Origin of the sequence: uncultured Aliiroseovarius sp. (assembly GCF_947497285.1) — a bacterium.
Taxonomy (GTDB): domain Bacteria; phylum Pseudomonadota; class Alphaproteobacteria; order Rhodobacterales; family Rhodobacteraceae; genus Aliiroseovarius.
The window spans coordinates 1-115,033 of record NZ_CANMFT010000010.1 but is presented as its reverse complement, the minus strand read 5'-3'; the positions used below and the strand labels follow the sequence as shown (position 1 = coordinate 115,033).

The 115,033-nt window shown below is 61.1% G+C and carries 93 protein-coding genes, 2 pseudogenes and 1 riboswitch; of the genes and pseudogenes, 50 read left to right on the top strand and 45 right to left on the bottom strand.

All coding sequences use genetic code 11. From position 1 onward, the window contains the following. Positions 1–6,357, bottom strand: a pseudogene (locus tag Q0864_RS16005) (hypothetical protein); the annotation flags it as partial. A 265-nt stretch (positions 6,358–6,622) separates the two neighbouring features. Then, the gene (locus tag Q0864_RS16000) at positions 6,623–7,627 is read right to left on the bottom strand and encodes a glyceraldehyde 3-phosphate dehydrogenase NAD-binding domain-containing protein (protein ID WP_298571778.1); all 1,005 of its coding nucleotides are present in this window, start codon (positions 7,625–7,627) and stop codon (positions 6,623–6,625) included. Positions 7,628–7,819: 192 nt separating this feature from the next. Here Q0864_RS16000 and Q0864_RS15995 point away from each other — a divergent pair, with 192 nt between their 5' ends. Genes Q0864_RS15995 through Q0864_RS15980 form a run of 4 tightly spaced genes read left to right on the top strand, consistent with a single transcriptional unit; the run spans position 7,820 to position 11,994 of the window. Then, entirely contained in the window at positions 7,820–8,455 is a 636-nt protein-coding gene (locus tag Q0864_RS15995) for a CDP-alcohol phosphatidyltransferase family protein (protein WP_298571776.1), read from the top strand. Next, on the top strand, positions 8,452–9,657 hold the full coding sequence (locus Q0864_RS15990) for an ABC transporter substrate-binding protein (RefSeq protein ID WP_298571773.1): 1,206 nt from the start codon (positions 8,452–8,454) through the stop codon (positions 9,655–9,657). Before Q0864_RS15995 ends, Q0864_RS15990 begins: the two co-directional genes overlap by 4 nt. An 8-nt stretch (positions 9,658–9,665) precedes the next feature. Continuing rightward, positions 9,666–11,369, top strand: a complete 1,704-nt coding sequence (locus Q0864_RS15985) for an ABC transporter permease subunit (RefSeq protein WP_298571770.1) — start codon at positions 9,666–9,668, stop codon at positions 11,367–11,369. Continuing rightward, positions 11,362–11,994: an ATP-binding cassette domain-containing protein gene (locus tag Q0864_RS15980; protein WP_298571767.1), complete on the top strand. Its 633-nt coding sequence runs from the start codon at positions 11,362–11,364 to the stop codon at positions 11,992–11,994. The genes Q0864_RS15985 and Q0864_RS15980 overlap by 8 nt, the downstream gene beginning before the upstream one ends. Before the next feature lie 45 nt (positions 11,995–12,039). On the opposite strand, the gene Q0864_RS15975 is transcribed toward Q0864_RS15980, so the two are convergent. Genes Q0864_RS15975 through Q0864_RS15955 form a run of 5 tightly spaced genes read right to left on the bottom strand, consistent with a single transcriptional unit; the run spans position 12,040 to position 15,462 of the window. Then, a complete protein-coding gene (locus Q0864_RS15975) occupies positions 12,040–12,690 on the bottom strand; it encodes an ABC transporter ATP-binding protein (protein ID WP_298571764.1) in 651 nt (216 codons plus the stop codon). Next, positions 12,677–13,465, bottom strand: a complete 789-nt coding sequence (gene cbiQ / locus Q0864_RS15970; protein ID WP_298571761.1) for a cobalt ECF transporter T component CbiQ — start codon at positions 13,463–13,465, stop codon at positions 12,677–12,679. Before cbiQ ends, Q0864_RS15975 begins: the two co-directional genes overlap by 14 nt. Then, a complete protein-coding gene (locus Q0864_RS15965; RefSeq protein WP_298571758.1) occupies positions 13,462–14,052 on the bottom strand; it encodes a cobalt ABC transporter permease in 591 nt (196 codons plus the stop codon). The genes cbiQ and Q0864_RS15965 overlap by 4 nt, the downstream gene beginning before the upstream one ends. Continuing rightward, positions 14,049–14,666, bottom strand: coding sequence for a cobalt transporter CbiM (gene cbiM, locus Q0864_RS15960; RefSeq protein WP_298571756.1), 618 nt, complete (start codon positions 14,664–14,666; stop codon positions 14,049–14,051). Before cbiM ends, Q0864_RS15965 begins: the two co-directional genes overlap by 4 nt. Positions 14,667–14,676: 10 nt before the next feature. Then, a complete protein-coding gene (locus Q0864_RS15955) occupies positions 14,677–15,462 on the bottom strand; it encodes a DUF4198 domain-containing protein (RefSeq protein ID WP_298571753.1) in 786 nt (261 codons plus the stop codon). 122 nt (positions 15,463–15,584) lie between these two features. Beyond that, positions 15,585–15,798: riboswitch (cobalamin riboswitch) on the bottom strand. Positions 15,799–16,015: 217 nt separating this feature from the next. Between Q0864_RS15955 and Q0864_RS15950 the strand changes: the two genes are divergently transcribed. Both Q0864_RS15950 and Q0864_RS15945 read left to right on the top strand, forming a co-directional pair. Beyond that, positions 16,016–16,930 carry a cation diffusion facilitator family transporter gene (locus Q0864_RS15950; RefSeq protein WP_298571750.1) on the top strand — a complete coding sequence of 305 codons (915 nt, stop codon included), beginning with the start codon at positions 16,016–16,018 and terminating at the stop codon, positions 16,928–16,930. 70 nt (positions 16,931–17,000) lie between these two features. After that, a complete protein-coding gene (locus tag Q0864_RS15945; RefSeq protein ID WP_298571749.1) occupies positions 17,001–18,170 on the top strand; it encodes an MFS transporter in 1,170 nt (389 codons plus the stop codon). A 34-nt stretch (positions 18,171–18,204) separates the two neighbouring features. On the opposite strand, the gene Q0864_RS15940 is transcribed toward Q0864_RS15945, so the two are convergent. The 3 genes from Q0864_RS15940 to Q0864_RS15930 all read right to left on the bottom strand — a co-directional run bounded on the left by Q0864_RS15940 (position 18,205) and on the right by Q0864_RS15930 (position 22,394). After that, complete coding sequence (locus Q0864_RS15940; protein WP_298571747.1) at positions 18,205–19,833, bottom strand: M10 family metallopeptidase; 1,629 nt, start codon at positions 19,831–19,833, stop codon at positions 18,205–18,207. Between the two features lie 189 nt (positions 19,834–20,022). Then, complete coding sequence (locus Q0864_RS15935) at positions 20,023–21,093, bottom strand: ParB N-terminal domain-containing protein (RefSeq protein WP_298571744.1); 1,071 nt, start codon at positions 21,091–21,093, stop codon at positions 20,023–20,025. Further along, a complete protein-coding gene (locus Q0864_RS15930) occupies positions 21,090–22,394 on the bottom strand; it encodes an AAA family ATPase (RefSeq protein ID WP_298571741.1) in 1,305 nt (434 codons plus the stop codon). Before Q0864_RS15930 ends, Q0864_RS15935 begins: the two co-directional genes overlap by 4 nt. A gap of 484 nt (positions 22,395–22,878) precedes the next feature. Between Q0864_RS15930 and Q0864_RS15925 the strand changes: the two genes are divergently transcribed. Further along, entirely contained in the window at positions 22,879–23,586 is a 708-nt protein-coding gene (locus Q0864_RS15925; protein WP_298571738.1) for a DnaA N-terminal domain-containing protein, read from the top strand. A gap of 30 nt (positions 23,587–23,616) precedes the next feature. Here the strand turns inward: Q0864_RS15925 and Q0864_RS15920 are convergent, their stop codons facing one another. Together Q0864_RS15920 and Q0864_RS15915 are read right to left on the bottom strand one after the other, a co-directional pair. After that, entirely contained in the window at positions 23,617–24,207 is a 591-nt protein-coding gene (locus Q0864_RS15920) for an HD domain-containing protein (RefSeq protein ID WP_298571735.1), read from the bottom strand. Continuing rightward, on the bottom strand, positions 24,204–25,349 hold the full coding sequence (locus Q0864_RS15915; protein WP_298571732.1) for a TauD/TfdA family dioxygenase: 1,146 nt from the start codon (positions 25,347–25,349) through the stop codon (positions 24,204–24,206). The genes Q0864_RS15920 and Q0864_RS15915 overlap by 4 nt, the downstream gene beginning before the upstream one ends. 97 nt (positions 25,350–25,446) lie before the next feature. Here Q0864_RS15915 and Q0864_RS15910 point away from each other — a divergent pair, with 97 nt between their 5' ends. The 13 genes from Q0864_RS15910 to Q0864_RS15850 all read left to right on the top strand — a co-directional run bounded on the left by Q0864_RS15910 (position 25,447) and on the right by Q0864_RS15850 (position 36,339). Then, a complete protein-coding gene (locus Q0864_RS15910; protein WP_298571729.1) occupies positions 25,447–26,310 on the top strand; it encodes a LysR family transcriptional regulator in 864 nt (287 codons plus the stop codon). A gap of 100 nt (positions 26,311–26,410) precedes the next feature. Further along, positions 26,411–27,136, top strand: coding sequence for an ABC transporter ATP-binding protein (locus tag Q0864_RS15905; RefSeq protein WP_298571726.1), 726 nt, complete (start codon positions 26,411–26,413; stop codon positions 27,134–27,136). After that, positions 27,111–27,722, top strand: coding sequence for an energy-coupling factor transporter transmembrane component T (locus Q0864_RS15900; RefSeq protein WP_298571723.1), 612 nt, complete (start codon positions 27,111–27,113; stop codon positions 27,720–27,722). Before Q0864_RS15905 ends, Q0864_RS15900 begins: the two co-directional genes overlap by 26 nt. 3 nt (positions 27,723–27,725) lie before the next feature. Next, on the top strand, positions 27,726–28,271 hold the full coding sequence (locus tag Q0864_RS15895) for a biotin transporter BioY (RefSeq protein WP_298571719.1): 546 nt from the start codon (positions 27,726–27,728) through the stop codon (positions 28,269–28,271). A 43-nt stretch (positions 28,272–28,314) separates the two neighbouring features. After that, positions 28,315–29,208 (top strand): hypothetical protein, encoded by an 894-nt coding sequence (locus Q0864_RS15890; protein WP_298571716.1) that lies wholly within the window; start codon positions 28,315–28,317, stop codon positions 29,206–29,208. 266 nt (positions 29,209–29,474) lie between these two features. Continuing rightward, complete coding sequence (napF, locus tag Q0864_RS15885; RefSeq protein WP_298571713.1) at positions 29,475–29,975, top strand: ferredoxin-type protein NapF; 501 nt, start codon at positions 29,475–29,477, stop codon at positions 29,973–29,975. Beyond that, positions 29,972–30,241, top strand: a complete 270-nt coding sequence (locus Q0864_RS15880) for a chaperone NapD (protein WP_298571710.1) — start codon at positions 29,972–29,974, stop codon at positions 30,239–30,241. Before napF ends, Q0864_RS15880 begins: the two co-directional genes overlap by 4 nt. 20 nt (positions 30,242–30,261) lie before the next feature. Next, a complete protein-coding gene (gene napA / locus Q0864_RS15875; RefSeq protein ID WP_298571789.1) occupies positions 30,262–32,757 on the top strand; it encodes a nitrate reductase catalytic subunit NapA in 2,496 nt (831 codons plus the stop codon). Positions 32,758–32,783: 26 nt separating this feature from the next. Next, positions 32,784–33,656: a ferredoxin-type protein NapG gene (napG, locus tag Q0864_RS15870; protein ID WP_298571707.1), complete on the top strand. Its 873-nt coding sequence runs from the start codon at positions 32,784–32,786 to the stop codon at positions 33,654–33,656. Next, positions 33,653–34,576 carry a quinol dehydrogenase ferredoxin subunit NapH gene (gene napH / locus Q0864_RS15865; protein WP_298571704.1) on the top strand — a complete coding sequence of 308 codons (924 nt, stop codon included), beginning with the start codon at positions 33,653–33,655 and terminating at the stop codon, positions 34,574–34,576. Before napG ends, napH begins: the two co-directional genes overlap by 4 nt. Before the next feature lie 25 nt (positions 34,577–34,601). Beyond that, a complete protein-coding gene (locus Q0864_RS15860) occupies positions 34,602–35,030 on the top strand; it encodes a nitrate reductase cytochrome c-type subunit (RefSeq protein ID WP_298571701.1) in 429 nt (142 codons plus the stop codon). A gap of 24 nt (positions 35,031–35,054) precedes the next feature. Continuing rightward, entirely contained in the window at positions 35,055–35,756 is a 702-nt protein-coding gene (locus tag Q0864_RS15855) for a NapC/NirT family cytochrome c (RefSeq protein ID WP_298571698.1), read from the top strand. Between the two features lie 61 nt (positions 35,757–35,817). After that, positions 35,818–36,339 carry a DUF2478 domain-containing protein gene (locus Q0864_RS15850; RefSeq protein WP_298571695.1) on the top strand — a complete coding sequence of 174 codons (522 nt, stop codon included), beginning with the start codon at positions 35,818–35,820 and terminating at the stop codon, positions 36,337–36,339. Here Q0864_RS15850 and Q0864_RS15845 read toward each other — a convergent pair. From Q0864_RS15845 to Q0864_RS15835, 3 genes are read right to left on the bottom strand one after another with little or no spacing between them, the layout of a single operon-like run. Further along, entirely contained in the window at positions 36,336–37,085 is a 750-nt protein-coding gene (locus Q0864_RS15845; RefSeq protein ID WP_298571693.1) for an Asp/Glu racemase, read from the bottom strand. The two genes, Q0864_RS15850 and Q0864_RS15845, sit on opposite strands and share 4 nt — an antisense overlap. Continuing rightward, positions 37,086–38,249 carry a Xaa-Pro peptidase family protein gene (locus Q0864_RS15840; RefSeq protein ID WP_298571689.1) on the bottom strand — a complete coding sequence of 388 codons (1,164 nt, stop codon included), beginning with the start codon at positions 38,247–38,249 and terminating at the stop codon, positions 37,086–37,088. Then, a complete protein-coding gene (locus Q0864_RS15835; protein WP_298571687.1) occupies positions 38,242–39,435 on the bottom strand; it encodes a diaminopropionate ammonia-lyase in 1,194 nt (397 codons plus the stop codon). Before Q0864_RS15835 ends, Q0864_RS15840 begins: the two co-directional genes overlap by 8 nt. 224 nt (positions 39,436–39,659) lie before the next feature. Between Q0864_RS15835 and Q0864_RS15830 the strand changes: the two genes are divergently transcribed. From Q0864_RS15830 to Q0864_RS15790, 9 genes are all read left to right on the top strand, one after another. After that, positions 39,660–41,441, top strand: a complete 1,782-nt coding sequence (locus Q0864_RS15830) for a LuxR C-terminal-related transcriptional regulator (RefSeq protein WP_298571684.1) — start codon at positions 39,660–39,662, stop codon at positions 41,439–41,441. A 703-nt stretch (positions 41,442–42,144) separates the two neighbouring features. After that, positions 42,145–42,624, top strand: a complete 480-nt coding sequence (locus Q0864_RS15825; protein ID WP_298571682.1) for a hypothetical protein — start codon at positions 42,145–42,147, stop codon at positions 42,622–42,624. A gap of 14 nt (positions 42,625–42,638) precedes the next feature. Beyond that, the gene (locus tag Q0864_RS15820; RefSeq protein WP_298571786.1) at positions 42,639–44,801 is read left to right on the top strand and encodes a NosR/NirI family protein; all 2,163 of its coding nucleotides are present in this window, start codon (positions 42,639–42,641) and stop codon (positions 44,799–44,801) included. A 23-nt stretch (positions 44,802–44,824) separates the two neighbouring features. Next, positions 44,825–46,732 (top strand): TAT-dependent nitrous-oxide reductase, encoded by a 1,908-nt coding sequence (gene nosZ, locus Q0864_RS15815; RefSeq protein WP_298571679.1) that lies wholly within the window; start codon positions 44,825–44,827, stop codon positions 46,730–46,732. Between the two features lie 3 nt (positions 46,733–46,735). Continuing rightward, positions 46,736–48,007, top strand: coding sequence for a nitrous oxide reductase family maturation protein NosD (locus Q0864_RS15810; protein WP_298571677.1), 1,272 nt, complete (start codon positions 46,736–46,738; stop codon positions 48,005–48,007). Then, positions 47,997–48,893: an ABC transporter ATP-binding protein gene (locus tag Q0864_RS15805; RefSeq protein ID WP_298571674.1), complete on the top strand. Its 897-nt coding sequence runs from the start codon at positions 47,997–47,999 to the stop codon at positions 48,891–48,893. Before Q0864_RS15810 ends, Q0864_RS15805 begins: the two co-directional genes overlap by 11 nt. Beyond that, the gene (locus Q0864_RS15800) at positions 48,890–49,711 is read left to right on the top strand and encodes an ABC transporter permease subunit (protein WP_298571671.1); all 822 of its coding nucleotides are present in this window, start codon (positions 48,890–48,892) and stop codon (positions 49,709–49,711) included. Before Q0864_RS15805 ends, Q0864_RS15800 begins: the two co-directional genes overlap by 4 nt. Next, a complete protein-coding gene (locus Q0864_RS15795; protein ID WP_298571668.1) occupies positions 49,708–50,226 on the top strand; it encodes a nitrous oxide reductase accessory protein NosL in 519 nt (172 codons plus the stop codon). Before Q0864_RS15800 ends, Q0864_RS15795 begins: the two co-directional genes overlap by 4 nt. Beyond that, positions 50,223–51,125 (top strand): FAD:protein FMN transferase, encoded by a 903-nt coding sequence (locus Q0864_RS15790; protein ID WP_298571666.1) that lies wholly within the window; start codon positions 50,223–50,225, stop codon positions 51,123–51,125. The genes Q0864_RS15795 and Q0864_RS15790 overlap by 4 nt, the downstream gene beginning before the upstream one ends. A gap of 14 nt (positions 51,126–51,139) precedes the next feature. Here Q0864_RS15790 and Q0864_RS15785 read toward each other — a convergent pair whose 3' ends face one another. Both Q0864_RS15785 and Q0864_RS15780 read right to left on the bottom strand, forming a co-directional pair. Further along, on the bottom strand, positions 51,140–54,946 hold the full coding sequence (locus tag Q0864_RS15785) for a translocation/assembly module TamB domain-containing protein (protein WP_298571664.1): 3,807 nt from the start codon (positions 54,944–54,946) through the stop codon (positions 51,140–51,142). Next, on the bottom strand, positions 54,943–56,730 hold the full coding sequence (locus Q0864_RS15780; RefSeq protein ID WP_298571661.1) for a BamA/TamA family outer membrane protein: 1,788 nt from the start codon (positions 56,728–56,730) through the stop codon (positions 54,943–54,945). Before Q0864_RS15780 ends, Q0864_RS15785 begins: the two co-directional genes overlap by 4 nt. A gap of 252 nt (positions 56,731–56,982) precedes the next feature. Between Q0864_RS15780 and Q0864_RS15775 the strand changes: the two genes are divergently transcribed. Genes Q0864_RS15775 through Q0864_RS15765 form a run of 3 tightly spaced genes read left to right on the top strand, consistent with a single transcriptional unit; the run spans position 56,983 to position 60,671 of the window. Next, positions 56,983–58,554, top strand: a complete 1,572-nt coding sequence (locus tag Q0864_RS15775) for an inorganic phosphate transporter (RefSeq protein ID WP_298571658.1) — start codon at positions 56,983–56,985, stop codon at positions 58,552–58,554. 13 nt (positions 58,555–58,567) lie between these two features. Further along, the gene (locus Q0864_RS15770) at positions 58,568–60,397 is read left to right on the top strand and encodes a Na/Pi symporter (protein WP_298571655.1); all 1,830 of its coding nucleotides are present in this window, start codon (positions 58,568–58,570) and stop codon (positions 60,395–60,397) included. Between the two features lie 25 nt (positions 60,398–60,422). Continuing rightward, a complete protein-coding gene (locus Q0864_RS15765) occupies positions 60,423–60,671 on the top strand; it encodes a hypothetical protein (protein WP_298571652.1) in 249 nt (82 codons plus the stop codon). 156 nt (positions 60,672–60,827) lie between these two features. Here the strand turns inward: Q0864_RS15765 and Q0864_RS15760 are convergent, their stop codons facing one another. Further along, positions 60,828–63,497 carry a molybdopterin-dependent oxidoreductase gene (locus tag Q0864_RS15760; RefSeq protein ID WP_298571650.1) on the bottom strand — a complete coding sequence of 890 codons (2,670 nt, stop codon included), beginning with the start codon at positions 63,495–63,497 and terminating at the stop codon, positions 60,828–60,830. Positions 63,498–63,638: 141 nt separating this feature from the next. On the opposite strand from Q0864_RS15760, the gene torR reads away from it, so the two are divergent. Continuing rightward, positions 63,639–64,343 carry a two-component system response regulator TorR gene (torR, locus tag Q0864_RS15755; RefSeq protein ID WP_298571648.1) on the top strand — a complete coding sequence of 235 codons (705 nt, stop codon included), beginning with the start codon at positions 63,639–63,641 and terminating at the stop codon, positions 64,341–64,343. On the opposite strand, the gene Q0864_RS15750 is transcribed toward torR, so the two are convergent. Then, positions 64,316–67,138 carry an ATP-binding protein gene (locus tag Q0864_RS15750; protein WP_298571646.1) on the bottom strand — a complete coding sequence of 941 codons (2,823 nt, stop codon included), beginning with the start codon at positions 67,136–67,138 and terminating at the stop codon, positions 64,316–64,318. The genes torR and Q0864_RS15750 overlap by 28 nt on opposite strands. Here Q0864_RS15750 and torT point away from each other — a divergent pair. The 13 genes from torT (at position 67,137) to Q0864_RS15685 (ending at position 80,378) form a co-directional block, all read left to right on the top strand. Beyond that, on the top strand, positions 67,137–68,129 hold the full coding sequence (torT, locus tag Q0864_RS15745; protein ID WP_298571643.1) for a TMAO reductase system periplasmic protein TorT: 993 nt from the start codon (positions 67,137–67,139) through the stop codon (positions 68,127–68,129). The genes Q0864_RS15750 and torT overlap by 2 nt on opposite strands. A 279-nt stretch (positions 68,130–68,408) precedes the next feature. After that, positions 68,409–70,085, top strand: coding sequence for a cytochrome D1 domain-containing protein (locus tag Q0864_RS15740; RefSeq protein ID WP_298571640.1), 1,677 nt, complete (start codon positions 68,409–68,411; stop codon positions 70,083–70,085). Positions 70,086–70,189: 104 nt separating this feature from the next. Then, positions 70,190–72,016: a NapC/NirT family cytochrome c gene (locus Q0864_RS15735; protein ID WP_298571637.1), complete on the top strand. Its 1,827-nt coding sequence runs from the start codon at positions 70,190–70,192 to the stop codon at positions 72,014–72,016. Between the two features lie 66 nt (positions 72,017–72,082). Then, on the top strand, positions 72,083–72,502 hold the full coding sequence (locus tag Q0864_RS15730; RefSeq protein WP_298571634.1) for a copper-binding protein: 420 nt from the start codon (positions 72,083–72,085) through the stop codon (positions 72,500–72,502). 225 nt (positions 72,503–72,727) lie between these two features. After that, positions 72,728–73,492 (top strand): uroporphyrinogen-III C-methyltransferase, encoded by a 765-nt coding sequence (cobA, locus tag Q0864_RS15725; RefSeq protein WP_298571630.1) that lies wholly within the window; start codon positions 72,728–72,730, stop codon positions 73,490–73,492. Continuing rightward, entirely contained in the window at positions 73,485–73,790 is a 306-nt protein-coding gene (locus tag Q0864_RS15720; RefSeq protein WP_248369913.1) for a cytochrome c, read from the top strand. Before cobA ends, Q0864_RS15720 begins: the two co-directional genes overlap by 8 nt. Further along, positions 73,787–74,938: a cytochrome D1 domain-containing protein gene (locus tag Q0864_RS15715; protein WP_298571624.1), complete on the top strand. Its 1,152-nt coding sequence runs from the start codon at positions 73,787–73,789 to the stop codon at positions 74,936–74,938. The genes Q0864_RS15720 and Q0864_RS15715 overlap by 4 nt, the downstream gene beginning before the upstream one ends. Positions 74,939–74,941: 3 nt before the next feature. Then, positions 74,942–75,940, top strand: a complete 999-nt coding sequence (locus tag Q0864_RS15710) for an Lrp/AsnC family transcriptional regulator (protein ID WP_298571621.1) — start codon at positions 74,942–74,944, stop codon at positions 75,938–75,940. Further along, on the top strand, positions 75,937–76,389 hold the full coding sequence (locus Q0864_RS15705; RefSeq protein ID WP_298571618.1) for an Lrp/AsnC family transcriptional regulator: 453 nt from the start codon (positions 75,937–75,939) through the stop codon (positions 76,387–76,389). The genes Q0864_RS15710 and Q0864_RS15705 overlap by 4 nt, the downstream gene beginning before the upstream one ends. Next, positions 76,386–76,874 (top strand): AsnC family transcriptional regulator, encoded by a 489-nt coding sequence (locus Q0864_RS15700; protein ID WP_298571614.1) that lies wholly within the window; start codon positions 76,386–76,388, stop codon positions 76,872–76,874. The genes Q0864_RS15705 and Q0864_RS15700 overlap by 4 nt, the downstream gene beginning before the upstream one ends. 1 nt (position 76,875) lies before the next feature. Continuing rightward, positions 76,876–78,090, top strand: a complete 1,215-nt coding sequence (gene nirJ / locus Q0864_RS15695) for a heme d1 biosynthesis radical SAM protein NirJ (RefSeq protein WP_298571612.1) — start codon at positions 76,876–76,878, stop codon at positions 78,088–78,090. Next, entirely contained in the window at positions 78,065–79,627 is a 1,563-nt protein-coding gene (locus Q0864_RS15690) for a nitrite reductase (RefSeq protein ID WP_298571610.1), read from the top strand. Before nirJ ends, Q0864_RS15690 begins: the two co-directional genes overlap by 26 nt. Positions 79,628–79,658: 31 nt before the next feature. Beyond that, positions 79,659–80,378 (top strand): CbiX/SirB N-terminal domain-containing protein, encoded by a 720-nt coding sequence (locus Q0864_RS15685; protein ID WP_298571607.1) that lies wholly within the window; start codon positions 79,659–79,661, stop codon positions 80,376–80,378. A 3-nt stretch (positions 80,379–80,381) separates the two neighbouring features. Here the strand turns inward: Q0864_RS15685 and Q0864_RS15680 are convergent, their stop codons facing one another. From Q0864_RS15680 to Q0864_RS15665, 4 genes are read right to left on the bottom strand one after another with little or no spacing between them, the layout of a single operon-like run. Beyond that, positions 80,382–80,885, bottom strand: coding sequence for a DUF2478 domain-containing protein (locus tag Q0864_RS15680; protein WP_298571604.1), 504 nt, complete (start codon positions 80,883–80,885; stop codon positions 80,382–80,384). Beyond that, the gene (locus Q0864_RS15675) at positions 80,882–81,793 is read right to left on the bottom strand and encodes a U32 family peptidase (protein ID WP_298571601.1); all 912 of its coding nucleotides are present in this window, start codon (positions 81,791–81,793) and stop codon (positions 80,882–80,884) included. Before Q0864_RS15675 ends, Q0864_RS15680 begins: the two co-directional genes overlap by 4 nt. A gap of 3 nt (positions 81,794–81,796) precedes the next feature. Then, positions 81,797–82,774 carry a peptidase U32 family protein gene (locus Q0864_RS15670; protein WP_247038949.1) on the bottom strand — a complete coding sequence of 326 codons (978 nt, stop codon included), beginning with the start codon at positions 82,772–82,774 and terminating at the stop codon, positions 81,797–81,799. Further along, positions 82,774–83,316 (bottom strand): SCP2 sterol-binding domain-containing protein, encoded by a 543-nt coding sequence (locus Q0864_RS15665; RefSeq protein WP_298571595.1) that lies wholly within the window; start codon positions 83,314–83,316, stop codon positions 82,774–82,776. The genes Q0864_RS15670 and Q0864_RS15665 overlap by 1 nt, the downstream gene beginning before the upstream one ends. Before the next feature lie 140 nt (positions 83,317–83,456). Between Q0864_RS15665 and Q0864_RS15660 the strand changes: the two genes are divergently transcribed. Then, entirely contained in the window at positions 83,457–84,959 is a 1,503-nt protein-coding gene (locus Q0864_RS15660; protein ID WP_298571783.1) for a UbiD family decarboxylase, read from the top strand. Then, a complete protein-coding gene (locus Q0864_RS15655) occupies positions 84,956–85,516 on the top strand; it encodes a UbiX family flavin prenyltransferase (RefSeq protein ID WP_298571592.1) in 561 nt (186 codons plus the stop codon). The genes Q0864_RS15660 and Q0864_RS15655 overlap by 4 nt, the downstream gene beginning before the upstream one ends. Here the strand turns inward: Q0864_RS15655 and Q0864_RS15650 are convergent. From Q0864_RS15650 to Q0864_RS15580, 15 genes are all read right to left on the bottom strand, one after another. Continuing rightward, entirely contained in the window at positions 85,513–85,764 is a 252-nt protein-coding gene (locus tag Q0864_RS15650; RefSeq protein ID WP_298571590.1) for a FeoC-like transcriptional regulator, read from the bottom strand. The two genes, Q0864_RS15655 and Q0864_RS15650, sit on opposite strands and share 4 nt — an antisense overlap. 1 nt (position 85,765) lies before the next feature. Next, positions 85,766–88,054, bottom strand: a complete 2,289-nt coding sequence (gene feoB / locus Q0864_RS15645; protein WP_298571587.1) for a Fe(2+) transporter permease subunit FeoB — start codon at positions 88,052–88,054, stop codon at positions 85,766–85,768. Then, positions 88,051–88,299: a FeoA family protein gene (locus Q0864_RS15640; RefSeq protein WP_298571584.1), complete on the bottom strand. Its 249-nt coding sequence runs from the start codon at positions 88,297–88,299 to the stop codon at positions 88,051–88,053. Before Q0864_RS15640 ends, feoB begins: the two co-directional genes overlap by 4 nt. Positions 88,300–88,406: 107 nt before the next feature. Beyond that, the gene (hemA, locus tag Q0864_RS15635) at positions 88,407–89,630 is read right to left on the bottom strand and encodes a 5-aminolevulinate synthase (protein WP_298571581.1); all 1,224 of its coding nucleotides are present in this window, start codon (positions 89,628–89,630) and stop codon (positions 88,407–88,409) included. Positions 89,631–90,018: 388 nt separating this feature from the next. Next, the gene (locus Q0864_RS15630; RefSeq protein ID WP_298571578.1) at positions 90,019–91,239 is read right to left on the bottom strand and encodes an NnrS family protein; all 1,221 of its coding nucleotides are present in this window, start codon (positions 91,237–91,239) and stop codon (positions 90,019–90,021) included. 116 nt (positions 91,240–91,355) lie between these two features. Continuing rightward, on the bottom strand, positions 91,356–91,604 hold the full coding sequence (locus tag Q0864_RS15625) for a hypothetical protein (protein ID WP_248369933.1): 249 nt from the start codon (positions 91,602–91,604) through the stop codon (positions 91,356–91,358). Next, positions 91,601–91,804 carry a hypothetical protein gene (locus tag Q0864_RS15620; RefSeq protein WP_298571572.1) on the bottom strand — a complete coding sequence of 68 codons (204 nt, stop codon included), beginning with the start codon at positions 91,802–91,804 and terminating at the stop codon, positions 91,601–91,603. Before Q0864_RS15620 ends, Q0864_RS15625 begins: the two co-directional genes overlap by 4 nt. Before the next feature lie 76 nt (positions 91,805–91,880). After that, positions 91,881–92,144: a hypothetical protein gene (locus Q0864_RS15615; protein WP_298571570.1), complete on the bottom strand. Its 264-nt coding sequence runs from the start codon at positions 92,142–92,144 to the stop codon at positions 91,881–91,883. Continuing rightward, a complete protein-coding gene (locus Q0864_RS15610) occupies positions 92,144–92,692 on the bottom strand; it encodes a cytochrome c oxidase subunit 3 (protein WP_298571568.1) in 549 nt (182 codons plus the stop codon). Before Q0864_RS15610 ends, Q0864_RS15615 begins: the two co-directional genes overlap by 1 nt. Further along, entirely contained in the window at positions 92,689–94,635 is a 1,947-nt protein-coding gene (locus tag Q0864_RS15605) for a nitric oxide reductase D protein (RefSeq protein ID WP_298571565.1), read from the bottom strand. Before Q0864_RS15605 ends, Q0864_RS15610 begins: the two co-directional genes overlap by 4 nt. Before the next feature lie 80 nt (positions 94,636–94,715). Then, entirely contained in the window at positions 94,716–95,522 is an 807-nt protein-coding gene (locus tag Q0864_RS15600; protein WP_298571563.1) for a CbbQ/NirQ/NorQ/GpvN family protein, read from the bottom strand. Between the two features lies 1 nt (position 95,523). Beyond that, positions 95,524–96,897 (bottom strand): cbb3-type cytochrome c oxidase subunit I, encoded by a 1,374-nt coding sequence (locus tag Q0864_RS15595; protein WP_298571562.1) that lies wholly within the window; start codon positions 96,895–96,897, stop codon positions 95,524–95,526. A 22-nt stretch (positions 96,898–96,919) separates the two neighbouring features. Next, positions 96,920–97,372, bottom strand: coding sequence for a cytochrome c (locus Q0864_RS15590; protein ID WP_298571559.1), 453 nt, complete (start codon positions 97,370–97,372; stop codon positions 96,920–96,922). Between the two features lie 353 nt (positions 97,373–97,725). Next, entirely contained in the window at positions 97,726–98,598 is an 873-nt protein-coding gene (locus Q0864_RS15585; RefSeq protein ID WP_298571556.1) for a hypothetical protein, read from the bottom strand. Positions 98,599–98,617: 19 nt separating this feature from the next. Then, positions 98,618–99,427, bottom strand: coding sequence for a hypothetical protein (locus tag Q0864_RS15580; RefSeq protein ID WP_298571554.1), 810 nt, complete (start codon positions 99,425–99,427; stop codon positions 98,618–98,620). Positions 99,428–99,651: 224 nt separating this feature from the next. Here Q0864_RS15580 and Q0864_RS15575 point away from each other — a divergent pair, with 224 nt between their 5' ends. Beyond that, entirely contained in the window at positions 99,652–101,559 is a 1,908-nt protein-coding gene (locus tag Q0864_RS15575) for a glycosyltransferase family 2 protein (protein ID WP_298571551.1), read from the top strand. Then, entirely contained in the window at positions 101,559–102,263 is a 705-nt protein-coding gene (locus Q0864_RS15570; protein ID WP_298571548.1) for an FkbM family methyltransferase, read from the top strand. Before Q0864_RS15575 ends, Q0864_RS15570 begins: the two co-directional genes overlap by 1 nt. Positions 102,264–102,360: 97 nt before the next feature. Here the strand turns inward: Q0864_RS15570 and Q0864_RS15565 are convergent, their stop codons facing one another. From Q0864_RS15565 to Q0864_RS15535, 7 genes and pseudogenes are all read right to left on the bottom strand, one after another. Next, entirely contained in the window at positions 102,361–103,149 is a 789-nt protein-coding gene (locus Q0864_RS15565) for an aspartate dehydrogenase (RefSeq protein WP_298571781.1), read from the bottom strand. 24 nt (positions 103,150–103,173) lie between these two features. Beyond that, a complete protein-coding gene (locus tag Q0864_RS15560; protein WP_298571545.1) occupies positions 103,174–103,977 on the bottom strand; it encodes a substrate-binding domain-containing protein in 804 nt (267 codons plus the stop codon). Continuing rightward, on the bottom strand, positions 103,974–104,687 hold the full coding sequence (locus tag Q0864_RS15555) for an ATP-binding cassette domain-containing protein (RefSeq protein WP_298571542.1): 714 nt from the start codon (positions 104,685–104,687) through the stop codon (positions 103,974–103,976). Before Q0864_RS15555 ends, Q0864_RS15560 begins: the two co-directional genes overlap by 4 nt. Next, positions 104,684–105,388 (bottom strand): ABC transporter permease, encoded by a 705-nt coding sequence (locus Q0864_RS15550; RefSeq protein ID WP_298571539.1) that lies wholly within the window; start codon positions 105,386–105,388, stop codon positions 104,684–104,686. The genes Q0864_RS15555 and Q0864_RS15550 overlap by 4 nt, the downstream gene beginning before the upstream one ends. 155 nt (positions 105,389–105,543) lie before the next feature. Continuing rightward, the gene (locus Q0864_RS15545) at positions 105,544–106,308 is read right to left on the bottom strand and encodes an NAD(P)-binding domain-containing protein (protein WP_298571535.1); all 765 of its coding nucleotides are present in this window, start codon (positions 106,306–106,308) and stop codon (positions 105,544–105,546) included. Positions 106,309–106,317: 9 nt separating this feature from the next. Further along, entirely contained in the window at positions 106,318–109,728 is a 3,411-nt protein-coding gene (locus Q0864_RS15540; RefSeq protein ID WP_298571532.1) for a DUF481 domain-containing protein, read from the bottom strand. A 29-nt stretch (positions 109,729–109,757) separates the two neighbouring features. Beyond that, a pseudogene (locus Q0864_RS15535) lies at positions 109,758–115,033 on the bottom strand (hypothetical protein); the annotation flags it as partial.

The window sequence follows — 115,033 nt, the reverse complement described above, 5'->3', positions numbered from 1 at the left end:
GCCGGATGACAGGGTTTTCTGCCCCTCGATCCCCGGTGTCACAGCGATTGGCAAGACGGTCGGGTTGTCATCTCCATTGGCCGGGTTGCCGTCGTCGGACGCGTCCGACACCAGCGCATTGCTGGGCGACTGGCCGCGCGCGGTGGCTTGGTTGCTAACGCCACCTGCGTCGATATCCGCCTGCGTCAGAACGTGTTGGAAGGAATAGGTCCATGCCTCGCCCACATCCAACACATTGGCCGTGCCAACATCGCCACTGACATATTGCGGCGGAGCGGCGGGGGTGATGGTCGATCCGTCAAGCCGTTGGAACACGTCGATCAGGCTGATATTGCTCAGATCCTGATTGCCCGAGTTGGTGACGGTGATGGTGAAGTCCAGTGTCTCGCCCGCCACGGGGGGCGAAGACAGACCACCGGTCGCCAGCGTCTTCAGCGCGGTAATCTCAGGCGTCGGGGCGGTGACCGGGATCGACAGCCCGTCGGTTTCGTTAACTGGGGGAAGCCCGGCGGGTGGCGTGGCGGTCAGGCTGGCCGTGTTGTCCAGCGACCCTTGTTGGTTCACGTCGTCCTGCGTGACCGTATAGCTTGCCGTGAAGGTGATGCTGTCGCCCGGCGCAAGGGTATCCCAGCTGCCATTGGCGGCGGCATCCGTGCTGTCACCGGCGGGTGCGACATCCGTATCAATCGCATCACCACCGACGCTCAGCGCCACGGTGCCAGCCGCGCTGGTGTGCTGGTCGCTGACCGCCACATCTGTCAGCGTCACATTGCCAGTGTTGGTCGCGCTATAGGTATAGGTGATCACATCGCCAACAGCCGCGCCTGACGTGATCGAGGCCGATTTGGCGAAATCCACCGACGCGGTGCGGTTGGCGGGCAAGGTTACCGTATCCGTTTCCGGCCCCGGCGAGGCAGGCAGCGGCACCTCGGGCGAGGAGACGCGCGCAATATTGGTCAGGCTGCCTGCGTTCAGGTCGGCCTGCGTCACCGTATAACTGCCGGTGCAGGTCAGATCATCGCCCGGTGCAAGTTCGCCTCCCGGCAGCGCGGGACACGTCACACTGGCGATCTTGTCGTCCGCCACGACCGGCAAGGCGGTCAGGGTGATATTGCCCGTGTTGGTCACCAGATAGCTGTAGTTCACCACCTGCCCAACGGATGCGATTTGCGCCGCATCTGCCGATTTGGCAAGCGAGAAGCTGGGCGCGTGATCCGGGCCGCGCACGAACACGTCGTCATCGGCGGTGACCGGGGTCGCATCGGGTGTCACGTCATTGGCCGTGGCGCGCGCGATGTTGGTGAACCCGCCATAGGCCGGGGCCGCACCATTCACCGCATCCACATCATCCTGCGTCACGGTATAGGTAAACGTGCACAGGGTCAGCGCCTGCCCAACGGCAAGGTCACCGACCGCGCAGCTTGTGGGCGTCACGGGAAGGTCATCGGTGATCACCACATTTTCCAGCGACACGTTACCCGTGTTGCGCGCCAGAACCGAGAAGGTGACGGTATCGCCTGCCTGCGTGAACACCGGCGTGCCGGGGGCCACGGCCGGGGTGATGGACTTTTCAAGCTCAAGCGCCGGGGTATTGTCATCCAACAAGACGGTCACTTGCCCGTCGACGGTGACCGTGGCCCCATTGGGATCGGTGCCCGACACGGTTGCGATGTTGATTTTGCTTTGCGCATCAAGGTCGGCTTGCGTGACCGTATAGTCGCCCACGCAGGTGATCGTCTCGGTTGGCAACAAGGACACGGGCGCGAAGATATTCGACCCAAGGTGACGACAAATCAACCCGGTGACATCCGGGTCGCTGACCGACGCGTTGTCGATGGTCTGGTTGCCGTCATTGGTCGCCGTGATTGTGAACTCGATCACATCGCCGACCGCGGCGGGCTGCGGGCCGTCCGTGATGGCTTTGACAATCGACAGGGACGGAGCAACATCGGCAGGCACCGTCTTGGTGGCCTGACCGGACAGCACAAGTGTTTCGTTCGGCGTGCCCGGCGCGAAAGTGGTCGAGGCAACGGCGATATTGGTCACCCCACCCGCATCCACGTCATCTTGCGTGACGGTATATTGCGCGGTGCAGGTCGCGGTGGCCCCGGTGGCGAAAATTCCGCTGACCGAGGCATCATAACACACGAACGGCGCGCCGATCTTGTCGTCATCAATGGTGATGTCTTCGGACAAGGCGACGTCCGGGCCGTTCACGATCTGATAGCTGTAAGTGATCACATCGCCCTCTGCGGCAAAGGTCACGTCCGTCGGGGCGCTGTCTTTGGTCAGGGTGATCGCGGGCGTGGCCGTCACCGGGTAAATCGCATCATCGGACGGCGAGGTGATCGTCGTGCCGTTATAATCGCCCGATGCTGTCGCCACGTTGGTCACCGATCCAAACCCGATATCCCCCGCAACAAGCGTATAGGAGCCGGTGCAGAGAACGCTTTCGGTGGGCAACAATTCCCCATTGGTCAACGCGGCGCAGGTGATGCCCGTGGCCTTGTTGTCGGTGATCGTGATCGGCCCGGCAATGGTAACGTTGCCGGTGTTCGTGACCTCGAACTGATAGCTCAGCACGGTGCCTGGATTAAACGCGTCCGGCGTCGCCGATTGCAGCGTCTTGGCGATCGTCAGCGCCGGGTTGACCGTCGCGTTGACAGTCAACTGATCGTTCTTCGGCGGCACAGGCGTGCCGTTCTGAGTGGTTGTTGCCACGGCCAGGTTGGTGACCGACCCGGCGTCCAGATCTTCCTGCTCAGCCGTCCAGACATGGGTGCACGAGACGCTCGCGCCGGGCAAAAGCGGGCCGGTGCCGCAGGCCAGACCATTGCCGATCTGGTTGTCATCGACAGTGAACGGTCCGTCCAGCGTGATGTTGCCGTCATTGGTGACGGTAAATTCATAGGTCAGCTGATCGCCAACCGCGGCATAGGTCAGGGCAGAACTTGCCGCCAGTGTCTTATCAAACAGAATGGCCGCGGTCGTGTCTGCCGGAACCGTGACGCCTGACGGCCCATCGGTCGCAGTGACCGAGGTCGGCCCGCCGGGGGTCACCGGCACAACCGGCTGGGTGACGCTGGCGGTGGCCGAATTCACGACCTCGCCGTTGTTCAAATCGTCCTGCGTGACCTGATAGCTGCCCGTGCAGGTGATGCTGGCGGTCGGCAGGATCGGTCCTGTCGGACAGGTGACAGGTCCGGTGCCCTGCCCTGCGATCAGGGGGTCGTCAATTGTGACCGGCGCGGTGATCGTCACATTGCCGGTGTTGGTGACGAGGAACTCATAGGCCAGCACCTGCCCGACCGTATCAAACGGGTTGGGGCTGCTGGCGGCAAGGCTTTTCGCCAGGGTGATCGTTGGCGTTGCCGCAATATACACTTCGGTCGGGTCGTCGGTGGTGTTGCCGTCCCCATCATCGCCATCGTCCGAGACATCCGACACAGTGCCGCCACCCGGCACATCCGCCGTGCCCGTCACGGTGTTTTCAACCCCGCCCGCGTTGATGTCATCCTGCACCAGCGTATAGGTCGCCTGATATTCCCACGTCTCGCCGATATCGAGCGTGCCAGTCACGCCCCCATCGCCGGAGCTGGGCGTGCCGGGAACCGACAAGGTCAGCGTCGCGCCATCGCGCCGGGTCAGACTGTCATTCAGCGACACATTGGTCAGCGCCGTATTGCCGGTGTTGGCGACCTGAATGGTAAAGACGATCTGATCGCCCGCTGTGACCGGCGTGCTGAACCCAGCGGTATTCGCGGTCTTCTCGACATTGATGCCGGGCGCTGCGGTATAGCCCGTGGTTGCGCTACTTGGCGTCACGGGAGGCAAGGTGCCAGAGGTCGGCGTGCCGGTCGCGGTTGCGCTGTTGGCAATTGCGGTTGCCGTATCGGCGGCCGAGGTCAACGCGGTCACGTCCGACGCCACCAGCGTATAAGTCGCCGTGAAGGTCGCGGTGCCGCCGGGCGCCAGCGTTGTGCTGTCGCTGGTGGTCCAGACAAGATCAGCACCGGCATGGGCGGCACCGTCAAAGGTCGGCCCCGTATCCACAGGGGCCACGCCCGAGATATCCACGTTGCCCGAGTTCGTCACCACGACCTGATAGTCGACGGTGTCGCCAATCGCAGGCGGGTTGGACAGGTTGGTGGCCGGCACGGACTTCGCAACGCTCAACTCTGGCGCGGCGGTGTAGCCCGTCGTCGCGGTGCTGGGCGTCACCGGAGGCAAGGTGCCAGAGGTCGGCGTGCCGGTGCCGGTTGCGCTGTTGGCAATCGCATTGGTCGGGTCTGCCGCACTGGTCAACGCGGCGACGTCGGCGGCCACAAGCGTATAGGTCGCGAAATAGGTCTTGGCCTGGCCCGGCACCAGCGTCGTGCTGCCAACCGTAAACCAGAACAGATCCGCCCCGGCATGGGCGTTGCCGTCAAAGGTCGGGCCGGTATCAACCGGAGTTGCCCCGTCGATGTTTACGTTGCCGGTGTTGGTGACGACCACCTCATATTCAATCGTGTCGCCCGCAACGGGTGGGGTGGACAGGTTGGAGGCAGCGACACTTTTCGCCACGCTCATGCCGGGAGCTGCGGTGTAACCTGTCGTCGCTGTGCTTGGCGTTACCGGCGGCAAACTGCCAGAGGTCGGTGTGCCGGTCGCACTTGCGCTGTTGGCAATCGCGTTGGTCGGGTCTGCGGCACCCGTCAGTGCCGTCACATCTGCCGCCACCAAGGTATAGGTCGCCGTGAACGTCGCCGAGGCGCCGGGGGCCAGCGTCGTGCTGTCGCCCGTCGTCCAGCTTAGATCAGCACCCGCATGGGCGGCACCATCAAAGGTCGGGCCGGTATCAACCGGGGCCACGCCAGACACATCCACGTTGCCGCTGTTGGTAATCACCACCTGATAGTTAATCGTGTCGCCCGCCGTTGGCGGTGTCGACAGGTTGGTAGCTGGCACGGACTTGGCAACACTCAAACCCGGCGCGGCGCTGTATCCGGTCGTGGCCGTGCTGGGCGTCACAGGAGGAAGTGTCCCGTTCGCGGGCGTGCCGGTTGCCGTCGCGCTGTTGGCAATTGCGTTCGTCGGGTCCGCCGCACCGGTCAGCGCCGCCAGATCTGCCGCCACCAAAGTATAGGTCGCCGTGAACGTGGTCGTATCGCCCGGTGCCAGCGTCGTGCTGCCGCCTGCCGTCCAGATCAGGTCGGCACCCGCATGGGCGCTGCCGTCGAAGGTCGGCCCCGTATCGACGGGCGCCACACCCGAGATGTCCACGTTGCCGGTATTCTCGACCACAACCTGATATTCAATCGTATCGCCCACGGATGGTGGGTTTGACAGGTTGGTCGCCGGGACGGTCTTGGTCACCTCAAGTTCAGGGGCGGGAACGAAGGTGTTGGTGAATACGCAGGTCACGTCCTCGGCATCTGCCAAGTCCAGTCCGTTCGCGGGGTTCGTGTCTGCGGCACCCGTGCAAGTCAAAGACTGCGAATAATTTGGGTCGCTGGTTTCCGAGATCGTGTAGGTGCCGACCGGGACAGTTACATTGGTAACAGCCGCCGACCCCGACACGCCGCTTCCTGATGCAGAGCCACCGTTGGTATAAGAAAGCGTGAAATCACCGGGCACCGCCGACCCACCAAGCGAATTGTCGACGACCTTTTCAATCGTCAGCTCAGGTGAGATATCGACGGTAATTGCCGCAAGACCAAAGAACACCTGCGCCTGACGGGTGCCTTGCACATCATCCATGATGATTTGGAAACTCGTTGTCGGCGTGTCCAGAACGAATGTCGCTGACTGGTTTGTTGGGTTATTGCCACTGGCGTTCGCCAAAAAGCTTCCGACGGCACCTGAGTTGATCAACCGGCTGCGTCGATCCTCTGAAGCTGATAGCCAAGGGGGGCGCGGGCCAACCAAGGGGTAAACCTCGATATCTGGCGATGTCCATGTGCCCGGAACGTTTGCGGCAAAGGAATCCCGTGGCGCGGTGCCGTCCATATCGTCGATGTCTTCGAAAATCGCCTTGTCGAGCAAAAACCCATTGGTGGTGTAGGTCATTATTGCTGACTGGTTACACGCTGAAGACGACGATCTTGGATAAAGCGTTATGCGACCGGACCCATTAATGCTGGCGCAGGAGGTATTTTGCGGTGAAACAGTGACTGTGATCGAATTGCCGTTGCCGTCTTCAAGAACAGCAGTGAAGTTGTTGGGCACGGAGGTAAGGGTAAAGTCGGAGGCATCCGCTTCACCCGCAAACGACGCGATCATGAACATGGCCAGCAGGGCTGTCTTTACCGCAGCGGCCGCGCGTGCGATCGGCTTGAGCCACGTGCTCGTCAGTCTGTCCCGGAACTCATTCATCTGCTCACAACCTCGAAACTACGCGTTTTTGCTGTTGGCTTCTCGTCGGTCAAACTGGGTTGTAGTGGCGACCGCAATCGACAGAACACACCTCTACCCACCAAAAACTATGCGCTTTTAGGAATTGTTAGTTAGAAAACTCTACCTAAACAACAGGCAGATTAACCATTGTTCACGTTCTCTGCATAATAGAGCTGGGTGTGGACAATTGCCCACACGTCAACCAAAGCCGAAATTCGGCTCGAAACAACGGTTTTTTGTGAATTTAGCCTGCGTTTGCAATCATCCGCGCCACATCCAGCATCCGGTGCGAAAAGCCCCATTCGTTGTCATACCAACCGAAAACGCGCAAAAGCCCGCCTCCAGAAACCGAGGTCTCAGGCCCCGACAACACAAGGCTTTCGGGGCGCATCCGCAGGTCGCTGGACACCAAGGGTTCCTCGGTCCAGCCCAGAACATGGCCAGTTGCGGCGGCTTTCAGAATATCGCGCGCCTCATCCGCCGACACCTCGCGACGGGTGCGCACGGTCAGGTCGATGGCTGAAACACTGGCGGTCGGCACCCGGATCGCCCGCGCTTCGATACGGCCCGCCAGATGGGGCAGCACCTCGCCCACCAGTTCATGCGCGCTGGTGGTGGTGGGCACCATCGACAAGGCCGCCGCCCGCGACCGCGCAGGATCGGCGCGCGGCTTGTCCACCGTCGGCTGGCTGCCGGTGTAACAATGCACCGTGGTCATATGCCCGCCGATCACGCCCAGCTCGTCATCCAACAGCTTCAGCAAAGGTGCCAGCGCGTTGGTGGTGCAGGATGCGTTCGACACGATCTTCTGCCCGGTCAGCTTATCCTCGTTCGCACCCAGAACGATTGTCACGTCCGCCTCGTTCGACGGGCCGGAAATCAGCACATTGCGCGCGCCGGCCTGAAGCCCGCGTTCCGCCACCGCCCGCTTGCCCGCCATGCCGGTGCATTCCAGCACCACGTCCACATCCGACAGGTCCATCGTGCTGATGTCGGATAGGCCATGAAACGGGATCACCGTGCCATTGATCGACAACCCGCCCTCGACCGGCTCAACCTGACCCGCAAAGGGGCCGAACACGCTGTCGTATTTGAACAGATAGGCGCAGGTGTCCAAGGATTCGATGTCATTGATGAACGCGACCTCGAAATCCGACGGCGTCACGGACAGGATACGCAGGATCGAGCGGCCAATGCGGCCAAAGCCGTTCAAACCGATACGGATTTTTCTGCTGGAAGCGGGGGACATCAGAACCTCGTCGATTGGGTGATGGGTTTACAGAACGCGAAAGCGGGGTCAGGTGCAAGGGTCGAAAGCGCGCGCGCGCGTAATGACATCCTCTCACGATTTCGTAAGCCGGATGGACGGATGGGGGCGTTCCGGTCCACATATCCAAACAAGCAATTCCCGCGCGACTGCGGGGAGGGGAAAGGGCCGCAGATGCTGGACGCCTATGCACGCAAACTGATCGACCCGCCGCTGAACGTGGCCGGGCGCGGACTGGCACGTCTGGGCATTGGCGCAAATGCGGTGACGCTGGCTGGCTTGGGGTTTGGGTTGGCGGCGGCTGCGGCGATTGCTTCGGGCGCTTTTGCGGTGGGTTTGTGTCTGATCCTTGCCTCGCGCCTGGCCGATGGGCTGGATGGCGCGGTTGCCCGCGCGACGCACAAAACCGAGTTCGGCGGCTACCTTGATATCGCGTCGGATTTCTTTTTCTACGGTGCGGTGCCCTTCGGGTTCGTGCTGTTTGATCCGGCGGCCAACGGGGTCGCGGGGGCGTTCCTGCTGTTGTCCTTCTATGTGAACGGAGCCAGCTTTCTGGGCTATGCAATCCTCGCCGAGAAAAAGGGCATGGCCACCCGCGCGCAAGGCATCAAGTCGCTGTATTACTCCAACGGGCTGCTGGAGGGCACCGAGACCATCGCCTTCTTCGTCCTTCTCTGCCTTCTGCCAACATATTTCGCGCCGCTCGCCTACCTGTTTGGCGCGCTCTGTTTTGCCACCGCCACCTTACGCGTCTGGGGCGCGTATCAGGCGTTTGGCCACATCTCATCCGACCGACAGGAGACCCCATGAAACACCTTGCCCTTGCCGCCGGCCTCACCTTGGGCGCGCTGACGCACCCGGCCCTATCAGACCCTAATCCATCCGATTGGGCGGGGGTCAAGGCCGAAGCCCACGGCCAAACCGTCTATTGGAACGCCTGGGGCGGATCCCCCACCACCAATGCGTTCATCGACTGGGTGGGCGATCAGGTCAGCGGGCGGTTTGGCGTGACGCTGGAGCATGTGAAACTCACCGACACCGCCGACGCCGTCACCCGCGTATTGTCGGAAAAGCAGGCAGGCAAGGATGATGACGGCGCGATTGATCTGATCTGGATCAACGGCGCCAATTTCGCGTCGATGAAGGAAAACGGGCTGCTGTTCGGCCCCTTCGCGGAAGACCTGCCCAACTGGCAATATGTCGATGTCGAAGGCAAAACCGTGCGCACTGACTTCACCGTGCCGGTTGAGGGCTATGAGGCCCCATGGGCCATGGCGCAGGTCGTGTTCATGTATGACACCGCGGACATTCCGACCCCCCTGCCCTCGGCCGCTGCAATTCTTGACTGGTCCAAGGCCAACCCCGGTCGTTTCACCTATCCGCAGCCGCCTGATTTTCTGGGCACGACCTTCCTGAAACAGATGTTGGTTGAACTGGCGGATGAGCCCGCCGCGCTGGCCGCCCCCGTGTCCGACAACACCTACGCCACCGTCACCGCGCCGCTGTGGGACTTCCTCGAAGACCTCACCCCGACCCTATGGCGCCAAGGCCGAGCCTATCCCGCCAACGGGCCGCGCCAGATCCAGCTGATGAATGATGGCGAGATTGACCTGGCGATCAGCTTTTCACCGTCCGAGGCCTCGACCGCCATAGCCAACTACGAACTGCCCGCCACAGTGCGCACCTTCGTGCTGGACAAAGGCACCATCGGCAACGCCTCTTTCGTGGCGATCCCGTATAACTCCGGGTCCAAGGCAGGAGCGATGGTGACTGCCAACTTCCTGATGTCGCCCATGGCACAAGCCCATGCGCAAGATCCCGAGGTGTTGGGCTATGGCACCGTCCTGCATGTCGGTGCCCTGCCGCTCGAGGATCGCGCGCAATTCGACGCGCTGGACCTTGGCATCGCCACCTTGACACCCCAGCAACTGGGCGATGTGCAGGACGAACCGCACCCCAGCTGGATGACCCGCATTTCTGATGACTGGCAGACCCGATACGGTGTGCAATAAACCCTGACATGGCCCAATCCCGCAGATTTCCCCGCCTGCCTCTGTTTCCGGCGCTGACCGTTCTGGTTCTGCTGGGGCCGGTGGTGGCGGGGCTGTGGGGCACTCTGCTGCCAGCCTTTGGCCACCTGCCTGCCGCGGGGCTGTCCGGCCCATCGCTGGACGCCTTCCGCGCCCTGCTTGACTGGCCCGGCTTCGGCCCGGCAGCGCGCCTGTCGGTGGTGACGGGGCTGGCCGCTGCGATCCTGTCGCTGGCGATCACCGCGCTGATCCTCGCGGGCTGGGCGGGCACGCGGGGCTTTGGCGTTCTTGAACGCCTGCTGTCGCCCTTCCTGTCCGTCCCCCACGCCGCCGCCGCCTTTGGGCTGGCCTTCCTGATCGCCCCGTCAGGCTGGATCGCGCGCCTGTTTTCGCCGTGGCTGACCGGCTGGGACCGCCCCCCTGACGTGCTGATCCTGAACGACCCATGGGGCCTGTCCCTGATCGCAGGAATGGTGATGAAAGAGGTGCCGTTCCTGCTGCTCATGTCCATCGCCGCCCTTGGGCAAATCGACGGACGCCGTCGCATGGCGCTGAGCCAAAGCATGGGCTACGGCCGCATCTCGGCGTGGATGTTCGCGATCTTCCCGGCGGTCTATGCGCGGATCCGTCTACCGGTGTTGGTGGTGCTAACATGGTCCATGTCGGTGGTGGATGTCGCAGTGATCCTAGGCCCATCGACGCCCCCGACCCTGTCGGTGCAGATCGTGCGCTGGATGTCGGACCCGGACCTTGCCTTCCGCCTGCAAGCTGCCGCTGCTGCACTGGTGCAACTGGCGCTGGTCATCGGTGTCGTCGGGTTGTGGTTCGCAGGTGAAAAACTGGTCGCCCACCTTGCCTGCAGGCGCATTGAGATGGGCCACCGCGGCCATTACGACCGCCCCCTGCGGCTCACAGGTTTTGCCCTTGGCACCGCGATCTCGGTCGCGCTTCTTTTGGGGCTTTTCAGCCTTGGCATCTGGTCCGTCGCGGGGTTCTGGAGCTTTCCCGATCTGACCCCCGACCAGCTGACCACCCGCAACTGGATGCGTCACTATTCCGGCAGTCTGGGCGCGTTTTTCGAAACCATGCTGATCGCCAGCATCGCCGTCGCCATCGGCTTGGCCCTTACCATCGGCTGTCTAGAGACCGAGCATCGCCGCAACCTGCGCCTGACCCAGCGCGGCATGTGGCTGATCTATCTGCCGCTGATCGTGCCGCAAACCGCGTTTCTGCCGGGGCTGCAAACGCTGTTTCTAAATTTCGGGCTGGATATGGGCCGCGCACCGGTGGTGCTGGCGCATCTGGTGTTCGTCCTCCCCTATCTGCGCTTGTCGCTTGAAGGGCCATGGCAGGCATGGGACCCGCGCCAAGCCACCGTTGCCGCCGCCCTTGGCGCAAGCCCTGATCGCGTGCTGTGGCGCATCCGTCTGCCGATGCTGCTGGCCCCGCTTTTAACGGCCATCGCGGTTGGTGTCGCGGTGTCGGTCGGGCAATACCTGCCCACGCTTCTTGTGGGTGGCGGGCGCATTGAAACCCTGACGACTGAAGCCGTCGCGCTGGCATCCGGTGGCGACCGCCGCGCCATTGGCGTGTTTGGCCTGATGCAAACTGCCGCCGCTTTGGTGCCATTCGCGCTGGCTTTGGTCCTGCCCGCCCTGATATGGCGCAACCGAAAGGGGCTGTTGCATGGCTGAGGGATTGCACCTGAACAAAGTAAAGATCACGCATTTGGGCCAGCCCCTGATGTCGATCGACACCCATGTCGCCCCCGGCGAAGTTGTGACCATCATGGGGCCGTCGGGCGTAGGCAAGTCTACCCTGCTTTCCGCCATAATAGGCACTCTTTCACCCGATTTCACACTGTCCGGGCAAATCCATCTGAACGGGCGCGACCTGACCACACTGCCGCCGGATGAGCGCTGTGTCGGCATCCTGTTTCAGGACGCATTGCTGTTTCCACATCTGAATGTAGGCGCAAACCTTGCCTTTGGGCTGGCGCAGGGCGGCACACGGGCCGAGCGTCGCACGAAGATAGACACCGCACTGGCCGAGGTCGGGTTGGACGGTTTTGCCGACCGCGACCCCGCGACCCTGTCAGGAGGACAACGCGCACGGGTGGCTCTGATGCGGATGTTGCTGTCAGATCCCCACGCGCTGTTGCTGGATGAGCCATTTTCAGGGTTGGACGCAGAGCTGCGCGACCAAGTGCGTCAACTGGTCTTTGACCATGCCAAAGCGCGGGGATTGCCGGTGCTGCTTGTCACGCATGACGACGCGGATGCAAAAGCGGCGGATGGTCCGGTTGTTCGGCTGGAATAGGGTCGATAGGGCATCGCCCGACCATGGGGGCGACCGGGCGGAGCACTAAAGCCGCGACAAAACTCCGCCATCCAGCCGATACCCATCCGGCGCAATTTCGGCCCGGAACTCCGGGTCATGGCTGACCAACAACATCGCCTCATCCAACCCTCTTAGGATCGCAACAAGCCGCGCGTAATTGTCCGGGTCCAGCGCATTTGTCGGCTCGTCCAAGATCAGCACTTCCGGCTCCATCGCCAGCACCGTCGCAAGCGTCACCAGGCGTTTCTCGCCCCCCGACAGCTTGTGCGTCACGCGGTCGCGCAGATGGGTCAGGCTTAGGCGTGCCAAAATGTCATCGACGATCACCACCGCCTCGTCACGCGATTTGCCCAGATTAAGCGGCCCGAAGGCGACATCCTCGGCCACGGTGGGGCAAAAAAGCTGATCGTCTGCGTCTTGGAACACAAACCCGATCCGGCGGCGCACTTCGTGAAAATCCGCCTCGGCCGAGCGGGGTTTGCCGAAGGCGGTGATCGTCCCCTGCGCCGGATGCAAAAGCCCCATGATGATCTTTAGAAGCGTGGATTTCCCCGCGCCGTTGGGTCCAACCAGCGACAACCGTTCGCCCGGCTCAAGCCGCATCGCCGCACCCTGCAAGACCGGGTCCAGACCGGGATAGGCAAAGTGAATGTCTGTTAGCTCAAGCAGCGGCATACGCGACCTCGGCCCAGACAAGGGCCGCAAGGGCAGTGCCAAGTGCTGCGGCAAACAGCAGATCGGCGCGGCTCAGGCGGAAATCCTCTAGCAGCACGATGCGGCCAGAAAACCCCCGACATTTCATCGCCGCCAGAATACGTTCGGACCGTTCGATTGCGCGCACCAGCATCATCCCCACCAGATAGCCATAGCTGCGATAGGTGTGCCAGTTGGTGCCGGGCCGAAACCCGCGCAGCTTCATCGAGGTGCGCAGGCGTTGGTATTCCTCGCGCAGCACGTCGATATAGCGGATGGTGAACATCATCAGATGCACCAACCGCTCAGGCGTTTTCAGCGCGAACAGGGCATGGCCCATCGTCACCGGCTCCATCGAGCCGACCAGCGTCATCACTGCCAGAATCACCGCGTTGGCCGTCAACGCGATCTCGGTCGCGCGCCACAGGCCTTGCCACGTGGCCTCGAACCCCCACACCGTCAGAAACGGCGTGCCGGGCACCGTAAAGGGCAACAGGAACAAGGTGAAGATGATGAACCCGTCCATCATCGCCATGCGTTTCAGTGTTTTCTGGATCGGCAAGCCCGAGATCGCGAGAAGCCACATCGACAGAATCAGTGCGCCCGACAGAACGCGCAGATCGCTCAGCCCAACCACGGTCACGGCATAGATCACCGTCATCACGATCCGCATCCGTGGATCAAGCGACGACACCGCCGCCCGAAGCGCGCCAAACCCTGATAGCGGCTTGTGGTCCGAGGTCAGGACATAAGTCATTTGCCAGCCCCCAGCTTGCGCCGCGCGGCGATGTAGAAGCCCAGACCGAACAGGCCGAAAATATAGCCTATTCCACCCAAAACGGACTGAAAATCCGATTTGTTCTTGAACGCTGTCAGCTCTTGCCGGATCGGGCGCAGCTCGTTGCGCAGCATGGTTGCGATTTCGGCGCGGGTGGCGTCGTTCAGACCTGCCGTCCCGCTCTGCATGGCTTCCGGCGCCCCCGCCAGAACCGACGCGGTTGCCGATGCTCCGGCCGCCCCCTGCCCCATCAGTTGCGCAACCTCGGCCCCCGGCAAGATGGCTTCGGCCACATGCCCGGCCCCAAGGTCGGCGCGGAAGACATGGGTCACGGGTTGGATCGGTGTAAAGACAAAGAACCCGTCATCATCGGTCGTGGTTTCGCCCAGCTTGGTGCCGGTATCGTCAAACACCTCAACCAGCTTGTTCACAGCCATGCTGCCGTCGGACATGCCGATCTCGCCCTCGATATCCTGGCCGGACGGGAAGACGCTGGCGATGACGTTATGGGCCAGCGCGGGCACAGGGGCCAACAGCGTGGCGATCAGGATCAGAGCGCGGATCATGCCAGCCCCCCTTTCGCGCCGATGAACAGTTCAGGTTTCACCCGGCGCGCCAGATAGATAGCGGCGCCGGACAACAGTGCCTCGATCACGATGACCGGGATATGGGCGATGAAGACCAGCTTGGCGGCGGGGATGAATTCATCGCCCGAAAGTCCCAGTGAAAACGCAACGGCCAGCGTGGTGGCGGCTATTGCAAAGCCGCCGCCGATGCCGCCCCAGATCGCACCCTGCATGGGTGATCCGCGTGATACCAGACGCCCGAAGATCAGGCCCGCCAGCACCGCGGGGCCGGCAATATTCACCGCGTTCACGCCCAGAACGGTCAGCCCGCCAAAGCCAAAGAACACCGCTTGCAACAATAGCCCGACAAACAATGCCGGGAACGCCGCCCAGCCCAGCACCAGCCCGGCCAACCCGTTCAGGATCAGATGGACCGAGCTTGGGCCGATGGGCACATGGATCAGCGAGGCGACAAAGAAACTGGCCGACAACACGCCTGCCGCCGGAATCCGTTCCAGCGGCAAGTGTTTCAGGCCCATGGCAATTCCGCCGATGGCGACGACGGCGCCGCTGATCAGCACGGGGTTTGACAGCGCGCCGTCTACGATATGCATGGCAGCCGCCTCACTTCATGTCCTCGGCGCGGATCCAGATCACGGCGTCTTGCGACAGTTCCTTGCCCTCGTGCTCAGTGGCCAAACCAGACCCTAACGCTGCAAAACCCCAGTATCCGGCCCTGGGAATGCCGAAGGTGAACACGCCGTTTTGATCCGCGATGGCCACAACTGCACCGCCCTGCATGGGTTGCGCGGTGGGGTCGGTGGTCGTGAAGGCCTCCAGATCCGGCTCTGCCGCCATGTATTCCACTTCAATCTCGGCCCCCGGCACGGGTTTGCCGTCCGCCAGCACCTGACCCGAGAAGGTGGACCCCACGATCACGTTGTAAGGCTTGTTCAGCGGCAGGATTTCCGTCGGCAACCCAACCGGCTGATCCCAATCGGTGGGCAGCGTGTTGCGGTTCAGCACGACCTTGGCAATCTGCTGAATAAAGATATCCTCGCTTTCCTCGTAATAGGGCGCGGGGATCGTGACGACGACGTAATCGCCCGAGCGTTTCACGGGAATGGTGGCGCGATAGGCCGCCGCCTCGTTCGACGCGCCTTTGAACGTCGCAGGCTCCAGCCGATCGGACAGATCAACCTTGTCGCCATTATGCACCATGAAGAATTCCTGCGGCGCGCCCATGTCCATCACATGGCCGTTTTCAAACGGGTGCCAGAAGATCAGGCCCATCGGCACATCGCCGGGGCGGTCGATCATCGCGTCGTCGGTGTAGTTCAGTTGGAAATGCGCCGCGGCAGCAGCGGGAAGCAAAGCGGCCAAAGCGGTGGCCAGTAGACAAGTTTTCATGTCGTCCTCTTAGAGTTCACAGGCAAAACGCCTGCATTCAAGAAGGAACAACGGGGATAATGGCTCGGGAGGGTCTGGTGACCGCCGGGCCAGACGCTCACCCCGGCGTCCGGTAGGTTGTGGGCAGATGCCCAGCGTCCGGCAGGTCTCCTGACTCGCGGGTCTTGGCTTGGCTGGCCTTCCCGGGACGCATCCCAGTGGCATTGTCAGCTTCGCTCGCCGCTCACAGTTGCGGGGGCAGTTACGGGATTGGCGCCTTTTGGCTACACCTCACCGTATTCCCTATTACTACCGCGGCGCCTTTGCGCACACGGAACCGATCGCACGACGTCCATGTCAGATCGACCGCCCCCGAGTCAAGCAAATGCACAGGGGTCCGCGGGTCGCAGACGCGCAGTGGAGCGTCGCAAGACCCAGTAACCTATTGAAAAATTTTTACTTTTTCGAAGCAAATATTTGGATGGTTCAGATATGGCCATCACGCCAATTGATCTTCGCAAACAATCGCCGCACTGTGCGCAACCAACAGCGGTCAACCAAGCGAAGGGCACCCATGTCACACCACGGCGCGCACGACCATCACACCCATGATGGCCATGACCATATCCCAAAGAACGAGCGCAAGATCGCCATCGCCGCCGCCCTGACCGGGGGGTTCATGGTCGCAGAACTGGTGGGCGGGCTTCTGTCCGGCTCGCTGGCGCTGATCGCCGATGCGGGCCATATGCTGACCGATTTCGCGTCGCTGATGCTGGCGTGGTTCGCGTTTCGGCTGGCCCGGCGGCCCGCCGATTGGAAGCGCACCTATGGGTTTGATCGGTTCTCGGTGCTGGCGGCCTTTGTGAACGGGCTGTCGCTGTTCCTGATCGCCGCCTGGATCACGTGGGAGGCGATTGAGCGCCTGACCGCCCCGGTCGAGGTGCTGGGCGGCACGATGCTGATCATCGCGGTGCTGGGCCTTCTGGTAAACATCGTCGCATTTCTGGTCCTGACACGCGGCGAAGGCGACAATTTGAACGTCCGCGCCGCTGCTCTGCATGTGGCGGGGGATTTGCTGGGGTCGGTTGCCGCGATCGTGGCCGCACTGGTCATTCTGGCGACGGGCTGGACGCCGATCGACCCCATCCTATCGGTCGTTGTGGTGCTGATCATCCTGCGCTCGGCGTGGAAAGTTGTGCGTGAAAGCGGGTCTATCCTGCTTGAGGCCGCGCCCGACGGGTTTGACCGGCGCAAGGTTGCAACCGATCTGGAGGCCCTGCCCGGCGTCGACAGCGTGGCGCATATCCATGCGTGGTCCGTCACCCAGGAACGCCCGATGGTGACGATGGAGGTCACGCCAGCCCCCGGAACGGACCCGCAAGAGGTCAAGACCCGTGTCAAAACCCGTCTGCGCGAGGCGTTCAGCATCGAACACGCCACCGTCGAGATCAGCAATGCCACCGTCCCCGCCGAAGCATCGCGGGGGTAAAACGCCCTATTTGGCCTGCTTAGTGTCTGTTTCCCGCAAACCCCTTCGCCCGATTGAACCGAGGTAACCAATGCCACCCCCCCCTGCCCCAGCCCTCCACGCCGCGCGCAACGCCGTGATTGCGATGTTCGTGCTCAACGGCGCGCTGTTCGGCATCTGGGCGTCGCGTATCCCCACAGTCGCGGGCAAACTTGCGCTGGACCCGAAGGATCTTGGGGCGCTGTTGCTTTTGATGGGGGCCGGGGCCATCGCGGCATTCCCGCTTGCGGGGCGTTGGGTGGATCAGCACGGCGCTGCACGCGTGACCGTGTGGCTAGCGGTGGGCTATGCGTTGTCGCTGTTGCTGATTGGCCTTTCACCCAACCTCTTGTCGATTGCGGTGGCCCTGTTTTTCTTCGGGGCAACCCATGGCGGCATGGATGTTGCAATGAACAGCTGGGCTGGCGCGGTCGAACGCCACCTGCCCCGCCCGATGATGTCCCGGTTTCACGCGACCTGGTCACTTGGCGCGGGGCTTGGCGCGGCGTCTGGCTATGCGGCGATCAAGCTCGGATTGCCCGTTTCGGCGCATGCTGTGCTTGCTGGGGGCGCCGTGACGGGCCTTTCGCTCTGGCTGGCAGCTGGACCCTCTAAATCTGCCCAATGGGCGCCTAACCCGGCCCACAGCGCCTCTCGCGGCCCATTTCTGGCGTTGCCCAAGGGGTCATTGCTGCTGGTCGGGCTGACCGCCATGTGCGCGTCGCTGGGGGAAGGGGCGATGGCAGATTGGGGGGCGATCTTTCTGGTCACGACGACCGGCGCTTCCGAAGCCGCGGCCGCTTTCGGCTACGCGGTCTTTTCCGTGGCCATGGTTGCCATGCGACTGGCCGGAGACCGCGTGACCCTCCATCTGGGGCCCGTGCCGACCGCGCGCCTTGCCGGAGTGATCGCAGCATCTGGCGTGGCTTTGGCCATCAGCGTTGCAACCTATCCTGTTGCGTTGGTCGGCTTTGCGCTGATGGGGGTCGGCTATGCGGTGATCATGCCATTGGCCTTCAGCCGGGCCACCAGCGACCCGGACCTGTCGCCGGGCAAAGCGGTCGCCGGGCTTGCAACGTTAGGCTATGGCGGTCTGCTGATGGGGCCGCCGGTGATCGGGTTCATCGCGCAGGCAAGCTCACTCCGGGTGGGCTTTGTGCTGCTTTTGGCGCTGTCCGCCCTGATCGTGGTGCTGGCCCCTGCCCTTGCACGGCGCGACTAAGCCCCGCGCGCACTCGGTAGACCCCTGATATCGCTTAGTAAAACGAGATATCGTCGACCAGGCTCATCTTGTTGCGCACGTCCTCGACGATCAGTGTATCGCCGTTGCCCAGTTCAATATAGACATCGCCGTTCTTAACTTTTGCCTTGTTTTTCATGAGCTTATGCGCGCCCATACCCTTTGGCAGCAGATCGCGTTCAATAAAGATCCGGTCGTTCTGACCATCGCGGAAGTCCTTGATCCGATCCTTGCCGCCATTGAAATAGAACCGATCAGCACCCTTGCCGCCTGTCATCCAGTCAGAGCCTGCACCGCCATAGAGCGAGTCCTTGCCCCTGCCGCCGTATAGCGCGTCGTTGCCGGTCCCGCCAAACAGCCCATCATTTCCTTTGTAGCCATACAGCCGGTCACCTGAATCTTTTCCGGACAGCGTGTTGCCCGCCGCATTTCCTTTCAGCAGATCCTTGCCGTCGCCGCCCCGCACACCTTCGATCCGCGAGTAGGTGTCACCATAGGCACCACCGCGTCCCATGCCCTTGGCCAAGTTCACATAGATGGCAGCTTTTGTGCCGGAATAGTCAGCAAAGTCGAAGCCATCCCCGCCAAACAAATCGTCCAGACCCGGGCCGCCGATCAGCACATCCTTGCCGTTGCCGCCCGCAAGCGTGTCGTCACCCGCCCCACCGATCAGCGTATTGGCGCCGGTGTTGCCGATCAAAACATCATCGCCCGAACCACCCTTGGCCCGTTCGATCACTGTGCCATAGGCAATCACAAGGTTGCCCTTCTCGCCCATCACACTTGACGCCTTGCCGATGCGCAGGTCGATCCGCTGATCGCCGCTGTAGTTCGAGAAATTGAACGTATCAAAACCGCTGGAATCGTAGACGGTCATCGCGACGTTGCTTTCACCCGCGAAATCACCAGCCGGCCCGTCGGCGTTCGAGCCATAGCCATAGGTGGTCGAGCCCTTGTTGGCCCCCTTCCAAGTGCCATACAGCTTTTGAATGGCGGCGACATCGGCAATCATCGGCGTCAGGACATAAGCGAAAGAGGCGGACACATACGGATTTTCCGACTGCGAGAAATAGGACATGACGGTCTTTTGCCAGCTGTCATTGGCGTAATGCGCATTGCCAAAGAAGTTGGCCGACCCGTTGTAATCCCCTGCATGGCCCAGCCCCAGAGCGTGCCCAATCTCGTGCAGGTATGTTTGATAGGAATAGCTGCTCAGGTCATATTCGTCGCCCGAATACCAATAGGTCGGAATGTTGACCATCGACCCGCTTATGGTGCCGCCAAAACTCACCGAAGACGATGAATACGCCCCGCTGCTGTCACCTTGCACAAACACGATCTGCGCCGACGTGCCCGAAACTTCGGTGAACTTGATGCCAGATGCGGCGGACCAGGCATCCAGCGCCTTTCGGGCAAACCACTTTCCGGCCGGCGCGATGGAAGACACGGAATAGGTTAGCGTGCCACCCGGTTTCACATCAAAATGCCGGGCTGGTTGTCCGGAGATCGCCCAGTAACCATTTGTCAGATAGCTTGCGATCTGGTTGACCGAATAGGCTGGCATCGCGGCCAGAGACGGGCTGCTTGCGGCGCTTTGCGCCCCGGCTTGCACGCCACCTGCGCGCAACAATTCAATGATCGACATAAAGCCTCCTGATTTCGGTCAGCTACGTTTCTGCTGTCAGACGGAGTTAATCAACCTCTGTGGCAGAAAATGGGCGGGAAAATGCCTGCAATTCGGCCAATCCACGCGCAGGGCGAACCCTGTCCCCGCGGGGACAGACCTCCTGCCCGGCCCATTCAGCCTTCTGTCCCCTTGGGGACAAGAAGGTGGTCAGCCATCCAGCGCGTGAAAAAAAGCTTGAACCGCTTCCTCAAGCCGATGCCGATCAACGTTCGAGAAATCGCGCGCGATGCGCATTTCGATCCGCCCTTCGGATGCAGCGCAGCGCACCGTTCCACCCTTGACGTCCTGCCGGAACGTCGTCTTTGCCGCACCTGTGGGCTTGCTGGGCTGAGCTTTCTTGGGGATGGAAAGCGGCGCGGCTTGCTCGCGCAGAACCTCTAGTTCGGCATCCGGCGTGGACACCAACGCGGCCGCCAAGGCTGATTTGACCTTGGCGCGCGCGCCCTCTTCCGACACCAAACGCTTTTCAAGCTGCAAGCCCAAGGCGCGTGGGATCGCTTCAGGGAATTTCAGGTGGGTTCCAATGGCGTCAAGCAGCGTCATGAAATGCTTGATGTAGCTGCGCTTTTGCCGCGAAACAGACCCAAACAAGGCCGCCAGAGCCTGATCTGCATCTTGCGCGGCTGTCTCGGGGTCCGCCACATAGCCGCGCGCAAGCTCAGCCATTTCCGCGAACGAGATATCGCGTCGCACAAGGTTTTCATCGACCATCCGACGATAGAGCATTTCCAGCTCTTCGCCATGCGCCATCAGCCCCGCGGGGATGCGCGCGTAAGCCTCGTCACCCGTTTCGTCATAAAGCTCTTGGAACGCCGTCAGGCGGCGAAAGCCCTGCACCAGCTCAAAGACACCTTCGCCCACCTGCTCCACCCGGATCGGGTTGGACAGCCCTACATCACGGATCGAGGCTTTCAACTCGTCCAGTTCCGCATCACGCCCCGGCTTGCGATCACGGGTCAGTTTGTCAGACCGGATGGCATTCAGCGGGATCATGTCAGTGATCAGCCCTGCCTTTTTCAGGCGCACATGTTCATGCGCAAGCCTGTCGTTCTCGGCGCGAATTTGCGCCTCGACCGCTTGGCGCTCTTCCAAAGCGGCCGAATTTTCCGAAATCGCCGAGGCCATCGGGCCGCGTCGGGGTTCCGTCACGGGCGCAGGATCGGCTGCGGGTGGGTCGGCTTCCGGGAAGTCGATGTCAAAGACGCGACGTTTGCTCATGCTCTATCCTCCAGCTTGTCCCAGGCAGTCAGCAGGTTGTCCCTGAATTCCTCATACGCGGTGTCAAACGACCCTCGCGCACGCCGCCAGGTTTCCCGCGTCATATCGCGGTAATCAATTTCGTAAATCGAGCTGAGGAAGCGCCCGGATTGCTCCACGGCGCGCGTCATCTCGATCGGGTGTTCGGCCAATCGTTCCCCAAAAACCTTACCAAACGCCGTCCGCATCGCACGGTGCAATTCGTTCGATGCCTCATAGCGCGTGAGCAGGAAGCGCACATCGGCGAACTCCTTGGGCAACGACATTGTCCCCGCGGGGACAGAATTGGTGAACCGCGCCAGATCCTCCAGCGCCTCGGACAACTGACCGATGAAGGACGTGGTGCTGTCATATTCCCAATAGCCGGGACCCGACGGGATATAGAGCACATCCGCCGCGAATACGGCGTTCATCGACTGGTAGCCAATCGCGGGGGGGCAGTCGAAGATGATCATGTCATAGGCGTCATCCGCCAGGCCATCCAGAAACCGCGACACGGCGGCGAAGAACGACCATTCCGGGTTCACGTGGCGGTATTGGGCAGAGGCAAATTCAACGAACGCGGCGTTGGCGCAGCTGGGGATGATGTCGATGGTCGGCCAGCAGGTCGGCTTGATGAAATCCGAATTGCGCAGATCGGACAGCCCCATATCCGTGATCGCGGCGGGCAGCTTTCGCTGGGGCAGGGCGGTTCCGCTTTCGGCGCCCGCGACCGCGCTGTTCATCCGCTGCGTTTCCTGAATAAGGTCGCGCGCCATGATGCCCCAGACGGTATATTCCTCGGCCACGTCGCTCAGCCCCATCGAGTGGCTGAGCGTCGCCTGCGGGTCGAAATCCACGCACAGCACGCGGTAGCCATCCAACGCGGCGGCGTGCGCAAAGTGCAGCGCAACAGTCGATTTGCCCGCGCCGCCCTTGAAGTTGGCAATCGCCGCGCGAATCGCCCGCTTGCCCGCGGGGCGTTTGGGCATCATGGATTTGCGGTTGATGCGGATGCGCCGGCGCAGCTCGTTGATCTCGTCCAGCGTATACCAGCGCTGCCGCCCGTCGCCTTCGACCAGCCCTTGGGGCAGGGAGGGGTCGGCGGCAAGACGTCCACGCAATGTGGATTGATTGACCTTGAAGATCAGCTCGGCGACCTCCCAGGATGAGAACCGGCGCAGCGTCTTCTCCATCTCGGGCGAATAGGTCTGCTGCCTGATCCAGCCCTGCATCTTCAGTGATTGTGCCTGTAACTGCGCCAAATCTTCGTGGGTAAACATCCTGACTCCTGCTCTTATAGGACGCTAATTATATGTGCTTTCTGATTTACGCGGAATTGGCGGAAAAAGCAAAAGGGATTTTGGAATTGGGTCAGTTTGCGACGCCCCACAGGGACAGCATTGATTTCATTACATTTTGTTTAGAATAGCCCGCTGAGCCGCAGAATTTGGGGACACAAGATGTGCCGCTTTGCTATATTGGGGGACATATATGCTGTAATACGGGACACCCTGCATGTCCCCCTATACCTATAAACCATTTTTCTTATTAGATTTGAAAAGGTTTTAGGGTCTTGAGCCGAGAGGGCTTGACAGAATCGCAACCAAGGACGCAAATCGTTGCAGTGTTGGCAAAAGCGTTGAGTTCGGCGTAATATGCCTTCCACAGACCGAACGTTAGATTCGGCGATTGATAATACTTCCGGGCAAAGCTCCGGATCGAGGCAGCCGCGAATGCGGACGGAACAGGTAAGCTGGGGGCGGTATGCAACAGCTCAGGGCGACGGGTCGTAATGCGGCGTCGTTGAAATATGATCTTCTCACGGCGATGGGCGCCTATGCCTTGGCCGAAGGGAAGGGACCGCAACGGTTGGTGCTGCGGCTGATGACCTTGGTCACGGCGCGCTACAATTGGGTCCGCAATGAACTGACCGTGGGCCAGCGCGAGATCGCGCGGCTGTGGTCGGTGGATGAACGGACCGTGAAGCGCGAGATGGCGAAGCTCAGGGCGATGGGCTGGCTGGTCGTCAAGCGGCAGGGCGCGCGGGGCCGGGTCACCGAATACCGGCTGGATATCGAAAAGATCCTGCGCTGCACACGGGCCAGTTGGGCAGCAATAGGGCCTGATTACGAACAACGGATGACGCGCGACGAAGCGAAGGACGACAATGTCGTGCCGCTGCCCGTCGGCGGATCGCGGAGCGGGGCAGGGGGCATAGATGCGCCCCCGCCTGATATGTCGGACGGGACGGAATGGTCGACGGTCCAGACCTTGCTGCATTCAGAGGATCAAACCTTGTTCAACGCGTGGTTCCGGGGCCTGTCCCGGCAGGGGCGAGAGGGTGCAAAACTGATCCTGAAAGCGCCCAGCAGGTTCCACGCGGATTACGTCGACACGCATTTCCGCGCACGGATCCTCTATGCCTGCCAATCCATCGACAACAGCGTGGGAGAGATCGCAATCAGACACTAATCCAGCGTAAAAGAGTGATAGGGCAGGAGGTCAACCGGAGTTGCAGTGCCGATCGACCATCCGTTGCACCATCGGGGCGAAGTGCCAAAAATCCGGCGTTTGCATGTCGTCGCGTTTGCCTGCATCGTCCAGATAGCGCACCGCGATGATGTGCTTCAGGTTCGGGTTCTTTTCAAACGCGGCGACCTCATCATCGCTCATCGGGCCGCCTTGCAGCATCAGCGAATGCACGGACGCCTCGCTGAGCCGGTCAAAATAGCTGGGCTTGGTGGCGCAGAGATACCGCTTCGCGGCCACGTGATACCGCACGCAATCGGTGATCACGCTGGGAAAAAACCGCTCCAATACCTCGGCGCCCGCGTCTTCGTGGTGGCGATCTTCTGTGTCGTCAGGGTGATAGGTGCCGAATTCGGAAGTGAAATGGCCAATGTCATGAAGCAGCGCGCCGACAATGATTTCCTCGGGCTGGCCGTTTTGCTCGGCGATGGTGGCACCTTGCAGCATGTGTTCGGCCATGGTGACGGGTTCGCCCAGATATTCCTCCCCTCCGCGTCGGTCGAAGATGCTGCCGATGAAATCGACGATGGTGTCAGGGGTCAGGGTGTTGATATTGGGTTTCATTCTGCGGCCTCTTTCACGTCTGCGCGGCGCATCGCGGCATAGGTCGAGCGTAACCCGTCCTTGTCGGAATAACAGCCCTGAAGCCACCGCGAGCCGGTGCCGGAATAGGCTTTGCGGGCGTGCAGAACGCGGGTGTTGTCGACGACGAACGCCTCGCCGGGTTCCAGCCGGAAGGTGACCTCCATCGCCGGGTCGTCGATGATTTCGCCAAACCGGCGATAGGCGGCGTAATAGGTCTGCATTTCGTCAAACGGCACGTCCGACACGGCCGCGAGCGAGCGGTTGTTGAAGCGCACCGCGACCAGTTCGCCGTCGGGGGCAAGTTCGATCATAGGGCGGCGCGATTGCAGGCAGACACCATCTTCACCCGCATACTCAAATCGGGCGCAGAAGGACGATAATGCGGTGAAATAGTCAGGGTTTTCGTCGCGCAGACGCAGGGCGGCTGCAAACCCGTCGACCACCATGTTTTCACCACCCGCCGCCGAGCTTTCAAGGCAATATAGCACCTGAACCGAGGGCACCGGGTCGCGGTATGGGTTGTCGGTATGCGCTTGCAGACCCAGCCCGGTGAAGGCGAGGTTGGTTGGGTTCACCTCGGTGCGCACCTCGAACTTGCGCCCATAGTTTGTTTCACGCACATAGCCAAACAGATCGACCACTTTGAACAGCGCGCCGTCCTCGATGGGGCCGTTTTCTAGCTTGCCGAAACCGTAACGGTTGACCAGCGCGAGCCAGTCGCCCAAGGCCGCGTCGTCTTGCGTCATCGCAACGAAGTCACCAACCGGAACGGATCCCATCAGGCGGGCGTCCCAAGGCTCTAATTCGGCCGAAAGCCAGCCATTTTGCGTCGGGGTAGGGCGGTCATAGGCGTTCTGCACCAACCAATTTGCGTCATAGGTGATGGTTTTGCCCTCGGGCACGAATGTCACGTCAACCGCACTGCCATTCACGACAGCCCCGGTTATTTTCGTATCCGCCGGAATGTCACGCAGCGCGACAAGCCGCTGCCCATTGCCGGGCGCCCGGGTGGCGTCGTCCCAGGCGTTGTCGCGCAGCCACATGGCGTGAAAGCGCAAAGGGCCGTCTGGGGTGGTAAGGGTCAGGATCTGTCCTGTCGGGTCAAGGTTGGCATCAAGCATGGTGTGTCCGTTCGCTGCGTGAATTTCGGTGACACTTTCGCGCGTTTGATAGATAAGCACAATTTAGAGGAAACAACCCTGAGGCATGGATTGGCTTATGGTAAACACCCCCCTTTCAAACCTGCCGCTGGATTGGGTCCGCGCGTTCGAGGCGGCAGGCCGCACCGGCAGCTTCACCGCAGCGGCGGCGGAAACGGGGCTGACGCAGGCCGCAATCAGCCAGCGGATCGGCAACCTTGAGGCGCGATTGGGCGCGACCCTGTTCATCCGCCAGCCGCGCGGCGTGATCCTGTCGGTCGAGGGCGAGGCTTGGTTGCCTTATGTGTCCCACGCGCTGGCGACGCTGCGCCAAAGCTCGGAGGAGCTGTTTGGCATTCAACGGCGGCGGGTAACGGTCTGGGCCAGCGCGTCCGTGTTGCAATTGTGGGTCGCACCGCGTTTGGCGGGGCTATCGCTGGGCGATCAGGTTGAGCTGTCGTTTAAGACAATGGTGTTGGCCTCCGAGGATGGGCCGGGCGTATCGGGCGTGCGCATCCGTTACGGCAATGGGGATTGGGATATCGCGCACCGCGCGCGGCTGTATGACGAGGCGCTGACGCCGGTCGCCGCGCCCGTATTGATCAAGCGGGCAGGGCAGGGGGGCTGGCAGGATCTGCCGCGCCTTGGTCTGTCAGGGCCGCGCGCCGGTTGGCATGACTGGGCGAAAGTGACGGGGGACGCACCAACGCCGGTGCCGCAACTCCGGTTTGATACGTTCACTGCTGCCTTATCTGCCGCCGAGTCCGGGGCAGGGGTGTTGTTGGCGTCGCTGCCTTTGGTGCGGGCGCATCTGGAGGATCAGCGGCTTACGCGCCTGTCGCAAAGTGTGTTGCCGTCTGAAAACTCTTATTGGATGGTCGCGTCTGACCGCGATGTGACTCGCCGCCAGTGGGAGGCTTTGACCGGGCAGTTCTGCGCCTGAGCGGTTGCGTAGAAACACGCGGGATGCATTTTCTTGCGGCAATCCGTCGCGCAGCCCGTTAAAAGGCGCGTGAACCGGTCACAAAAGGGTCCACGCACAGGTGAAAGATACGAGCGCTACGGCACAGATCAACTTTGCCGCTGTCGATCACAAGATCGACGGGCGTTTGATTCTGTCTGGCGTCTCGGTCGATCTGTCGGCGCGGCGCATTGGGGTGATTGGGCGCAACGGGTCGGGCAAGACCACGTTTGCGCGGCTGCTGGCGGGGTTGGTTGCGCCGAGCGCGGGCACGGTCACGATTGACGGGATCAACCCGGCGAAAGACCGACGCGCGGCGCTATCGCTGGTGGGCATTCTGTTCCAGAACCCGGACCACCAGATTATCTTTCCGACGGTGATCGAGGAGATCTCGTTCGGCCTGCGCCAGCAAGGTATGGATGACCCCGAGGCGCGCGCAGGTGCTGTGCTGGACCAGTTCGGCAAGGCGCATTGGCACGACGCCCATGTGCACAGCCTGTCGCAAGGGCAAAAGCAGCTGGTCTGCCTGATGTCGATCCTTGCGATGACGCCGCGCATTCTGATTCTGGACGAGCCGTTCGCGGGGCTGGATATTCCGACCCGGATGCAGCTTGCCCGCTATCTGGATCGCTATGACGGCACGTTGGTTCATGTCTCGCACGATCCGCGTGATCTGACGGGCTATGATCAGGTTCTATGGCTGGACCGTGGGGTGTTGCAAGGGCAGGGGGCCGATGTGCTGGACGCCTTCACCGATGACATGACACGACAAGGAGAGGGCGATGATATCTCTGACCTCTCCCGTTAGGACACGCGCGCACGCTTGGCCCGCCGGGGCAAAGCTGGCGGCGCTGTGCGTGGCAACTGTTCTGTTGTTCAAGGCGCAAAATATTTGGGTTCACGCAGGTGCCTTTATCGGCATGTTGGCGCTGTATCGCCTGCCCGGCCCGGTGTTTTTTCGCGCCGGTCTGCGGGCGCTGAAGGTGTTGTGGCCCTTCGTTGTGATGCTGGCGATCTATCACCTTGTGACGCGCACGCCTTACGTGGGTGGGGTGATCGTTCTGCGTATGCTGACAGCGGTCGGGCTGGCCACGTTAGTGACAATGACCACGCAACTGTCGGACCTGATCGCGGTGGTGCGCTGGCTGGCGACGCCGCTGCGCGGTGTGGGGCTGAAAACCACCTATCTGGAAACCGCCATTGCGCTGGTTATCCGCTTCACGCCGGTACTGCTGGCCAAAGGCACCAAGCTGATCGACGCGTGGCGCGCCCGATCGCCGCGCCGCCCCGGTTGGCGAATTATCTTACCGTTTACGGTCCTTGCGCTTGATGACGCGGACCATATCGCCGAGGCGCTGCGCGCGCGCGGTGGTTTTGATGCTATGGAGACCTAATACATGGAAAAGAACGTCACCCTGATCGCCCTATTTGCAGCCCTGATTGCTGCGCTGGGTCTGATCCCGCAAATCGCGCTGCCCTTCGGCGTGCCAATCACCGCCCAGAGCCTTGGCATCATGCTGTGCGGCACCGTGCTGGGTGCCAAGCGCGGCGCGCTGTCGGTGCTGCTGTTCCTGCTGCTGGTGGCGCTTGGTCTGCCGCTGCTGGCAGGTGGTCGCGGTGGCTTGGGTGTGTTCACCAGCCCGACCGCTGGCTTTCTTGTGGGCTTCCCAATCGCGGCGTTTGTCACGGGTCTGATCACCGAAACATGGCGCAAGGGGTCGCTGGCGGTCAGCGCGGGTGTTGCCTCGGTCATCGGTGGGATCGTGGTGCTTTACCTCTTCGGGATCTCGGGCTTTGCGCTGGTCACGGGCAAAACCATGGGTGAAGCAACCGTGGTCATGGCGGCCTTCATCCCCGGTGACATCCTGAAAGCCGCAATTGCGGGGATGCTGACGGCGGCTCTGGCCAAGGCGCGTCCGGCAAGTGTGCTGTCGCGCGTTTGATGGCGATAGGCTCTGAGAAGCGACCGACATTCGGAGAGATACCATGCCTAAGACATCAATTTTCTTTGTCATTCAGGGCCTCTATATGCAATCGCAGGCGCTGTTGCTTGCCAGTAGCCTGAGGGCGCATTTGGGCGATGAGCCTGACCTTGTCGGCTATCTTCCGCTGGACGACGCCCGGCCGGGCCCTGATGCAGCCACCAAGGCCGCGCTGGACGGTTTCGGCGTCAGTCTGCAGACCATGGAAATTCCCGCCGGGGCATGGAAAAAGCCCTATCCGCATGGCAATAAAATTTTGGCCGCGATGCAAGACCGCACGGCAGATATCCATGTTTTCATGGACACCGACATGGTCTGTGTCGCCCCGGTTGACTTCGCTTCATTGGCATCGCCAAACGCTGTTTCCGTGGTGCCCGAAGGCGTGCCATCGTGGGGCAAGAACAGCGACCGATGGGACCGCGCCTATGCGCATTTCAACCTGCCGTTGCCCACGGATCGGGTGCGCCTGACACGCCGCCGAAGGATAGAGTTCTATCCCTATTTCAACGCAGGCCTTGTTATTTTCAACGACGCCTACAAAGGCCAGGACGAAGGGTTTGGCAAGTTGTGGTTCGAAACCGCACACGATTTCGACTTCAACTGCGCTGTCGCCAAGAAACGCCCCTGGCTTGACCAGATAACCTTGCCTTTGACGCTGGCCAGATTTGGGATTGAGTATCGGGTTTTGTCTGAAGACTATAATTTTTCGATTTCCAACCGCGGCTTCGAAGCAGATGCAACCCCTTCAATCCTGCACTATCACCAATACCGGTTTGGTTCGGAATGGCCGCAGATTGACACCGAACTCGCCCGCATGAAACAAGCTTTGGGGCCGGAAACACTCGCAAAGCTTCCCGCCGAGTTCGAAGGCTACTGGACTGCCAGCCAGACGGACTGAACCGATTTTGTCGCAAGGGCGTCAGCATTCGCGCAAAAACTTTCATTGTTCAGCAAACGCGTGTTGGCGCCAGTTTGCCTTTCCAGAAAGTGCGCCGTATCAGGGACTTACGACTTTTTCCAACACCACATTCAAAAAGTAACATTTTTCAGGTGAATTGATTTCTGCGACAAATCGACACTTTCTTTGATCTAGGTCATTAGGGCGCGCCGACGCCGGGTTTAGGGCTTGAAACGCAAGCCACCAAACCAGCGAGCGATTCACATATGTCTGCATCACCCACCAGACGCGCCTTCCTGAAAGGCAAAGTTCAGGAGGTTCTGCGCCAGCGGCCCCCCGGAGCTGGCCCGGAGGCAGAGTTCCACGACGCCTGCACCCAGTGTGGTGAATGCGCGACGGCCTGCCCCGAAGGCATTATCATGAAAGATGCGGGCGAACGCCCGTTCCTGGATATCAACGCCGGGGCCTGCACGTTCTGCCATGCCTGCACCGATGCCTGTGACTTTGGCGCGCTGACGCCAGAGAACGAATGGCTGTGGCGCGGGGATGTCGGCAACAACTGCCTGTCGTTGAACGGTGTGAACTGCCGCACCTGCGAAGACCATTGCGACCAACGCGCCATCGGGTTCCAGTTGCAAACCGGAGGCCGCGCCCAACCGGTGCTGGACGAAGACCTGTGCAATGGCTGCGGGGGCTGTTCGATGGCCTGCCCCGTCGGCGCCATTTCCTTCAAGAAGATCAAATCAGAAACGGAGGCCCGCCCATGATGAATATCTGTGGCTGCCTGGTGCACACGATGCCGGATATGACCGAGACTGTCATAACCGCGATCGACGCCACCCAAGGTGGTGAAGTGCATGCCCACCAAGACGGTCGCATCGTTGTGACCGTAGAAGACACGCCAGACATGCGTGCATCCGACCAGATCATGGAGATGCACCAGATCCCCGGCGTTTTGACCATCACCCTGACGTATCACCATTTCGAAGAGCTCGACGGCGACCCTGCCGCCGCTTCGACGACCAAACACTAATCGGGAGACACACCATGTCCATGACTTCATCCCGCCGATCCTTTCTGAAGGCCAGCGCCGCCGCCGCGACCGCCTCGGCCGCCGGCATCACCCTTCCCAATGGCGCTATGGCGCAACCCAAGTCCCCCGATATCCGGTGGGACAAGGCGGCGTGTCGGTTCTGCGGCACCGGCTGTTCGGTGCTTGTGGGCGTCAAGGACGGCCGCGTCGTGGCCACGCAAGGCGACCCGGAAGCCCCGGTGAACCGTGGTCTGAACTGCATCAAGGGCTATTTCCTGTCCAAGATCATGTATGGCGCCGACCGCCTGACCACACCGCTTCTGCGCAAGTCGAACGGCGTTTACGACAAAAACGGCGACTTTGAGCCGGTCAGCTGGGACGAAGCCTTCGACGTGATGGCCGAGAAGTGGAAAGCCAGCCTGAAGGAAAAAGGCCCGACCGCCGTTTCCATGTTCGGCTCCGGGCAGTGGACGGTCTGGGAAGGCTATGCCGCCGCCAAGCTGATGAAGGCCGGGTTCCGGTCCAACAACATCGACCCCAACGCGCGCCACTGTATGGCGTCGGCCGTGGCCGGCTTCATCCGCACCTTCGGCATTGACGAGCCGATGGGCTGCTATGACGACCTTGAGCATGCCGACACGTTCGTCCTTTGGGGCTCGAACATGGCCGAGATGCACCCGATCCTGTGGTCGCGGCTGACCGACACCCGTCTGACCAAGCCGGGCAGCGAAGTGCACGTCCTGTCCACGTTCGAACATCGCTCGTTCGAACTGGCGGACAATGGCATGATCTTCGCGCCGCAAACGGACCTCGCGATCCTGAACTATATCGCCAACTACATCATTCAAAACGATGCGGTGAACTGGGACTTCGTTGAAAAGAACACCCATTTCAAACGCACCAACACCGATATCGGTTATGGTTTGCGTCCCGAGCACGAGCTGGAACAAGCTGCCGCGAACCCGTCGCATGACGGCAAGCACGGCGCCATGTCGGACATGACGTTCGAGGAATACAAGGAAGCAGTCGCACCATACACCGCCGAGTATGTGTCCGAACTGTCGGGTGTGCCGGTCGCCGCGCTGGAACGTCTGGCGCAGCAATATGCGGACCCGAACCGCAAGGTGATGAGCCTTTGGACCATGGGCTTCAACCAGCACACGCGCGGCACATGGGTGAACAACCTCATGTATAACGTCCACCTGCTGGTGGGCAAAATCTCGGAACCCGGCAACTCGCCCTTCTCGCTGACCGGTCAGCCGTCGGCTTGCGGCACGGCGCGCGAGGTTGGCACCTTTGCCCACCGTCTGCCCGCCGACATGGTTGTCGCCAACGAAGGTCACCGCGACATTTGTGAAACCGCGTGGGGCATCCCGAAAGGAACCATTCCGCCCAAGCCCGGTTTCCACGCCGTGCTGATGCACCGCAAGCTGAAAGATGGCGACCTGAACTGCCACTGGGTGCAGTGCACCAACAACATGCAAGCCGCGCCCAACATGAACGAAGAAGGTCTGCCGGGGTATCGCAACCCTGAAAACTTCATCACCGTGTCCGACCCGTATCCGACCGTGACCGCGCTGGCCGCTGACCTGATCCTGCCCACCGCCATGTGGGTCGAGAAGGAAGGCGCCTATGGCAACGCCGAGCGTCGCACACAGTTCTGGCGCGAACAGGTGTCTGCACCGGGCGAAGCGAAATCGGATGTCTGGCAGGTGATGGAGTTCTCGAAACGTTTCACCACCGACGAGGTGTGGCCCGCCGAGCTTCTGGACACCATGCCGGAGCTTAAGGGCAAGACCCTGTTCGAAGTTCTTTACGAGAACGGCAAGGTCAACAAATACCCCGTGTCCGAAGTGGCCGAAGGGTTCAACAACCACGAAAGCGAGGACTTCGGCTTCTACGTTCAGAAAGGTCTGTTCGAAGAATATGCCGAGTTCGGTCGCGGCCATGCCCACGATCTGGCGGATTTCGATGTCTACCACCAGGCGCGCGGTTTGCGCTGGCCCGTGGTGGACGGCAAGGAAACGCTCTACCGTTTCCGCGAAGGCTATGATCCTTACGTGAAAGAAGGCGAGGGGGTTAAGTTCTACGGCAAGCCCGATGGCAAAGCCTTCATCATCTTCGCCCCGTATGAACCTGCCGCCGAAGAACCGGATGACGAATATAACCTGTGGTTCGTGACCGGTCGTGTGCTGGAGCACTGGCATTCGGGCTCGATGACCCGTCGTGTGCCGGAACTGCACCGTTCGTTCCCATCCGCCGTGGTGTTCATGCACCCGGATGACGCGAAGGATCGTGGGCTGAAGCGCGGGCAAGAGATCCAGGTCTCGACGCGTCGCGGCGAGGTTCTGTCGCGCGTGGAAACCCGAGGCCGCAACAAGATGCCCCGTGGTGTCGTGTTCATGCCGTGGTTCGACGAAGGTCAGCTGACCAACAAGCTGACGCTGGACGCAACTTGCCCGATTTCCAAGGAAACGGATTTCAAGAAATGCGCCTGTAAAGTCGAACGCGCCTAAGCGCACTACTGAGGAAAGATAAGACCATGTCCGCCGCCAACAAACGCAAACCCAAGCCGCTTGATCGCCGCCGCTTCCTTCAGGATGCAGCACGGGCCGCCGGGGCATGCGCGGTGGCGGGCATGGCGCTTACGAAACTTGCGACAGACGCCCGCGCGCTGCCGGCGCAGGCTATCCGCCCGCCCGGCGCCCTGCCGGAAGAGGACTTTCTGGCCGCCTGCATCCGCTGTGGGTTGTGTGTTCGGGACTGCCCCTATGACACGCTGAAACTGGCCGAGCTGGGGCTGGAAGGTCCCGCCACCGGCACGCCCTTCTTCACCGCCCGTGATATCCCCTGCGAGATGTGTGACGACATCCCCTGCGTCGTGGCCTGCCCGACAGGTGCGCTGGACCATGGGCTGACCAATATCGACGACGCTGACATGGGCCTTGCGGTGCTGATCGACGAGGAACATTGCCTCAATGCGCTCGGCCTGCGTTGCGATGTCTGCTATCGCGTCTGCCCGGTGATCGACAAAGCGATCACGTTGGAGCGGCGCCATAACGAACGATCAGGCGCGCACGCCATTTTCATGCCCATCGTGCATTCCGATCACTGCACCGGTTGCGGCAAATGTGAAAAATCCTGCGTGCTGCCGGGCGAGGCCGCCATCAAGGTGCTGCCCCGTCGTGTCGCGATGGCCGAGGCCGCCGACCACTACAAGCTGGGTTGGGAAGATCGCAACCCGATGGTGGATGACATCATCGACCTGCCCGATCGCCTGCCCGGACCGGGCACCGATAACCTTGCCGCCCCCGGTGGCTATCTGCCGGGCACCGAAGGCCTGCCCGATCCTTCGATGGATGGCGGCTTTACCCCCTCTTTCAACCTTCCCGGAACCGGAGGGTCAGGACAATGAGCGAGAAAACCGCCCTTCCCGTCGGACAAGAGGCCATTCAGGACAAAGGCTGGTGGCTGGCCCATCGGTTCCTGATCCTGCGCCGTGTATCACAGGCGTTCTTCCTTGGCCTGTTCTTGCTGGGCCCGTGGTTCGGGATCTGGTGGGTGAAAGGCAATCTGGCCGGGTCACTGACCTTGGACATTCTGCCCCTGACCGACCCGTTCGTCCTGCTGCAAGGCATGGTCGCCCAACACTGGCCCGAAATGACGGCCATCATCGGAGCACTGATCGTCGGCGTAACCTATGCGCTGATCGGCGGGCGCGTCTATTGCAGTTGGGTCTGCCCGATCAATCCGGTCACCGACGGCGCCCACTGGCTGCACGACAAGCTGGGCTTTGCCAAAGGTTGGCAACCCAAACGGAACACGCGTTTCTGGGTGTTGGGCATGGTGCTGATCGTTTCTGCCCTGACAGGGACCATTGCCTGGGAGTTTGTGAACCCGATTTCCATGCTGCACCGAGGCCTTATTTTCGGGATGGGTTTTGCCTGGACCTTCGTCCTTGCCGTCTTTCTGTTCGATCTGTTTGTGTCGCGCCGCGGATGGTGCGGACACCTGTGCCCGGTCGGCGCGTTCTATGGCCTGCTGGGTCACGGCTCGATCCTCAGGGTCAGTGCGGTGAACCGCGCCGAATGCGACGACTGCATGGACTGTTTCGCGGTCTGCCCCGAAATGCACGTGATCACCCCCGCGCTTCGCGGCGCGGATGAGGACACGCCGATCATCCTGTCGCCCGACTGCACCAATTGCGGTCGCTGCGTGGATGTCTGCGCGCCCGATGTTTTCAAATTCACCACCCGGTTTGACACCACCCCCGCGCCAGCCCGCGCGGCTCGCCGGCCAAAACAACGTCAACCCGAGGCCAGTCGCGCGGCCTGAGACAATAAATGCGGGAGATGCCCAAATGAAAAAGAACCTTCTGATCAGCGCCATCGTCGCCCCGACGCTTCTGGCCACCGTTGCCTTCGCGCAAAGCGCTGGCGGTGTCAGCACCTTGCGGGGGGCGGATGTATCCGAACCCGTCGCCGTCGAGGATGTGTTTCACCAAAACGAAACCCGGTTCGCCCGGAACTATCGCCAGCAGCCCCCCTTGGTGCCGCATTCAATCGATCAGTATCAGATCGACCTGAAGGCCAATCGCTGCTTGTCGTGCCATGACTGGACCGTCGCAGGCGAGCGCAAGGCACCGACCCTGTCGATGACCCACTATCTGGACCGGGACGGCAACCAGCTGGACACCGTCGCCGGGACTCGCTGGTTCTGCAACCAATGCCACGTGCCGCAGGCCGATGCGCCCGCGCTTGTCGACAACACATTCGAAGCCTCGAACTGAGGCGGATGAGAAAGGATAAGGGACATGTCTGACGCAAACCCCGGCTTCATGCGCCGCCTTTGGCGCAAGTTCAGGACACCTGCGGGTGTTTCGCTTGGCACATTGCTGATTGGTGGCTTTGCTGCCGGTGTCATCTTCTGGGGTGGCTTCAACTGGGCGCTCGAGATGACCAACACCGAAAAGTTCTGCATCTCCTGCCACGAGATGGAGGATAACCCTTACGCAGAGTATCAGGGCTCGGTTCACCAGAACAACAGCTCGGGCGTTCGTGCAACTTGCCCGGACTGCCACGTGCCAAAGGATTGGGGCCCAAAAATCGTGCGCAAGGTCAAAGCTTCGAAAGAGCTTTACGGCCACTTCATCACGCGCGTGATCTGGACCCCGGAAGAGTATGAAGGTCACCGTATCGACATGGCCGCCCGTGAATGGCGCCGAATGAAATCAACGGATTCGAAGGAATGCCGTAACTGCCACAGCTTCGATTTCATGGATTTCACGCAGCAGGAAAACCGTGCGGCTGACAACCACCAGGTTGCATTGGATGACGGCAAGACCTGCATCGACTGCCACCAAGGCATCGCGCATGATTTGCCGGAAGGGTGGCAGGAGCGCTACGAAGTGGTCTCGCAAGAGCTGGCTGCCGAGGGTAAGCTCAGCCTGCCCGACGGGCGCGTCGTCGCCGAAGCCAAGGTCGAACTTGAAGGCTATCTGACTGGCGAAAAGTAATCCTACTCCAACGGGCTGTGGCGGTGTCATGGCCCGTTGAATTGCGCGAAAGGCAAGCCAGATGAAACTCGCATTCACCATCGCGCCGGGGCGCGGGGAAACCAACCTGCTCTTGGCGCAAATTGCGGACCATCTTGCGACGCAAGGCGCCAAAGTGGTCGGCACCGTTCAGATTGATACCGACCGCGACGATGGGCACAAATGCGATATGGATGTGAAGGTGTTGCCGGAAGGCCGGATCATCCGCATCTCGCAGGATTTGGGTCGGGCTTCGCGCGGGTGTCGGTTGGACATGGACGCGCTGGAAACCGCTGTTGCGGATATCGAGGTTGCGCTGGATCAGGGTGCCGACCTGCTGCTGGTCAATAAATTTGGCAAGCACGAGGCCGAAGGCCGCGGCTTTCGCGCCGTCATCGCCGAGGCGCTTGGGCGTGATATCCCCGTGCTGGTTGGTGTGAACAAACTGAACCGCGACGCGTTCATCAGCTTCTGTGATGGTCTGGCCGAGGAATTGCCCGCCGACAACGCCGCCATCGAAGCGTGGTTGAGCAGCACCCTGAAGCTGGACGCGAGCGTGGGCTAGGCAGCCCCTTCAAACAGCCGCCCAAACCCGGCGCGCGGGTCCGTGACGCCCGCCAATTGCAGCATATGCCACGCCAGTGCAGGGTTGCTGGCAAGGACAGGCGTGCCGGTCTGCGCCTCGATCTCGGGTATGATGTCCAGACAGCGAAGCGCGGTGCAGGAAATCACGATGGCGTCGCAGGGCGCGGCGTCGGCCACCTGACGGGCGGCGGCAAGGATCGACGCCGGCGTGATCCGGCCCACGATCCGGTCATTGCTTTCCTCGAACGATCCAAAGCTAGTGATCTGAAACCCGGAGTCAGTCAGCCGGTCGCGCATGGATTGCGAGACCTCGGCCACATAGGGCGACAGGAACCCCAACCGCGTGACGCCAAGGTGCCGCCCAGCGGCAATGATCGCGCTCAGCGGGTCCGTGACGCGCGCACTGGGGCAGGTGGTTTGGATGGCGGCCGCGACTTTGTCAGGCCCGATGACGGAGGTCGCGGACGTGCAGCCATAACCGATCACATCGAAATCCAGTGCAGGGGGCAACAGGCGCGCAGCGGCGGGCAGGTCATCCAGCATTTGCGGCAGGGTATCGGGGCGGATCTCAGGCCCCATCGGGATGCGTGAATGATAAAGGGCCACGCCGTCGATATCCATCATCCGGCGAAACTCGTTTTCCAGCGTTTCGTCGTTTTCCAATACGATCACGCCCAGATTGGCGTGTGTGCCGATGCCTTGGTCTGTGTCGAACGTTAGCTTCATCTAGATCACCGGTAGCTCTTGCGGGGCGCGGGTGGTCAGAAGCTCGGCGCCTTCGGCCCGCACCACGATGTTTTCCTCATGCACCATGATCCGCCCGTCGCCATAGCCAAGGGACGGCTCCAGTGTCAGGACCATGTTTTCTTCGATCACCGTGTCATCAAACGCGGCGAGCGAGGGCCATTCGGTCAGTTGCATGCCCAGCCCGTGACCCAGCCGGCCCACATCGCCGCCTTGGCCGTCCACCTTGGCAATGACGCGCTGCATGGCGTGGAACAGATCGCGGCAGGTGGTGCCGGGGGTCGCAGCGGCGATCCCGGCCTCTGTCGCGCGCCACAGCACGTCATAGGCGCGGCACGATGGGTCGTCGGCATGGCCCACCGCCCAGTTGCGGTCGAAATCGCAGAAATACCCGTCCCATGTCGCGCCAGTATCGAGCATCACGATATCGCCCTTCGTCAGCGGGCGCGGTGAGGGGGGCGAGATTACGTCGTGATAACCACCTTGATCGGCCCCGCCGACCAGATAGGGCACATCGTCGGCCCCTTGGGCCAGTGCCTCGCGACGGAAGGCACGGAACAGGTCTTCGAAGCGCAGGCCGTCCTGTGCGAAGTCCGGCACACGCGCGAAGGTGCGCGAGCCGATGGCACAGATATGGGCGAGCTTTTCGATCTCGCGGTCCGATTTGACCATGCGCAAGCTGCGGATGATCCCGGTGGCGTCGTGGATGCGCAGTCCCGGCAGACCCGCCACCAGCCGTTCGTAGTCGCCAAGGGGCATGCGCAGCATCGTCTCGTGCCCTTTCATCACCCCGACCTTCGCGCCCTCGCGGGCATGGGGGGTGAGCAGGTCAGTCAGAAGGCTGATCCCGTCATCGCCGGGGGCAGGGGCGGACCATGTGCGGATATCGTCGATCCATGTGGAGCGCATCAGGGCTGCGCCGATTTCGGGGATGATCGCGATGGGTTTGCCAGAGGCCGGGACGAACAGAAACCACGGCCGGGTGGGGCTTTGCCAAAAGAGGGTGTGGAAGCCCGAGAAGTATCGCACTTCGGGTTCCGTCAGCAGCAGCATCCCGGCCAGACCCGCCTCTGCCATACGCGCCTGTGCGCGGGCGGTTCGGGTGGCAAACTCGTCGTCGGGAAAGCCGCGCATGGGATCAGACATGATCGGCGCCTGCCATGATCGCCTTGAAGATCGCGGGGTCGGTGACGCCCTCAGACCCGATCAGCAACACGCGGGAAGATGCATCCAGCCCCAACGCCTTTGCCAAGTCCGGTTGGCGCATCGCGGCGATCAGGGTCGCCAACCCGGCGACCGCGCTTTCGCCTGCCTCGATCTTCGCATCACCACTTTCCGCATTCGCCAACAGGCGCACGGTGGGGGCGACGATGCTGTCAGGCATGGTGACGAAATCAGTGGCCTCTTCGCGCAGGATCTCCCACGCCATTTCGGACGGCTCGCCGCAGGACAGGCCAGCCATGATGGTTTCTTTGTCAATCGGCACTGTAGTCGCCGCGCCTTTGCGGGCGCTTTCATACAGGCAGGCGGCCCATTCGGGTTCTGTGATGACAACGCGCGGGGCATCGTCGCCCAGATACTGGCGCAGGAACGCGGCGACCGAGGCGGCAAGCCCGCCAACACCGCCTTGCAGGAAGACATGGGTGGGTGTCGCCTCCATCGTTGCGCAGGCTTCGTGGGTCATCACGCCGTATCCGGCCATCACATCGCGGGGCGGCTCGGTATACCCCTCCCACGAGGTGTCGGACACGACGAACCAGCCGTTTGCCTCTGCCTCGTCGCGCGCCAACGCGACCGAGGCGTCATAGTCGCCGTCGATCCGCACAACCTCGGCCCCCAGATCGCGCATCGCCTGCGCGCGGCCTTCGCTGACCTCGGCGTGGATATAGATGCGGCAGGGCGCACCGACGCGTTGGCACCCCCACGCGAGCGACCGGCCATGATTGCCGTCGGTGGCCGAGCACATCGTGATCGCACGGCACGCGTCGGCATAGTTGCCCTTGCGAATATCGGCGAGCGTCACCGTATGGCCCAGACGCTTGCCCAATTCGCGCTGCAACACGCGCATGGCGGCATAGGCCCCGCCAAGCGCCTTGAAACTGCCCAGCCCAAAGCGCGGGCCTTCGTGTTTGTAGTTGATGCGCGCAACGCCGATCTGCGCGGCCAACCCGGACAGGGGCACCAGCGGCGTGGGGGCATAGCCGTCCCACTGGGTGATCTCGGCCCAACTGTCGGCAAAGTCCTTTGGCGAAAGAACGCGCGTGGCGGCGTCGCCCTTGGCGGGCGTGACCGCGATGTGGTGCAGCTGAGCGGCGGTGAACGGGTCGGCCATGGCTTGTCCTTCTAAGCTTTTCGGCCAGCCTAACCGAAATAAAAAGCGGGTGCGCTGCCTTTTTCAAAAACCGCAAGTGCCGGCCGATTGCACAGGATTCGCACCGAAAAGTTTACCAAAGGTCAGGATTACCCGTCCGCTGGTGACCTTGGCGGGAAACAGCGTTTTCGCTATCGTAGTGAGGTCGGAATGACCGACAGAGAACAAATACCGGGACAAGCGCGATGGAACGGCAAACCAGGTTCTCTCAGACACAAGAAGACAGTCTGACGGGGAAAACCAGAGACGAAGCGATTGAGCGACTTTACGATGTGGCGCTTGATCCAACGCGATACGAAACGCTGCTGGATGTGTGGGAAACGGCGATTGCGCCGCTGCGCGAAGGGGCTGATTTCAGCGCGCCGCGCCTTTTGGATGACAGCACGATTTCCAGCCATTTCGACAGGGCAGGAACCTTTCTGGACCGGCTGGATCAAAGCAGCACACAAGACGAACTGAACAACGCGCTGGCCCCGTTCGACAGGGTGGCGGCGTTCTTGTTCAACGAAGATCACCGGATCGCTGCCGCCAACCCCGCCGCGAAGGTGTTGCTGGGGCTGGAGGTCGGATCGCGGCTGTCGTCCATGCTGGTCAATCCCGAAGATATCGAAAGCATCCTGTCCACGGCCCATTCCTTGCTGGCGGGGCGTGCAGAAACGGCGGCCGTGCTGCGGCTTCGGTCGCGCGAGAAAGGCCATTTCGTGGTCGTTCGCCTGCAGGTGGTGCAGGTCGGGTCGGGTGAACGCTATGTGCTGGCGGCGTCCTCGGAAGTCAGCTGCCCGGACGGCTTTTCGGATATTCTGAAGCGCGCGTTCGATCTGACGACCGCCGAAGCGAACGTGGTTCAAAGCTTGGTTGAGTGTTGCTCGGTCAAGGATATCGCCGAACAGCGGGGCCGGTCGGTGGATACCGTGCGGGTGCAGATCAAGTCGATCCTGTCCAAGACCGAAACCCGGTCGCAGGTCGAATTGGTGCGGCTGGCCTTGTCGGTGATGGACATGTCGAACCTGACGCTGGAGGTCGATCCCGGTCCGCGCATTGTCAGCCGGGGATATGCAACGCTGAAAGAGCAACCCTTTCACAGCTTGGTGACACCGGATGGGCGGCGGCTGGACTACCTGACGCTTGGGGCCGACGACGGGGTGCCGCTGTTGTATCTGCCGCTGGATTACGGGCTGGTGCGCTGGCCCGCCACGGCAGAAGCCGAAGCCGCGGCGCGGGGCATTCGGATCATCGTTCCGGTGCGGGCGGGCTATGGGCTGTCGGATATGGTCGCCAAGGGGCAGGATTATGATCAGACCGCCCACCAGGATGTGCTGCAGATCCTTGATGCCGAGGGTGTGACACGCTGCCCGATCATCAGCCTTGGTGGCGACAGTTTCTATGCTTTCGCGCTGACCAATATGGTGCCGGACCGGTTTACCGCGATGCTGTGTTGCGCCGGGGTTTTGCCGATGACCCGGCGCGAACAATACGAACGGATGGAGAAGTGGCACCGGTTCATTCTGGCCGGTGCGAAATACACGCCCCACCTGTTGCCCTTCATGGTGAAAGCCGGGTTTTATCTGGCCCGTAAGATCGGCAAGCGCGGTTTTGTCCACGCGGTTTATGGAAACTGCCCGGCAGACGTTGATACCTTTGAAAACCCAGAGGTTTTTGAGGCAATGGTCACTGGATCGGAAACCGCCCTGACCGACGAACACAGCGCCCATGACGCCTTTTCGCACATGGTGCTTGGCGGGCAGATCAAAGACTGGTCCGCGCTGGTCGACGCGCGTCGCGGCAAGATGCCGGTGGTCTTCTTCAATGGCACCCACGATCCGCAGGTGCCGCTGGCGACGTTGCAAGAATTTCAAGCGGATTACGACTGGATTGACTACCGCGTTTTTGACGACGCGGGCCAGTTGGTGTTCTTCAGACACTGGAAAACCGTGCTGGACGAGGCAGAAAAATACCTCGCACGTTAATTTTTACCCAATACTGGGTATGACGTTCTTCGGTCCGCTTTCTAGGGTCATCATATTGATGCAAAGGAATTAAGCTTTGTCGGACGTGCTCTCAATTATGCGAGACTACCCTGATCTTCTTCAAGCTGCAGGAGTTCTTGGGTCAATCATCTACGTAGGTGGATTTGCATTGGTTCAATGTGGGTGGGCGTGTGGCAATGGCACAGGGTATTCGGTGTCCAAGATTCTGGCCGCTGTCCTTGTGCTGATCAGCCTGATCGGTGCATTCAACCTGGGCTCCTTCCTGATCCAGGTCGGGTTCATCATCTTCGGGTGTATGGGTTTGGTTTGCCGAGGGGTGGAACGGTCCCAGAAAGCAATGCGTCGCAGGGCGTTTCCAATTACGGAGCGCTTTGGCAAGCGACACGTTGCTTTCAGGACCAATACCAAGGCTCCAAAGACGGTCTTGGCGCCTCTGGAAGGGTAGGCTTGACTGGGGCAAGGCGGGTGTCATCGCGCAGCGATACCTGCCTTGCCTGCCATCCATTCCATTTTTTTATCTGTGAAATCTCAGAACGTTATAGTCAGAAAAATGTTGCGCAGGTGCAAAAGGCTGGTTGTAACTCTCCGGCTGGTTGTGTTTCACTGTCACTTGATCAAGGTCAAGGAGGGCTTTGACCCCGCCAATCACATTGGCCGGGTATCGAGCCGAAGGGATTCGTGAATGCGCCGTTGGGGGCTGACATCACAAAACGTCCGACAGGGTGCCAAGGGGCATGCCTATAGACGTGCCGTGGTGTTGCCTCTCGTTGGAATGCTGGCGCTTGTGCTGCAACTTTTCACGTCGTCGATGGGATATGCCGCAAACGGCACGTGGATCGAGATCTGTTCAGATTTTGGCACGGCCTATGTCGAGGTCGACTTGTCCGATGGGCCGGTGGACCGCACAGATGGCTGCGCCGATTGCTTTGATTGCGTCATGTGTGGCGCGTCCTTGACGGGTGTCGAAGGCGACAGCATCACGCTTGACCGGTTTGCGCCAGCCCTTTCCACAGCCTCGGACCTGCGAACCCAAACGGTTGGTCCGGCGTTCAGACGCGCCTGGCCTGAAACCCGTGGCCCTCCAGCCGCGAACAAGAATAAAGTCGACCGCGCCCTTCGCGCGTTCCAAGCGTCAATCCAAGAAAATGGAGGTGCGCTGTGAACGTAAAGCGCGCGATGAACCACTGGCTCAGAGCCATTGTCGTGATCCTTGCCGGGGTCATGGCGGGCGAGGCAAAAGCCGAAAGCCTCGCAAATTTCCTTCCCGACATTACGCCGTCTGAACTGGCCGAAGGCGCTGACGCGTTCGGTCCGATCCGCGAGGATGTGCCGGTTGCCCCCGTCCTGAAGGGCGGCGAGACGGTTGCCTATGCCTTCCTGACCTCGGATTTCGTGGGCACGACGGGATATTCCGGCAAACCTATCCATGTTGTCGCCGCGATTGACGCGGATGCGATCTTGACGGGCGTGAAGCTGGTCAAGCACTCGGAACCGATCGTGTTGATCGGTATTCCGGAATCCAAGATGGTGAAGGTCACCGAAGGCTATACCGGCCTAGATCTGAAGGCCGAAGTCGCCGCCGGTGGCACCGCACATGATCTGGACATCATTTCAGGCGCGACCGTGACGATCATGGTGATCGACGACAGCCTTGTGCGGGCCGGGATCAAGGTCGCGCGCAGTTTGGGGTTGGGTGACCTGTCGCCTGCGCTGGCCGCAGGGCCGAAGCGTGACGTGGACATGTCGAAGGAAGAATTGGCGGACTGGGCCACCTTGTCAGGTGACGGGTCCGTGCGCCGGCTGACCCTTGATGTCGGTCAGATCAACGCAGCGTTCGAGGCAACCGGTGATGCCCGCGCCATCAAGCGCCCGGAAAAAGGCCAGCCTGACGACACATTCATCGACATGCACATGGCGCTGGTATCGGTGCCGTCCATCGGCAAATCGCTTCTGGGCGACGCTGAATACCGCAATCTGCAAGCTTGGCTGGAAGAGGGCGAACACGCGATCCTTGTGATGGGTCGCGGGACATACAGTTTCAAAGGCTCGGGCTATGTGCGCGGTGGTATCTTTGACCGAATCCAGCTGATCCAAGGTGACATCTCGGCGCGGTTCTTTGACAAGCAACACGAGCGTGTGGGACAGCTGGCATCCCCTGACAGCCCCAGCTTTGCCGAGATGGATCTGTTCAAGATCCCCGCCGAAATTGACTTTAACCCAGCCGAGTCGTTCCGCCTGCAACTGCTTGCACAGCGCTCGGTGGGTGCGATTGACAAGACATTCATCACCTTTGATCTGGGCTATAAACTGCCCGAGAAATACCTGCTTCCCGCAGCCGCGCCGGTCCCCGTCCTGAACGACGCAGATGACGAGGCCGCCGCCAAGTCGATGCTGTGGAAGCGCATCTGGAAAGACAAAACGGTCGAGATCGGCATTCTGGGCGCCATGCTTCTGGTGCTGACCGGTGTGTTCTTCTTCCAGTTCCAAGCCACGGCAAACGCGCGGGTCTTTTTCTGGTTCCGCATGGGATATCTGACCTTCACGCTGTTCTTCCTTGGCTGGTATGCCAATGCGCAGCTGTCGGTGGTGAACCTGATGGCGCTGACAAATAGCTTGCGCAGTGGCTTCACGTGGGACGCTTTCCTGATGGACCCCTTGGTGTTCATCCAATGGTTCGCGGTCGCCGCCGCCTTGGTCTTCTGGGGCCGTGGGGCTTACTGCGGCTGGCTGTGTCCGTTCGGGGCGCTGCAAGAGCTGACGAACCGCATCGCACGCGCCTTCAAGGTGCCGCAATGGACGCTGCCCTGGGGTCTGCACGAACGCCTGTGGCCGCTGAAATACATGATCTTCTTTGGCCTCTTTGGCGTCAGTATGGTGTCGCTCTCGATGGCCGAAACCTATGCCGAGATCGAGCCGTTCAAGACCGCGATCATCCTGAAATTCGTCCGCGACTGGCCGTTTGTGGTCTTTGCGGTCGCGATTATCGTCGCGAACCTGTTCGTTGAACGGTTCTATTGCCGCTATGTCTGCCCGCTGGGCGGTGCACTGGCGATCCCGGCCCGTATCCGCATGTTCGATTGGCTACGACGCTATAAGGAATGCGGCAATCCCTGTCAGACCTGTGCACATGAATGCCCCGTTCAGGCCATTCACCCGACAGGCGAGATCAATCCCAACGAGTGTGTCGACTGCCTGCATTGCCAGGTTCTGTATCAGTCGGCCGACAAATGCCCGGTCGTGATTCGCCAAATCAAACGGCGCGAAAAGATCGGCACGGCGGATTTCAACATCCCGCCCAAAAACCCACCGGCGAACCATCCGAACGCCAAGACGTCATAAATTCCTTGAAGGAGGTAAAGACCATGACTGAAGAAACCAAAGACCTATCCATGACCCGTCGGGGCATGTTGGGGGCTGCCGCTACCACTGCGGTTGTCGCTGGCACCGGCGGTATCGGTGGCTCGATGATGACGGCGACTCCTGCACGTGCGGCGTCGGCCCTGAATCTTGAGCCGGGCGAGCTGGACGAATATTACGGCTTCTGGTCGTCGGGTCAGACCGGCGAACTGCGCATCCTCGGCTTCCCGTCGATGCGCGAACTGATGCGGGTTCCCGTGTTCAACCGTTGCTCGGCCACCGGCTGGGGTCAAACCAACGAAAGCATCAAGATCTTTGAAGACGGCATGTTGCCCGAAACCAAGGCGTTTCTTGAGGCCAACGGCAAACGCGTGCACGACAACGGTGACCTTCACCACCCGCACATGTCGTTCACCGACGGCACCTATGACGGGCGTTACCTGTTCATGAACGACAAGGCGAACACCCGCGTTGCGCGTGTGCGTTGCGACGTGATGAAGACCGACAAGATCGTGGAAATTCCGAACGCAAAAGCCATCCACGGCCTGCGTCCACAGAAATTCCCGCGCACCGGTTACGTGTTTGCCAACGGCGAAGACGAAACACCGATCGTCAATGACGGCTCGATCCTGGATGAACCCGAAAAGTATGTGAACTTCTTCACAGCCATTGACGGCGACACGATGGAAATCTCGTGGCAGGTCATGGTGTCGGGCAACCTTGATAACACCGACTGTGACTATCAGGGCAAGTTCGCCTTCTCGACGTCCTACAACTCGGAAATGGGTATGAACCTGGCCGAGATGACGGAAAACGAGATGGACCACGTTGTCGTCTTCAACATTGCCGAAATCGAAGCCGGCATCGCCGCTGGTGATTTTGAAGAGATGAACGGCGTCAAGGTCATCGACGGTCGTAAGGGTCAGAATAAGAAATATACCCGCTATATTCCGATCCCCAACAGCCCGCACGGCTGTAATACCGCGCCCGATGGCAACTATGTCGTGATCAACGGCAAGCTGTCGCCGACCTGTTCGGTCATTGACGTGCGCAAGGTCGATGCGATCTTTGAAGATGGCACCGATCCGCGTTCCTGCGTGGTTGCCGAGCCTGAGCTGGGTCTTGGCCCGCTACACACCGCATTTGACGGCAAGGGCATGGCCTATACCACCTTGTTCCTGGACAGCCAGATGGTGAAATGGGACCTTGAAAAAGCGGTCAAGGCTTATGCTGGCGAAGACGTCGATCCGATCATCTCGAAGGTTGATGTGCATTATCAGCCGGGCCACAACCACACGACCATGGGTGAAACCAAGGAAGCTGATGGCAAGTGGCTGGTGTCGCTCAACAAGTTCTCGAAAGACCGGTTTATCAATGTCGGTCCTCTGAAGCCCGAGAACGAGCAGATCATCGACATCTCGACCGACGATATGAAAGTCGTGCATGACGGCCCGACCTTTGCCGAACCGCATGACGTGATCATCGTGCGTCGTGACATCGTGAACCCGAAAGACGTCTGGGATCGTAACGATCCGATGTGGGCTGAAACCCGCAAGCAGGCTGAAGCGGATGGTGTCAATATTGACGAATACATGGACACGATCGTTCGTGACGGCAACAAAGTCCGCGTCTATATGAGCAGCCAGGCGCCGACCTTTGCGCTGGAATCGTTCGAGGTTACGCAAGGCGACGAGGTGACAGTGATCATCACCAACCTTGATGACATCGACGACCTGACGCACGGCTTTACGCTGAACAACCACGGCGTCGCGATGGAGATCGGGCCGATGGCGACAGCCTCGGTGACGTTCACTGCCGCGAAACCGGGCGTTTACTGGTATTACTGCCAGTGGTTCTGCCACGCACTCCACATGGAGATGCGCGGTCGGATGTTCGTGAAACCGAAAGCCTAAACCATGCAAATCCTGCGCCTTCTTCTAACGGTTCTTTTCACGGTTTTGGCGGCACCTTTGGTGTCGGCAGCCGAACGGATTGTGACCGCAGAAGAGGGCGCACTTGCAAAAGCCATCGCCGGGGCATCCCCCGGCGATGTGCTGATCTTGGCGCCGGGTCGCTATGCCGGCCCCGTGGTGCTGGACAAGACCATCACGCTGGACGGACGCGGCGAGGCCGTGATTGACGCGGGCGGCACAGGGTCTGTCATTACGGTGACGGGACACGATATTGTGGTGCGCGGGTTAGAGCTGATCGGCTCCGGCAGCAGCCATGAAACCATCGACAGCGGTGTGCAGCTGACCAAGACAGCCCGGCGCGCGATTGTCGAAAACAACAGAATTCTGGGCAATCTTTACGGCGTGGACATTCACGGCGCGCGCGACAGCATCGTGCGGGGCAATGTCATCGAAGGCCGTCAGGATCGTCACATGAACGCGCGCGGCAACGGCGTATACGTGTGGAATGCCGCGGGCGCACAGGTGCTGAACAACGACGTTCGCTATGGCCGCGACGGCATCTTCGTGAACACCTCGAAAAAGAACCTGTTCAAGGGCAACCTGTTTCGCGACCTGCGTTTCGCGGTGCATTATATGTATGCAGACCGCAGCGAGGTGTCGGACAACATCTCGATCGGCAACCACCTTGGCTATGCGATCATGTTCACGACCCATGTGAAGGTTCTGAACAACGTGTCGCTGAACGACCGCGACCACGGCGTGATGCTGAACTATGCCAATGACAGCGAGTTCGTGGGAAATTACGTGAAGAACGCGTCCGACCGCTGCACGTTCCTCTATAATGCCAACAAGAACACCTTCACCGACAACTGGTTTGAGGGCTGTGACATTGGCATCCACTTCACCGCCGGGTCGGAACGCAACCGCATTGTCGGCAACAGCTTCATCGGCAACCGCACGCAGGTGAAATATGTCTCAACCCAGTGGGTTGAATGGTCCGAAGAGGGGCGCGGCAATTACTGGAGCGACTTTGCCGCCTTCGACGTGGATGGCGACGGGATCGCAGATGCGCCATACCGTCCCAATGACAGCATGGACCATGTTCTGTGGACCCAACCTGCTGCTAAACTGCTTTTGGGGTCGCCGGCCGTGCAGCTTGTGCGCTGGTCGCAATCCGCCTTCCCGGCGCTTTTGCCCGGTGGCGTGATCGACTCGAACCCTCTGATGCGCCCCGTGAAACCGGCGGCCAGTGAAAAGGTGCCGTATGACGGATAATGCTTTGACCATCGACAATGTGCGCAAGGACCGGGGCAAGACCACGGTTCTGGACGACGTGTCGTTGCGCGTGGCGCCCGGCGAACGGGTCGCGCTTTTGGGTCACAACGGGGCGGGTAAATCGACCCTGATCAAAACAATTCTTGGCCTTACTCCACTCACGGATGGTCAAATTCGCATCGGTGATGCGAAGCCCGGAAGTGCGGTCGCTCGCCGCACGACCGCGTATTTGCCGGAAGCTGTCAGCTTTCACCCTGCTTTGACGGGGCGCGAGCAGTTGCAGTTGTTTGCCCGCCTCGATGGGCAGAAAGCCGATATTCCCGGATTGCTGGACCGTGTGGGTCTGGGCGATGCGATGGATCGCCGGATTGGCGCCTATTCCAAAGGGATGCGGCAGCGTTTGGGGCTGGCGCAGGTGCTTCTGGGCAATCCGAAAGTCGCGCTGCTGGATGAACCGACCAGCGGGCTTGACCCGATCTCGCGCCAGGATCTTTACGCGATCATCGACGAGCTGGCCGCCAACGGCACCGCCGTCCTGATCGCCAGCCACGCCCTGACCGAGGTCGAGGCCCAGACCGACCGCATCGCCATTCTGCGCAAAGGCATCAAAGTGGCCGACGACACGCTGGAAAACCTGTCCGCGCAGGCCGGGTTGCCCACCAAGCTGCGCATTCGCGCCAGCGGCGACCACGCGGATGAGGTCGCCGAGGCAACGGGCGGCACCCGCATCAACTGCGCGTCGGTTGAAATCCTCTGCACCCCGGATCGCAAGATGGAGGCGTTGCGCCGCGTCGCTGCTATGGGCGAGGTGATCACCGATATTGAAATGACGCCCCCGCGCCTTGAAGACCTGTATCGCCATTATGCAAAGGAGGGCGCGCAATGACCCGCTTCCTTGCCATTGCCTCGACCGAGATGCTGATCCTGCGCCGCAACCGCTGGCTGCTGATGGCGACCGTTATCATGCTGCTCTTTGCGCTGGCACTGACCTTCGCGGGCAGCGCGCCGACCGGATCGGTGGGCGTTGATATGCTGACCGTGTCCGTCACGTCGATGACCACGCTGTCGGTCTATTTGGCCCCACTTCTGGCCTTGATGATCAGCTTCGACGCCATCGCAGGCGAAGCCGAACGCGGCAGCCTGTCACTGCTTTTGTCCTATCCCGCCGGGCGGGGCGAGATCCTGCTGGGCAAGTTCGCCGCCCATCTGGCCGCACTGGCGTTCGCCATGACCATCGGGTTTGGCGCGGCCGGCGCGATTGCTGCGTGGTTCGGCGGGGCAGGGGCGGAAAGCCTGACCGCGCTGGCACGTCTGATCGGTACCTCGATCCTGCTGGGCGCGGTGTTTCTGGCGCTTGGCTATCTGGTCTCGGCCCTGTCACGCAGCGCGACCGCAGCGGCGGGCTTGTCCGCTGGACTGTGGCTGGTCTTCGTCGTGCTTTATGATCTTGGCCTGTTGGGCGCAGTCGTCATGGACGGCAGCGGAGACTTCACACGGTCCATCTTTCCGTGGCTGATGGTCGCCAACCCGGCGGATGCGTTCCGGGTGTGGAATATCTCGGCCTCTGATGGCGTGGCGATGGCGTCTGGCATGGTGGGGGCGGCGCAAACTCTGCCCGCATGGGCCGCGCCCCTGTCGCTGATCCTGTGGCCGCTTCTCGCCTTCGCTTTGGCGCGCGCTGCCTTCAAAAGGGTCGAGCCATGAAGCGCCTGATCGCCCTAAGCCTTCTGGCGCTGGTTGCCTGCAACGAAGAAGAGGCGAAAGCCCCGCCACCCCCGGTTGACCTGACCGAGCAGGCGTTGAGCTATTTCTGCCAGATGAACGTTGCCGAACATGGCGGCCCCAAGGGGCAAATCCACCTGCAAGGCTTCCCCGCGCCGCTGTTCTTCGCACAAGTGCGCGACTTGATGGCCTATCTGAAAAGCCCCGAGCGCGAGGCCGAAATCACCGCGGTCTATGTCAGCGACATGAGTGCCGCGCCCAGTTGGAAAAACCCTGGCGTTGACAACTGGATGGCGGCCGAAGATGCGATCTATGTGGTCGGCGCGAATGTCGCGGGCGGTATGGGCGCCCCCGAGATTGTGCCGTTCAAGGATGACGCATCTGCCGCGGCCTTCATCGCCACTTATGGCGGTGAAACACACAGCCTTGATACCATTCCCGACGCGGCCGTTCTGGCGCCCGTCGACCTGACCCAGACATTGGAGACCCCCTCATGAGCAGCCTTAATCGTCGCCGTTTTCTGGCCATAACCGCTGCAGCCGCTGTGGTCGCGCCGTCAGGTGCATCCGCGTCGGTCGCACGATGGACAGGCCGCGCCCTTGGCGGGCCGGTGTCGATGCAGCTGGTGGGTCTGTCAGACGCCCAAGCCGCGCCAATCTTCAGTGCCGTCGAGGCAGAGCTGACCCGGCTGGAAGATATCTTCAGCCTCTATCGCGACAGCTCTGAGCTTTCGCGTCTGAACCGAGCCGGCACGCTTGCGGCACCCTCGGCCGAGATGTTGCAGGTGCTTAGCCTGTGTGGCGCGCTGCATGGCGCCAGCAAGGGACAGTTCGACCCAACGATCCAGCCGCTCTGGACCGCGATCGCAGAAAAAGCCGGTGCATCTGATCTGACCACGGCGAAGGCGGCGATCGGATGGGACAAGGTCGCGTTCGACGCGCAACGCATCGAACTGCCCAAAAGTGGTGCATTGACCCTGAACGGCATTGCGCAGGGCGCGGTGACCGACCGGATTGCGGCGCTTTTGAAGGCGCAGGGCCTGCGCGACGTGCTTGTTGATATGGGCGAGATTGCAGCACTGGGGCAGGGGCCGAACGGGCCTTGGTCAATCGGCGTTGCGATGCCGGATGGCACGTTGGTTCATCGGCTGACCGCCTCGGAACGGGCGGTGGCGACATCGGTGCCGACAGCGATGCAGATCGGTATGGCGCAGGGTCATATCCTGTCGCCATCGGGCCGCGCGCCGGTCAATACGCTTGTGTCCGTGTCGGCCCCCAGTGCGGTGGTTGCAGACGGGTTGTCGACCGCCTTGTGCCTGATGGATCAGGCCGACGCTGCGCAGGCTGTCGCGGCCTTCCCCGGCGCCCGGATCGAGGTTCTGACCCCCGCGGCGTAACCGTGCTGGGTCTTTTAGTAGTCGCGTTCGAAGAACACGCCGATGGTGCTTTTCCCATCCGTCCCCACGGTGCCGCGCGCGGTCAGTGACGGGGTGATGTTGAGGTTCAGATTGACCTCGGTATCGCCATCCGCGCCGACAGTCACATCGGTATAGATGTTTTCCGAGATGTATTTGCCGGCCTTCACCGCCGCAGACCCGTTTTCGTCGGTGGTGATGTCCAGATCATCCAGCCCGAAATTGTTGCGCAGCTTGCCGACAATGCCTTCGCCGCCTTTGCCTGCCAGCGTGCGCACGGCCGCAGCCAATTGCAGCGCCTGAAGGGCCGAGATCTGCGTAATGTCGCGCCCGAACAAGAGCAGGGCCAGCACCTCGTCTTCGGGCAGTTCAGGGCTCGAGGTAAAGGTCACATCCGGCGCCGTGGCCGGGCCTTCAACACCGATCCTGACCTGAACGCCCTCGGCCTCGCTTTCGGCAATGAACCGCAGGATGGGGTCGAAATCGCCTTGCAGACTGACCCGCCCTTCGGTCAGCGTCAAACGCTTGCCAAGAATGTCGAGCCGCCCGCGGATCAGATCGAACTGACCTTGCGGGATGACGTTGGCGCTGGTGCCGGTCAGGCGAAGCTGCCCACCCAGCTCGGCATCAAGTCCACGACCGCGCACAAACATCTGGCTGGGCGCGCTAAGCGTGATGTCGATGGGGTAGGGGCGGGCGGTTTGGGTGCTGTCGTCCTCGGTTTGGATCAACCCCGCATTGGCGCGGGTGCGGCGCACGGCGGCGGGTTCGTTCACATGCACAAGCCCGTCCATGACGGGTAAGGTGACAGACGCGGCCTCGGGCACGCGGATTTCGGTTTTGCCAAGCGCCAGATCGGCGCGCAGGGTCGCGCCACCGATAAGGGGGCCGTTCAGGGTGGCTGAACCGTTCACCAGCGTCTCGAACAACCGCGCATCTGTCAGGGTGACATTGTCCACGCTAATTTGCATGTCAGCCGTGTAAGGCGTGGCCATCCCAATCGATCCGGTTGCCGCGAGCTGTCCGCCGGTTTCGACGGTGGCCGCCACGTTGACGGTTGCGCGCCCCGCCGCAAGGGTGACCGTGGCGGTGTCGATGCTGATGGATTGCCGGAAGGTCGGCAGCACCAGACGCGCGCCCTGCGTTTGCACCGTGCCAGACAGCGACGACAAGGCCAACGGGCCGCTAAGCGCAAGGTCATAACTTGCCTGTCCCGTGATCAACCGCGGGCGGATCATTCGATTGGCCAACGCCAACGGTGCCACGCCGTCAATGTCCAGATTGGCGGCACTGCCATCGGCGCGCACGCTGCCATTGGCTGTCGCATTCACGCCGCCCGGCCCCGTTCCGGTGAACGCAATTTGCCACGCATCGTCAACAAGAACCGCGGTGCCGGTCGCCTCGGCCGGGCCAGAAATTCCATCGGCCAGCAGCCCAAGGTCGCGCAGGCGCGCGCTGATTTGCAGCGCGTTGCGGCCGTTGTCGCTGGCCCCGGTGATTTGTGCCGCGCCTTCGGTGGTTTGCACGTCAAGCGCGTCGATGAACACGATCCCTTCTGCGGTGCGGTGTGCCCTTGCGCTGAACTGGCTGCTGCCGCGGGTCAGAAGATCCAGCGTGGCCTGGCCCAGCCCCAGATCGCGGCCCGTGCCGTCAACGGCCGCCTGAAAGCTGCCGTCTTGCAGGTCAAACATGCCATTTGCGGTCACGTCCAGCGCGCCAGTCACGGGTTGGCCGACCAGTCGCGCATAGGGAGCCAGCGACCCGGCGGTTGCGGTCACTTTGCCTTGAAGCTTTCCGGGGGCGCCACTTGTGATGGCGACGGTGCCTTCGGTCGAGGCGACCAGATCACCCGGCCCGGTTCCATTGGCGGTCACGCTCCATACGCTGCCGGATTGTTGTGCTTGGACGGTGATTTGCGCCGGTCCACGCAACCCAGCTTCGATCAACGAAGTGTCGGCGATCTGGATCTCGGCCTTAGCACTGGATGTGTCTGTTTTCAGATCGGCCGACAAGGACGCGGTTGCCTGTTGGGTTTCGACCCTGAGGACGTTAAGCCGCGTGCCGGTTTCGTCGCGGGTTGCGTCAACAACCAGCGTGCTGGCGCCTGCAATCAACGGGTCAAACCGTGGCTGCCCAATGCCCAGATCGCGACCGCGACCGTCAAGTTTCAGGTCAAACGCGCCGCCCAGAAGGTTCGCCGTGCCGCCAAGCCCAACCTGCACGGCGCCGGTTAGCGGCACGCCGGCAAGACCTGCGAAACGAGACAGGTCATCTGCGCGCAAAGTGGGGTTGTCGCGGGTTGTGATGGTGATCCCGGTGTCAAAATCGTCGGCCTGCAGGCTGCCGGTCAGGGCGTAATCCTGCCCCGACAGGCGCAGGTCTGAAATGCTCAGCGGCGCCTTCTCGCGCCAGCCAAAGGACATCTGCCCGGTGATCTCGGGGCCAATGGCGGCGGCAAGCTCTTGCATCTTGGGGGCGATCCCAGAAAGCTGAAGCGTCACGTCGCCGTTCACCTGACCCAAGGCGGTGCCGTCCCCCCGGATCAGTGTGCCCTTGGCCACAAGGGCGGCGCGCTCCAGTGCAAGGTCGGGGCGCGACAGTTGGGTGATGTCGAAATCGGCCTGCCAGCCTTCGCTGGTTGCCGCGTCATAGGACACGTCAAGCTGAACGTTCTGCACAAAGGTTTTCGCTCCGGCCAGCGGCAGAAGCACCGAAGCGCCGGCTTTGTCAGCGATGCGCCCGGTCAGCGAAAACCGTTCGGGCCAGCCACCGGCAGACAGGGCCAGATCGCCCTTCAGGGACAGCGCGTCAGTCGATACCTCAAGCGCCTCAACTGCAAGCGCGCCGTCGGGAAAACGGCGCCCGGTTGCGCCAAGGGTCACGTTTGGCCCGAAAAACTCGCGGTAGGTGGGCAGAAAGACCGGGGCCAGATCGCCCGAGACATTGGCCCGGAACAGCTTGGTCGGGGCAGGGGTGTCGGTGCCGTCTGTGTCGGTCGCGGTGGACGGCTCATCGGTCAACACAACCTGACCCGCCAGACGTTTCTGACCATTGGTGGACAGGTCGATATCGGCGGTGAAATCGGCGAGCGGACCTGCCCCTGCGATGGTCAGCGCAACCTTGGGTCTGCCGGGCAGCCCCAGCATATTGGCGACGATCCCGCCTGCTCCTTCTTTCAGCGTCAGGTCGATACCCAGCTCTTTGCTGGCGTTGTCATAGCGGCCGTCCAGCGTCAGGGCGCCGTCTGGGCCATCTGTGCGCTGGATGTCCAGCGTGGCCTGGCCGGTGCCGCCGGACAGTTGCGCCGCGCCTTCAAGGCTGACGATTGCGGCCTCGCCGATCACGCTTTCGGCAAGGTTGACGGCCCGCGCCCTGATCAAGTCAATCTCGACCGAGACGGGCAGGTCGGGCAGTGAAAAGCCTGACGCTTCGGGGGCGGGCATATCGGGGTCGGCGATCGGGCGACGGTCTATCAAGATCTCGTCGGCCGACAGTTCGGTGATGTCGATGGCACCACGCAGCAGGGCCGCTCGGTTCCAGTTCAGCACCACGTCGTTCAACGTCAGCCACACGCCTTGGGTATCGGCAATGGTGATCTGATCGACAGTTGCGGATGAGCTGAAGGCGCCCGAAAAGCCGATGATGCGAATGTCGCGCCCGACATCGGACAGGTTGTCCTCAAGCAGAGCTTGAAGATAGCCGCGGTCGTCCTCGGCCTGATCGGTTTGCGCAACGGTTGCAGTGGGCAGACCGGGCAGCAAGACGCTGATCAACAGGGCAAGTTTGCAAAGAAACCGGGTCAAAACGCTTGTCCAATCCCAAGGTAGATCTGAACGCCGTCGCCCGTGTCGCCGGAAATCGGGGCAGCCACATCAAGGCGCAATGGTCCGATCGCTGTCTTGTATCTAAGCCCAAGCCCCGCCCCGGCATGCCAGTCGCCCTGATCGTCAAACAGACTTCCCTGTGCAACATGTCCAGCGTCCACGAACCCGACCACACCGATCGTGTCGGTGATCTGGGCGCGCAGCTCGCCCGACAGTCCAAGATAGGATTGCCCCCCTGTGAACCGCCCACCACCCGCGTCGATGCCAAGCGATTGGAAGGGCTGTCCCCGCACAGAATTGCCCCCGCCGGAATAAAACAAGTAATCCGGGGGAATGTCGTTCATGTTCTGCGCGAAGACCGACCCGGCCTGCACCCGCCCGGCAATCACGAAGCGGTTGCCTGCGTCCAACGCGCGGTAGGCGCGACCGTCCAGATAGACCCGCGCGCCCGTCGCGCCGCTATCCAATGACACGAAGGGCAGGGCCTCGGCCTTCAGGTAGGTGCCAGAGGTGGCATCAAGCACATCATTGCGCCGGTCCCAGGTCAGCGATGTGGGCAATGTGAACAGAAAGAAGCGCCGGTCGCCAAAGATGTCCGTGGTTTCCGAGTATCGAAGGCCCGCCCCAAATTCACCCTGAAGCGTGTCCGAAAAGATGCGCGTCACCCCGGCGCCCAGGTCGGCGCTGCGCGATATATAGGCGGGTTCGTCTTCGTAGGCGAGCGTGGCAAAGACAAAAGCGCTTGTGTCTGCGCCGAAGGTCGCGGGTTGTTCCAACCGGGCGCCGAGGAAGTAGTCGACACCGCCATGCTGTCCACCGATGTCGGAAATTTCGCCTTCGACGCGGAACCGTTCGGCCCCGCCCAGAAGGTTGCGATGCATCCAGAAGCCGGTCAGTGCGAGCCCTTCGAGCGACGAAAGTTCGGCGCCAAAGCCGAACCGGCGCGGTGTTTCATCGACCAGCGCCAGATCCACATCCATGCTGTTGCCGGGTCCAAGCTGTTTGGCCTCGCTCAGCGCGACCGATGAAAACGCGCCGGTGCGGCGCAGGCGTTTGGCCACGGTGTCCATGGCCTTGGGCGAATAGACCGTGCCTTCGGGAAAGCCCGCGATCCGCTGGATGCGATCGGATCTGACAGCACTTGGCGCGGTTTGGCGCAGCTTGCCAAACTGAACCTTGGGGCCAGGGCTGATGAACAGAAACGCCGACAGGGTCTGGTTGGCATGGTTTGCAGTGATCTTCTGCCCCGACAGGCTGACCTTGGCGTGGCCAGCGCTGCGCCAGCCCAAGATGGTCGCGTCTGCCGCCTCCTGAATAAGCGTGCTTTTCGCGGCCTGACCGGCGCGGAAATCCTCGGGCAAGTCCGTGTTTGGGGCAACCGGGGCAACCTTGGCCGCGCCAAAGCGGAAGACCGGGCCGGGGGTCACCGAGATGTCAATCCGGTCGATGTTCTTGGGAACGGAAAAGACCGGGATGTCTGCCGCTTCACGCCCATCTACGCGCACCTGCACCACACCGCTGTAATAACCGTTTGCATAAAGCGTTTCCGTCAGCCGTCCGTAGTCGGCCAAAGCCGCGGCAAACACGTCGCGGGCATCCGTTGTGCCGTCACGCTTGGCCGACAGAACCAAAGAGGCGCCTTCCAGCTGCTCCTGCAAGCTGTCGTCAGCCCCGGCAACGTCAAGGCGCGCGTCATCAAGTGCCATCGCGGGCAACGTCAGGACGCCGATCAAGGCCCCGGCAAAAAGCAGTGGTTGCCGCATGGCAAAACGCAACTTAGCCACCCCATACCCCCAAGTTTCTCTGGCGTTTGTAGCCGTCCGTGCAATCTAACGCGATCCGACCCGCGCCACCACCGGATTTAAATGATCGGCGGGTTATCGCTTTTGACGCGCCGTCGACAATGCACCCCTAAGATGATCCCTATCAAAGCGGGCGCGCGGCGTTAGGTTTAGGGTCTAGACGCAAGTATGTGCGAGCCAGAACGGCGCGCCCAGTCTGGGAGGAATTTCACATTGCGGATCAAAGAATTCAACAAGGTTGAGCGCGCGGCCAATCTGAGCCGCCGCGAAGTGGCGCGGATGGGAACGGCGATACTTTTTATCGTGGCGGTGATTGTCTTTACCGGCACCCGATTTGCGCATGTTGAACAGGCGTATTTGCTGATCGCTGCTGCGGTTGTGGGCGCCTATATGGCGATGAACATTGGTGCAAATGATGTGGCGAACAACGTGGGGCCGGCTGTCGGGTCGTTCGCCCTGTCGCTGACCGGGGCGATCATAATCGCCGCGATATTCGAGGCCGCGGGCGCGATTATCGCAGGCGGTGATGTCGTCAAGACCGTCAAGAACGGCATTATTGATCCGGCGGATCTTGCAGATACGGACCAGTATGTCTGGGTCATGATGGGCGCGCTGGCGGGTGCGGCGGTCTGGCTGAATGCCGCGACATGGTTTGGCGCGCCGGTTTCGACCACCCACTCGATCGTGGGAGGTGTGATGGGGGCGGGCATCGCGGCGTCGGGCTGGGATATCGTGAATTGGGGGTCCGTTACCAGTATCGCGCTCAGCTGGGTGATATCGCCCGTCACCGGCGGTGTGATCGCGGCAGGCCTGCTGCTGGTGCTGAAGCAAATGGTGTTCTTTCGCGACGATCCCCTGAAAGAGGCCGAACGCACCGTGCCGGTGATGATCGGCCTGATGGGTTGGGCTTTCACGACCTATGTCGCCCTGAAAGGCATCAAGAAGATCATCGTCATCCCGTTTCCGATGGCGATGCTGCTTGGTCTTGTGGTCGGCGTGCTGATTTATTTCATTAGCCGCCCCATTATCAAACGCAAGCGCCCGCGCCTTACGCAAGACCGCGACGGTGTGAATCGGTTGTTTACGATCCCTCTGATCTTCGCTGCCGCCCTTCTGAGCTTTGCGCACGGCGCCAATGACGTGGCCAATGCGGTGGGTCCGCTGGCTGGTGTCGTCGATGTTCTGACCGAAGGCAATGGGGGCGGCAAGGTTGCCATTCCGCTTTGGGTGATGGCAATCGGTGCGATCGGCATTTCGTTCGGGCTGGCGTTGTTTGGCCCGAAGCTGATCCGCACAGTCGGCTCCGAGATCACGGAACTTGACCGCTCGCGGGCGTTTTGCATTGCCTTGTCCGCCGCCATCACCGTGATTGTGGCAAGCCAGCTGGGCATGCCAATCAGCTCGACCCATGTGGCATTGGGGGCGGTGTTCGGTGTCGGTTTTTTGCGCGAATGGCTTGACCAACGCATCGGCCGCGTGGCTGAATCCGTTCTGGCACGTCACGAAGGGGACCCGGATTTCGACGAGGTCGAGGCCGTCCTGTGGGACTTCCGCAACGCGCCGGTCGAGGAAAAGCAGCGCATTCTGAAGGAACTGAAGGCCATGGGCCCTGACACGCTTATTCCGGCCGCGCAGCGCAAAGAGCTGCAAAAGGCCCTGAAACGCCAGTTGGTCAGCCGCACATCGCTGTTGAAAATCGCTTCGGCCTGGGTGATCACATTGCCGGTATCGGCCTTTCTGGCTGCGCTGTTCTATTTCGTCCTAAGGGGGATGCTGCTGCCATGAGCTTAAGCGCATTATGAAACGATACCTTCTGCCGGTCATTGTCGCGGGGCTTATTCTGGCCTTCTGGCTGAAACCCGACATTCAGGAAATCGCCGCCGGCGTCGCCATCTTCCTGTTCGGGATGCTGATGCTTGAAGACGGGTTCAAGCTGTTTGGCGGCGGGGCGCTGGAACGCATCCTGGAACGCGCCACGCGCTCGACCCCGCGTGCACTGCTGTTTGGCATGGTTTCGACCACGCTGCTTCAGTCAAGCTCGCTTGTGTCGGTCATCACGATCTCGTTTCTCAGCGCAGGGCTGATTTCGCTGATCGGTGGCATCGGTGTGATCTTTGGCGCCAATATCGGCACCACGACAGGCGCGTGGCTGGTCGCGGGGTTTGGCCTGAAGGTCAACATCGCGTCTTATGCCATGCCCATGATCGCGCTGAGCATCGTCTTGGTGTTCCAAAAATCCAAGGCGCTGCGCGGTATCGGTTACGCCCTGGGCGGGCTTGGCTTCCTGTTTCTTGGCATCCACCACATGAAAGAGGGATTTGACGCGTTCAAGGACCAAATTGACCTGACGCGCTTCGCCCTGCCGGGTCTGGCGGGCTTGGTGGTGTATACGTTGCTGGGGGCCTCGGCGACGGTGATCATGCAATCCAGCCATGCGACCATGGTGCTGATCATCACTGCGCTGGCGGCCGGGCAAATTACCTATGAAAACGCGCTGGCGCTGGCCATTGGGGCCAATGTCGGGACCACGATCACCGCGATCATCGGATCGCTGAGCGCAAATTTTCAGGGCAAGCGGCTGGCGCTGGCGCATTTGGTGTTCAACGTGTCAACGGCAGCGGTCGCCTTGGTTTTCATTGTGCCCTTGGGGCAGATCGTCGATTGGGTCAGCCTGCAGGTCGGGATCGACGCCAACGACTTTGCCCTGAAGCTTGCTGTTTTCCACACGATTTTCAACGTGGTCGGCGTGATCTTGATGTTGCCGGTTTTGACCAAGCTGGTCGCCTTTCTTGAACGCCGGATCGTTGAACCGACCGAAGAAGTCAGCCAACCCCATTTCCTGAACGAAGCTGTCTTCGAATTCCCTCAGACCTTGGAAAGCGCGCTGCGTCAGGAGGTTCAGCACCTTTATGAAAACGCGGTCGAGTTGATTTTTCATGGCCTGAACCTGCACCGCCACGAGGTCTTTGGCGCCTCCAACGTGGCGCAAACCGTGCGCAACAGCCGTGCGCCGTTCGATTTGGACATCGAAGACGGGTATGAACGGCGGGTCAAAACCCTTTTTGCGGCCATCGTGAACTATGCCTCGCGGGCAGGTAACAAACGTTACGATCCTGATGTCTCTGAAAAGATCAACACGTTGCGCGATGTGGCAGCGGATATCGTGCAGGCGGTGAAATCGGTCAAACACCTGCGCAAGAATGTGCTGCGCTATACGACACGTCCGCAAGGCAAAGTGACAGAGCTTTACGATGGGCTGCGCACGGAATTGGCGCGTATCCTGATCGAAATTCACAAGCTTGGGGAAGTCGAACCTGACAAGCGCTCTGCCCTGTGGCTTGATCAGGAGCGGGCACAGATCGAAGAGGATGCACGGTCGACAAACCGCAACATCGACCGACTGATCCGAACCGGAGATTTGAACCCTGTCGCCGCCACGTCGTTTCTGAACGATAGCGGCTATGCCTATTCGGCCATGCGCCAATTGATCGAGGCCGCGCGGCGCTATTACATCGAACGCGACAGTGCCTTGGCAGAGGTCGAAAAGCTGCTGTCACTGGAAGACGAAGAGTTGCAAATGAAACCTGACAAGGCGACAGAGGCTGCCCCCGTTGGTGGGGAAAGTTGATGGTTGACCATAGGAGGTCCAAGTCATGGGTCTGAAAAAGCTGGCCGCCAAAGTGGCCGATTATAACGACCGGCTGGAAAGCGGAACCGCAAGCCAGATAGCGCCGGACCACGTGAAGAAAGTCCTGTCCAAGCTGCGCGAGAAAGAGGCCGAGCTTCAGGCCGAGCTTGAAAAGACTGAAAAGCCAGACAAGCAGGGGCGGTTGCTGCGCAAGCTGACGATTGCACGCGAACATATCAGCCGGGCCGAATGGTTGCTGGAGCAAGTCAGCTAAAGCGACGCGCGCCATGCGGGTGAGGTGGCGTCAGACGGGGGGTCCACCGTATTTAGTGCGCATAACCAAAGTTATGTTAAGCAAATAGAGCAACCCGCAGACGACAAAGGGCGACCAGATTGTCTGGCCGCCCTCGGTGTCGTGACTTGGGGTCGCTTAGTTCGCGTCAGCCGCGTTTGTCATCAGGTATTCCATGACAAGTTCGCGTTCGCTTTCTTCAAGACCGGCGCGTTCGAACATGGACGGCACGATGCCTTTCCATTGCTGCTGGGTATAGTGCGTCACCTCGCGCGGGGCGTGGCAGACGGTGCAGCGTTCGAAGAACATCTTCTCGCCGGGTGTCATGTCGGCATAAAGCGCTTCTGTCAGGGCTTCCAGACGCTCGGCACCAACCTTTTCATCGTCGACCGAAGCGAACTCCATGTCTTCGATAATGGCCGGTTTCTCATACGCCATGTTCGGACCTTCGGGGTCTTCACACTTGCGCATGCTGCACAGAACGGTGTTGGCGGTGGTTGCCTGCGCCAGACCGGAAGACCGCTGTGTCGAGGTCAGGAAGTTCACCAGACCCGAGTTGCAACGACCCTTGCTGTCCAGCGACGGCCAAGCCCCTTCGTAGATCGAGACCACACCCGGCATGATGTCATCGCTGACAACAGCCCCGGCAATTACCGTGCCACGGTCGTTGTAAAGCTCGACCAGGTCGCCATCTTCGATACCACGCGATGCGGCATCTTCCGAGTTGATCCGGACCGGCTCGCGACCTTGCACCTTGTAAAGGGCGCGCAGTTTTTCGGACTGGTCCATCTGGCTGTGCAGGCGGAACCATGGGTGGGGCGACACGACGTGCAACTGGCCTTCTTTGGCGTTGCCAAGATATTCGTGTTTCTCCATCCAGATCGGCATGCCGGGGCAATCGTCGATCTCCATACCGGCGATACCTTCCGAGAACATCTCGATCTTGCCGGAGTCGGTGTGCAGCGGTGTGCCTTCGGGGTCTTCGTAGAAGGCGCCGTGGCGGGTCCACTTGCGGGCCGCATCCGGAACTGGCATCCGGGCATAACCTTTTTCCCAGAACTCTTCGAACGGTGTGTGGGCTGCAGCGCCAGAGGCCTCGTAGGCAAGCTTGATGTGATACATCTTGTCTTCGCCTTCGGTGAACTGCGTCCACAGACCCAACTTGTCGGCCAAACCTTCGAAGATCTCGTAGTCCGGCAGGCTTTCACCGATCGGTTCGATCACCTTCTTCATGGCATAGACCTTGTCGTTGGAATAGGTGCCACCCGATGTGATGTCATCCTGTTCCAGCGTCGAGGACGCCGGGAAGACGATGTCGACCCAACGGGTTGCCGCTGTCCACCAGACGTCCACGCTGACGATGGTTTCGACCTTCTCAAGCGCACGGATCAGGCGGTTGGTGTCCTGCTGGTGCGACATGAAGTTGTTGCCGGCGTTGAAGATCATCTTGATGTCAGGATAGGTGTTCGTAAACCCGTTATAAAAGAACTCTTTGCCCGGGTTTTCCAGCGCCTCGGTGATCCGCGACGCGGGAACGACCTTCTTGATGAAGTTCCGACCCTGACTCATGCCGACGGGCGTGCGTGCGCCACTTTGTGGCATACCGCCGTTGCCATAGTGCCACGAGAAGCCAAGGCCCGCGCCGGGTTTGCCGATCTTGCCGGTCAGCGCCTGGAAGTTGACGATGGCCCAATAAGCCATTTCGCCGTGTTGTGCGCGCTGAATCGCCCAAGACCCTGCGATCTGGGTGGTCGAGGTGGCGAGCAGTTCGGCCAGTTCCTTGATCTTGTCTTCGTCCATGCCAGTGATGGCGGCGGCCCAAGCCGGTGTTTTCGGCGTGCCGTCGTCTTCGCCTTTCACATAGGCGATCCACTTGTCGGCACCGACCGTGTATTTGTCCATATAGGCGCGGTCTTCCAGACCGTTCTCCAGCACATGATATGCCATGCCAAGGAACAAAGCGGTGTCGGTGTTGGGCACGATTTGCAGCCATTCGGCATTCAGATAGTCGTCCGAGGCCGTGCGTTGCGGGTTGATCGAGACGAACTTGACACCTGCGTCGCGAATCTCTTCCCACGGGCCATACATGCCGTGGTCGGCCACGCGATATTCGATGCGGTTGTTTTTGATTGGGTCACAGCCAACCAGCACGAACACTTCGGTGTTGTCGCGGATGACTTCCCACGATGTCTGACCCGAATAGACTTCCATGTCACCAATCACGCGTGGCAAAAGCACCTGACCCGCACCGGCCGACCAGTCGCCAGCGGTGTTGGTGCAGCCGCCGATAAGGTTGATCAGGCGACCCTGAAGCACGTTGGGGCGGAACGAACCAGCGTTCGACCAGCCACCATAGGACGAGCTGAAGATCGCTTCGTTGCCGTGGTTGGTGGCGGTGTCGAGCAGCGCTTTGGCCGCAAGGCTCCAGGCCGTATCCCAATCGACGCGGACATATTCTTCCTTGCCACGCAGTTCGGGCTTGGTGTCGCCGGTTTCCCAACCTTCAAGGTAGGATTTACGCACCATCGGGTAGTTGATGCGCGATTTGTCATAGGTCCGGTCCAGAACGCCGTGGTTCAGCATCTCGGTGGGGCGGGCATCAATCTCCATGATGTTGTTGATGCCGACAAGTTTGCCGTCACGCACCACACCTTCGAACGGGCCGAAGTGGGTGGCGTGGAAAACGCGGTCCGTGAACGAGTTGGGGTCAAGCGCTGCAAGCGCGGTCGATCCCATAAGGGACGTAGCGCCAAACATGGCGGCGCCACCTTGCAGGAAACCGCGGCGGGTTGGGTTGGCAAATGTCATGATGTCCTCCTGACGAGTTAACTGTTCTTGCCCTCTTTCTACACCCACGATGTGAACCGGTCTTTGATCTGGGATGAACAGGCTGTTCGAGTTTGTAAAAGAATGTAAAAGGAAGAGGTGAGCAGGGAATCGAAGGGTCCAATGAGCCAGCACATCATCATCGTCGAAGACGACAGCGTCACCCGCAGGCGGTTGGCGGCATCCCTGCGCAAACAGATGTATCGTGTCAGCGAAGCCGAAGATGCCACCCAGATGGAGGAGATTTTGGCCCGTGATCCCGCCGACCTGTTGTTGGTGGACATCAACCTTGACGGCAAGGACGGGCTGACCATAACGCGCGAGCAACGGGCCAAGTCAAAGGCAGGGATCATCCTGTTGACCAGCCGGGATGACCAGATCGACAGGATCGTCGGGCTGGAAATGGGCGCGGATGATTACGTCACCAAGCCCTTCGACAAACGCGAGCTGTTCGCCCGCGTCAAGAACCTGTTGGCCCGCATAAGCGAGATCGGCAAAGCCACCGCAGACCCTGACCCCGTGTGGCGCTTTGGCCGTTGGACGCTGGACCAGATGCGCCGGCGGCTTGAGGATGACACCGGCACCATCGAACCCCTGACCCGGGCCGAGTTCGAGCTGTTGCATGCCTTCACCCGCCATCCCGGCGTGATCTTGTCACGTGACCGCCTGCTTGACCTGATCCAGCACCGCCAATGGGCGCCGGACAACCGCACCATTGACGTGTTGGTGGGTCGGTTGCGCAAGAAGATCGAGGATGATCCAACCCAGCCCAACTGGATCATCACGGTGCATGGCGAAGGCTATGTCTTTGCCTCGTCAGGGAAGTGAAGCCCGACTGATCGGGCGGCCTCCCTGAGCGTCGCGCGCGCCGGGTGGTAAGTGTCGTCCAACATGCGTTCAACGACCGCTAGATCGCCGCCATCGCGGGCGATTTGTTCGATGTCACCGAGCCGGGCACACAGCTTTTCCAGTCGGAAGTTGCTCGAGGCACCTTTCATCCGGTGCGCCAGTTTGCGAACTGTTTCGTGATCCCCTGCCCTCGCGGCATCTTTCAAGGCTGGGATCGCCTCGTCCGCCTGATGAATGTATTCAGACAGGATCGCCTCGGTCTCTTCCGCCCCCAGATCGGCGATATCCTCTTTCAGCCCGGCCAATGTGGTGTTCGCCACGGCCTCCGCGTCGATCTCTTGGACCACCAAAGGCGCGGTGCCCAACACCTCGCTGAGGATGCGGGGCGATATGGGTTTGGTCAGCACACGCTCGACCCCCAATCGCGCCCGTTCGTCGGGGGTGTCCTGTATGTTGTGGGCGGTTAGCGCGACAAGTCTGGGGGGTGTCGGCACAAGGCGCAGGATCGCCTGTGCGACCTCGGTCCCTTGCATATCGGGCAGATCCAGATCCAACAGCACGATGTCAAATTGATCCGATTTCACAGCGTCGATTGCCGCCGCTCCGGTTTCCGCATCCGTTACACGACAGCCCAGCCGCTCAAGATAGCCATGCGCCACCATGCGGTTGACCGCGTTGTCTTCGACCAGCAACACATGCTGGCCTAGCTCGGCGTGTTGGGCGATTTCGGCGGTGCGGGCCACCTGCGCCAGATCACCTTCGGGCAGGGCAACCGTCAGCGAAAACCGAGACCCCTGCCCCGGCGCGCTTTCGACGCTTAACAGCCCGCCGATGACCTCGGTCAGCCGCCGCGAGATCGACAGACCCAGCCCCATGCCCTGAATGTCGGCCCGCTGCCCCGGATCGACGCGCCCATAGGCGTCAAAGATATAGTCCATATCCTTGGCAGCGATGCCGATCCCGGTGTCTGCCACCGCAAAGGTGATCACATGCCGTCCCTGATCGCTGTCAAAAACATGGTCGATGATCAGATCGACACGACCCGTGTCGGTGTATTTGGTGGCGTTCGACAGCAGGTTAACGACGACCTGCCGGATCTTGGCAACGTCCCCGAACAGGGCGATCGGTAAATCCGGCGGCGCGCTGATTTCAAAGTCCAGCCTGCGAGCCTTGGCGCTGACGCTGAGATAGGTGGCCAGATGGCCGACCAGATCACGGGTGTCAAAATGCACGGGCGCCGCGCGCAGCTTGCCCCGTTCGGTGCTGGCGTAGTCCAGCAAGTCATTGGTCAGACCCAACAGATGCTCCGCCGAGGCGCGCGCGGTCACCAAACGTTTGCGATCATCCGCGCCGGACAGTTCGCCCTCCAACAGTCGCAGCATCCCGATGATGCCATTCAACGGCGTGCGGATTTCATGGCTCATCATCGCCAGAAATTCGGATTTTGCCCGGTTCGCAGCCTCGGATTCGGCGCGGGCCGCGTCGTGGGCCTTCATCTCGGTGACGATATCGCCGGTGCGCTGCAACACGGTTTCTTCAAGCTCGTCACGCAGGTTTCGCGCCTTCAGGGCGCGGGTGCGCAGGATGCGAAGCGCCTTTTCCATCTCGCCGATTTCATCCCCTCCGCTGACGGGAATGGCGTGGTCGAAATCCTCATGCGCCAAGGCCTCGATATGCTCGGCAACCCCGCGCAGTCGCCCAACCACCTTGCGGCGGGCGAATTGCCAGCTGACAAAGCCCGCCCCGGTCGTCAGGCCCAACAACAGCGCCAGACCCGCGACAATTCTGCGCCCCAAGGTCTGCGTCCTGGTCTGGGATTGTTCGGCATGGGCTTGCAAGCGGGTGAACTGGGTTTCAGAAAACCCTGTCAAGGCAAGCACATCGTCGCGGATGCCGGATAGTATGTCCGCCATCGTGTAGCCTTCTGCCAGCCATTCGGCCTGCAGGCTATAGACCCCATCGCTGGCAAGTTCGCCTGCAAGCTGATCCAAAAGCGTGGCCGCGCGTGTTTGGGCCGCTGCGGATTGCAGATAGCTCAATCGCCGCTGCGCAAATGCAAGCTCGTCGCGTGCCTGCGCGCGCGCCTCTTCAAGCTGCGCCAGATCGGACGCACCTGCGACTTGCAGCAACAAGCCCCCCGCGGTGTCGATCGAGCGTCCAAGCTCGACCTGCCGGTCATAGGCAAAGAAATCCCGGTCGGCCAAACCGTCCAGCCGGTCGCGGGCATCTGCGCCGCTTTGGGTATACAAATCAGCGATCGTTGCCGTGACACGGACGCGCGCGATGTCCAGTTGGCTGGCCAGAATGTCTTGCATTTCGGTCAGCCTGTCCGAGATGTCAACAATCTGCTGCTGAAGAACCTGGCGCTGCATCAACCGGCTTTCGGCCCCCGTGGCCAGACGCGTCACCGCGTTTTGCAGCCTGTTCAGAACCGCCATGCCATCGTCGCCCTTGGGAAACAGCCCAAGTCGCTCCAGCTCTTGCAAATCTGTCTGCAGGTTGTCCATTTCGGTTCTGAGCGACTGCACAAGCGATTGCAGGTCGGGCAGATTGCCGACTTCGGAGAAGGATGGCGCCAGCGCGGCAACAAAGACGCTTTCTTCCGAAATCTTTCGGGCCAGCGCGGCAGCGGGCAGGTTGTCCTGTATCAAGGCGCGCTGCTGCCCTGCCAGATACCAGATGGATGCAAGCGCTGTGACGCTGACAAGCACGGACAGGCTCACAATGAATGTGAAAACCCTGAGCAATTGTTTATCAAAACCGACCTGCCGCATGATGCGACGGTATGGTGTATTGCGCGCGATCGCAATCACCGTGCTGGGCCTGTCTGGTGCGAGTGTCGCACTGCCCTCAATGCAAGCACAGGCGCAGGAGGGCGCGCAGACAATTTGTGTCGTGGTGCCGCATTTCAAGGATGAATACTGGCTTAGCGTGGGTTATGGATTGCAAGAGGAGGCCACTGAAGAAGGGGCCACCTTGTTGTTTTATGAATCCGGTGGCTATCACGCCCTGCAACGTCAGGTTTCGCTGATGCAGACCTGTCTTGCGAAAGGCGCGGACGCGATCTTGCTGGGCGCGGTGTCTGCGGATGCGCCTGCCCTTCTGGGGGCTGTCGAAGAAGCGTCTGCTGAGGTGCCCATACTGGCACTGGTGAACGAGCTTCATGCCCCGCAGCTTGTGGCCTCGATCGGGGTGGATTGGCGCGAAATGGGCAAGGCGGTCGGACGGTTTGTCGCCGAGCGCCACCCCGAAGGGACCAAGACGATGCGGGTCGGCTTTGTCACCGGACCAGAAGATTCCGGGTGGTCACCCCTTTTGGAAGGCGGCCTGCGCGTCGGTTTGCAAGGCTCGTCCGCAAAGATCGTGGCCGTCAGGCGCGCGGACACCGGGTTGCGTGAACAACTGCGTGAGGTCGAAGACCTGCTGACCACCCAGCCGGATCTGGATTATCTGATCGGCAGCGCCCCGGCAATCGAAGGCGCTATGGGGTTGGCCGAGCGTCTCGGCCGCCCGTTTCCAAAGATGATCGCAACCTATATCAGCCACTCGGTTCGGCGGGGTCTGCAAAGCGGTAAAGTCATGGCGGTTCCGTTTGATGATCCGGTCGCCCAAGGTCGGCTTGGCATACGGGCGGCGTTGGCCGCAATGGGCAGCGAAAGCATTGCAGACATGGCAGGACCGTCGATCGTGCTGATGGACACACAGCACCCGGACGTGGCCGCGATCCCACTGTCGCCGGCGTCCCTTGTTCTGGCGATCGAGTAGCGACCTGCCCGCGTTGTCCGGCCTGTCACACCTGACAGATTCGGACGCGGACAGCCAACGCGCCACAGCTCAAATTGATTCCCCGGAAACGGTCTTTTTGCGCCTCATTTCCAAGATTGGTACAGTTGCTGCGTGTTAGAAGCAAACTAATAACCCCTGCGATCACGTTGTTTTTCACGCCCGCTCTCTTTTTCGTGAGCTTCGTTGACATATGTCAAGACGCGCGGCGCCCGTTGCCTCCATCTTCACCTTGCCTCACCAAGCAAATGGAGAGTGATCATGTCACTTGGAACCACCCAAAAGAATATCCGCAGCTCGCTAGGGATTGGCTTAGCCATGATGCTCGGCAGCGTCGCTCTGCCAGCAATGGCTGAAGGTCCGACCCTCAGCGAAGAAGCATTTGATGCTTCGAAGCAACTTTATTTTGAACAATGTGCCGGTTGTCACGGCGTGCTCCGTAAGGGCGCGACAGGCAAAAGCCTTGAGCCGGTTGTGAAAACCACTGCCGACGATGGCACGGTAACAGAAAGCGGCACGCTTAAACTCGGCCAGGAACGTCTTGAAAAGATTATTACCTGGGGCACCGAAGGCGGTATGAACAACTTCTCGGACATCATGACCGAGCAGCAGATCAAAGACATGGCGACCTATATCCAAATGGATCCGCCCAAGCCGCCAGAAATGTCGCTGGCTCAGATGAAAGAGACCCGCAAGGTCTATGTCGAAGAAGCCGACTACCCGACCGAGCCGCTTCATGGCCGCAACTGGGAAAACTTCTTCGTCGTCATCGAACGTGACGCTGGTAAAGTTGCCATCGTTGACGGTGACACCAAAGAGGTGCTGACACACATCCCGACCGGCTATGCCGTGCACGTGATCAAAGCGTCAGAGCACCACAAGATCACCGAACCCGAACAGCCCGGCCGCTTCTGGTACACGATGGGCCGCGACGGCAAGATGACCAAGATCGACCTGTGGCAAACACCGGACAAGATGTTGGTTTCCGAAGTCAAAGTTGCCTATGACGCACGTGACGTTGCCGTATCCGGCGATGGTAAATACGTCATCGGTGGCGGCTACTGGCCTCCGCACTTCGTGATCGCGGATGCTGTGACCATGGAACCGCTGAAGGTCGTATCGACCCGCGGCGTGAACGTGGACGGCGACTATGTGGAAGAAGCCCGTGTGGCAGCCATCTACACCACGCCCAATGAAACCAGCTGGCTGGTTGCAGTGAAAGAGCTGGGGCAGATGTGGCAGGTTGACTACTCCGACCTGGAAAACCTGCGGATCGACAAGATCGACTCGGCCAAGTTCCTGCACGATGGGTTCTTTGATCCGACCGGTCGCTACTTCCAGATCGCGGCGAACGCCTCGAACAAAATGGTTGTTGTCGACACCAAGGAACGCAAGCTGGAAGCCATGATCGACGTTGCGGCCCTGCCGCACCCCGGTCCCGGCGCCAACTGGGACGATCCGAACTGTGGCCCGGTTGCAGGCACCACCCACCTGGGTATCGGTACTGTGACGGTTTGGGGCAACGACCCCGAAGGTCACCCGGATAACGCCTGGAAAACCTGCTACGAAGTCGAAACTGACGGCGCTGGCCTGTTTGTCCGGACCCACCCGAACTCCAAGTATGTTTGGGCGGATCAGACAAAACACCCCGAGCCTGAAATTCAGCAATCTGTTCAGGTCATCTCGAAAGAGACAGGTGAAATCGTGAAAACGATCCAGCTGACAGAACAAGAAGGCCACGCCGCTGTGCACTTCGAGTTCAACGCAGACGGCACCGAAGTTTGGGTGTCGAACTGGAACCTGGCGGACTCGCTTGAGCCGAACGGTGAGATCGTGATCTACGACGCCGAAACGCTGGAAGAAAAAGCCCGCGTGAAGGGACTGTTTGCCCCGACCGGCAAGTTCAACGTCTACAACCGTTCGAACCACGTCACCTAAGGGTGAGTTGAAAAAGAACCCAAAGGGGCGGGCCAAGCGCCCGCCCCTTTTCTACTTACTGGTCTGAATACGGACCAATCACGAAGCCAGAACGGAGCCTGGACATGTCCCAGACCAACGGTAGCGACCCGAAAAAGCCAATCTGGCGCCGGTATTTCCTGTGGGGAATGCCGCTTGCCGGTATCGCGGGCGTCTTTGTCGCCGGCATTATCTTCTGGGGTGGTTTCAACACCGCCATGGAAGCCACGAACACCAAAGATTTCTGTATTTCCTGTCACGAGATGGAAGATTTCGTCTATCAGGAATACAAGGGCACGATCCACGACGTGAACCGCTCGGGCGTCGGTGCGGTCTGTTCCGACTGTCACGTTCCGAAGGACTGGACCCACAAGATGATCCGCAAGGTCAAAGCCTCGAAAGAGCTTTGGGGCAAGCTGGTCGGAACCATCAACACAGAAGAGAAGTTTGAAGCCAAGCGTCTGCATCTGGCGATGAACGAATGGGAACGGATGAAAAACTCCGACAGCCGCGAATGTCGCAACTGTCACAACTTCCAATCCATGATGCCCGAGTTTCAGGCCCCCCGCGCCCGTCAGCAGCACTTGAACGCGATGGAAACCGGTCAGACCTGTATCGACTGCCACAAGGGCATCGCGCACTCGGACCTGCGTGACCGCGCGGACGAGGAATATCTGGAAGCGCTGGAAGCGCCGAACCCGAAATTCATTCGTGAAGTTCCGCAAGCCTATCTGGAAAGCCTTGCCCGTATCGAAGCCCAGGAAGCCGAAGAAGACGCAGCGCGCAAAGCTGAATCTGACGCGGCTCAGGCCCGTGTGATGGCAGCGGTTGAAGCCGCCCGCACAGACGAACGCGCCAAGGTCGAAGCCGAAATGGCTGGCACCGCGACGGATGCGCCTGCCGGTGGTGACGCTGGTGGTGCAAGTGCCGGTGGCACGGTTGGCGCCAATGTCGATTGGGACGCTGTCGCCTCGACCGATATGACGCTGTTCTATCCGGGCCAAGCTTCATTCGAATGGGTGCAAAACGGCAAGACCCACGGCGGCGCACGTCCGCTGACCAAGGGTGGCGACGCATGCTCGACCTGCCACGCGAAAGAACTGGAAGCCATTGGCGACAAGATCGTCGCTGGCGGTGGCGGCAAGAACGACGAGCTGGAACCGACCCCGATCCCCGGTAAGCGCGGCACGATCGCTGCATCGCTGAAGGCAGCCTATGACGATGAAAACGTCTATTTCCGCCTGCAGTGGATGGATGCCGGTCACACCCCTGCCCCGTTTGTTGACGGCGGCAAGATGGACCCGGACAACCAGATCAAGGTTGGCATGATGATCACCGGCACAGGGATCGAAATGGGTGAGCAAGTGGGCTGCTGGGCAACCTGCCACGCCGACAACACCTATATGCCCTTCGATCCGGGTGCGGATGCGATTGCCGCCAGCGGTGACATCGCCACGCAGCTTCAGGCCGACAAAACAATCACCAAGTATCTGGCCGAAAGCCGGACAGATATCGAGCTGAAAGGCCGTGGCGACAAGCCATTGGGTGGTTGGGACAAGGTCAAAGATCAGGCTGAAATCGACCAGCTTCTGGCCGATGGCACCTTTATGGATCTGATGCGGGTCTATGCAGATGGCACAGCCGAAAACGGCTATCTTTTGCAAAACCGCACGGTGAACGAAGGTGAAATGGCCGCCGAAGCCAATCTGGGTGCAGATGGCACTTGGACCGTCACGTTCTCGCGGCCTCTGGCAGGTGGCGAAGGTGATGTCGCACTGGAAGCAGGCAAGATCTATACGGTCGGGTTTGCGATCCATGATGACTTCACAGCGGCGCGTTTCCACCATGTAACGCTGAATACCAGCCTTGCACTGGACAATGCAGAAGCTGCGATTAACGTGGTCAAGCAATAAAAAAACTAAGCTGCGGCCGGCCCCAACCGGCCGCAGCCATTTGACGAGGTTCAGAAAGGAACGCTGATGAAACGCACACTCGCCGCTTTTGCCCTGTCCTCGACTGCCGTGCTTTGCGCGGCTTTTCCCGTTCTGGCCGATGACGACAAGACCGCGGCCATCTGCGCCGAAGCTGAAGATCGTTATGTCGAGCTGTTCGGCCACCCCTCTGATCAGGAAGAGGGCGTCGTGGTCGTCAAGATGTATAAGTATAACTTCTGCCCTGGTGAACTGGTCGTGCCCGTCGGCACCACGGTGCGTTGGGTCAATGTGGACAAGCGCACCAGCCACAGCGTGATCGTTCCCAACGAACCCGAAAGCGACCGCGCTTTCCCGGAAGAGACGATCGAATACACCTTTCTGACCGTAGGCGACCAGGAATACCTTTGTGGACCCCATTGGGAAACACAAAATATGATTGGTATGGTCACGGTTACGTCAAAATAACCCTTTGATTAGAAGCACTTGAAATTATTCACGTGTTAAGGTGCGCCGAAATCGGCGCGCCTTGCTTTATATCAAGGAAGGGCATGGCTGGGCGGGCCATCTTACCCTCACAATTCGGCCGAAGCCTCACCCGCTGGCGATGTCTATGTTCAGACGCATGTATTATGCTGTCGCTCGTCTCGGGTATCTGGCTTGCAGCCATCCAAAGGACGAGCGAGAAAAGACATGACCGGTAAAGTTTACCTGATCGGCGCAGGCCCCGGAGACCCGGAGCTGATGACCATGAAAGCCATCCGTATGCTGAAAGAGGCAGACGTGGTGGTCTATGACCGGCTTGTGTCAGACGATATCGTCGCCATGGCCAAACCGGATTCCGAGATGATTTTCGTCGGCAAGGCCTCGAATTGTCACACGGTGCCGCAAAATCGAATCAACGAGATTCTGGTTGAAAAAGCCCGCGCCGGGCACGTCGTAGCCCGCCTGAAAGGGGGCGATCCGCTGATCTTCGGGCGTGGCTCGGAAGAAGCTGGGTATGTCGTGTCCCAAGGGGTCGAAGTCGAATACGCCCCCGGCATCACCGCCGCACAGGGTGCCGCCAGCGTCACCGGCGTTCCGCTGACCCATCGCGGTTTGGCGACCAGCGTTCAATATGTCACCGGTCACCGTCAGGCCGACAACGTGCTGGATCTTGATTGGAAACGACTGGCCGATCCGACCACCACGCTGGTCGTCTATATGGGAGTGGCCAATATCGGCCAGATCGCGGTGGGCCTGATGACCGAAGGCCTGTCCGGCACGACCCCCGTCATGGCCATTTCGCGTGCATCCACACCTGACGAGACGCGCATGATCTCGACCCTTGATCACGTCGCGCAAGACGCCCGCAATGCCGGGTTGAAGCCACCCACCCTGTTCATTATCGGCAAGGTCGTGTCGCTTTATGATGCGGTCCAGTTCGATCCCGCCCAAGAGGTCGCCGCCCATGCCTAGCCTTCTGGCCTTGTTGCTTCTGACAGGTGCCGCCCATGCGGGCGAGGCACCTGTGGACCCGGTCGCGCTTCAGCGTCTGGTGCATCAGGATTGCGGCTCATGCCATGGCTTGACCCTGAAAGGCGGTCTTGGGCCCGATATCCGGGCCGAAACCATCGAACATTACGACGCCGATGTGCTGCAATCTGTCATCCTTGACGGTATCCCCGATACCGCCATGCCCCCTTGGCGCCCGCTGATTTCCGAGGCCGAAGCGGCCTGGATCGCTGACTATCTGCTGAAAGGCGACACCCAATGAAATCCCTCATTTCCGCGCTTGCCCTTGCCGCCACCCTTGGCACGGCCGCGCTTGCCGACACGATTGCAACTGGCGATCTGGGTCTGGTGATTGAACGGGCCAAAGGCTCGGTCCTCTTGGTCGACCAATCCGACCGCGCCTCCATTGCCCGGATCGAAGGCTTGGGCGATCTGTCCCATGCCTCGATCGTGTATTCATCTGACGAACGCTACGCCTATGTGTTTGGCCGCGACGGCGGGCTGACCAAGGTCGATATTGTTGAACGCAAGATCGCAAACCGCGTGGTGCAGGGCGGCAACTCCATCGGCGGGGCGATTTCTGACGATGGCAAGCTGGTCGCCGTATCAAACTATGAACCCGGTGGCGTGCGCATTTTTGACGCCGAGACGCTGGAACTGGTTGCCGACATTCCTACCGAATCGAAGACCATCGGGCTGGTGGACGTCCCCGGTCGCCGCTTCGTGTTCACCATGTGGGACACGGGCGAGACGTGGATTGCCGATATGTCAAACGGCCCCGAGCCCGAGATCACCAAGATCACCGACATGGGTAAAAATCCCTATGACGCGCTGGTCACCGGCAACGGGCGCACATACATCACCGGCCTTTTTGGTGAAGACGGGCTGACCGCGCTGGACCTGTGGGAAGATGACCCCAAACCCATCCGCGTCATGCCCAACTATGGCCGCGGACAGGAAGAAATGCCGGTTTACAAGATGCCCCACCTCGAAGGCTGGGCGCTGACCGGATCGGAATTCGTGCTGCCCGCCGTGGGCCACCACGAAGTGCTGTGGGTCGATGCCCAAACGCTGGAAGAAACCGGCCGCACCAAGACCTATTCCCAACCCGTTTTCGCCATGGCGCGCCCTGACGGTCGTCAGGTCTGGGTCAATTTCGCCCACCCGATGAACGACACCATTCAGGTGATCGACACGGTAACGAAAGAGGTGATCCACCAGTTCAAACCCGGCCCCGCTGTGCTGCATATGGAATTCACCCCGCGCGGCCATGAAATCTGGGTCAGCGTGCGGGATGAGAACAAAGTGAAGATCTACGACACGCACAGCTACGAGCTGCTGCGCGAGATTGACGCCGACAGCCCCTCGGGCATTTTCTTCACCGCGCGCGCGCACCGGACAGGGCTGTAAGCGATGAAAGATGTCGCCGATCCCATTGACCGCGCCCTGCTGGACGATTGGCAGCGAGATTTCCCCGTGGTGTCCCGCCCTTTCGCCGAACTGGCAAAAGCGGCAGGCACCAGCGAGATTGACGTGCTGAATCGCTTGGCTGATATGCAGGAAAACGGCACGATCACGCGGGTTGGCGCGACCTGTGCGCCGAACACTCTGTCGGCGTCGACACTCGCCGCCGTCGCCGCCCCCGAAGGTCGCATTGAAGAGGTCGCGGCGATCATCAACGAAGACCCCGGCGTCAACCATTCCTACGAGCGTGAGGACCAGTGGAACATCTGGTTCGTCGCCACCGGGCCGGATCGCGATGCGGTGAATGCCTCGCTTGAACGGATATCGGATCGCACCGGCCTTCGCGTGCTCGACCTGCGCCTGATGCGCCCGTTTAACATTGACCTTGGCTTCAAAATGGCCGGGCAAGACACACCCGTCATGCACGCCACGCCCCGTGCGCTGGATATGTCCGCGATCCGCGATGGCGACAAAGCGTTGATGAATATCCTGACCAAAGGCATGCCCTTGGTCGCCGCCCCCTATGCGGTGATTGCCGACCAACTTGGCCGCAGCGAAGCCACCGTTCTGGCCCGCGTCTCTGCCCTAACGGATGCTGGCGTTCTATCGCGCCTTGGCGTCATCGTGCGCCACCGCAAGCTGGGTTGGAAATCCAACGCAATGGTTGTCTGGCAAGTGGCCGAAGCTGACATCCCCGAGGCTGGCACCCAACTGGCTACCCTGCCCGGCGTGACGCTCTGCTATGAGCGCTGCCCGGTCGCGGATGTCTGGCCCTATCGCCTCTATTGCATGATCCACGCCCAATCGCGCGAGGCCGCGATGGCGGTTCTGGACAAGGCCCGCGCCCTGCCCGCGCTGGAAGGTATCGACCACAAAGTGCTGTTCTCCACTCGCTGCTTCCGCCAAACCGGCGCGATGATCGCGAAAGAAAAGGAGGCCGCAGAATGACCGCCCTTGACGACATCGACCGCGCTTTGGTGAACGCGTTGCAGGACGACCTGCCGCTGGACCACCGCCCCTTCGCACCCCTGGCCGAAAAACTTGGCCTGACGGAAGAGGCGCTTTTGGACCGTGTCCGCGCCTTACGCGCATCCGGCGTTCTGACCCGCTTCGGCCCGTTCTTTGACGCGGCCGCCATGGGCGGGGCGTTCTGCCTGTGCGCGATGGAAGTGCCGGCGGATCGGTTTGACGAGGTCAACGACACCGTCAACGCCCACCCTGAAGTGGCCCACAACTATGAACGTTCGCACAAGCTGAACATGTGGTTCGTGCTGGCCTGCGAAACACCCGAAGGCATCGCCAAAATTGCTGCCCGGATCGAGGATGAAACCGGCCTTAAAGTCCTGCAATTCCCGAAGCTCCAGGAATTCTACATCGGGTTCAGGGTGGCGGCATGAGCATTGACGCAACAGACCGCGCCATCATCGAAGCGCTGCAATCCGGCCTGCCGCTGGTCCCAGCCCCTTACGCCGAAGTGGCCGAGAAGCTGGGGCTGGAGGAGTCCGACCTGACCACGCGCCTTGCCGCGATGAAGGAAAGCGGCGTCATCCGCCGGATCGCCGCCGCGCCCAATCATTACAAACTGGGCATGACCGCCAATGGCATGACCGTTTGGGATGTAGACGACGCGGTGTTGAACGAAGTTGGCCCGAAAATCGGCGCACTGCCCTTCGTCACCCACAGCTATGAACGCCCGCGCGCCCTGCCCGACTGGCCCTATAACCTGTTTGCCATGGTCCACGGATCCTCGCGTGAAGAAGTCGAGGAAAAGCGCCAGCAGATCGTCGAGCTTCTGGGCGATGCGCTGCGCGGCTCGGACACGCTCTACTCCACTCGCATTCTGAAAAAGACGGGGCTTCGGCTTCGCAAGAAAGGGGACTGATATGTTCCGCCTGACCGAATACATGCACCAACTCGCCAAACCCACCCCCGTGCGCCAACGCCGGGGCGACGGGATGGTGAAACCCGTGGTGATCTGGAACCTGACGCGCCGCTGCAATCTGAAATGCCGCCACTGTTATACCGTGTCGGCAGACGTGAATTTCCCCGGCGAACTGTCGGAAGCGCAGGCCATGGACACGTTGGAGGATCTGGGTCAATTCAAAGTCCCCGCGATCATCCTGTCGGGCGGCGAGCCGCTGGACAGTCCTTACCTGTTCCCGCTGGCCAAACGAGCCCGCAAACTGACCCGCGTTCTGGCCCTATCCACCAACGGCACCAAAATCCACGGCGAGACCGCCGATCAGGTGGCCGAGATCGGGTTCAACTATGTTGGCATCTCGATCGACGGGATTGGCGAAACCAACGACTGGTTCCGCGGCGTGGATGGCGCGTTTGACGATGCGGTGCGCGGTGTGCGCGAGCTGAAAAAACGCGATGTGCGCGTTGGCCTGCGCTTTTGCCTGACCGAAGGCACGCAGCACCATCTGCCCGACCTACTGAAGCTGTGCGACGACGAAGGGGTCGACAAATTCTACCTGTCCCACCTTGTCTATGCCGGGCGCGGCGACAAAAACCGGGGCGAGGATGCCCACCACCTGATGACCCGCAAGGGCATGGATCTGCTGATCGACCGGGCGTGGGAAAGCGCCTCGGGCGGGCGGCAGTTGGACATTGTCACCGGCAACAATGACGCCGATGCGGGCTATTTCCTGCAATGGGCGGCCGAGAAGTTTGACGCCGAGAAAGTCGCCCATCTGCGCGAACATCTTGTGGCGTGGGGTGGCAACTCCTCCGGCATGGGCGTCGCCAATATCGACTTTCTGGGCAAGGTCCACCCCGACACCTATTGGTCCGACTACACCGTCGGCAATGTGAAAGACACGCCGTTTTCCGAACTGTGGACCAGTGATGACCAAATGCTCGCCACCCTGCGCACCCGCCCGCGCCCCTTGAAAGGCCGCTGCGGCGCCTGCGCGATCAAGGATGTCTGCGGTGGCAACACCCGCATCCGCGCACTGCAGGTGACGGGCGATCCGTGGGCCGAAGATCCGGCCTGCTATCTGACGAATGACGAAATTGGCGTGACCGATGCCGACCGGCTTGAAGTCACCCCCTTCCGAGGCAAAAGCAATGACCCGAAACACCAGTTTTTCTAAAGCCCTCGCGCTGACCGCAGCCCTGACCGCCCTGCCCTTTGCAGCAAATGCCGACCCAGAGGCGGACTATCAGGAACACTGCGCCGAATGCCACGCCGAGAACCGTCTTGGCGCGCAAGGCCCGGCCTTGATTCCTGAAACGCTGGCCCGGATGCGCGGCCCGAAGATCGCCGAGGTCATCCGCGATGGCCGCGTCACGACGCAGATGCCCGCCTATTCCGAAGAGCTGTCGGAAGAGCAGATTGCCGCGCTGGCCGACTATCTGAAAACCCCGCTGGATGTCATTCCCCCATGGAATGAGCCTGAGATCATGGCCAGCCGCGTGATGGACGAAGACTATGCGCCCGTTGACGCGCCCGTCTGGCCGTCCGACCCGATGAACATCACGCTGGCGGTGGAAACCGGCGATCACCACGTGTCCGTTCTTGATGGTGATACGTTCGAGGTGCTGGATCGATTCGAAACCCCCTTCGCCGTCCATGGCGGCCCGAAATTTACCCCTGACGGCAAGTTCGTCTTCATCATGTCGCGCGACGGCTGGGTGCAGAAATATGACATCTACGCGTTGAAACAAGTGGGCCGCGTGCGCGCCGGTCTGAACAGCCGCAACATCGCCATGTCGGGCGACGGCAAATGGCTGGCGGTCGCGAACTACCTGCCGAACACGCTGACCATCCTGTCCACTGATGACCTGTCAGTCGCAGAAGTGCATCAGGTCGAGGGGAAAGACGGCACACCCAGCCGGGTCTCTGCCGTCTATCAGGCCCCCCCGCGCGACAGCTTCGTTCTCGCGCTGAAGGACGTGCCGGAAATCTGGGAGGTCTCTTACAGCAAGAACCCCGACATGGGCATTTATGCCGCCGGGTTCACCCATGATTGGCGCATTGAAGGCCCGACCAAGCAGGACACGCCCTTCCCGATCCGCAAGATCACCACGCCCGACTATCTGGACGATTTCTTCTTCGATCAGAAATACGAGCACATCATGGGCGCGTCGCGCAAAGGCGAGGATGGGTTGGTCATCGACCTGGTGATCGGCATGAAAGTGGCCGATCTGGACTTGCCAGGCATGCCGCACCTTGGGTCGGGCATCACGTGGGATTGGAACGATACAAAGGTCATGGCCACCCCGCACCTGAAAGAAGGTGTGGTGTCGGTGATCGACATGAACAGTTGGAAAACGGTCAAGCGGATCACCACCGAAGGCCCCGGTTTCTTCATGCGCAGCCACAAAAACTCGCCCTATGTCTGGGCCGATGTTTTCTTTGGTCCGAACAAGGACAAGATGCACATCATCGACAAAGAAACGCTTGAGATCGTGAAGACCTTGCAACCCGTGCCGGGCGCGACCGTCGCCCATGTCGAGTTTACCAAGGACGGCAGCCACGCGCTGGTGTCGGTCTGGGAAGATGAGGGCGAGGTGTTGGTCTATGACGCGAAGACCCTCGAGATTGTGAAGCGCTTGCCGATGCGCAAACCGTCGGGCAAGTATAACGTCTGGAACAAGATCACCTTCGAAGAAGGCACCAGCCACTAACCCCGCGCCAGCTTGCAAAAGGAGCCAGCCATTGGACCATATCGACGCCCTGATCGTCTCGCACGGCCAACCCTCGTCGCCCGATCCGGCCGAAGCCGCGTTGGCCGCTTATGTCGCGCAGGTGCAGGCCCATGTGCCAGACTTGCGGCTGGGATCGGCCACGCTGGCCAAACCCGGCAGCCTTGACGCACAGCTTGAACGCATGGCCCCCGGTGCGGTGATTTATCCGCTGTTCATGTCCGATGGCTGGTTCGTGCGCACCTGTCTTGCGGGGCGTGTGGGCGACGCGCCTTTTGCGGTGATGACGCCATTTGGCATGGACCCGGACCTGCCGGATCTGGCTGCCGCTGGCCTGCGGGCCGAAGGCTGGGCCGATGGCGATCCGCTGCTGCTGGTCGCGCATGGGTCGGGCAGCGGGCGCCCTGCGCCTGAACGCGCGACGGATGATTTCGCCAAAGCTCTGGCCACCGCGCTTGGCGGCGCGAACATAACGGTCGGGTTTCTAGAGCAATCCCCCACCATTCCCGAGGTCGCAAAAGGCTTGCCGGACAATGTCCTGTGCCTGCCCTTCTTCGCGATGGAGGGCGACCACGTGCGCGAAGACGTGCACGAGGAACTGGGTGAGTGCGCCTTCAAAGGCCGCGTTTTGCCAGTCATCAGCCAATTGCCCGGCGTCGATGCGATGGTCGCCCGCGCCATCAAGGCGAAACTGGCCGAAGGAAGCGCCGCACAGCAGGCGGCGTCGGCCTAACGCCTAGCCGCGCACCCATGTCAGGATTGCGTCGGGATTGGCAGGCAGAGTTTCGGCCATATCGCCAACAAATTCGGCAAAACCTTTGCGGCTGCCCTCGCCCGCGCTTAGGCCCACCAAAACCGGGATGTCTTTTTCAAGCGCATCGGCGATGGCGGTGCGAAAGCCGCGGCCTTCGGCCTCTTCCGGGCCAAACTTGTTCAGGATGAAGGCATCCGCGGCCAGGCTACTGGCCTGATCCACGGCGGCCACGGCTTCGGCAATCGCTTCGGGGTTCAGACGGCACCCATCCGACCCTTCGCCCAGCGATTGGGTGATGCGGATGGTGCGATTGTCCGCCAGAACACGCACGTCCATGTCGCAATGGTGCGAGCCTTCGGGCATGTCCTGCAAAACCTTGACGATGCCGTTCAGCACGAAGCCCTCGGCCTCAAGGGTGGCGGCGGCCTCGGAAATCAGGCGGTCGGTTTCGCCCCGCCCATCTGCGGTGATGCAAGCGATCCTCATGCAGGCTCTCCTTCTTTGGCGCGCGACCAGTCCGCACCGCGTGCGCCGGTCAAAAACCCGTCCGAAAGGCGCATTCCGCCTGACAGGGTTTCCAATTCAGCCGACAATGCAGCGGCGTCCAGCGTTCCGTCAATCCGGTCGCGCCACGCCTGACAAACGCGCGCAAAATCGCCGGTTTGGGGTGATAGACGCAGGGCGGTCACGCCCGCTTTTTCCAGCACTTCCAACTGGTTGGCCATGCTGGCGCAACTGTCCGACAGGGTTTGAACGCCGTTCATTGCCAAAAACGGCTGATCTTCCAACGTGCGCACAGACAGCCCATCGGGGTCATCTTCGCAGGCAAACTGGCAATTGTCCTTGGTCCGCTTGTGCAGCCGCGCATGATAACACCGGCCCGAGATCGCGAGCGGCAAACGCCCGTGCCCCCAGACCTCAATCGCCACACCGCGCGCCGCACCCTCAGCGGCCAGTGCCGTGACAGATGCCAACGGCAATTCAGGCGGCAGGCAAATGCGCGTGGCCCCACGATCAGCGAGCCATGCCAGCGTGCCTTCGTTATAAACGTTGACCAAAGGCCCCACCGAAAACGGCGCGTCCTTGGGCAGATAGGCCAGCGTGGTCAGGTCGTTCACCTCGACCTCGACACCTGCATCGGCCAGCTCGGCAGTCAGCTTGCGTTCGCGTTTCAACGTCACGAGGGCAAGCGAGGTCACGGCAACCTCTTTCCCCGCCTCCAGCAGCGTTTCAATCGCCCCTGGAATGCGGTCTTGGTAAAACGGCAGACGTTTCGAGCAGACAAGCTCGCCCAGCACGACACGCTCGACGGGGGCGGTGGCCATCTGGTCGTAAAAATCGCTCCACGCGTCTGCTTTCCAGAAGAATTGGTTGGGTCCGACGGTCAGCTGCATGGGTTATCTCCAAGTCTTCTTATAGGCTCCGGCAGTTGCGGCCTGCCCTTCGGTCAGTTGCGCCAACATCCCCTCGGGCATCGGACGCCCGGCGGCTTGGGCTTCAACGGCGGCGCGGAAGTTGCGCACCACCTGCGCGACATAGGACCGCGAGCGTTGCCGCCCCTCAATCTTCAGCGCCGTCACACCCGCCTTGGCCAGTTGCGGGATCAGTTTCTCAGCATTCAAACTGACCGGATCTTCGAACAGATGCCCGGTCGCGTCGCCTGCGCTAAAGCACCCCTTGCACAGCGTGGGGTAAGGTGCGGGTTCATCCGCGCCGACCTTGTGGATGGTGAACCCGCCCAGCTTGGCCGACAGCGCGCCGTGATCGTCGTGGTATTCCACATGGCTCGCGGGCGAGCACACGCCGTTCATGTTGGGCGACAACCCGGTGGCATAGGATGACAGCGAACAGCGCCCTTCCGCCATCACGCACAGACCGCCGAACACAAACACCTCGGTCTCGACCTCGGTTTCGGCGTTGATCGCGGCAATTTCGGGCACGGACAGAACGCGCGGCAGCACGACGCGCTTCACGCCAAACTCGCTGGCATAGAAATTCAGCATATCGGCATTGGCGGCGGCGGCTTGCACCGACAGGTGCCGACGCAGGCCGGGATGGTGCTTGGCCGCGTAGGCCAGCAAGCCCAGATCGGCCAGAATCACCGCATCGACGCCGCATTTTTCCGCGTCCGCCACAGCGCGGTGCCAGATCGCCTCGGCCCCCGCGCGGGGGTATGTGTTGATCGCCACCAGCACTTTCGCGCCGTGGTCATGGGCAAATTTCACGCCTTCGCGCATTTCGTCCCGGTCGAAGTTCAGGCCGGGAAAGTTGCGCGCGTTGGTTTCATCGGCAAACCCGCAATAGACGGTGTGCGCCCCCGCTTTCACAGCCGCGCGCAGGGATGCGGGCGTGCCGGCGGGGCAAACGATTTCCATTACCACAGGGGGTCCTCCTCGTGGCGCGACAGGGCCACGCCGGTTTTGGTTTCAGCAAGCCCAATCAGGCGCTTGACCTGAGGGGCGAAGGGGCCGGACATCGCTTCGGCCTCGGCGGCCAGATCAAGTTCGGCGTCGTCAATCGCGTTGCGCAGGGCCAGAACGGCGGCGGTATCGCCTTCGATCACCAGATCGCGCGAGAAAAACAGCGCATCGCCATCGTAAACCCCGTGCACCATGCCCAGAAGCCCGGAGAGAGGCCCGGCGATCCGCGCATCCCCCTGCATGGGTTTGCGCGACAGCCGCAGGCGGGGATGACCCGCGCGCGGCTCCAGAAGCAGTGTCACCGGCAGGTCGGTCGGGTCCAGCACGAAGCGCGTATTGCTATAGTCGCCCAACCGCTTGAACATTGACGGATGCCGCGTCGCCATCCTCCTCGCAAACGCGCCGAGCGCCAACGAGATCGGGGTCAGAGGCAGCCCGCGCAGGGCAAAGGCGGGAAGGCGTGGAAAAACAGGCAGTTGGACGGCATGGTCCTGCATGGCGCACCTCTTCAATGCGGGCAAACGGGTGTTTACACCGGACTTTCATATCAATCTGGGCGCGCGGTAACTTGACCTTGGTCAATTGCCGCATCACAGCCCGGTGATAGCGGTGAACGATCTGCAATATGGAGCCGACCATCCGCACCCTGCCCCCCTTCCCCACGCTGCGCGCTTATCTCGACTGGGCAGCTTCGCGCGGCGATCTGACCGCCGTGCCTGACCCCGTGTCGGTGCGCCATCAGATGACCGCCGTGCACCGCGCGGTGTTGGAACGTGGCGGGCCGGTTCTGCGTTTTGACAAACCCGTGCTGGATGGGGGCGGCGTGTCCGATGTGCCGGTCGTGGTGAACCTGTTTGGAACGCCCGAACGCGTCGCCGCTGGCCTTGGCATCGCGCCCGACAAGCTGGACGATCTGGGTGCGTTTCTGGCCGCCTTGCGCGCGCCCACGCCGCCCGACGGAATGCGCGATGCGCTGTCGCGCTGGCCCATGCTGAAAGCCGCCCTTGCCACGCGACCCAAGATCATGCGCCGCGCGCCCGTGCAGGCCGAGGTTCACACGGACCCGGACCTGTCAACGCTGCCGATCCAGACCCATTGGCCGGGCGACGCGGGGCCGCTGATCACATGGCCCGTGGTGCTAACCCGCCCCTTTGACAGCGACGCGGGCGACGTGAACCGTTACAACGCAGGCGTTTACCGCGCACAGGTGATTGACCGCAACCGCATCATCATGCGTTGGCTGGCCCATCGTGGCGGCGCGGCGCATCATCGGACGTGGGCCGCGCAAGGTGAACCGATGCCCGTGGCAATCGCCTTGGGGGCCGACCCGGCCACGCTTCTCTCCGCAGCCCTCCCCTTGCCTGAAACAGTCTCGGAACTTGGCTTCGCGGGCGTCTTTTCCGGCGCGCGTCCCCGCCTTGTGCCCGCCAAGACTGTCCCCCTGATGGTGCCAGCGGATGCCGAGATGATTATCGAGGGCTGGGTCCATCCCACCCAAACCGCGCCCGAAGGTCCCTTCGGCGATCACACCGGATACTACAACCAAGTCGACCCCTTTCCGGTGATGCAGGTCAGCGCCCTGACCCACCGCAAAGATCCGATTTACCTGTCCACCTATACGGGCCGTCCACCCGATGAACCCGCCATCATTGGCGAGGTGTTCAACCGCCTCGCCCTGCCCCTGATCCGCGCGCAGATCCCGGAAATCCGCGATCTTTGGCTGCCCCCCGCCGCCGCGTCCTATCGCATGGCGGTGATCAGTATCGACAAACGCTATCCGGGGCAGGCGCGCCGGGTGATGATGGCGCTGTGGGGGATGTTGCCGCAATTCAGCTATACCAAGATGATCGTCGTGGTGGATGATGACATCGACCCGCGCAATTGGGATGACATCGCATGGGCGCTCGCCACGCGGATGGACCCGTCGCGCGATGTGACAATTCTGGAGAAGACGCCGATGGATTACCTTGATTTCGCGTCACCCGAACCTGGTTTGGCCGGGAAAATCGGCATTGACGCCACCAACAAGATCGGCGCGGAAACCAGTCGCGAATGGGGGGACGTCATGCACACCAACCCGAAAGACGCGGCCTTCGCCGCTGACCTGTTGGCGCGACATTTGCCGGAGCTGTCCCAATGACCCGCGTCGTCCTTGGCATTGCAGGCGCATCAGGGGCTGCCCTTGGCCTTGCCACCGCGCGGCATCTTGCGGCGGTCGGGGCCGAGATTGACCTTGTCATCAGCGCCGCCGCCGAACGCACGTTGCTTGAGGAATGCGGCGCGGATGCATTCGACCAGATCACCGCCACGGCCACCCGGTTTCACGAACGCGGCAATATCGGCGCGTCCATCGCGTCAGGCTCCGCCCCCGTGGATGGGATGATCGTCGCGCCCTGTTCCATGCGCAGCTTGGCGGCGATTGCAAACGGGCTGGACGACAACCTTCTGACCCGCGCCGCCAGTGTTCAATTGAAAGAACGCCGCCCTCTGGTCCTGATGACCCGCGAAGCCCCGCTGACCCTCGCCCATCTGCGCAACATGACACAGGCCACAGAGATGGGGGCGATCATCCTGCCACCGGTGCCTGCGTTTTACATGCTGCCAGACAGCGTGGAACAGGTGGTCGATCAGATCGCCGCGCGGGCGGTGGACCTATTGCGGATTGCGCCACCGATTGCGTTGGACTGGAAAGGCTAGGCGCGGCCTGCCACCCACTCATAGGTTTCAAACGCAGCGTTCGACGAACAACTGCCGCAGCCGACCTTGATCGCACAGCCGCCGCAATTGTCGGCCACATCGACCCGTCGGATCACGCCCTTGCGCTGCCAATGGTCCAACATGCCGCGAATGGCTTCGGGTTGCATATGAAACCTGTGCGACAGATCCAGAAGGCTGGCATGCCCATGTGTTTTCACATAGTTGCGGATGTCCAAAAGAACGGCCATATCACTCCGCCCCCACGGCAAACGGTGTCGGGCGATTGCCCAGCCACCTGAGGAACAGGAACACGCCGGCCAGCGCCGCCAGGATCGACACGATCCATATGGTCGAGCTGTCGGGGTGGCGATCAAATCGCGCGATCTGGTAAAACATCACCGCCGCACCGTAAGCCAGACCCATCGTCCAGGTGCTGGCAAACAACGCCCATTGCCAGCCCGTTTCGCGCCAGATGGCTCCGATGGCCGCGACACACGGCATATACAGCAAGATCAGCAGCAGATAAGCGAACGCCCCGGCCTGCCCGTCATAAAGGCTTGCCATCGTCCCGAAGGTCGAGCGTGACACCTCTTGCGTCTCCGCCGCCACGTCCGGGTTTGACACATCGCCGATGTTCAGCCCCAGCGGGTCGGGCGCCATGCCAATCGCGTCGCGCAGGTTGGGCAGGATCGTCGCACTGGCCTCTTTCACGCCTGCCACCAGCGAATAGGGGGTGCCGTCATCCGGTTCGGGCGTGGCATAAAGCGTGTTCAGCGTGCCGACCACGGCCTCTTTCGCCAGAATGCCGGTGAAAATGCCGACCGTGGCGGGCCAGTTGTCTTCCTCGATCCCCAAAGGGGCGAAGGCGGGGGTCAGGCTGCGCCCAATTTCCGACAGGACCGAGGCCTCGCTGTCCTCGTTCCCGAAACTGCCATCGGTGCCCCATGAGTTCAGGAAGGCCAGCACAGCGACCATCAAGACGATGACCTGCCCGGCCTCGGTCAGAAAATCGCGCATCCGGTGCCAGGTGCGATGGGCCAACCCGCGCAAGGTCGGCAGGTGATAGGGCGGAAGCTCCATCACGAAAGGCGTGGGTTCGCCCTTCAGAATGGTCAGCTTCAGCATCAGCCCGGTGCCGACGGCGGCCAGCAGCCCCAGCAGATAGAGCGCAAACACAAGGTTCTGCCCGCCCACCGGAAAGAACGCGGCGGCAAACAGCGCATAGACCGGCAGTCGCGCGCCGCAGGACATGAAGGGCGCCATCATCACGGTCAACGTGCGGTCGCGCGCGCTGTCCAAGGTGCGCGTCGCCATGATCGCGGGCACGTTGCAGCCAAAGGCCACGATCAGCGGCACGAAACTTTTGCCCGGCAGGCCGATCATCCGCATGAACCGGTCCATGACAAAGGCCGCGCGCGCCATATAGCCCGAATCCTCCAACACCGAGAGCGCGAAGAACAGGCAGGCGACGATGGGAATGAAGGTGGCCACGGTCTGAATACCGCCGCCGACGCCATCGGCCATGATGGTGGTCAGCCAACCCGGCGCGCTGATCGCCCCCAGAAGTGCTGCGGTGCCATCGACAAAGATGGTCCCCGCCAGAATGTCGAAAAAGTCGATGAACGCGCCGCCGATGTTGATGGTAAACATGAACATCACATACATCGCGGCCAGAAAGACCGGGATGCCAAGCGCGCGGTTCAGGATCACCCGGTCAATGCGGTCCGACACGGTGCGGGCCACTTCGGAAGCGCGGCTAAGCGACTGTCCAACCAAGGCCGCCACCGCGTCATAACGCGCGCAGGCAATCGCGGTGTCGGCATCCAGCCCGGTGTCAGCCTCAAGTGCGGCGCGTTCGTCAGCGGCCTGCACGGCGACAGTGGGATCGGTCATCGCCGGGCACAACTCGTCGCCTTCCAGATGCTTGATCGCCAGCCAGCGCGGCACCCCTTGCGCGACTTTACCGGCCAGTGCGGTTTCCAACCGCGCGAGCGCTGCTTCGGTCGCATCGTCGAATTTCGGGGCGAATGTCGGCACTCCGTCCGCCGTTCGCATCAGGTCTTTCAACTCGGTCAACCCGCGCGCCTCGGACGCGACGATCTCGACCACCGGGCAGCCCAGTTCGCGCGACAAAGCGTCGGTGTCGATCACCAGCCGCCGCGCCCGCGCCACGTCCATCATGTTCAGCGCAACCACCACAGGCACCCCCATTTCGACCAGTTGCACGGTCAGATAGAGGTTGCGTTCAAGGTTCGACGCATCGACCACGTTCACGACAAGATCAGGCCGTTCCGACAGAATGAAATCGCGCGCGATGCGTTCATCCAGCGACGCAGCCCCGCCAGCAACCGACAGCGAGTAAACGCCCGGTAGGTCCACCAGCGTGATCAGGGTTCCGTGGTGATGCAGATCGCCCAGCTTCTTTTCAACCGTGACGCCCGGCCAATTGCCCACTTGTTGGTGGCGACCGGTCAGGGCGTTGAACAGCGTGGTTTTGCCGCAATTCGGATTGCCGGCAATCGCAACGACGCGTGTCATGACACGATGGGGGTGGGTATGAGCGCGACGTTGATCGCCTCGGCTTCATGTTTGCGCAGGCTCAGGGCGTATCCGCGCACGCGGATTTCGACCGGGTCGCCCAACGGAGCCAATCGGCTGACCGAGAACTCGGCCCCCAAGGTCAAGCCCATCGACAAAAGCTTGCGCCGATAGCTGGGTGAGCCGCCCAAAAATCCAGTGACCGTGGCGCGGTCGCCTATGTTCAGGTCTTTAAGCTTCGGCATCGTCTGCAATTCCTTGGGTGAGTCGGCTATTCCCGACTGAATTACACAGGTATATGCCGCGCGGGCAAGCCTCCAGCCTTGATCTGAGTCAATTTATCGGGTTTGGCTTACTGCGCTGCCATCGGAACCCGCGCAATTTCGCACTGGCGCCACAACTGTTCCAAAGCGCCCAACAGGTGCGCGATATCTGCATCCGAATGCACTGGCGACGGGGTGATACGCAACCGCTCGGTCCCCTTCGGCACAGTGGGATAGTTGATCGGCTGGATGTAGACGCCATAGTCGCGCATCAGCGTGTCCGAGATGAACTTGCACTTCACCGGGTCGCCCACCATCACCGGAATGATGTGGGACGGGTTGTCGATATGCGGAATGCCCATCGCGTCCAGCCCTTCGCGCACCTTTGCGACGCGTTCCTTCTGGCGATCCCGCTCGACGTTCGAGCGTTTCAGGTGCTGCACCGAGGCCCGCGCGCCTGCGGCCACGGCAGGTGGCAAGGCGGTGGTAAAGATGAACCCGCTGGCAAAGCTGCGCACGAAATCACACAGCTCGGCCGAGGCGGCGATGTAACCGCCCATGACGCCAAACGCCTTGCCCAGCGTGCCTTCGATCACCGTCAGGCGATCCATCAGACCTTCGCGTTCGGCAACGCCCGCGCCGCGTCGGCCGTAAAGGCCAACCGCGTGCACCTCGTCCAGATAGGTCATGGCGCCGTATTTGTCGGCCAGGTCGCAGATCTCCTTGATCGGGGCGATGTCGCCATCCATTGAATAGACGCTTTCAAAGGCGATCAGCTTCGGCGCATCGGGGTCGGCGGCGGCCAATTTGGCCTCAAGATCCTCAAGATCGTTGTGCTTCCAGATGACCCGTTCGGCTTTCGAATGGCGGATGCCTTCGATCATCGAGGCGTGGTTCAGCGCATCGGAAAACACAATGCAGCCGGGGATTTGTGACGCCAGCGTGCCAAGCGCGGCCCAGTTCGAGACGTAACCGGACGTGAACAGAAGCGCGCCTTCTTTGCCGTGCAGGTCGGCCAATTCAGCCTCCAACAACACGTGGTCATGGGTGGTGCCGGAGATATTGCGCGTGCCGCCAGCGCCCGCGCCCACCGTATCAATCGCGTGGTGCATGGCGTCCAGCACGTCAGGGTGCTGCCCCATGCCCAGATAGTCGTTCGAGCACCAGATCGTCACATCGCCGGTGCCACCTTCGCCGGTATGACGCGCTTGCGGAAAGGAACCGCGCTTGCGTTGCAGGTCAGCAAACACACGGTAGTTGCCGTCATCCTTCAGCGCATCAAGGCGGGTTTTGAAATAGTCTTGATAATTCATGGGACGTCCCTCCGGTGCCTTATCGGTTGTCGTATTGAACCGGATCGGCGGCGGGCCGGACATGATGTTTGTCAAGTGGACGGGAAAAACCGGGCCAACACGACGGCCCTTAGGGACTGCGCGCCAAAAATAGGAGAGTAAGACCAACCGCCCGCCCCCAGATTGGGGACACCCGGCCTCGGAACGCATGAAATGCGTCTGGGCGGTTGGCCTATGGGTTCGAAAACCCGAACGTGATCGGTTTCGCCGCCGGCCTCACCCAAGAACAGAGGCGACATTGATCACAGAGGCCGTATTCGAATTACAAAACAAGGATGCCTGCGCAACCTCGGCGGGTGGGCCTTGGGCGAAATGTGGCACATCGCGGATCGGCTGCACTTAACCAACGTCAAGACGGTGCGGTTTTCATATGCGGCGGCAACGGGGGTGGCGGCGGCGGTGCAGGGCGTGCGGTGCGCGCTTGGGTCAGCGCGGGGATCATCCCGACAAGGAACAGCGCAAACGCCCCGATCCACGCGGCCCCGGCGATCAACACCAGCGCGTCATACCAGCCATAGAGCAGATCCGAGGCCAGCCAACGGGTCAGCGCCGACAGGATCATCAGCCCATAGCCGACCGCAACCGGGCGCGGCACAATCGGCGCGCGGCCCGTGTGGCCCAGCGTGGCGCGGCTCATCACCGCCAAAGTCATGCCGCCAACGCCGCCCAGACCCAGAACATGCAGCGCGCCGACCTCGTCCCCAATGCCCCACCCGGCCAAAGCAAACAGCGCCAAGCCGATGACCAACAGCCCTTGGGCGGCAAAGAGTGACCACAAAAGAGGGTCGCGCAACGACCAATGCGGGCGCCAAAGGCTGATCCGCAACCCGTGCAAAATCGCCAGAACCAGCGCAATGATGGGGGTCAATGGGGGCAAAAGCACGCTCCACGGAAGCGCGATGGAAGTCAGGATCGCGGCGCGATCCAGCCGGGGCGTGACAGGCGGCAAAGCCTCGGGCGGATGGCCCGCGCGGTTCATCGCGTTGCGGATAAAGCCGGGCGTCACTCGTCCACCCAGAACGACGATCAACCCACACAAGGCCAAAAGCCCGATGCGAAGACCTACGCTAGCGCCGTCCGGCGACAGGCCCAGCCAATCCAGATGCACCGCCAGGTTTGCAGCCAGCAACGTGGCAAGGAAAATCAGAAAGATCGCGTGTTGCGCCTTTGGGCGTTTGACGAGCTGCACCCCAATGCGCCCTGTCAGCACCGCCAGGAATGACAGATCGACTGCGGCCACCAGCACAGGCGGAAGCGCTGCGGATTGCCAAAGCGCAACACGGCCCGCCAGCCACAAGGCGGCCAGCACCCCGATGACCAAACCGCGCCCGCTGGCGACAGCCGTCAGAAAGAACCCGGCAACCGCCGCGCCCGCATAGCCAAAAACCATTTCATGGGCGTGCCACAGGTGCGGGGCCATCGACAGGCCCGACAGATCAGACGCGGTGCCCGTGGCTTGCCCGCCCAGCCAGACCTCCCATATCAAGCCGGAAAGAATGGCCCAGATTGCAGCGCCCAGAAAAAAAGCGCGAAACCCTTCGCTGAGGACGCGTTTCACCACATTTGCCATGACTGGCCCCCTATTGGCTGACGTCACGCAGCCTATGGGTCTGACGCGCGCGACCAATGACCAAAGTCAAGTCCTGCGCATGTGAAACGAAAAAAGGTGGCGGGTCGGCGGGCGTGTCAAGCGTCGTCTTCGGCCTGCGTGATCATGCCGTGGGCCCATTTGCCCAAGACCCACGCAAACGGCACGCCAAGGATCACGCCACCCGCGATCGCCTCGAACGGGGTAAGCGCACGCAGGCCGATGGCTTGCAGCATCAAGAACAGGAAAAACAGGTTCACCGCCGCAGCCCCCGCCGCAAACGGATAGATCACAAGCGCCACCGCCCAGACGGGCCAGCGGCCTGAACTGTCTCCGTGATCGGTCATTTCTTGCGAAACACGGATTTCTGCACGGCAACCAGCGCAAGGATCAGCGCAATCGCAGCCCCCAACAGCCACAGAGTCGCGCCGCCAACAGCGTGCGAATGTCCGTCGATCACCGCTTCACGCAGTGGGGTCTGGTCGTGGTGGGCAAAGGCGGGTGAGGCCACGATGCCAGCCAATATGGCCAGTGGAAGAGTTTTCATAGCAGGGCTCCTGTCATGTTCTTTGTTCATCATATTGTAACGGCATGACGCAAGGCTTGATCATCATCAAGCAGCACTACATCGCCAACGGCATGGCATAAATAAGGGCGGCCAGCCCCAAAAACCCGACCAGAAAGGCGGTGAACCCGCCCCGGACAGCGCGCGCCACGCGCAGGCCCAGATAATCGGACAGGATCACAAAGGATTTCAGGCCCGACAGGACCAGAACGGACAGCACAAAGACCGGGCCAGCCTCGGGCAGGACACCCGCCAGAAAGGTCGTGGCGACGCTCAGGCCAATCAGCAGGAAAAACGCGCGGGTCAGGATTGCGTTGCTCATCAGTGCACCAGATAGATGATGGGAAACAGCAGAACCCAGACCAGATCGACCATGTGCCAAAACCCGGCACCTGCCTCAAGGTTGCGCGGCGTGCCCCAGCGCATGAGCAGCGCGAAAACGATCAGCCCCGCCACAACATGCAGCGCGTGAAACCCGGTCAGCAGATAGTAGAAGGTGAAAAAGTCGCTGGTTTCGATGTCGATCCCGTGGCGCGCTTTTTCGGCGTATTCGAACCCTTTGACCACAAGGAACACGACACCAAATGCCATCGCAGCGGCCAGCCAAAGACGCATGCTGCGCACCGAATGGGCCGCAGCATTCACCGCGCGCGCTGCACAATAGCCGCTGGTGACAAGGACGATGGTGTTGGCCGCGCCCGCGACGCGGTTCAGCGCCTCTTGGTCGGCGGCAAACGCCACGGGGTCCATGGCCCGCATCCCAAGGAATGCCAAAAGACCCGCGCCGAACACCAGAAGTTCGGACACGATCAACACCCAGATCATCAGATCTCCGGGCAACTCGTCGATGATAGAGGTTTGGTCGGTCATGCCCCACCGGTAATCTGGCGGTAGATTTCGGGCAATGCGGCAGTCAGCCGCGTCGGGTCCGGCACAATCGAAAATCCGCCCGCGCCAAAGATGCGATGCACCCAGCCCTGCCCTTTGTGATCAACGACGACGCCGTGCACCGCGTGACCCTTCATGCGGGCCTCGCGCACCGCCATGCGGCTATCTTCGATCCCGTGGCGGCCTTCGTAATGGTCCAGATCGTTGGGTTTGCCATCGGTGATGACCAGCATCAGGCGGCGGGTGTTGGGTCGGTCGTCCAGCCCGGCCGTAGTATGGCGGATCGCCGCGCCAAGGCGTGTGTAAAACGCAGGGGACAGCCCGCCGATCCGTGCCTCAACCCGCGGGCCCATTTTTTCGTCGAACCCTTTGCATTCCTGCACATAAACGCGGCCGCGTTTCAGGGATGAAAACGTGTTGATCGCGAAATCATCGCCGCACGCCTCTAGCCCCCACGCGAGCGCGGTCAGCGCTTCTTTTTCGACATCAATCACCTGACGGTCGCCAATCGCGCTTTCGGTTGAGCGTGATACATCCATCAGGACCGAGATCGCCAGGTCACGTTCCATCACCCGCGCCGCGCGATAGACCCGGTCGCTGGACCGGCCCGTGGCGCGCAGTTCGACCTGCGCGGCAATCGCGGCTTCAAGGTCCAGCTCGTCGCCGTCCAATTGGCGCGGCAGGATCACGCGTTTGGGGCGCAATGCCTCAAACTGACGTTTCACGGCGCGAATGCGGCGGTTGGTGGCGGGGTCGTGGTCGATCGCCTCCTCCTCGTCCGCGACGCTGGACAAAACCCGCGCGTGGTCGGGGATATAGCTATTCGTGCGGTGGTCCCATTCGGGATACATGTGCTTGCCGGACAGGCGTTCGCGGTCGGCATCTTCGGGCGACAGATCAAGGTGAAACTTCAGCCGCGTGGCGGTTTTCTTTGACACCTGTCCCAACGCCAGCTCGTCCTGATCGTCAGCCGCACGGCGTGCGTTATCGTCGTCATCATCTTCGATGCGACGGTTCATGTTCAGGCTTTCAACCCAGGAAAAGATCGCCTCGAACCGGTGCAGGATCAGGCTGTCGCGCCGTTCGGCCTGATCGCTTTCAGACCGGCGTGCGGCCTTGGTGCCTTCGGCTTCTTCGCCCGGCCCGCTGCCTTGCTCTTCATCGCCTTCGCCCAGCCGATCCACCGGTGCGCGTGCCGCCATCGGACGCAGGTCGGGCCACATCGGCACCGGGCGAAACGGGCGATAGCCACGCGGGGCAGTCAAATGAGACAGATCGGCATCGGGCGACCGGATCAGCGCCACATAGTCCAGCGCCAGCTTGCCCGTCGGCTCTGGCCCGCCCAGCAGGTGATCAATCGCCGCTTCCATCGCAGCCTCGGCACTGGGAAGTTTTGCGTCAGGGCGCATCGCGCGGCACGCCCCCACCAGCGTTTCGTAAAAGCCGCGCAGGCCGGGGCAATCTTGCAACGTCGCCTGCGTCATCGCGATTGACGCTTGCAGGGCGCGAAGATCGGCGCGCAACGGGTCGTCGTCACCGACCGGGTCAGGCGCGTGCGCGACGGACGCGACAAGCCAGAAATACAGCGCCGCGTTGGCCTCGCGGGCGGGGAATTCAGCGATGGTTTCCGGCAGGCGCAGCGCTTCGCCATCAAAGCTGGGGCGCGCCTGCGTTTCGCGCCACGTGCCAAGCGACCGGCGAAACGACAGCCGGTGATGCGAGGCTGCGACGGTCGCCAGTTTTATCTCGGTGGAATGTGACCCGCCAAGGCCACGGAAAAACACGCCCAGACGGCCTTCGACATCGGCCAGATTGACGGCGTTTTCATCGTGAATGCCCGGTGCGTCCAGTCGGCTGGCGTATTTGTGCCAGATCTTGCCAACGGTTTCTTCGGGCTCGAAGGGATCAAAGATGCGTTCGGACATGGGGAACCTCGGGTGATTAGGCGGACCGTCCAGTGTAGAAAGACCCGCGACCGGCACCATGGCCGGTCGCGGATGTGGCACTAGCCATAGATCGCGGTGACCAGATCCATCAGCCCTTGCTTGACGTCTTCGTCATCGGACAGAGGTTCGATCATCGCCGCGCGGATCGCGCGTTCGACGGACATACCGTCTTCGATCAGCGTGGCGCAATAGATCACCAGACGGGTCGAAACACCCTCTTCCAGATCCTGACCTTTCAGGCCGCGCAATTTGTGCGCCAGCCGGACAAGGGACGTTGCCCGGCTGACATCCAGTCCGCTTTCACGTGTCACAATATCGATTTCGCGGTCGTGGGAAGGGAAATCGAAGTCGATGGAAAGGAAACGCTGGCGGGTGGACGGTTTCAGGGTTTTCAGGATGTTCTGATACCCCGGATTGTAACTGGCCACGAGCATGAAGCCCGGAGCAGCCTCGATTTCTTCGCCGGTTTTATCCAGCGGCAGAATGCGGCGGTCATCGGTCAGCGGGTGCAAAACGACGGTCACGTCCTTGCGTGCTTCGACCACCTCATCAAGGTAACAGATCGCGCCTTCACGAACGGCGCGGGTCAGCGGGCCATCGACCCAGACCGTTTCCCCGCCTTTCAGCAGGTAACGCCCCACAAGGTCGGACGCGGACAGGTCGTCATGGCAGGCGACGGTATAAAGTGGGCGGCCCAGACGGGCGGCCATATGGGCGACGAAACGGGTCTTCCCGCAACCGGTCGGACCTTTCAAAAGCAGCGGCAGCCCATGGCGTTCGGCAGCTTCGAAGATATCGCATTCGTCTGATACGGGTGAGTAGAAGGGGGCCGAAGCCCCCTCCGTTTTTTTGTCAACGGCAGCCATCTCAGGCACCTTCGCTTTCATACTGGTCCGTCGGCTCGATGATCTCGCGACGACGCGGGACAAGGATCGAGTAGATGAACAGAAGCGCACCGATCACCACCGCAAGACCCGAAAGCCAGCGCATGACGAAGAACAGATGCACGCCTTCTTGGATCTCCATGAAGTTCTCGCCCAGCACACGTTGCATGTGGGTTTGAACTGTGCCCGCAAAGGTCAGCGTGAATGTCATGAAGGACATACCAGCGGTCATCAGCCAGAAGCTCACCATGTTCAGAACCTGGTTATACGGATCACGTCCGCGCAGGATCGGCATGGCATAGGTGATGATCGCAAGGTTCACCGACACATAGGCACCATAGAAGGCCAAGTGGCCGTGGGCCGCGGTGATCTGCGTGCCGTGGGTGTAATAGTTCACACCGTGCAGCGTGTGCAGGAAGCCCCAGACACCTGCGCCGAAGAAGGCGACAGTTGCGGCACCCAGCGCCCACAGAAGGGCAGCTTTGTTCGGGTGGTCGCGTTTGCCTTTCCACACCATGACGAAGCTGAAGCTCATCATTGCGAAGAAGGGAACCACTTCAAGCGTCGAGAAGATCGACCCGATCCACTGCCAATAGCCCGGCAGACCAATCCAGTAGTAGTGGTGGCCCGTCCCCAGAATGCCCGAGAACAGCGCGGTGGCGACGATGATATAGAGCCATTTTTCAATGATCTCACGGTCAACACCAGTCAGCTTCAGAAGCAAGAAGGCAAGGATCGAGGCCATGACCAGTTCCCAGGTCCCTTCCACCCACAGGTGAACGATGTACCACCAGAACATTTTGTCCAGCGACAGGTTGCCCGGGTTATAGAAGGAAAACAGCCACAGCAGTGACAGCGCCCACAGGCCGATCAGCAGAACGTTGGTGATCGCAGTCTTACGCCCCTTCAACACCGTCATCGAGATGTTGAACAGGAAGATCAGTGCCGCGACCAGAATGCCCAGCTTGACCCAGACAGGTTGTTCGATGAACTCGCGCCCTTCCATGCCCAACAGCCAGTGGCCGTGGAACAGGTCGAACGTATAGGTCAAAACCGCACCCGCCGTGCCCACCAGAAGCAGGATCAGCTGGATATAGGCCAGCTTGGCGGAATACATCTCACGCTCGGCTTCTTCCGGGATAAGGAAGTAGGCCGCGCCAAAGAAGCCCAGCAAAAGCCAGACGACCAACGCGTTCGTGTGCAACATGCGCACGATGTTGAACGGCATCAGCTCGGACAGGAAGTTCGGGCTGATATAAATCCAGCCGGCCCACAGACCACCAAGCACCTGAACGGCAAAGACCGCCATGGCTGCCAGGAAGTACCAGTAGGCAATTCGTTGTGTTTGATATTTCATTTCACGTCTCCTCTTCCCGGCCTTAGCCTGCCTCGTTGGGCGGCCAGCCCTGTGCGTCGATGGTGTTCACCCACAGGAAGAAGTCTGCGAGGTCACGAATCTGTTCGTCGCTCAGGTTGAATTGCGGCATTTGGCGCCGCCCCTCGATGCCGCTGGGTTGTGCTTCCATCCAACCTTTCAGCACGTCGAACGCGCCTTCCGGGTCATCGTCGACACCCCACCGGGTCATCACGTTTTGCAGCTCGGGTGCAAAGTATGCGCCCTCGCCCATCAAAGTATGGCAGTTGATGCAGGCGTTCTTTTCCCACACATGTTTGCCGCGCACTACGCTTTCCGTCAGTTCTGCATTTGCAGTCGATTTGGTCACCACGTATCGCACCGAGTGCGCCGACAGGATCAAAAAGACCACGATGAAAAACAACGAGCCGCCATAGAACACGTTACGCGCCATGGTCTTAGTCATGACTTCTCGCATATTGGCCTCCAGTTCAGTTATCCAGTTTCGGTGATAAGGTAGCTATCTGACTCGTAGCTTGACAATTGTTAAGCAACAACCGCATTCCGACATAATTTCTAAGTCATTTCGCGCGACGGGCGTTTATTGCTATCTCTTTGTTTTTAGTGATGTTTTGCGGCCTGTCTGAGCCACATTTGCCCGAAATTCGCCCCAGACAAACCCACAGGTCGTCCGGCCCGCGGCACAGCCGTTGCCAGAAAGACCCAGCGATGCGGCAGCGCGGCGAATCGACCCACCGTCGCTTGCGAATCAGCAGCGTATATTGGTGTCGGTTTCCGCATCTGCACCGTTCAGTCGGACAGCCTTTTGGCTTAGCTTTCCGGCACCAAGCGACGCACGTATTTCTCGCCGGTCTGTTCTTTCAGATACGCCCGCGCGGTTGGCAACTTCCCGCATTCCTTGAGGTTTTTCGAGTTGCGATAGTGAATCGTGTAGATGTCGCGATCTTCAGGCAAAGGCTTGCCGCGAAGCTTACCACCCAAGATGTAATGCTGTTCTTCCGGCAGGATGTTCCAATCCAACCCCGCCCTGCGAATCGCGGCTGGCAGCGTCATCTGATCCAGATAAGGGCGACGGCGTTCCAGCGTTTCGACGCGATCAACGATCTGAGCGGTGTCATACCAGACATCGGGGAAGCGCCCTTGCCCCATGTCATGTTCGGGAAACGCCACCAGGCCCGAGCTGAAATACGGCACGACCGCACCCTTGCTGCGGCGCATCAGCTCATAGCGCTCTGGCGGGATTGGCATATCAAGCGCGCCGTAGATGTCATCCCAGACCGACTGCTCGGCCCACAGCATCGAGGCCGCCATGGAACACGACACGTGCCCCGGCTGGATGATGTTGTCCGGCGTGTTGTCGCGGATGAACAACACATCCGAATCCACAAACATCGAATAGGCACTGTCGCGCTTTTCCAGCGCCGCAAGGATCTTGTTGCCATGCGGATAGGCGGGGTCGAAGCGGTCTTTGGTTGTGAACGGCCGCACTTCGGCCCCCATCAGCTCATGCGCACGGTGCACCGCGGGGTGAATTTCGTGATACCGGTGTTCGGGGCAATAGCCGACCGCCTTCACCGAGTCGGGGAAATGCGTGCGGATCGAGGCCAGAAGATTGCACGCCATGATCTCGTATAGCGGTGGCTCGACGATATAGAAAATCGTCAGATCACTGGTGTCCGGCACATCCCCCACCCGTGCGATCCTATTTCAACGCCTGATTGGGGTCGATGCCGACCTGCTTGCACATCCGGTCCGCATAAGACCCTTCCAGCGGTGCGTTCTTGCGCCACCATGGCTTTGTGCCGTTGGTATACAGGTGGACCGACAGGGTGTTGTCGGTGAAATGCCCTTCGACCCGGCCATAGGGGTCATAGAAAATGTCGTTCAACTGGAACGGCACCGGATACAGGTAATCCGGGCTGAGCGCCCTGTCATAATCGCCGGTCTGCTGGGCAAAATAGGTGAAGGCTTGCGGGCCAAAGGCTGTGCGCTCGGCTTTGTAAATCCGCACCGGAAGCGGGTCGGACGCGAACCGTTCCAGTTTGCGCTTTTGGTTCTTGTTGAACCACGGCGGGGCCTCGGGCAGGTTTTCGTAGTAATCCAGCAGCATGTCGATCAGATCGCCCTGCGCGGGGATAGAAACGACGCCGCAATTCAGTGCGCCGCGAAAGCCATGGCCGGCATAGATATGCTGCATGTCATCGGGAAACGGCTTGTGGCAGAAGGCGTCGCAATCAATCCAGACCGCTTCTGTCTTCTTGATCATCTTATAGCGAAACACGTTGGACAGGAACGATGCGCTGGTCTGTTCGACCACTGACATGTCGATGTCCATAATCTCGGACGCGGGGCGGATCTCGACCCCTTCGGGCGCGTTCTGCACATCATCGGTGCAATAGAGCGTCGTCGGATGCCCCGCTTGAATATGCGATTTCAGACACAGCTGATTGAGGTAATGCAACTTGTCCCCGATCCAAAGCGATGCGACGGGGCGTCGGTTCAGTTCAGCCATGAAATTCTCCGCTTTGATTGGCCGCACCCATGCGCAGGCCTGATCCTGTTAGGGGTTAGGAATGGACATTTTCCCCTGAACTGTCCAGTGCCTTCGTGCCAGTTTTATGGTCAGATTGCAGGCGACAACCTTGTTTTCTCTACCATCCGTGGTCTGTCCGTGGCAGGTTGCGGCAGGCGAAAACGCCGACACCACATGAAAGCGCCGGGCAGAACACAAACACTATGACCAAGGCAGAACACGGCAATTCAAACGCAGGGTCAGTGGTGTCGGATATTTACGGCACTGTGGACTTCGCATTGAAGCCGAACAAAAGCCCGCATGGGCGCGTCACGGCCGTGTCGATGATGAAGGACGAAGGGCCGTTCGTGCTGGAATGGATCGCCCACCATCTGGCCGTCGGCTTCACCGACCTGGTGGTCTTTACCAATGATTGTTCTGACGGCACCGACGATATCCTGATCCGGCTCGAGGAGCTGGGCTTGGCCCACCACCGCCGCAACGTGATCGCGGACGGCATCCGGCCCCAGCCCTCGGCGTTGAAACATGCGCAAGTGGATCCGCTGGTCGGCGCAAGCGATTGGTTGTTGGTGTTCGATGCGGACGAGTTTTTGTGCATCCGCCATGGCGACGGGTCGCTGGACGGGATGATTTCAGCCGCACAGGACAAAGGCGCGAACGGCATCGTCATCACCTGGCGCATTTATGGCTCCGGCGGTGTTCACGACTGGTCACGCGCGCCTGTCACCGAACAGTATCTGCACGCCGCCCCGCCGATGTGGAACAAGGGTTGGGGCGTCAAGACGCTGTTCAAATTCGACCCTGATTATTGGAAGCTTGGCATCCACCGTCCCAAGATCAAGAACAAGCACCTCAAGACCGACTTTCCTGACAGCGTGGTTTGGCTGAACGGCTCTGGCCTGCCGATGGAGGACTATTTCAAGTTCCGCGGCTGGCGCTCGATCGTGCGCACGGTTGGCTATGACTGGGCGCAGATGAACCATTATGCGGTCAAATCCATCGACAGCTATGCGATCCGCAAGTTTCGCGGCAACGTGAACCTGAAGAAGGACAAGTATAACGCAGACTACTGGGCGCTTCAGGACCGCAACGAAGTGGCGGACGACAGCGCCCTGCGCCACGCCGACCGGCGGCGCGAGATCTTTGACACGCTGCTCACCGACCCGGTGCTTCACAAACTGCATTTCGCAGCACTCGACCGGGCCGAAGCGCGTCTGGCGGAGTTCAAAGGCACCGACGCCTATGCCGATCTGGTCGCCGGGTTGAAAGAGGCGTCAAAAGTCCCGATCACCAAGATCGACGCCAAACCCCCCAAACCTCGCGACCCCGCCCGCATCGCCGCCCTGATGTCCGAGGTCGAAAAGCAGCGCAACACCAAGCCCAAGGCCGAACGCCGCCACAGCGCGCACCCCGATTGGGGCAAAGCCAGCGATCTTTACGTGCGCGGGCCGATTGATCTGGCCACCGACACCCCGGTCGAGGTCTTCGAGAACCGCAAGCTGAAGATCCCCGCCGACCCGCGCGTGTTCACCCCCGCCTCGCTTCAGCTGATCATGGACGGCAAATTTGAACGTAACGCCGCCCGACGCATCCCGAAACTGCTGAACCCCGGCGCCACCTATCTTGAGGTCGGCGCAGGCGTCGGCTTCTTGCCCGCCGTGATCGCCCACGAACAACCCGGCGTCACCGTGATCGCACAGGAAGAGGCCCCTGCCCTTGCCCAGACCGCCGCGCGCATCTGGGCCGAGAACGGGCTGGCGCAAGGGCCAGCGCTGACGCTGACCACCGCACCACTGATCCAGCCCGGTGATGCCCAAGACACTGCGTCAGGGCTTAAAGCACTGATCAAGGACAGCAAATGCAGCGTGCTTGTCGTGAACGACCCACGCATAACCCCTGCTATGCTGGAGACTTCCCTGAACGCGGTGCCTGAAATGCCGCCCAAAGCCATCATCCTTGGCGCCCGCGCACTGGGCGACCAGATGGACGCCGAAACCGCCGCCAAAATGCTGACCAAAGCCGGCTATGGAATGCTGAAAGACAACCCACTCGCCGCCGCGCTGCTGTTTTTGCATCGCTCGGCGGTGCCCGAACAAGACAGGACAGGGTAATGCAAGACACTGATGACACACAGGATTTGGACGTCGCCAAGCTGACCCAAAGGCTGGAAAAGCTTGAACGGCGGCAAGCCAGAAACCAACGGGCAGCCCATGCCAAGGGGCTTTTGCAAGGTATCTGTTCGATGCTGAAACCCGGTGATGTCGTTCTGGACTGCGGCGCGAATGTCGGCGAGGTCACCGTTCCGCTGGCAAAAACCGGCGCCCATATCCACGCGTTCGAACCTGACCCCTATGCGTTCGGCAAGCTGTCAGATGCGACCCGCGACTTTAAGAACGTCACCCTTCACAACGCTGCCGTTGGCACGAAAGCTGGCACGATCAACCTGATGCGGGCTGAAAATTTCGATGAAAATCCAAGCGGGGCGTCGGTCAAAAGCACAGTGATCAGTGGCGGGCGCAAGATCGACGAAACCAACGGCAACAGCATCGAGGTGCCGTTGATCTCGCTGCCTGATTTCCTTTCCGACCTGCACACCCAACATGGCCAAATCGCATTTGTAAAAATGGATATCGAAGGGGCCGAGCTTGATATTCTAGAGGTAATGCAGGCTGAAGGGTTGTTCGAAAAAATCACGCTGACCGTCGCAGAAACCCATGAAAACAAGTTCAAGGCCCTGCGCGACCGTTTCAAGGCCTTGCGTGTCGCCGTCGCGAAGGCTCACCCGCCAACCCGGGTCAATCTTGACTGGATCTAGCGCGCCAGCGGCACGCGGCGCCTATCATCACCGCAGTCCAAATCGTCGTTTGAACTCAAGACGTCAAGCAGGTCGGCGCAATCAATGTACCGCACCCCTAGAACGTGATCGCCTTCTTGCGCGCGGCGATCATTTTGACCACGCTCATCGCGGCAAGTGCCGAGGTGCGGGTGTTGTCAGGCAACGTCTTGCCAAGGATGGTAAAGGACAGCTCTCCAAAATCGCCGCGCGCGGTGATCTCGTGGATATTTGCGTCCACGTTCGGGTCGGCGATCAACTGGACTTGTGTTTTGTCAAACCCCAGCCCTGCCAGCGCGACAGCCGCCGCCACATTGGCGTTTTTCGGATATTTCAACGCCGCCTCTCGGGCTGAGCCTTCGAAATGCACCGTTGCGTCGCTGCCCGGATTGTCCAGATCCATCACATCTTCTGCGGGCGATCCCTTCCACCCTTTGGGCGGTTTGCGACCTGAGTAGGTGACCGCTTCTAGTGTGCCAACCTGCGCCGATGCGATGGCATCCAGCGCGCCGATGGCACCTGTGGACAGGTGCAGTTGTGTGCCCCCGGCCCGCGCGGCCTCGGTCAGCGCCTCGCGAAACGCATCATCGGCAAGGGCACCGATTGATACGGTGACAAGCGGCATACCCGCCCGCAGGATCGCAGCACCGTGGTCTCGCAAACCCGCATGGCCGGCGCAGTCCACCACCACATCCGCGCACGCATCCCCGATCGAGGTCAAGGCACGCACATCCGCACCCATCGCATCCTTCGCAGCCGAAGCCCGCCCATCCCGCACGATGACGAACGCGATTTCGCCACCGATCTCGGGCAGTTTCTGTGCCACATATTGTGCGATGGCGCCAAATCCGATGAAGCCGACTTTTATCATGTTGCAAGCCTTTCTAGCGCCTTAACCGCCTGTTTCTGCGTTGAAAACAAACAGCGTTTCGCCGTTAATCTTATAGCCGTCGATCAGGGCTTTGGCGGTTTCTGACACCAACCATGCCTCAAGCTTCATGACCAAATCGGCCTTCACATGCGGGTGCTTGTCCGGGTTCACCGGCAGAAAGGCATACTGGTTGAACAGCACCGGATCACCAGCATAGACCAGCGCCAGATCGCCCTTGTTGCCAAAGTTCAGCCAGCTGGCCCGATCCGACATGATATAGGCATTCATCCCCGACGCGGTGTTCAACGCAGCCCCCATGCCCGCGCCGACCGCGCGATACCAGTCGCCTTCCGGGGTCACGTCAGCAGCGGCCCACAGGCTGAGCTCTTTCTTATGCGTCCCGCTGTCATCGCCGCGGCTGACGAAGGGCGCATTTGCGGCGGCGATCCTTTGCAACGCGTCGGCGGCGCTGGTCGCATCCGACAGCTTGGCCTCGTCCGTTCGAGGGCCAATAAACACGAAGTCATTATACATGATCTCGCGGCGATGGGTGCCGAAGCCACCGGCCAGAAATTTTTCCTCGGCCGGGCGGGAATGAACCAGGATCGCGTCCACATCGCCCGCTTGGCCCAGCTTGATCGCCTGACCGGTTCCGACGACAAGCAACTGCACGTCGATGCCCGTATCGTCCTTGATTTGCGGCAGCAGAATATCCGCCAGCCCCGAGTTGTGGAACGATGTCGTCACCGCAAGTTTCATATCCTCGGCCAGCGCACCACCTCCCATCAGGGCAGCGGCGGCAAGGGCCAGTATCATCCGTTTCATTCGACGATGTCTCCTTTCAGAAAGGCACGGGCGGGCGCAGAGGTCGGGCCTGCGAAAAAGTCCCGCGCGGATTGGTGTTCGTGAATGGTGCCGTTGAGCAAAAACAGCACCTCGGTGCCCAGACGACGTGCCTGCCCCATATCATGTGTGGACATGATCAACCGGGTGCCTGCGGCGGCGGCGCGGGTCAGGATGTCTTCGATTTCACGGGTAGCGCGGCCATCCAGCGACGCGCAGGGTTCGTCCAGAAACAGCAGATCAGGCTTGGTGATCAACGCACGCGCCAGGGCCAGTTTCTGCCGCTCGCCCCCTGACAGGAAAGGCGCCGGGCGCTCGAGCATATCGGCCAGCCCGACCTCTTCGGCCGCAGTTGTGGCACGGGCGCGGGCGTCAGATCGCGACACCCCCGTCAGGCGTAGCGGATAGGTCAGATTGCCCAGCACGGACCGGCGCATCATGATCGGGTGTTGAAAGACAAACGCCTGCCGCGCGCGGGCCGTGGCCTGATCGCAGGCCCATGTCACCGACCCGCTGCCAAGCCGTGCAATCCCGTGCAACATCCGCAGAAACGAGGTCTTGCCCGCCCCGTTCGGCCCGATCACCATCGTAACCCCCTGCCCTTGCAGGGTCAGGTCCACTGGCCCCACCAGCACCTTGCCGCGCCGCCGTAAGGAGGCGTCTTGGATCGTCAGGGGAAACAGGATGCTCACCACCGCCCCTCCTGCTCTGTGCGGCCAATGATGTGGATCGCGAGGTTTACCGCGATGGCCATGGCGATCAGCACGAAACCCAACCCCAGCGCCAGCGCGAAATCCCCCTTGCCGGTCTCCAGCGCGATGGCGGTGGTCAGAACGCGGGTGTGGTGGTCAATATTGCCGCCCACGACCATGATCGCGCCAACCTCGCCGATCGCGCGGCCAAAGCCTGCCAGCGATGCGGTCAAAAGCGCGCGCCGTCCGTCCCATAACAGGGCCTGTATCCGTTGCCAGTTTGTGGTGTTCATCGAAATTAGCAGATCGTGGTAATCCGACCAAAGCTCCCGCAGCGCCTGATGCGCGATGGAGGCAATCAGCGGCACGATGATGATCACCTGCGCGATGATCATCGCCGTGGGGGTGAACAGCAAGCCAAAGACGCCGAACGGACCAGAGCGGCTGAGGAAGACGTAGACGATCAAACCGACAACGACCGGCGGCAGACCCATCAGCGCATTCAGCACCGCTATCGTCACGCGGCGCGCACGAAACCGGCGCACGGCCAAAAGCGCCCCCAACGGCAGCGCAATTGCCGAGGCGATCACCAGCGCCGTCAGCGTCACCCGAAGCGACCGCAACGTGATCTCGACCAGATCCGCATCCAGCGTGATCAGCAGCCAGAACGCCTGCACTATGCCGTCCCACAAGTCCGTCATCGGATGGTTTGAATGCCTTCTATCGGGGGCCGAGTCGGTGTGACGCGGCCATGCGTTCGGTTATGCACAGACTGACCATATCAGACGGGATGGGAAAACCGCTTTTGACGACAAAAAGCGACACCGGGTGGATTTCTATCCATTCTTTTGTAGGGTTAGTCAGCCAAACCCAACCGCGGCTTCAGCGTGTCCAGCCCCTCGGCAAGCTCTGCCAATGTGCCGGCATCACGCATATGTGCGCGCAGGGTGGCGTTCAGACCGCCTTCGGTCGACAGGCTGTCGAGCAGCCCTTCAAAACGGGCGTCGGGGTCGGTCGTCATCTGGCGCAGGAAGCCAGCAAAGACGGTCGCGACATAGCGTTCGGCAGCGGTTGCATCGCCGGTCAGATCCGTCAGCCAGGCCGCACCTTCGCGCATCTGATCAAGGATCGGAGATGCCAGCGCCGACGCCGCAAAATGAGCGTTCAGAGCGTTTTCGTCGCGGCACGCAATGATAATGTCAGTTTCCCCAAACAAAGTCCTCAGAGCTGCGCTTTCAGGATAGACCGGCAGGGCAGACCCTCCGACCGCTACTGAGGGTAAGGGGATCGTGATCGCGATGTCCACAGCCGGCGCGCAAAGCGCCTTCAGATCGCTGAGCGGCACATCGACCATCACCGATATCACGCTGTGATCGGGGCGGAATGGCAGCGTGGGCAACACCTTGCGGGCGACATCTGCCAGCAGGCACAGAAAGACGATATCACTGTCTGCCACCACCTGATCGTTGGGCGTGACCAAAACATCGCTGTGCTGGCGGGCCAACCGGTCCGCGACATCTGCGTTGCGGTCGGACACCAGAATCTGATGTCCCCGCCCGGCCAGACCGGTGACGATCGCGGCGGCAATCTCTCCGGTGCCTATGAAACCGATCCTCGCCAATTTACGGTGTCAGAACTTGGCGATGACGTTGATGAACACGCCTTCGTCGTCATAGGTCAGATCGGTCAGGTCATCACTGAAGTTGCCGAAGTTATAGCCGACGCCGATCTTGGCGTTGTCGCCGATTTGGCGATAGACCGCCCCCAAGAACGCTGTTTCCGACAGACCGGCTTGCTTGGCTTCCAGATGGCGGGCCTCGAGCAGTAAATCCCATTTGTGAACAAGGTGATAGCGGGCATTTACCACCGCCAGCCCTGCGTCGTTTTGCTGGAAGGCGACGCCCGCACTGGGTGATGACACCGACTTGCGCAGCCCCAACTTGCCGCCGATTGTCCAGAACCGGTTCAGGTCATATTCCACGTCAAACGACAGAATATGGCTTTCCTGACGCTGTCCACGTTCGCCGGTCTGGTCGATCACCTGCCCCAGCGAGTCGTGGAAATAGCGATACTGGAACAGCATGTTCAGGCGGTCGTGGTCTACCGGTCTGAACGCATAGCCCAGAACCGCGTCGGTATAGACGCCATTGTCCAGCGTCGGGCTGACGCTCTCCACATTGGTATGGTCGGCTGAGAAAACCAGCCGGTGGCTGTCGTCGAATTTGTATTGCCCCGACGCCGCAACACGCCACGCATCTGCATCGCGGATCGTGCCGTCACTGACGCCCCGGTCGCGCCGGTATTCAAGCTTGGCCGCAAAGCTGAGCGCATTGCCGTCATCATACTGCGCACCCAACGAAAAGGCGTTCCGTTCGTAGTCCCCTTCGATATCGTCATCTATGCGGCCTGTCTCGAACCCGGCCGAAAAGCTAAGTGCTTCGTCAAAGGCGTATTCGACGCCATAGGCGCTGACCAGCGACCGGTGGCGGCCAAAGATGTCATAAGTGTTTTCGCCGTAAAGCTTGACGGAATCGCTGACCTGTCGTTTGCCGCCCAGCACAAAGCGCCCGCCGTCATCGCCGATCAAGTCAACGCCTGACAACTCACGCCCCGGTTCCAGCTGATAGCCGAAATAGGCGCTGTTATAGCCATCGCTCTGATAGCTCAGCAACAGCTCGCCACCGATGCCAAGGGTGCCGTCGGACACCTCGCCCTCGATTGTCCAGTTCTTGGCAAATCGGTAGGACGCCCCGGCGCCATACCGGTCGTTGCGACGCAGCCCACCGGCGCGGTCCAGCGTATGCTGACCGAACACATACCAGCTTAGGTCATCACTGACCTTATAGGTCAGACGAACCGCCGCATCGGTGCGCGACCCGGTTTCGTCCGCATCCCCGCCGGGGGTGACCTGGTCCAGATGTTCGACACCGAAATCCAACGTGATCCGCTCGGACGCCTTGAAGGTCAGTTCGGCCCCGACCTCGGTCAGTTTCTTGCCGGTGCTGTCCTTGAAATCATCCGCATAAAGGCGGAAGGCCAGCCGCTCGGTCGGCTCGGCCTCAAGCGTGACGCCCCACAATTCTTCGTCATTGACGATCTGGTAATCCAGAGTAGAGAAACCCGCGCTGCGTTTTTCGTAATACCCGGTGGCGCGACCCGGCACGGGCACGCCCAGATCGGCAAACTCGGCCTGTCCGCGCAGGCGCCATGCCTCGCCTGTGCCGCCAACGGTGCCGGCTGTGGTTGTGGTCGTCACGATCAACCCGCCATCCGAGCTGATGGACGAGCCAAAGCCCGGCCCTTCGGTTTCGGCGTATTCGACCTCAAGAAAGCTGTCTTCGCCAAATTGCAGGCGCACATCACCACCCACAGCGGTCTGATCCGCGATGTCGGTCTGTTCAACCATGCCCGTCAGCCCAACGCGCACGCTGTCGCTGACCCAGGTTTCGACCCGTCCCCCATAGGACATGCCGTCAATCTCGGTGGCACTGGGGGTGTATTCATATTGCACGGCAAGGCGCAGCGCCTGATCGCCGCTGGGGTCTGTGATCAGATTGCCCGACGCACCAAAACTGCCAAGTGGCGTGGTGAGGGTGACGACGCCCTGGCTGTAGTCAATTTCGTAGTCCACGCCATGCACAAGCTCGGTGGTCGAGATCACCCGGCCCGTGCGTTTGTCGCGCAGCTCGACCGAGATGGTTTCGGACCCAAGCGTCAGGTCATCGCGCGTCAGGAAATAGATCGACCCGCCGGTGCCGTCGAAATACTCGCGTCCCGGCAGACGGTCGGGGCTGGCGGCATAAACCTCGGCGGCCAGTCGGCTTTCGCCATTGGAGGTTTGCGCCTGCGACCGATACAGCGCCTGCGCGCCGTAAAGCGTGCGTTCGTTGCGCAGATAGGTGCTGTTTTCGATCTGGCTTTTGTAGTTGCCCCACAGGATGTGGCTGCCATCCTTGGCCAGTTTCAGGTAAATCTTGCCATCCGACGGCGCACCGTCGATCAGCGTGCTGTCATCGCCATAGGTCGGATAGCCGTCTTCGATCAGCATCCGGCGCAACCGCGATTTCGGGTCTTTCTTGTCCAACCCGCTGAACAGGTTCTTGAACTCGTCTTCGCCGGTGTCAATCCGTGCGGTCAAATCCCACCCGGTCGCGGTTTTGCCGGTGACATAGCCCGCGATGCGCCCATAGCCATAGTCGCGCTCAAACGGGCCACCTGCGGCCCCCACCCCGCCCTGAAGCTTGCGCCCAAAGGTCAGGTCAATCAGGCCCGTGCCGAACCATTCGGTGTTGGGGATCGTGATTTCGCGTTCGATATAGCCTGCACCGCCACCCGCGACGCGCACGCCGACCGGGTGGTCACCGGGGGGCAGAATGCGCTGAATGACGAAACTGCCCGAACGGTCGGCTTTGACTTCTTCGCCAAGGGTTTGCACCGTGGCACCGGGGGCAACGCTGCTGCCGCTGACGGTCACGGCACCGCCGCGCACGGGGATGCGACGGCGCGCGGTGTTGTCAACGCCGGCCTCGGCCTCGGTGGTTTCCGCGCGGCTGTCAGAGAGCGGTGCGATATTGATCGGGTTGGTTTCGTCAAAGCGTCCGAACTGGTCATAAACTCGGTGCACCAGCACCAGATCGCGCCCTTCGGGCATGGTGAAGCGTGCCTCTCCATTGGGGGTGATCGGCGCCACCAAAACCGTGCGCGCGCCACCCAAGGCCCGCGGGTCAATCACCCGCAGCTCGGCGCGGGTCACGAAGGCGGGATAGTTCAGCTCGCTGCGCACTGCGACGGTGTCGCCGGGTCTGGGCGGCGTGTCGTTCAGCACCAAAAGCGTCAGGCGTGGCACCACGCCAAGCCCGTCGAACTTGACCTGCAAGTCGGCCGCTGCCAACGACTGGTCAATCTGGCGCACGGCGGTCTGCACCGCCGGATCGCCCGCAAATTGTTCGTCGTTGATGGTGATGCTGAACCCGTCCTGCGCGTGCGCAGTTCCGATCAGCGCCAGCACTGATGCGCTGCAGGCCAGGGTGAATTTGGTCAATCGATACATCATCTTATACCTCACCGCGCTCATTGTCTGCGCACCACATGCGTGTCGACATCAAGCCGATAGTTTCCGTGCCAGTCGCGTTTGAGCAGCTGTTTGACGACCCTGAGCCGTGCCCGCGCTGAGGCCGGATCTTCGCCCGCGCCAAGCACATAGGTCAGCTCAATCGCGGTCTCCTTGTCGCTGATCTGGCCGATCAGCGATGTCAGCGCGCGCGACAACCCATCGCTTGGGGTCGCCGAACCGGGCGCAAACGCAGCCGCATTCAGGTCGATATCCACCACATTGCCAATCGCGGCACCGAAGTTCAGCTTGGCGATCTTGCCCGGCGTCAGGCGGATCACCCGCGGGTTTTCCGTGGTGACGCGATAGCCCGTCGGCAAGCTGCGCTTATCGAGCTTCAGCATGAAGTTCGACCCGATGGTGCGGGGAAGTGCTGCACAGGGGACCGAGAAGCGACCGTAATCATCGGTGGTGATGATCGTGCCATTGGGCGACACCAGACGCACATCCGGCAGGCCCGGCTCGGTCGTGTTGGGGCGCTCAACGGTCGGGGCAAGCTTGCCCTTGCTGCCGTCATACAGGTCGTCGTCAAGGATCGCCTCGGGCAATGTGCCCGGCCCATCCTGGTAGCCATTGCGGTTCTTGTCGTCGAACACCTTGCCGATCACGTCCGAGCAATCGAACACATGTTCAGGCCGGATTTCGATATCCGCCGTGGCCACGTTGGACAGCACATTCCCGTTCGCATCCTGCGCCCATGTGCGGTTGGTCAGCGTGCCGAAGTTGCCGCGCGATGCAATGCGGGCGGCGAAGGTGATCGTGATCTTCTCGGACGCGCCGAGCGTTTCGATCCAGCGCAGTTTCCGGCCAGACACATTGGGTTCAACCGCCGCGCCATTCACCCGTGCGGTGCCGGGGGAATACAGTAAGCCCGGCGGAAGTTCGTCCACCAACCGGGTATCGCTGAACGTCGCACCAGATTGGTTTTCGAACGTCAGGGTGAAGTTGACACTTTCCCCGAATACAGCCGTTTCGCGGTCTGCCGTCTTGGTGGCGACAATCGGCACGCTGGGGCGACAATCCATCAACGGAATGTTGTTGTTCAGGACCTCTGGGTCGCCCGCTTCGATGTCGAATGTGAAGTAGAACGGGTTGCCGCCCGCAGAGTAATCGACAAGCGACGATCCGTCCGCGTTTGCCCCAGACCCGATGGGCGCCGGATTGGTCGGCAAAAGCGTCGTCAGGTCGATCGTGCCACTTTGCGTGCGCGTCGTCGATGGCGCACCGATCGGCGGATAGGTCACGGCCAGCGTGTATGTCCCCGGCGCGGTGACAAAGAACTGATAGAACCCGTCCGTTCCGTCATCGGTAACCACAATCGGCCCGTTGGTACCCACCCCGGTTTGGGTGAATCCGCCACCCGAGATGCTGACCTGGCCGCCCGTCAGGACAGACCCGTCCTGTTCGCAATAGAAATAGCCGGTCGGGTCGAAATCCTGATAATCCGGGATCCCGTCGCCGTCATTGTCATTCGGCGTCAGCGGTCCCTGCCCGATGCTGGGCGTGGTCAGCTGGGTCGAGGTCGCACTGGCCGTGTTCGGCGCAGTCGGGAAGCCGTTTGCGGTGGAATAGACCATGGTGATGGTGATGGTGCCGGTTTCGCCCGGATCAAGTGTCGGGTCACCTGACAGAAGGGCGGTGTCGCCAACCCCGTCAAAGGTTGCGCTGGCGGCCCCGTTGGTGAAATCCGCCGCTGTGGTCGTGACCGGATAGTCGGCAGACAACAGCGTTGCGGGCGCAAGGAACGTCACCAGATCGTCGGTCACCTGAATGCCGGTCTGGGTGATGTTGCCGGTGTTCGTGACGGTGATGGTAAAGGTCGATTGCTCAACCGTGTGGAACAGGCGCGAGGGTGCTCCGGCGGTTTTCGTCACATCCAGCGCGGGTGCGGCGGCGATCGGTGTGACGGTCGGGTCATCCGTCCCTACCCCGTCATCATCGGACACATCCGAGGTCGAGCCGCCAAGCGGAGTAGCCGCGCTTGCGGTGATCACGTTGATCACCCCGCCCTTGTTCACATCATCCTGCGACAGAACATGGGACACGTCATAGGTCGCGGTCTCGCCCGGTGCCAAGGTGCCAGCGGGTGACGGTGGCGTGCCATCTGAGCTGTTGAAGACCGGCGTCAGAGTGCGCGGATCGGTCCCATCAATGGCGGTCAGTTGGTCGGTCAGGGAAATGCTCGTCAGGGTCACATTGCCGGTGTTTTCAACCGTAACCTCGTAAACAACCAACTCACCCGCAGCCGCCCCGGCAGAGACCTCACGCTTGATGACCTCCATCCCCGGTGCGGGCGGGATCAGCATCTCGGTCGGGTCGTCGGTGTTGTTGCCGTCCAGCGGATCATCATCGGCTGACAGGTCGCTGACCGGCGTGTCGTCGGGCGACAGGCCGCTGACCACCGCGCTGTTGCGCAACCCGCCTGCGTCCACATCCGCTTGCGTCAGCGTGTGGGTCACGCGCCAAACCGCGTCCTCGGTTGGCGATAGCGTTGCGGGCACTGACAGCGGCGTGGCGGTGGCCGGGATCGGCGTGCCATCGGCGCGCAGAAGCGTGTCGCTCACGCTCAGGTCGGTCAGATCCTGGTTGCCGGTGTTGGTCGCCGTAATCTCGAACACCACCTGATCGCCCGCGCGTGTGCCGGGGGTCAAAACGGCTTTGACAACAGTCAGTTGCGGGTCCACGACCACATCGAAGATGGTTGGATCGTCGACCGTATTACCGTCGCTGTCATCGCCATCATCAGACACATCTGTCGCCTGCCCGCTGCCTGCGGGACCATCGGCGGTGACGGTGACCTGATTGGACAGGCCTGCATGGTTCAGATCAATCTGGCGCAGCGTGACCGAGGCGGTATAGGTCCAGACCTCGCCCACATCCAATTCACCGTCGCTGTCCAGATCGCTGGCAGGGTCCAGCGCAAAGGGCGCATCCAACGCAGTGACCGCACCCAGAAGCGACTGCATCTGGTCCACGACATTCACATTGCGCAGCGTGACGTTGCCGGTGTTCGCCACCGACAGGCTGTAATCCACCAGCCCGCCAACCACCGACTGCCCGCCCAGAACGACCTTCGTCGCCTCTAGCGCGGGGTTGCGTGCCGGACCGGGGGTCGTCAGTTCGACCATGTCAGTTACCGGGGTGTTGAACGGATCGGTCGCAGTGGTCGAGGCGTTGTTCACAACCTCGCCTGCATCGACCATGTCTTGGGTGACGGTCACATCAAAGCTGCACCCGCCCGTCGTCACGCCCGGCGCAATCGAAGCGATCGTGCAAATCTGGCCACCGCCCATCGGGTCGGTCACTTCGACATTGGACAGGGTCACATTGCCGGTGTTGGTGACTGACAGTTGATAGGTCAGCGTGCTGCCAGCCGCACCAAAGGGCGAGGGCGAGGCGACCTTGGTCAGCTCTATCGCCGGGGCGGCGGCGGGCATCGGGATGTCCAGCGTCGCAAAGGTGGTCACTGGCGCCCCTTGCGGGTTCTGCGCCGTGACATCGGCGCGGTTCGACAGGGTGCCGCTGTCCACATTGGGTTGCGTGACCGTATAGGTGCCGGTGCATTGCAGCGTGTCACCACGCACAAGTGACGGCGTTTCGCAGGTGAACCCGGGCAGAAGCGGGTCGGTGATCGACACGTTCGACAGGGTCTGGTTGCCCGTGTTTTCCGCCGTCAGCGTATAGGTCAGCACCTGACCGACTGTCGTGACGGGCAAGGTCGCAGCCGTTTTGGACAGAGTCAGGTCAGGCATCAGGTCGCCATCCACCGTCACAGTGTCCGGTGGGCTGACAACCGGTGTGCCGCCAGGGCCATAGGTCGTTTCGGCGTAGGCCTCGTTGAAGACGAAACCACGATCCAGATCGGGCTGCGTCACAACGTAGTCACCGGTGCAGATCGCCTCTTCCCCGACTTGGAAATCAGGGTCGGTGGGCGGGTTTGGCGTCCAGCAGGTGATGTCGCCCAGAATGCTGTCGCGCACAATGATCGGTTCGATCAGGGTCCGGGTGCCGCTGTTGGTCACGACGAACTGATAGCCGATCACATCACCAACCTCTGAGAAGTCGGAACCTGCAACCAGTTGCTTGTCGATCGACAAGGCGGCGACGCCCTGGTCGGGAATGCTTTCAGACGTCAGGGGCGAGGTCGTGGTCGACGAACTGCCCGTCGCAAGGTTGGTCACCACACCCAGGAATACATCGGTCGAGGTGATGAGATAGGTCGCGGTGCAGACCAGATCATCCCCCGGCGCAAGCTCGTTCCCCGCAGGGACAGGACAGGTGATGTTGGCGGGGGCAATCAGGTTGTCGCTGATGCTGAACGGCCCAACCTGCGTCGTGTTGCCCGTGTTGGTCAGGGTATAGGTATAGCTCGCCGTGGCGCCGACAAAGAAGGCAGGACCAGCGATCGGATCAGCCACTTTCAAAAGGGTCAGCGCATCGGTCTGGCTGGCAGGCACCGTCACGCTGTCAGGTGCCGACGTCGTCGCCCCGCTGGAGGCGGTCGCCGTGTTGGTCACCGACCCGTTGTCGATATCGTCCTGCGTGACCGTGTAAGACCCGGCACAATTCAGCGTCGCAGTGGGCAGCAAGCCGCCGGCTGGCAGCGGATCACAGGTGACACTGCCCCCCGCCCCGTCGATCAAATCATCCGCGATGGTGATCGGGTCGGTCAGGGTGACATTGCCATCATTGGTGACCACGAAGTCATAGTTGATCAGCTGGCCGACCGTGTCATAGGGGTTGGACGATCCCGCGCCAACCGTCTTGACCATCGACAGCGCCGGGGTTTGCGTGATCAAAACCTCGGTCGGGTCATCGGTGGTGTTGCCGTCCCCATCGTCACCATCATCGGTCACATCAGTGATCGGCACACCACTGGACGGGGTGCCGGTGACGGTCGCGCTGTTGCGCACGCCGCCGCCGTCAATATCGTCTTGGACCAGCGTATAGCGGACCTCGTAGCTGGCAACCTCGCCGGGCAACAGAGTGCCTGCACCAGACCCTTGCGTTGACCCGACAAACGTCGGGGCCGAGGGCGTCAGCGGTGTGCCGTCCACCCGCGTCAGCGTGTCGGACTGAATGCCGGTGCTGGTCAGCGTTACGTTGCCAGTATTCGTCACCTCGATCAGGAAGACCAACTGACTGCCGACCACACCGCTGCCGGATGACAGGGTTTTCTGCCCCTCGATCCCCGGTGTCACAGCGATTGGCAAGACGGTCGGGTTGTCATCTCCAT

What these genes read in the sequence shown, in the direction of transcription:
- Q0864_RS16000 (WP_298571778.1), bottom strand. Translation starts at nt 7,627, where the DNA reads ATGTCCCCCGCTTCCAGCAGAAAAATCCGTATCGGTTTGAACGGCTTT.
- Q0864_RS15995 (WP_298571776.1), top strand. Translation starts at nt 7,820, where the DNA reads ATGCTGGACGCCTATGCACGCAAACTGATCGACCCGCCGCTGAACGTG.
- Q0864_RS15990 (WP_298571773.1), top strand. Translation starts at nt 8,452, where the DNA reads ATGAAACACCTTGCCCTTGCCGCCGGCCTCACCTTGGGCGCGCTGACG.
- Q0864_RS15985 (WP_298571770.1), top strand. Translation starts at nt 9,666, where the DNA reads ATGGCCCAATCCCGCAGATTTCCCCGCCTGCCTCTGTTTCCGGCGCTG.
- Q0864_RS15980 (WP_298571767.1), top strand. Translation starts at nt 11,362, where the DNA reads ATGGCTGAGGGATTGCACCTGAACAAAGTAAAGATCACGCATTTGGGC.
- Q0864_RS15975 (WP_298571764.1), bottom strand. Translation starts at nt 12,690, where the DNA reads ATGCCGCTGCTTGAGCTAACAGACATTCACTTTGCCTATCCCGGTCTG.
- cbiQ (WP_298571761.1), bottom strand. Translation starts at nt 13,465, where the DNA reads ATGACTTATGTCCTGACCTCGGACCACAAGCCGCTATCAGGGTTTGGC.
- Q0864_RS15965 (WP_298571758.1), bottom strand. Translation starts at nt 14,052, where the DNA reads ATGATCCGCGCTCTGATCCTGATCGCCACGCTGTTGGCCCCTGTGCCC.
- cbiM (WP_298571756.1), bottom strand. Translation starts at nt 14,666, where the DNA reads ATGCATATCGTAGACGGCGCGCTGTCAAACCCCGTGCTGATCAGCGGC.
- Q0864_RS15955 (WP_298571753.1), bottom strand. Translation starts at nt 15,462, where the DNA reads ATGAAAACTTGTCTACTGGCCACCGCTTTGGCCGCTTTGCTTCCCGCT.
- Q0864_RS15950 (WP_298571750.1), top strand. Translation starts at nt 16,016, where the DNA reads ATGTCACACCACGGCGCGCACGACCATCACACCCATGATGGCCATGAC.
- Q0864_RS15945 (WP_298571749.1), top strand. Translation starts at nt 17,001, where the DNA reads ATGCCACCCCCCCCTGCCCCAGCCCTCCACGCCGCGCGCAACGCCGTG.
- Q0864_RS15940 (WP_298571747.1), bottom strand. Translation starts at nt 19,833, where the DNA reads ATGTCGATCATTGAATTGTTGCGCGCAGGTGGCGTGCAAGCCGGGGCG.
- Q0864_RS15935 (WP_298571744.1), bottom strand. Translation starts at nt 21,093, where the DNA reads ATGAGCAAACGTCGCGTCTTTGACATCGACTTCCCGGAAGCCGACCCA.
- Q0864_RS15930 (WP_298571741.1), bottom strand. Translation starts at nt 22,394, where the DNA reads ATGTTTACCCACGAAGATTTGGCGCAGTTACAGGCACAATCACTGAAG.
- Q0864_RS15925 (WP_298571738.1), top strand. Translation starts at nt 22,879, where the DNA reads ATGCAACAGCTCAGGGCGACGGGTCGTAATGCGGCGTCGTTGAAATAT.
- Q0864_RS15920 (WP_298571735.1), bottom strand. Translation starts at nt 24,207, where the DNA reads ATGAAACCCAATATCAACACCCTGACCCCTGACACCATCGTCGATTTC.
- Q0864_RS15915 (WP_298571732.1), bottom strand. Translation starts at nt 25,349, where the DNA reads ATGCTTGATGCCAACCTTGACCCGACAGGACAGATCCTGACCCTTACC.
- Q0864_RS15910 (WP_298571729.1), top strand. Translation starts at nt 25,447, where the DNA reads ATGGTAAACACCCCCCTTTCAAACCTGCCGCTGGATTGGGTCCGCGCG.
- Q0864_RS15900 (WP_298571723.1), top strand. Translation starts at nt 27,111, where the DNA reads ATGATATCTCTGACCTCTCCCGTTAGGACACGCGCGCACGCTTGGCCC.
- Q0864_RS15895 (WP_298571719.1), top strand. Translation starts at nt 27,726, where the DNA reads ATGGAAAAGAACGTCACCCTGATCGCCCTATTTGCAGCCCTGATTGCT.
- Q0864_RS15890 (WP_298571716.1), top strand. Translation starts at nt 28,315, where the DNA reads ATGCCTAAGACATCAATTTTCTTTGTCATTCAGGGCCTCTATATGCAA.
- napF (WP_298571713.1), top strand. Translation starts at nt 29,475, where the DNA reads ATGTCTGCATCACCCACCAGACGCGCCTTCCTGAAAGGCAAAGTTCAG.
- Q0864_RS15880 (WP_298571710.1), top strand. Translation starts at nt 29,972, where the DNA reads ATGATGAATATCTGTGGCTGCCTGGTGCACACGATGCCGGATATGACC.
- napA (WP_298571789.1), top strand. Translation starts at nt 30,262, where the DNA reads ATGACTTCATCCCGCCGATCCTTTCTGAAGGCCAGCGCCGCCGCCGCG.
- napG (WP_298571707.1), top strand. Translation starts at nt 32,784, where the DNA reads ATGTCCGCCGCCAACAAACGCAAACCCAAGCCGCTTGATCGCCGCCGC.
- napH (WP_298571704.1), top strand. Translation starts at nt 33,653, where the DNA reads ATGAGCGAGAAAACCGCCCTTCCCGTCGGACAAGAGGCCATTCAGGAC.
- Q0864_RS15860 (WP_298571701.1), top strand. Translation starts at nt 34,602, where the DNA reads ATGAAAAAGAACCTTCTGATCAGCGCCATCGTCGCCCCGACGCTTCTG.
- Q0864_RS15855 (WP_298571698.1), top strand. Translation starts at nt 35,055, where the DNA reads ATGTCTGACGCAAACCCCGGCTTCATGCGCCGCCTTTGGCGCAAGTTC.
- Q0864_RS15850 (WP_298571695.1), top strand. Translation starts at nt 35,818, where the DNA reads ATGAAACTCGCATTCACCATCGCGCCGGGGCGCGGGGAAACCAACCTG.
- Q0864_RS15845 (WP_298571693.1), bottom strand. Translation starts at nt 37,085, where the DNA reads ATGAAGCTAACGTTCGACACAGACCAAGGCATCGGCACACACGCCAAT.
- Q0864_RS15840 (WP_298571689.1), bottom strand. Translation starts at nt 38,249, where the DNA reads ATGTCTGATCCCATGCGCGGCTTTCCCGACGACGAGTTTGCCACCCGA.
- Q0864_RS15835 (WP_298571687.1), bottom strand. Translation starts at nt 39,435, where the DNA reads ATGGCCGACCCGTTCACCGCCGCTCAGCTGCACCACATCGCGGTCACG.
- Q0864_RS15830 (WP_298571684.1), top strand. Translation starts at nt 39,660, where the DNA reads ATGGAACGGCAAACCAGGTTCTCTCAGACACAAGAAGACAGTCTGACG.
- Q0864_RS15825 (WP_298571682.1), top strand. Translation starts at nt 42,145, where the DNA reads ATGCGCCGTTGGGGGCTGACATCACAAAACGTCCGACAGGGTGCCAAG.
- Q0864_RS15820 (WP_298571786.1), top strand. Translation starts at nt 42,639, where the DNA reads ATGAACCACTGGCTCAGAGCCATTGTCGTGATCCTTGCCGGGGTCATG.
- nosZ (WP_298571679.1), top strand. Translation starts at nt 44,825, where the DNA reads ATGACTGAAGAAACCAAAGACCTATCCATGACCCGTCGGGGCATGTTG.
- Q0864_RS15810 (WP_298571677.1), top strand. Translation starts at nt 46,736, where the DNA reads ATGCAAATCCTGCGCCTTCTTCTAACGGTTCTTTTCACGGTTTTGGCG.
- Q0864_RS15805 (WP_298571674.1), top strand. Translation starts at nt 47,997, where the DNA reads ATGACGGATAATGCTTTGACCATCGACAATGTGCGCAAGGACCGGGGC.
- Q0864_RS15800 (WP_298571671.1), top strand. Translation starts at nt 48,890, where the DNA reads ATGACCCGCTTCCTTGCCATTGCCTCGACCGAGATGCTGATCCTGCGC.
- Q0864_RS15795 (WP_298571668.1), top strand. Translation starts at nt 49,708, where the DNA reads ATGAAGCGCCTGATCGCCCTAAGCCTTCTGGCGCTGGTTGCCTGCAAC.
- Q0864_RS15790 (WP_298571666.1), top strand. Translation starts at nt 50,223, where the DNA reads ATGAGCAGCCTTAATCGTCGCCGTTTTCTGGCCATAACCGCTGCAGCC.
- Q0864_RS15780 (WP_298571661.1), bottom strand. Translation starts at nt 56,730, where the DNA reads ATGCGGCAACCACTGCTTTTTGCCGGGGCCTTGATCGGCGTCCTGACG.
- Q0864_RS15770 (WP_298571655.1), top strand. Translation starts at nt 58,568, where the DNA reads ATGAAACGATACCTTCTGCCGGTCATTGTCGCGGGGCTTATTCTGGCC.
- Q0864_RS15765 (WP_298571652.1), top strand. Translation starts at nt 60,423, where the DNA reads ATGGGTCTGAAAAAGCTGGCCGCCAAAGTGGCCGATTATAACGACCGG.
- Q0864_RS15760 (WP_298571650.1), bottom strand. Translation starts at nt 63,497, where the DNA reads ATGACATTTGCCAACCCAACCCGCCGCGGTTTCCTGCAAGGTGGCGCC.
- torR (WP_298571648.1), top strand. Translation starts at nt 63,639, where the DNA reads ATGAGCCAGCACATCATCATCGTCGAAGACGACAGCGTCACCCGCAGG.
- torT (WP_298571643.1), top strand. Translation starts at nt 67,137, where the DNA reads ATGATGCGACGGTATGGTGTATTGCGCGCGATCGCAATCACCGTGCTG.
- Q0864_RS15750 (WP_298571646.1), bottom strand. Translation starts at nt 67,138, where the DNA reads ATGCGGCAGGTCGGTTTTGATAAACAATTGCTCAGGGTTTTCACATTC.
- Q0864_RS15740 (WP_298571640.1), top strand. Translation starts at nt 68,409, where the DNA reads ATGTCACTTGGAACCACCCAAAAGAATATCCGCAGCTCGCTAGGGATT.
- Q0864_RS15735 (WP_298571637.1), top strand. Translation starts at nt 70,190, where the DNA reads ATGTCCCAGACCAACGGTAGCGACCCGAAAAAGCCAATCTGGCGCCGG.
- Q0864_RS15730 (WP_298571634.1), top strand. Translation starts at nt 72,083, where the DNA reads ATGAAACGCACACTCGCCGCTTTTGCCCTGTCCTCGACTGCCGTGCTT.
- cobA (WP_298571630.1), top strand. Translation starts at nt 72,728, where the DNA reads ATGACCGGTAAAGTTTACCTGATCGGCGCAGGCCCCGGAGACCCGGAG.
- Q0864_RS15720 (WP_248369913.1), top strand. Translation starts at nt 73,485, where the DNA reads ATGCCTAGCCTTCTGGCCTTGTTGCTTCTGACAGGTGCCGCCCATGCG.
- Q0864_RS15715 (WP_298571624.1), top strand. Translation starts at nt 73,787, where the DNA reads ATGAAATCCCTCATTTCCGCGCTTGCCCTTGCCGCCACCCTTGGCACG.
- Q0864_RS15710 (WP_298571621.1), top strand. Translation starts at nt 74,942, where the DNA reads ATGAAAGATGTCGCCGATCCCATTGACCGCGCCCTGCTGGACGATTGG.
- Q0864_RS15705 (WP_298571618.1), top strand. Translation starts at nt 75,937, where the DNA reads ATGACCGCCCTTGACGACATCGACCGCGCTTTGGTGAACGCGTTGCAG.
- Q0864_RS15700 (WP_298571614.1), top strand. Translation starts at nt 76,386, where the DNA reads ATGAGCATTGACGCAACAGACCGCGCCATCATCGAAGCGCTGCAATCC.
- nirJ (WP_298571612.1), top strand. Translation starts at nt 76,876, where the DNA reads ATGTTCCGCCTGACCGAATACATGCACCAACTCGCCAAACCCACCCCC.
- Q0864_RS15690 (WP_298571610.1), top strand. Translation starts at nt 78,065, where the DNA reads ATGACCCGAAACACCAGTTTTTCTAAAGCCCTCGCGCTGACCGCAGCC.
- Q0864_RS15680 (WP_298571604.1), bottom strand. Translation starts at nt 80,885, where the DNA reads ATGAGGATCGCTTGCATCACCGCAGATGGGCGGGGCGAAACCGACCGC.
- Q0864_RS15675 (WP_298571601.1), bottom strand. Translation starts at nt 81,793, where the DNA reads ATGCAGCTGACCGTCGGACCCAACCAATTCTTCTGGAAAGCAGACGCG.
- Q0864_RS15670 (WP_247038949.1), bottom strand. Translation starts at nt 82,774, where the DNA reads ATGGAAATCGTTTGCCCCGCCGGCACGCCCGCATCCCTGCGCGCGGCT.
- Q0864_RS15665 (WP_298571595.1), bottom strand. Translation starts at nt 83,316, where the DNA reads ATGCAGGACCATGCCGTCCAACTGCCTGTTTTTCCACGCCTTCCCGCC.
- Q0864_RS15655 (WP_298571592.1), top strand. Translation starts at nt 84,956, where the DNA reads ATGACCCGCGTCGTCCTTGGCATTGCAGGCGCATCAGGGGCTGCCCTT.
- Q0864_RS15650 (WP_298571590.1), bottom strand. Translation starts at nt 85,764, where the DNA reads ATGGCCGTTCTTTTGGACATCCGCAACTATGTGAAAACACATGGGCAT.
- feoB (WP_298571587.1), bottom strand. Translation starts at nt 88,054, where the DNA reads ATGACACGCGTCGTTGCGATTGCCGGCAATCCGAATTGCGGCAAAACC.
- Q0864_RS15640 (WP_298571584.1), bottom strand. Translation starts at nt 88,299, where the DNA reads ATGCCGAAGCTTAAAGACCTGAACATAGGCGACCGCGCCACGGTCACT.
- hemA (WP_298571581.1), bottom strand. Translation starts at nt 89,630, where the DNA reads ATGAATTATCAAGACTATTTCAAAACCCGCCTTGATGCGCTGAAGGAT.
- Q0864_RS15630 (WP_298571578.1), bottom strand. Translation starts at nt 91,239, where the DNA reads ATGGCAAATGTGGTGAAACGCGTCCTCAGCGAAGGGTTTCGCGCTTTT.
- Q0864_RS15625 (WP_248369933.1), bottom strand. Translation starts at nt 91,604, where the DNA reads ATGACCGATCACGGAGACAGTTCAGGCCGCTGGCCCGTCTGGGCGGTG.
- Q0864_RS15620 (WP_298571572.1), bottom strand. Translation starts at nt 91,804, where the DNA reads ATGAAAACTCTTCCACTGGCCATATTGGCTGGCATCGTGGCCTCACCC.
- Q0864_RS15615 (WP_298571570.1), bottom strand. Translation starts at nt 92,144, where the DNA reads ATGAGCAACGCAATCCTGACCCGCGCGTTTTTCCTGCTGATTGGCCTG.
- Q0864_RS15610 (WP_298571568.1), bottom strand. Translation starts at nt 92,692, where the DNA reads ATGACCGACCAAACCTCTATCATCGACGAGTTGCCCGGAGATCTGATG.
- Q0864_RS15605 (WP_298571565.1), bottom strand. Translation starts at nt 94,635, where the DNA reads ATGTCCGAACGCATCTTTGATCCCTTCGAGCCCGAAGAAACCGTTGGC.
- Q0864_RS15600 (WP_298571563.1), bottom strand. Translation starts at nt 95,522, where the DNA reads ATGGCTGCCGTTGACAAAAAAACGGAGGGGGCTTCGGCCCCCTTCTAC.
- Q0864_RS15595 (WP_298571562.1), bottom strand. Translation starts at nt 96,897, where the DNA reads ATGAAATATCAAACACAACGAATTGCCTACTGGTACTTCCTGGCAGCC.
- Q0864_RS15590 (WP_298571559.1), bottom strand. Translation starts at nt 97,372, where the DNA reads ATGCGAGAAGTCATGACTAAGACCATGGCGCGTAACGTGTTCTATGGC.
- Q0864_RS15580 (WP_298571554.1), bottom strand. Translation starts at nt 99,427, where the DNA reads ATGGCTGAACTGAACCGACGCCCCGTCGCATCGCTTTGGATCGGGGAC.
- Q0864_RS15575 (WP_298571551.1), top strand. Translation starts at nt 99,652, where the DNA reads ATGACCAAGGCAGAACACGGCAATTCAAACGCAGGGTCAGTGGTGTCG.
- Q0864_RS15570 (WP_298571548.1), top strand. Translation starts at nt 101,559, where the DNA reads ATGCAAGACACTGATGACACACAGGATTTGGACGTCGCCAAGCTGACC.
- Q0864_RS15560 (WP_298571545.1), bottom strand. Translation starts at nt 103,977, where the DNA reads ATGAAACGGATGATACTGGCCCTTGCCGCCGCTGCCCTGATGGGAGGT.
- Q0864_RS15550 (WP_298571539.1), bottom strand. Translation starts at nt 105,388, where the DNA reads ATGACGGACTTGTGGGACGGCATAGTGCAGGCGTTCTGGCTGCTGATC.